The 112,802-nt window shown below is 72.2% G+C and carries 105 protein-coding genes, 1 tRNA gene, 1 other RNA gene and 1 pseudogene (1 of these 108 cut by a window edge); 63 read left to right on the forward strand and 45 right to left on the reverse strand.

Features of this window, described 5'->3' with window-relative positions:
- The first annotated feature begins 359 nt into the window (after positions 1-359).
- From efeO to ACFYY2_RS23020, 4 genes are all read left to right on the forward strand, one after another.
- Entirely contained in the window at positions 360-1,496 is a 1,137-nt protein-coding gene (efeO, locus tag ACFYY2_RS23005; RefSeq protein WP_388745765.1) for an iron uptake system protein EfeO, read from the forward strand.
- A gap of 12 nt (positions 1,497-1,508) precedes the next feature.
- On the forward strand, positions 1,509-2,768 hold the full coding sequence (gene efeB, locus ACFYY2_RS23010; protein WP_388745767.1) for an iron uptake transporter deferrochelatase/peroxidase subunit: 1,260 nt from the start codon (positions 1,509-1,511) through the stop codon (positions 2,766-2,768).
- Positions 2,769-2,858: 90 nt separating this feature from the next.
- On the forward strand, positions 2,859-3,827 hold the full coding sequence (gene efeU / locus ACFYY2_RS23015; RefSeq protein WP_388745769.1) for an iron uptake transporter permease EfeU: 969 nt from the start codon (positions 2,859-2,861) through the stop codon (positions 3,825-3,827).
- The gene (locus ACFYY2_RS23020) at positions 3,715-4,713 is read left to right on the forward strand and encodes a hypothetical protein (RefSeq protein ID WP_388746064.1); all 999 of its coding nucleotides are present in this window, start codon (positions 3,715-3,717) and stop codon (positions 4,711-4,713) included. The genes efeU and ACFYY2_RS23020 overlap by 113 nt, the downstream gene beginning before the upstream one ends.
- A gap of 37 nt (positions 4,714-4,750) precedes the next feature.
- Here the strand turns inward: ACFYY2_RS23020 and ACFYY2_RS23025 are convergent, their stop codons facing one another.
- Together ACFYY2_RS23025 and ACFYY2_RS23030 are read right to left on the reverse strand one after the other, a co-directional pair.
- Complete coding sequence (locus ACFYY2_RS23025) at positions 4,751-5,494, reverse strand: bifunctional DNA primase/polymerase (RefSeq protein ID WP_388745771.1); 744 nt, start codon at positions 5,492-5,494, stop codon at positions 4,751-4,753.
- Positions 5,495-5,634: 140 nt separating this feature from the next.
- Positions 5,635-6,246, reverse strand: coding sequence for a TetR/AcrR family transcriptional regulator (locus tag ACFYY2_RS23030; protein WP_388745772.1), 612 nt, complete (start codon positions 6,244-6,246; stop codon positions 5,635-5,637).
- Between the two features lie 184 nt (positions 6,247-6,430).
- Between ACFYY2_RS23030 and ddaH the strand changes: the two genes are divergently transcribed.
- Complete coding sequence (gene ddaH / locus ACFYY2_RS23035) at positions 6,431-7,246, forward strand: dimethylargininase (protein WP_388745774.1); 816 nt, start codon at positions 6,431-6,433, stop codon at positions 7,244-7,246.
- Here ddaH and ACFYY2_RS23040 read toward each other — a convergent pair.
- Positions 7,243-8,247: a small ribosomal subunit Rsm22 family protein gene (locus ACFYY2_RS23040; protein ID WP_388745776.1), complete on the reverse strand. Its 1,005-nt coding sequence runs from the start codon at positions 8,245-8,247 to the stop codon at positions 7,243-7,245. The two genes, ddaH and ACFYY2_RS23040, sit on opposite strands and share 4 nt — an antisense overlap.
- Before the next feature lie 178 nt (positions 8,248-8,425).
- Between ACFYY2_RS23040 and ACFYY2_RS23045 the strand changes: the two genes are divergently transcribed.
- Positions 8,426-9,742: a hypothetical protein gene (locus tag ACFYY2_RS23045; protein ID WP_388745778.1), complete on the forward strand. Its 1,317-nt coding sequence runs from the start codon at positions 8,426-8,428 to the stop codon at positions 9,740-9,742.
- 82 nt (positions 9,743-9,824) lie between these two features.
- Here the strand turns inward: ACFYY2_RS23045 and ACFYY2_RS23050 are convergent, their stop codons facing one another.
- Positions 9,825-11,126, reverse strand: a complete 1,302-nt coding sequence (locus tag ACFYY2_RS23050; RefSeq protein ID WP_388745780.1) for a multidrug effflux MFS transporter — start codon at positions 11,124-11,126, stop codon at positions 9,825-9,827.
- A gap of 84 nt (positions 11,127-11,210) precedes the next feature.
- Here ACFYY2_RS23050 and ACFYY2_RS23055 point away from each other — a divergent pair, with 84 nt between their 5' ends.
- Complete coding sequence (locus ACFYY2_RS23055) at positions 11,211-12,212, forward strand: Gfo/Idh/MocA family protein (protein ID WP_388745782.1); 1,002 nt, start codon at positions 11,211-11,213, stop codon at positions 12,210-12,212.
- A gap of 7 nt (positions 12,213-12,219) precedes the next feature.
- On the opposite strand, the gene ACFYY2_RS23060 is transcribed toward ACFYY2_RS23055, so the two are convergent.
- The gene (locus ACFYY2_RS23060; protein ID WP_388745784.1) at positions 12,220-13,887 is read right to left on the reverse strand and encodes an alkaline phosphatase D family protein; all 1,668 of its coding nucleotides are present in this window, start codon (positions 13,885-13,887) and stop codon (positions 12,220-12,222) included.
- Positions 13,888-14,029: 142 nt separating this feature from the next.
- Between ACFYY2_RS23060 and ACFYY2_RS23065 the strand changes: the two genes are divergently transcribed.
- From ACFYY2_RS23065 to ACFYY2_RS23105, 9 genes are all read left to right on the forward strand, one after another.
- Positions 14,030-14,785 (forward strand): SDR family oxidoreductase, encoded by a 756-nt coding sequence (locus ACFYY2_RS23065; protein ID WP_388745786.1) that lies wholly within the window; start codon positions 14,030-14,032, stop codon positions 14,783-14,785.
- 136 nt (positions 14,786-14,921) lie between these two features.
- Positions 14,922-15,386 carry a lamin tail domain-containing protein gene (locus tag ACFYY2_RS23070; RefSeq protein WP_388745788.1) on the forward strand — a complete coding sequence of 155 codons (465 nt, stop codon included), beginning with the start codon at positions 14,922-14,924 and terminating at the stop codon, positions 15,384-15,386.
- A gap of 237 nt (positions 15,387-15,623) precedes the next feature.
- The gene (locus ACFYY2_RS23075) at positions 15,624-16,478 is read left to right on the forward strand and encodes a PhzF family phenazine biosynthesis protein (RefSeq protein WP_388745790.1); all 855 of its coding nucleotides are present in this window, start codon (positions 15,624-15,626) and stop codon (positions 16,476-16,478) included.
- A 164-nt stretch (positions 16,479-16,642) separates the two neighbouring features.
- The gene (locus ACFYY2_RS23080; protein ID WP_388745792.1) at positions 16,643-17,224 is read left to right on the forward strand and encodes a GNAT family N-acetyltransferase; all 582 of its coding nucleotides are present in this window, start codon (positions 16,643-16,645) and stop codon (positions 17,222-17,224) included.
- Positions 17,225-17,301: 77 nt separating this feature from the next.
- Complete coding sequence (locus tag ACFYY2_RS23085) at positions 17,302-18,204, forward strand: glycosyltransferase family 2 protein (RefSeq protein WP_388745794.1); 903 nt, start codon at positions 17,302-17,304, stop codon at positions 18,202-18,204.
- A gap of 202 nt (positions 18,205-18,406) precedes the next feature.
- Positions 18,407-18,889 (forward strand): universal stress protein, encoded by a 483-nt coding sequence (locus ACFYY2_RS23090; protein WP_388745796.1) that lies wholly within the window; start codon positions 18,407-18,409, stop codon positions 18,887-18,889.
- 155 nt (positions 18,890-19,044) lie between these two features.
- Positions 19,045-19,470 carry a pyridoxamine 5'-phosphate oxidase family protein gene (locus ACFYY2_RS23095; RefSeq protein WP_388745798.1) on the forward strand — a complete coding sequence of 142 codons (426 nt, stop codon included), beginning with the start codon at positions 19,045-19,047 and terminating at the stop codon, positions 19,468-19,470.
- Positions 19,471-19,914: 444 nt separating this feature from the next.
- Positions 19,915-21,114 carry a cytochrome P450 gene (locus tag ACFYY2_RS23100; RefSeq protein ID WP_388745800.1) on the forward strand — a complete coding sequence of 400 codons (1,200 nt, stop codon included), beginning with the start codon at positions 19,915-19,917 and terminating at the stop codon, positions 21,112-21,114.
- Between the two features lie 235 nt (positions 21,115-21,349).
- Entirely contained in the window at positions 21,350-22,210 is an 861-nt protein-coding gene (locus tag ACFYY2_RS23105) for a hypothetical protein (RefSeq protein WP_388745802.1), read from the forward strand.
- 632 nt (positions 22,211-22,842) lie between these two features.
- On the opposite strand, the pseudogene ACFYY2_RS23110 reads toward ACFYY2_RS23105, so the two are convergent.
- Positions 22,843-23,132: pseudogene (locus ACFYY2_RS23110) on the reverse strand (IS30 family transposase); the annotation flags it as partial.
- A 1,489-nt stretch (positions 23,133-24,621) separates the two neighbouring features.
- On the opposite strand from ACFYY2_RS23110, the gene ACFYY2_RS23115 reads away from it, so the two are divergent.
- Entirely contained in the window at positions 24,622-24,747 is a 126-nt protein-coding gene (locus ACFYY2_RS23115) for a hypothetical protein (protein WP_329042991.1), read from the forward strand.
- A gap of 388 nt (positions 24,748-25,135) precedes the next feature.
- Positions 25,136-25,603, forward strand: coding sequence for an SRPBCC family protein (locus ACFYY2_RS23120; protein ID WP_388745804.1), 468 nt, complete (start codon positions 25,136-25,138; stop codon positions 25,601-25,603).
- Between the two features lie 674 nt (positions 25,604-26,277).
- Here ACFYY2_RS23120 and rnpB read toward each other — a convergent pair.
- The 3 genes from rnpB to ACFYY2_RS23135 all read right to left on the reverse strand — a co-directional run bounded on the left by rnpB (position 26,278) and on the right by ACFYY2_RS23135 (position 28,785).
- Positions 26,278-26,679: RNase P RNA component class A (rnpB, locus tag ACFYY2_RS23125), an RNA gene on the reverse strand.
- Between the two features lie 18 nt (positions 26,680-26,697).
- Complete coding sequence (locus ACFYY2_RS23130; protein ID WP_388745806.1) at positions 26,698-27,231, reverse strand: TetR/AcrR family transcriptional regulator; 534 nt, start codon at positions 27,229-27,231, stop codon at positions 26,698-26,700.
- A gap of 135 nt (positions 27,232-27,366) precedes the next feature.
- Positions 27,367-28,785, reverse strand: coding sequence for an RNB domain-containing ribonuclease (locus ACFYY2_RS23135; protein ID WP_388745808.1), 1,419 nt, complete (start codon positions 28,783-28,785; stop codon positions 27,367-27,369).
- Positions 28,786-28,939: 154 nt separating this feature from the next.
- Here ACFYY2_RS23135 and yaaA point away from each other — a divergent pair, with 154 nt between their 5' ends.
- Positions 28,940-29,740, forward strand: coding sequence for a peroxide stress protein YaaA (yaaA, locus tag ACFYY2_RS23140; RefSeq protein WP_388745810.1), 801 nt, complete (start codon positions 28,940-28,942; stop codon positions 29,738-29,740).
- A 60-nt stretch (positions 29,741-29,800) separates the two neighbouring features.
- The gene (gene eda / locus ACFYY2_RS23145) at positions 29,801-30,448 is read left to right on the forward strand and encodes a bifunctional 4-hydroxy-2-oxoglutarate aldolase/2-dehydro-3-deoxy-phosphogluconate aldolase (RefSeq protein WP_388745812.1); all 648 of its coding nucleotides are present in this window, start codon (positions 29,801-29,803) and stop codon (positions 30,446-30,448) included.
- 10 nt (positions 30,449-30,458) lie between these two features.
- Here the strand turns inward: eda and ACFYY2_RS23150 are convergent, their stop codons facing one another.
- The 5 genes from ACFYY2_RS23150 to ACFYY2_RS23170 all read right to left on the reverse strand — a co-directional run bounded on the left by ACFYY2_RS23150 (position 30,459) and on the right by ACFYY2_RS23170 (position 35,204).
- Positions 30,459-31,244, reverse strand: a complete 786-nt coding sequence (locus tag ACFYY2_RS23150) for a sulfite exporter TauE/SafE family protein (RefSeq protein WP_388745814.1) — start codon at positions 31,242-31,244, stop codon at positions 30,459-30,461.
- A 10-nt stretch (positions 31,245-31,254) separates the two neighbouring features.
- Complete coding sequence (locus ACFYY2_RS23155) at positions 31,255-32,493, reverse strand: bifunctional RNase H/acid phosphatase (RefSeq protein ID WP_388745816.1); 1,239 nt, start codon at positions 32,491-32,493, stop codon at positions 31,255-31,257.
- Positions 32,493-33,236 carry a zinc ribbon domain-containing protein gene (locus tag ACFYY2_RS23160; protein WP_388746066.1) on the reverse strand — a complete coding sequence of 248 codons (744 nt, stop codon included), beginning with the start codon at positions 33,234-33,236 and terminating at the stop codon, positions 32,493-32,495. Before ACFYY2_RS23160 ends, ACFYY2_RS23155 begins: the two co-directional genes overlap by 1 nt.
- Entirely contained in the window at positions 33,233-34,069 is an 837-nt protein-coding gene (locus ACFYY2_RS23165) for a Nif3-like dinuclear metal center hexameric protein (RefSeq protein ID WP_388745818.1), read from the reverse strand. Before ACFYY2_RS23165 ends, ACFYY2_RS23160 begins: the two co-directional genes overlap by 4 nt.
- Positions 34,070-34,166: 97 nt before the next feature.
- Positions 34,167-35,204 (reverse strand): ABC transporter substrate-binding protein, encoded by a 1,038-nt coding sequence (locus tag ACFYY2_RS23170; protein ID WP_388745820.1) that lies wholly within the window; start codon positions 35,202-35,204, stop codon positions 34,167-34,169.
- Between the two features lie 193 nt (positions 35,205-35,397).
- Here ACFYY2_RS23170 and ACFYY2_RS23175 point away from each other — a divergent pair, with 193 nt between their 5' ends.
- The 5 genes from ACFYY2_RS23175 (at position 35,398) to ACFYY2_RS23195 (ending at position 40,030) form a co-directional block, all read left to right on the forward strand.
- Entirely contained in the window at positions 35,398-36,885 is a 1,488-nt protein-coding gene (locus tag ACFYY2_RS23175; RefSeq protein ID WP_388745822.1) for a hypothetical protein, read from the forward strand.
- 498 nt (positions 36,886-37,383) lie between these two features.
- A complete protein-coding gene (locus ACFYY2_RS23180; RefSeq protein WP_388745824.1) occupies positions 37,384-38,349 on the forward strand; it encodes an ABC transporter ATP-binding protein in 966 nt (321 codons plus the stop codon).
- Complete coding sequence (locus ACFYY2_RS23185; RefSeq protein ID WP_388745826.1) at positions 38,349-39,071, forward strand: ABC transporter permease; 723 nt, start codon at positions 38,349-38,351, stop codon at positions 39,069-39,071. The genes ACFYY2_RS23180 and ACFYY2_RS23185 overlap by 1 nt, the downstream gene beginning before the upstream one ends.
- A gap of 5 nt (positions 39,072-39,076) precedes the next feature.
- The gene (locus ACFYY2_RS23190) at positions 39,077-39,313 is read left to right on the forward strand and encodes a hypothetical protein (protein ID WP_388745828.1); all 237 of its coding nucleotides are present in this window, start codon (positions 39,077-39,079) and stop codon (positions 39,311-39,313) included.
- Between the two features lie 84 nt (positions 39,314-39,397).
- Positions 39,398-40,030: a response regulator gene (locus ACFYY2_RS23195; RefSeq protein ID WP_388746068.1), complete on the forward strand. Its 633-nt coding sequence runs from the start codon at positions 39,398-39,400 to the stop codon at positions 40,028-40,030.
- Between the two features lie 3 nt (positions 40,031-40,033).
- Here ACFYY2_RS23195 and ACFYY2_RS23200 read toward each other — a convergent pair whose 3' ends face one another.
- Positions 40,034-41,548 carry an MFS transporter gene (locus ACFYY2_RS23200; protein WP_388745830.1) on the reverse strand — a complete coding sequence of 505 codons (1,515 nt, stop codon included), beginning with the start codon at positions 41,546-41,548 and terminating at the stop codon, positions 40,034-40,036.
- Between the two features lie 269 nt (positions 41,549-41,817).
- Between ACFYY2_RS23200 and ACFYY2_RS23205 the strand changes: the two genes are divergently transcribed.
- The 4 genes from ACFYY2_RS23205 (at position 41,818) to ACFYY2_RS23220 (ending at position 46,114) form a co-directional block, all read left to right on the forward strand.
- Positions 41,818-43,356 (forward strand): MFS transporter, encoded by a 1,539-nt coding sequence (locus ACFYY2_RS23205; RefSeq protein WP_388745832.1) that lies wholly within the window; start codon positions 41,818-41,820, stop codon positions 43,354-43,356.
- Between the two features lie 176 nt (positions 43,357-43,532).
- Positions 43,533-44,189 (forward strand): class I SAM-dependent methyltransferase, encoded by a 657-nt coding sequence (locus ACFYY2_RS23210; protein ID WP_388745834.1) that lies wholly within the window; start codon positions 43,533-43,535, stop codon positions 44,187-44,189.
- Positions 44,190-44,210: 21 nt separating this feature from the next.
- Positions 44,211-45,113, forward strand: a complete 903-nt coding sequence (locus ACFYY2_RS23215) for an N-acetylmuramoyl-L-alanine amidase (RefSeq protein WP_388745836.1) — start codon at positions 44,211-44,213, stop codon at positions 45,111-45,113.
- Between the two features lie 185 nt (positions 45,114-45,298).
- Positions 45,299-46,114: a DUF5336 domain-containing protein gene (locus tag ACFYY2_RS23220; RefSeq protein ID WP_388745838.1), complete on the forward strand. Its 816-nt coding sequence runs from the start codon at positions 45,299-45,301 to the stop codon at positions 46,112-46,114.
- 193 nt (positions 46,115-46,307) lie between these two features.
- On the opposite strand, the gene ACFYY2_RS23225 is transcribed toward ACFYY2_RS23220, so the two are convergent.
- Complete coding sequence (locus ACFYY2_RS23225) at positions 46,308-46,871, reverse strand: hypothetical protein (RefSeq protein WP_388745840.1); 564 nt, start codon at positions 46,869-46,871, stop codon at positions 46,308-46,310.
- Between the two features lie 139 nt (positions 46,872-47,010).
- Here ACFYY2_RS23225 and ACFYY2_RS23230 point away from each other — a divergent pair, with 139 nt between their 5' ends.
- Positions 47,011-47,301 carry a hypothetical protein gene (locus ACFYY2_RS23230; protein WP_388745842.1) on the forward strand — a complete coding sequence of 97 codons (291 nt, stop codon included), beginning with the start codon at positions 47,011-47,013 and terminating at the stop codon, positions 47,299-47,301.
- Between the two features lie 90 nt (positions 47,302-47,391).
- On the opposite strand, the gene ACFYY2_RS23235 is transcribed toward ACFYY2_RS23230, so the two are convergent.
- The 3 genes from ACFYY2_RS23235 to ACFYY2_RS23245 are packed head-to-tail and all read right to left on the reverse strand — an operon-like array spanning position 47,392 to position 50,571.
- Positions 47,392-48,474 (reverse strand): prenyltransferase, encoded by a 1,083-nt coding sequence (locus ACFYY2_RS23235; protein WP_388745844.1) that lies wholly within the window; start codon positions 48,472-48,474, stop codon positions 47,392-47,394.
- Positions 48,471-49,202, reverse strand: coding sequence for a class I SAM-dependent methyltransferase (locus tag ACFYY2_RS23240; protein WP_388745846.1), 732 nt, complete (start codon positions 49,200-49,202; stop codon positions 48,471-48,473). Before ACFYY2_RS23240 ends, ACFYY2_RS23235 begins: the two co-directional genes overlap by 4 nt.
- Before the next feature lie 52 nt (positions 49,203-49,254).
- Positions 49,255-50,571, reverse strand: a complete 1,317-nt coding sequence (locus tag ACFYY2_RS23245) for a glycosyltransferase family 4 protein (RefSeq protein WP_388745849.1) — start codon at positions 50,569-50,571, stop codon at positions 49,255-49,257.
- 232 nt (positions 50,572-50,803) lie between these two features.
- Here ACFYY2_RS23245 and ACFYY2_RS23250 point away from each other — a divergent pair, with 232 nt between their 5' ends.
- From ACFYY2_RS23250 to ACFYY2_RS23280, 7 genes are all read left to right on the forward strand, one after another.
- Positions 50,804-51,409 (forward strand): TetR family transcriptional regulator, encoded by a 606-nt coding sequence (locus ACFYY2_RS23250; protein ID WP_388745851.1) that lies wholly within the window; start codon positions 50,804-50,806, stop codon positions 51,407-51,409.
- 128 nt (positions 51,410-51,537) lie between these two features.
- On the forward strand, positions 51,538-52,773 hold the full coding sequence (locus ACFYY2_RS23255; protein WP_388745853.1) for a substrate-binding domain-containing protein: 1,236 nt from the start codon (positions 51,538-51,540) through the stop codon (positions 52,771-52,773).
- 3 nt (positions 52,774-52,776) lie between these two features.
- Complete coding sequence (locus tag ACFYY2_RS23260; protein ID WP_388745855.1) at positions 52,777-53,568, forward strand: ABC transporter ATP-binding protein; 792 nt, start codon at positions 52,777-52,779, stop codon at positions 53,566-53,568.
- Positions 53,565-54,314: an ABC transporter ATP-binding protein gene (locus ACFYY2_RS23265; RefSeq protein WP_388745857.1), complete on the forward strand. Its 750-nt coding sequence runs from the start codon at positions 53,565-53,567 to the stop codon at positions 54,312-54,314. The genes ACFYY2_RS23260 and ACFYY2_RS23265 overlap by 4 nt, the downstream gene beginning before the upstream one ends.
- Positions 54,314-55,201, forward strand: coding sequence for a branched-chain amino acid ABC transporter permease (locus ACFYY2_RS23270; RefSeq protein WP_388745860.1), 888 nt, complete (start codon positions 54,314-54,316; stop codon positions 55,199-55,201). The genes ACFYY2_RS23265 and ACFYY2_RS23270 overlap by 1 nt, the downstream gene beginning before the upstream one ends.
- Positions 55,198-56,292, forward strand: coding sequence for a branched-chain amino acid ABC transporter permease (locus ACFYY2_RS23275; protein WP_388745862.1), 1,095 nt, complete (start codon positions 55,198-55,200; stop codon positions 56,290-56,292). Before ACFYY2_RS23270 ends, ACFYY2_RS23275 begins: the two co-directional genes overlap by 4 nt.
- Positions 56,289-57,176 (forward strand): alpha/beta fold hydrolase, encoded by an 888-nt coding sequence (locus tag ACFYY2_RS23280; protein WP_388745864.1) that lies wholly within the window; start codon positions 56,289-56,291, stop codon positions 57,174-57,176. The genes ACFYY2_RS23275 and ACFYY2_RS23280 overlap by 4 nt, the downstream gene beginning before the upstream one ends.
- Positions 57,177-57,214: 38 nt before the next feature.
- Here ACFYY2_RS23280 and ACFYY2_RS23285 read toward each other — a convergent pair whose 3' ends face one another.
- Both ACFYY2_RS23285 and ACFYY2_RS23290 read right to left on the reverse strand, forming a co-directional pair.
- Positions 57,215-59,194, reverse strand: coding sequence for a helix-turn-helix domain-containing protein (locus ACFYY2_RS23285; protein ID WP_388745866.1), 1,980 nt, complete (start codon positions 59,192-59,194; stop codon positions 57,215-57,217).
- A 41-nt stretch (positions 59,195-59,235) separates the two neighbouring features.
- The gene (locus ACFYY2_RS23290) at positions 59,236-60,021 is read right to left on the reverse strand and encodes a 3-hydroxybutyrate dehydrogenase (RefSeq protein WP_388745869.1); all 786 of its coding nucleotides are present in this window, start codon (positions 60,019-60,021) and stop codon (positions 59,236-59,238) included.
- 271 nt (positions 60,022-60,292) lie between these two features.
- Here ACFYY2_RS23290 and ACFYY2_RS23295 point away from each other — a divergent pair, with 271 nt between their 5' ends.
- Positions 60,293-61,780: a PHB depolymerase family esterase gene (locus ACFYY2_RS23295; RefSeq protein ID WP_388745871.1), complete on the forward strand. Its 1,488-nt coding sequence runs from the start codon at positions 60,293-60,295 to the stop codon at positions 61,778-61,780.
- A gap of 13 nt (positions 61,781-61,793) precedes the next feature.
- On the opposite strand, the gene ACFYY2_RS23300 is transcribed toward ACFYY2_RS23295, so the two are convergent.
- A complete protein-coding gene (locus ACFYY2_RS23300; RefSeq protein WP_388745873.1) occupies positions 61,794-62,303 on the reverse strand; it encodes a hypothetical protein in 510 nt (169 codons plus the stop codon).
- 268 nt (positions 62,304-62,571) lie between these two features.
- On the opposite strand from ACFYY2_RS23300, the gene ACFYY2_RS23305 reads away from it, so the two are divergent.
- The 5 genes from ACFYY2_RS23305 to ACFYY2_RS23325 are packed head-to-tail and all read left to right on the forward strand — an operon-like array spanning position 62,572 to position 68,225.
- Positions 62,572-63,831 carry a prenyltransferase/squalene oxidase repeat-containing protein gene (locus tag ACFYY2_RS23305; protein WP_388745875.1) on the forward strand — a complete coding sequence of 420 codons (1,260 nt, stop codon included), beginning with the start codon at positions 62,572-62,574 and terminating at the stop codon, positions 63,829-63,831.
- A complete protein-coding gene (locus ACFYY2_RS23310) occupies positions 63,828-64,520 on the forward strand; it encodes an SCO2322 family protein (protein ID WP_388745878.1) in 693 nt (230 codons plus the stop codon). Before ACFYY2_RS23305 ends, ACFYY2_RS23310 begins: the two co-directional genes overlap by 4 nt.
- Positions 64,517-65,662: an energy-coupling factor transporter transmembrane protein EcfT gene (locus ACFYY2_RS23315; RefSeq protein ID WP_388745880.1), complete on the forward strand. Its 1,146-nt coding sequence runs from the start codon at positions 64,517-64,519 to the stop codon at positions 65,660-65,662. Before ACFYY2_RS23310 ends, ACFYY2_RS23315 begins: the two co-directional genes overlap by 4 nt.
- On the forward strand, positions 65,659-67,374 hold the full coding sequence (locus ACFYY2_RS23320; protein ID WP_388745882.1) for an ABC transporter ATP-binding protein: 1,716 nt from the start codon (positions 65,659-65,661) through the stop codon (positions 67,372-67,374). Before ACFYY2_RS23315 ends, ACFYY2_RS23320 begins: the two co-directional genes overlap by 4 nt.
- On the forward strand, positions 67,371-68,225 hold the full coding sequence (locus ACFYY2_RS23325; protein WP_388745884.1) for an ECF transporter S component: 855 nt from the start codon (positions 67,371-67,373) through the stop codon (positions 68,223-68,225). Before ACFYY2_RS23320 ends, ACFYY2_RS23325 begins: the two co-directional genes overlap by 4 nt.
- A gap of 18 nt (positions 68,226-68,243) precedes the next feature.
- Here ACFYY2_RS23325 and ACFYY2_RS23330 read toward each other — a convergent pair whose 3' ends face one another.
- From ACFYY2_RS23330 to ACFYY2_RS23340, 3 genes are all read right to left on the reverse strand, one after another.
- Entirely contained in the window at positions 68,244-69,293 is a 1,050-nt protein-coding gene (locus tag ACFYY2_RS23330; RefSeq protein ID WP_388745886.1) for a cytochrome P450, read from the reverse strand.
- Between the two features lie 132 nt (positions 69,294-69,425).
- Positions 69,426-69,506 (reverse strand): tryptorubin family RiPP precursor, encoded by an 81-nt coding sequence (locus ACFYY2_RS23335; protein WP_388746070.1) that lies wholly within the window; start codon positions 69,504-69,506, stop codon positions 69,426-69,428.
- A 534-nt stretch (positions 69,507-70,040) separates the two neighbouring features.
- Entirely contained in the window at positions 70,041-72,071 is a 2,031-nt protein-coding gene (locus ACFYY2_RS23340) for a bifunctional glycosyltransferase 87/phosphatase PAP2 family protein (RefSeq protein WP_388746072.1), read from the reverse strand.
- Between the two features lie 331 nt (positions 72,072-72,402).
- Between ACFYY2_RS23340 and ACFYY2_RS23345 the strand changes: the two genes are divergently transcribed.
- The gene (locus ACFYY2_RS23345) at positions 72,403-72,879 is read left to right on the forward strand and encodes a GNAT family N-acetyltransferase (protein ID WP_388745888.1); all 477 of its coding nucleotides are present in this window, start codon (positions 72,403-72,405) and stop codon (positions 72,877-72,879) included.
- A gap of 66 nt (positions 72,880-72,945) precedes the next feature.
- On the opposite strand, the gene ACFYY2_RS23350 is transcribed toward ACFYY2_RS23345, so the two are convergent.
- Entirely contained in the window at positions 72,946-74,991 is a 2,046-nt protein-coding gene (locus tag ACFYY2_RS23350) for a DHA2 family efflux MFS transporter permease subunit (RefSeq protein ID WP_388745890.1), read from the reverse strand.
- A gap of 138 nt (positions 74,992-75,129) precedes the next feature.
- Between ACFYY2_RS23350 and ACFYY2_RS23355 the strand changes: the two genes are divergently transcribed.
- The 6 genes from ACFYY2_RS23355 to ACFYY2_RS23380 all read left to right on the forward strand — a co-directional run bounded on the left by ACFYY2_RS23355 (position 75,130) and on the right by ACFYY2_RS23380 (position 81,294).
- Positions 75,130-76,089 carry a peptidoglycan-binding protein gene (locus tag ACFYY2_RS23355; RefSeq protein WP_388745892.1) on the forward strand — a complete coding sequence of 320 codons (960 nt, stop codon included), beginning with the start codon at positions 75,130-75,132 and terminating at the stop codon, positions 76,087-76,089.
- Positions 76,090-76,275: 186 nt separating this feature from the next.
- The gene (locus ACFYY2_RS23360) at positions 76,276-76,938 is read left to right on the forward strand and encodes an HAD-IA family hydrolase (RefSeq protein ID WP_388745895.1); all 663 of its coding nucleotides are present in this window, start codon (positions 76,276-76,278) and stop codon (positions 76,936-76,938) included.
- A 447-nt stretch (positions 76,939-77,385) separates the two neighbouring features.
- Positions 77,386-78,045 carry an HNH endonuclease family protein gene (locus tag ACFYY2_RS23365; protein WP_388745897.1) on the forward strand — a complete coding sequence of 220 codons (660 nt, stop codon included), beginning with the start codon at positions 77,386-77,388 and terminating at the stop codon, positions 78,043-78,045.
- A 101-nt stretch (positions 78,046-78,146) separates the two neighbouring features.
- Complete coding sequence (locus tag ACFYY2_RS23370; RefSeq protein WP_388745899.1) at positions 78,147-79,823, forward strand: alkaline phosphatase D family protein; 1,677 nt, start codon at positions 78,147-78,149, stop codon at positions 79,821-79,823.
- Between the two features lie 111 nt (positions 79,824-79,934).
- On the forward strand, positions 79,935-80,393 hold the full coding sequence (locus ACFYY2_RS23375; RefSeq protein ID WP_388745901.1) for a DoxX family protein: 459 nt from the start codon (positions 79,935-79,937) through the stop codon (positions 80,391-80,393).
- Positions 80,394-80,637: 244 nt separating this feature from the next.
- Positions 80,638-81,294 carry a DedA family protein gene (locus ACFYY2_RS23380; RefSeq protein ID WP_388745903.1) on the forward strand — a complete coding sequence of 219 codons (657 nt, stop codon included), beginning with the start codon at positions 80,638-80,640 and terminating at the stop codon, positions 81,292-81,294.
- An 18-nt stretch (positions 81,295-81,312) separates the two neighbouring features.
- Here ACFYY2_RS23380 and ACFYY2_RS23385 read toward each other — a convergent pair whose 3' ends face one another.
- The 4 genes from ACFYY2_RS23385 to ACFYY2_RS23400 form a co-directional block, all read right to left on the reverse strand.
- Positions 81,313-81,534, reverse strand: a complete 222-nt coding sequence (locus ACFYY2_RS23385) for a DUF2277 domain-containing protein (protein WP_388745905.1) — start codon at positions 81,532-81,534, stop codon at positions 81,313-81,315.
- 68 nt (positions 81,535-81,602) lie between these two features.
- Positions 81,603-82,988, reverse strand: a complete 1,386-nt coding sequence (locus tag ACFYY2_RS23390; RefSeq protein WP_388745907.1) for a DUF1254 domain-containing protein — start codon at positions 82,986-82,988, stop codon at positions 81,603-81,605.
- Position 82,989: 1 nt separating this feature from the next.
- Positions 82,990-83,439: a hypothetical protein gene (locus ACFYY2_RS23395; RefSeq protein WP_388745909.1), complete on the reverse strand. Its 450-nt coding sequence runs from the start codon at positions 83,437-83,439 to the stop codon at positions 82,990-82,992.
- A gap of 242 nt (positions 83,440-83,681) precedes the next feature.
- Positions 83,682-83,897 carry a hypothetical protein gene (locus ACFYY2_RS23400; RefSeq protein ID WP_388745911.1) on the reverse strand — a complete coding sequence of 72 codons (216 nt, stop codon included), beginning with the start codon at positions 83,895-83,897 and terminating at the stop codon, positions 83,682-83,684.
- Between the two features lie 179 nt (positions 83,898-84,076).
- Here ACFYY2_RS23400 and ACFYY2_RS23405 point away from each other — a divergent pair, with 179 nt between their 5' ends.
- The 5 genes from ACFYY2_RS23405 to ACFYY2_RS23425 all read left to right on the forward strand — a co-directional run bounded on the left by ACFYY2_RS23405 (position 84,077) and on the right by ACFYY2_RS23425 (position 89,243).
- On the forward strand, positions 84,077-84,619 hold the full coding sequence (locus ACFYY2_RS23405) for a flavoprotein (protein WP_388745913.1): 543 nt from the start codon (positions 84,077-84,079) through the stop codon (positions 84,617-84,619).
- A 143-nt stretch (positions 84,620-84,762) separates the two neighbouring features.
- On the forward strand, positions 84,763-85,275 hold the full coding sequence (locus ACFYY2_RS23410) for a hypothetical protein (RefSeq protein WP_388745915.1): 513 nt from the start codon (positions 84,763-84,765) through the stop codon (positions 85,273-85,275).
- Between the two features lie 157 nt (positions 85,276-85,432).
- The gene (locus ACFYY2_RS23415; RefSeq protein ID WP_388745917.1) at positions 85,433-85,858 is read left to right on the forward strand and encodes a hypothetical protein; all 426 of its coding nucleotides are present in this window, start codon (positions 85,433-85,435) and stop codon (positions 85,856-85,858) included.
- Positions 85,859-86,032: 174 nt separating this feature from the next.
- A complete protein-coding gene (locus tag ACFYY2_RS23420; protein ID WP_388745919.1) occupies positions 86,033-87,949 on the forward strand; it encodes a hypothetical protein in 1,917 nt (638 codons plus the stop codon).
- Between the two features lie 676 nt (positions 87,950-88,625).
- Positions 88,626-89,243 (forward strand): hypothetical protein, encoded by a 618-nt coding sequence (locus tag ACFYY2_RS23425; protein ID WP_388745921.1) that lies wholly within the window; start codon positions 88,626-88,628, stop codon positions 89,241-89,243.
- Between the two features lie 310 nt (positions 89,244-89,553).
- Here the strand turns inward: ACFYY2_RS23425 and ACFYY2_RS23430 are convergent, their stop codons facing one another.
- From ACFYY2_RS23430 to ACFYY2_RS23440, 3 genes are all read right to left on the reverse strand, one after another.
- Positions 89,554-90,024, reverse strand: a complete 471-nt coding sequence (locus ACFYY2_RS23430; RefSeq protein WP_388745923.1) for a cupin domain-containing protein — start codon at positions 90,022-90,024, stop codon at positions 89,554-89,556.
- Positions 90,025-90,261: 237 nt separating this feature from the next.
- Positions 90,262-90,657, reverse strand: coding sequence for a hypothetical protein (locus tag ACFYY2_RS23435; protein ID WP_388745925.1), 396 nt, complete (start codon positions 90,655-90,657; stop codon positions 90,262-90,264).
- 290 nt (positions 90,658-90,947) lie between these two features.
- Positions 90,948-91,022 (reverse strand) — tRNA-Val (locus tag ACFYY2_RS23440).
- Positions 91,023-91,283: 261 nt separating this feature from the next.
- On the opposite strand from ACFYY2_RS23440, the gene ACFYY2_RS23445 reads away from it, so the two are divergent.
- The 4 genes from ACFYY2_RS23445 (at position 91,284) to ACFYY2_RS23460 (ending at position 94,445) form a co-directional block, all read left to right on the forward strand.
- Positions 91,284-92,057: a DUF4097 family beta strand repeat-containing protein gene (locus tag ACFYY2_RS23445; RefSeq protein ID WP_388745927.1), complete on the forward strand. Its 774-nt coding sequence runs from the start codon at positions 91,284-91,286 to the stop codon at positions 92,055-92,057.
- Positions 92,058-92,127: 70 nt separating this feature from the next.
- Positions 92,128-93,495 (forward strand): hypothetical protein, encoded by a 1,368-nt coding sequence (locus ACFYY2_RS23450; protein ID WP_388745929.1) that lies wholly within the window; start codon positions 92,128-92,130, stop codon positions 93,493-93,495.
- Between the two features lie 146 nt (positions 93,496-93,641).
- Positions 93,642-94,211 (forward strand): DUF4383 domain-containing protein, encoded by a 570-nt coding sequence (locus tag ACFYY2_RS23455; protein WP_388745931.1) that lies wholly within the window; start codon positions 93,642-93,644, stop codon positions 94,209-94,211.
- Between the two features lie 9 nt (positions 94,212-94,220).
- On the forward strand, positions 94,221-94,445 hold the full coding sequence (locus tag ACFYY2_RS23460; protein ID WP_388745933.1) for a zinc ribbon domain-containing protein: 225 nt from the start codon (positions 94,221-94,223) through the stop codon (positions 94,443-94,445).
- Positions 94,446-94,660: 215 nt separating this feature from the next.
- On the opposite strand, the gene ACFYY2_RS23465 is transcribed toward ACFYY2_RS23460, so the two are convergent.
- The 4 genes from ACFYY2_RS23465 to ACFYY2_RS23480 form a co-directional block, all read right to left on the reverse strand.
- Positions 94,661-95,320: an O-methyltransferase gene (locus ACFYY2_RS23465; protein WP_388745935.1), complete on the reverse strand. Its 660-nt coding sequence runs from the start codon at positions 95,318-95,320 to the stop codon at positions 94,661-94,663.
- A 93-nt stretch (positions 95,321-95,413) separates the two neighbouring features.
- Entirely contained in the window at positions 95,414-96,316 is a 903-nt protein-coding gene (locus ACFYY2_RS23470) for an HAD family hydrolase (protein WP_388745937.1), read from the reverse strand.
- Positions 96,317-96,342: 26 nt separating this feature from the next.
- Entirely contained in the window at positions 96,343-98,853 is a 2,511-nt protein-coding gene (locus tag ACFYY2_RS23475) for a phosphoribosyltransferase (RefSeq protein ID WP_388745939.1), read from the reverse strand.
- Between the two features lie 8 nt (positions 98,854-98,861).
- Positions 98,862-100,022 (reverse strand): HpcH/HpaI aldolase/citrate lyase family protein, encoded by a 1,161-nt coding sequence (locus tag ACFYY2_RS23480; RefSeq protein WP_388745941.1) that lies wholly within the window; start codon positions 100,020-100,022, stop codon positions 98,862-98,864.
- A 210-nt stretch (positions 100,023-100,232) separates the two neighbouring features.
- Here ACFYY2_RS23480 and ACFYY2_RS23485 point away from each other — a divergent pair, with 210 nt between their 5' ends.
- A complete protein-coding gene (locus ACFYY2_RS23485; protein WP_388745943.1) occupies positions 100,233-101,117 on the forward strand; it encodes a TerD family protein in 885 nt (294 codons plus the stop codon).
- Positions 101,118-101,150: 33 nt separating this feature from the next.
- Here the strand turns inward: ACFYY2_RS23485 and ACFYY2_RS23490 are convergent, their stop codons facing one another.
- The 6 genes from ACFYY2_RS23490 to ACFYY2_RS23515 form a co-directional block, all read right to left on the reverse strand.
- Entirely contained in the window at positions 101,151-101,885 is a 735-nt protein-coding gene (locus ACFYY2_RS23490) for a Tellurium resistance (protein WP_388746074.1), read from the reverse strand.
- A 162-nt stretch (positions 101,886-102,047) separates the two neighbouring features.
- Complete coding sequence (locus ACFYY2_RS23495; protein ID WP_329036960.1) at positions 102,048-103,196, reverse strand: DUF475 domain-containing protein; 1,149 nt, start codon at positions 103,194-103,196, stop codon at positions 102,048-102,050.
- 71 nt (positions 103,197-103,267) lie between these two features.
- Positions 103,268-103,843 (reverse strand): TerD family protein, encoded by a 576-nt coding sequence (locus tag ACFYY2_RS23500; protein ID WP_014156474.1) that lies wholly within the window; start codon positions 103,841-103,843, stop codon positions 103,268-103,270.
- 148 nt (positions 103,844-103,991) lie between these two features.
- Positions 103,992-104,567: a TerD family protein gene (locus tag ACFYY2_RS23505; RefSeq protein ID WP_329036966.1), complete on the reverse strand. Its 576-nt coding sequence runs from the start codon at positions 104,565-104,567 to the stop codon at positions 103,992-103,994.
- Between the two features lie 231 nt (positions 104,568-104,798).
- Complete coding sequence (locus tag ACFYY2_RS23510) at positions 104,799-105,257, reverse strand: peroxiredoxin (RefSeq protein WP_388745946.1); 459 nt, start codon at positions 105,255-105,257, stop codon at positions 104,799-104,801.
- Positions 105,258-105,422: 165 nt separating this feature from the next.
- On the reverse strand, positions 105,423-105,860 hold the full coding sequence (locus ACFYY2_RS23515; protein ID WP_056784969.1) for a DUF3052 domain-containing protein: 438 nt from the start codon (positions 105,858-105,860) through the stop codon (positions 105,423-105,425).
- Between the two features lie 482 nt (positions 105,861-106,342).
- Between ACFYY2_RS23515 and aceE the strand changes: the two genes are divergently transcribed.
- Positions 106,343-109,084 (forward strand): pyruvate dehydrogenase (acetyl-transferring), homodimeric type, encoded by a 2,742-nt coding sequence (aceE, locus tag ACFYY2_RS23520; protein WP_388745948.1) that lies wholly within the window; start codon positions 106,343-106,345, stop codon positions 109,082-109,084.
- A gap of 93 nt (positions 109,085-109,177) precedes the next feature.
- Here aceE and ACFYY2_RS23525 read toward each other — a convergent pair whose 3' ends face one another.
- Complete coding sequence (locus ACFYY2_RS23525) at positions 109,178-109,606, reverse strand: peptidase inhibitor family I36 protein (RefSeq protein ID WP_388745950.1); 429 nt, start codon at positions 109,604-109,606, stop codon at positions 109,178-109,180.
- Between the two features lie 208 nt (positions 109,607-109,814).
- The gene (locus ACFYY2_RS23530; protein ID WP_388746076.1) at positions 109,815-111,299 is read right to left on the reverse strand and encodes an MFS transporter; all 1,485 of its coding nucleotides are present in this window, start codon (positions 111,297-111,299) and stop codon (positions 109,815-109,817) included.
- A gap of 241 nt (positions 111,300-111,540) precedes the next feature.
- On the opposite strand from ACFYY2_RS23530, the gene ACFYY2_RS23535 reads away from it, so the two are divergent.
- Both ACFYY2_RS23535 and ACFYY2_RS23540 read left to right on the forward strand, forming a co-directional pair.
- A complete protein-coding gene (locus tag ACFYY2_RS23535; RefSeq protein ID WP_388745952.1) occupies positions 111,541-112,206 on the forward strand; it encodes a TetR family transcriptional regulator in 666 nt (221 codons plus the stop codon).
- A gap of 236 nt (positions 112,207-112,442) precedes the next feature.
- Positions 112,443-112,802 carry the beginning of an alpha/beta hydrolase gene (locus ACFYY2_RS23540; protein ID WP_388745954.1) on the forward strand. The gene runs 861 nt beyond the window's last position, so the window shows 360 of its 1,221 coding nt (coding positions 1-360); its start codon is at positions 112,443-112,445; its stop codon lies beyond the right edge, outside the window.

Consider the following 112,802-nt stretch of genomic DNA (forward strand, 5'->3'; position numbering starts at 1 on the left):
CCGGGCATTCAAGCACCGCCCGCGCCCGGTAAACCACAGGGCCGGGGACGCGGTGGTCGTGGTTCCGCTGTTCACCGGCGCGTCGCGGGCGAGGTGTACCGGCAGCCGGCCGAGGTGTTCCCGCACCCGCGGACCGGGGTGCCGCTCGTCGCACCGAAAAGGCTTGCTTGACCCGTCTTTGACCTTTCCGTGGGCTCCCCATGAGGCTGCCGTGATCCGGTCGTTTCCGGCCCCTCCGAGTGAGACCTGAATCACGCGAAAGACGGGTATCGGTGAGGTAAGGCACGGTTAAGTTAGGGCCGCCTCACCTACTTTCGTCCGCACCGTCCCCCGCTCTTTTCACCCTTGTGGAGCCCCGCATGCGAGCCCTTCGTACCTCTGTCGTCACCGCTGTCGCCACGGCGGCCGCACTGACCGCCGTCACGGGCTGCGCCGAGAAGAGCGACGGCAAGGGCGACGGCGCCGTCCGGGTCGTCGCCAAGGACGACTCGTGCGCCGTGTCGTCCAAGAAGATCCCGGCGGGCCACGTCGAACTCGCCGTGGAGAACAAGGGGTCCAAGGTCACCGAGGTGTACGTCCTCTTCCCGGACGACCGGATCGTCACCGAGCGCGAGAACATCGGCCCGGGCACCAAGGCGAAGATCACGGCCGAGATCAAGGCCGGCACGTACGAGATCGCCTGCAAGCCCGGCATGAAGGGCGAGGGGATCCGCCAGACGGTCGAGGTCACCGGGGGCGAGGCCGCCGCGCGCAGCCCCGAGATGGACCGGGCCGTCGCCGGGTACCGCACCTACGTGCAGGCGCAGGCCGACGAGACGCTGCCGAAGGTGAAGGTCTTCACGGACGCCGTCGCCGCGGGAGACGTCGAGGCGGCGAAGAAGGCGTACGCCGGATCCCGGATCGGCTGGGAGCGCACGGAGCCGGTCGCCGAGTCCTTCGGTGACATCGACCCGAAGGTCGACGTCCGCGAGGACGGGCTGGAGGACGGCCAGAAGTGGACCGGCTGGCACCGTCTGGAGAAGGCGCTGTGGCAGGACGGCAAGCTGGGCGCCGAGGAGAAGGCCCTCGCGCCCACCCTCTACAAGGACCTGCTCGACTGGCAGAAGCGGGTCGGCCGCGCGGACATCACCCCGACCTCGATGGCCAACGGCGCCAAGGAACTCCTCGACGAGGTCGCCACCGGCAAGGTCACCGGTGAGGAGGAGCGCTACAGCCACACCGACCTCGTCGACTTCAAGGCGAACGTCGAGGGTGCCGAGCAGTCCTACACCCTCCTCAAGCCGATCGCGTCGAAGAACGACGCCGCGCTGACCGCCTCCCTGGACGAGCAGTTCGCGGCGCTGAACACGCTGCTGGACAAGTACCGCGCCGACAAGGCCTCCTACGACTTCACCTCCTACGACAAGGTCGGCAAGGCGGACCGCAAGGAGCTCTCCGACGCGGTGAACGCGCTCGCCGAGCCGCTGTCCAAGCTGGCCGCCGCGGTCACGAAGTAGCGGGAGCGGACCATGAGCGCGGACACCGGGGACAAGAAGACGGGCGGCGTCCCGTCGCGCCGGGCACTGCTCGGCTGGGGCGGTGCCGGGCTGGCGCTCGGTGCCGTGGCGGCGGGTGGCGCGGTCGCCGCCGTGCGCTCCGACGGGGGCGCGGAAGCGGCGTCGGACAGCGGCGCGGCCGTGCCCTTCCACGGTGAGCACCAGGCCGGGATCGCCACCGCCGTCCAGGACAGGCTGCACTTCGCCTCGTTCGACGTGACGACGAAGGACCGGGCCGAACTCGTCGCTCTGCTCGGGGAATGGACCCGGGCGGCCGAGCGGATGACGGCAGGCCGCACCGTGGGCGAGGGGGCGTACGGAGGCGCCGAGGAGGCCCCGCCGGACGACACGGGCGAGGCCCTCGGGCTCAGGCCCTCCCGGCTCACCCTGACCCTGGGTTTCGGCCCCTCGCTCTTCGCCCCCGGCCGCTTCGGCATCGAGGACCGGCGGCCCGAGGCGCTCGTGGACCTGCCGAAGTTCCCCGGCGACAACCTCGACTCCGCCCGCAGCGGCGGCGACCTGTGCGTCCAGGCCTGCGCCGACGACCCCCAGGTCGCCGTGCACGCCATCCGCAACCTCGCCCGGATCGGCATGGGCCGCACCGCGATCCGCTGGTCGCAGCTCGGGTTCGGCAAGACGTCCTCGACGACGCCCGGCGCCCAGACCCCGCGCAACATGATGGGCTTCAAGGACGGCACCCGGAACATCTCGGGCACGGACGGGGCTGCCCTGCGCAAGCACGTGTGGGCCGGCGCGGCGGACGGGGCCGGATGGATGGCGGGCGGGTCCTATCTCGTCGCCCGGCGCATCCGGATGCACATCGAGACCTGGGACCGCGCGCCGTTGCGGGAGCAGGAGGACATCTTCGGCCGGAACAAGGGGGAGGGCGCTCCGGCCGGCAAGGCCAAGGAGCGCGACGAGCCCTTCCTCAAGGCCATGCTGCCCACCGCACACGTGCGGCTCGCCCACCCGGACACCAACGGCGGGGCGACGATCCTGCGCCGCGGCTACTCCTTCACCGACGGTACGGACGGTCTGGGCCGGCTGGACGCGGGGCTGTTCTTCCTCGCCTACCAGCGGGACGTCCGCACGGGCTTCATCCCGGTGCAGCGCAGTCTCGCGGGTTCCGACGCGCTCAACGAGTACATCCAGCACGTGGGTTCGGCGGTGTTCGCCGTCCCGCCGGGCGTCCGCGACGGGGACGACTGGTGGGGCCGGGCGCTGTTCTCATGACCCGCACCACTCCAGGGGCGGCCGCCCCGGCGCCCGTACCGTCCGCCCGGCCGATGCCGTACCGATGACCGACACCATGGAGGGACCCGCATGTTCGGCAACTATCTGATCGGCCTGCGCGAGGGCCTGGAGGCGGGGCTGGTCGTCTGCATCCTCATCGCCTACCTGGTCAAGACCGGGCGCCGCGACGCGCTGCGTCCGGTGTGGACCGGCATCGGCATCGCCTGCGCCATCTCACTGGCCTTCGGGGCCGCCCTCGAATTCGGTTCGCAGGAGCTGACGTTCGAGGCCCAGGAGGCGCTGGGCGGTTCGCTGTCGGTCGTCGCCGTCGGGCTGGTGACCTGGATGGTGTTCTGGATGCGGCGTACCGCGCGGCATCTGAGGAAGGAGCTGCACGACAGGCTCGACTCGGCTCTCGCGATGGGGACCGGCGCCCTGGTGGCCACCGCGTTCCTGGCGGTGGGCCGTGAGGGACTGGAGACCGCCCTGTTCGTCTGGGCGTCGGTGCGGGCGAGCGGCGAGGGCTCCTCGTCGCCGCTGATCGGCGTCCTGTCGGGCATCGCGACGGCGATCGCGCTGAGCTGGCTGTTCTACCGGGGTGCGCTGAGGATCAACCTGTCGCGGTTCTTCACCTGGACGGGCGGCATGCTCGTCGTCGTGGCGGCGGGGGTGCTCGCCTACGGGGTCCACGATCTGCAGGAGGCGCGCTTCCTCGGGGGCCTGGGGGACAAGGCGTTCGACGTCACGGCCACGATCCCGCCGGACAGCTGGTACGGCACGCTGCTCAAGGGCGTCCTCAACTTCCAGGCCGACCCGACCGTCCTCCAGGTCACGGTGTGGGGGCTGTATCTCGTCCCCACACTCGTGCTGTTCCTCGCCCCGGTAGGGTTCAGGCGGTCAGTGCGGACGACGGATCAGAAGGCGCAGAAGGCAACGGATGACAAGGCTGGGTCGACTGGCGGCGGGGCTCGCGACGGCGACGGTGCTGAGCGTGACGGCGAGCGGCTGCGTGACGGTGCACGGGGAGCTGGAAGTCGTGCCGGGAGCGACGAGGTCTGAGGCCGCGAAGGCCCTGGAGGACTTCACCGTCGCGTACAACAAGGCGGACAAGGCATACGATCCGGCGCTGGACGCGGACCGGGTGACCGGTTCGCTCGGTGCGATCAACCAGGCGGGGCTGGCCGCGCGGGGGAAGAACAACCCCGGCGGAAACGCGGCGCACAAGCCGCTGGAGCTGACGGACGCCTCCTACGTCATCCCCGAGAAGGCGGGCTGGCCGCGCTGGTTCGTCGCGGACACCGACTCCGACCGCGACCAGGACGGCGGGAAGGCGGACACCCGCTGGCTGCTGGCGTTCGTGCGCACCGGGCCGGACGCCAAGTGGAAGGCCGCCTATCTGGCGGTCGTGGCGTCGTCCGAGGTGCCGAAGTTCCGCAGGAGCGCCGGGGGCTGGGCCCAGCCGGTGCCCTCCGCCGCCGCGGATGCCGCACTCGCCACGCCTCCGGCTGAGCTCAGCACCACGTACACCGGCTTCCTCCGGACGGGCGCGCCCGACGTCTTCGCCCCGGGTGCGACGACCTCGGGCTGGCGGGACGCACGGAAGAACACCCGCAGGCCGGGCTTCTCCTACCAGTACGTCGACCAGGCGCTGGACTACGGGACGTTCGCGCCGCTGGGCCTGACGACGGAGGACGGCGGCGCGCTGGTCTTCTTCAGCAGCAAGCACTTCGAACGGCAGACCGCGGCCGAGGGTCTGCGTCCGACGGTCACGCCGGACGTGCGGGCGCTGCTGACCGGCGAGGTGAAGAACACCCTGACCAAGGAACGTGTCTCCAGCCAGCTCGTCTACGTCCCGAAGAAGGGCGCGGGAGACCCCGGGGACGCGGCCGGCAGGGTACGCGTGCTGAACCGGCTGCCCGGTCTGATAGCGGCGCAGGGTTCCTGACCACCGGCTCCCGGGGCGGGCCCGGGCCGGCGGGGTGTCAGCGGCTGAGCGGCCAGGCCACCGCGTCGTGGGCGAGGTCGGCCTCGTCGGCCGTGTCCGCGTACTGCGCGCAGGCGTCGGTGAGCGCCTCCAGCAGGGTCAGCGGATCGGGCAGGGGGTTCTCGGGTCCGCGGATCCAGTGCACGTCCAGCTCACCCGGCAGCCGGGCGGGCGGCAGGAGGACGTAACTGCCCCGGCAGTGCCAGCGCAGACCGGGATGCTCGTCCATGGTCTCCGGATGGCTGTCGAGCTCACAGGGCCACCACTCGTCCTCGTCCTCGGGAGTGCCGCGGGTGGCGGTGAAGAAGAGCATCCGGTCGTCCCCGGACTGTGCGACCGGGCCCACGTCGACTCCGGCGTCGGTGAGCCGCTGCAGTGCGGCGCGCCCGGCGGTGAGGGGCACGTCGAGGACGTCGTGCACGAGGCCGGTCGCGGTGATGAAGTTGGCCAGCGGCTGGCCGGCCGCCCAGCGCTCGATCTGGTCGCGGTCCGTCGTGGACTGCGTCTGCCAGGCGAACGAGACGGGGTGCCGCGCCGGGGTGGGACAGCCGATGCGTTCGCACGAACACCGGTAGCCGGACGGGTGCGCCGCGGGTGAGATGGGCATTCCCGCTTCGGCGACGGCCAGGAGCAGCCCCAGCCGGGCCGCGTCGTCGGCCTCCGGCTGTGGTTTCGGCCGCCTGCGCAGCCACTGGGAAATCCTGCCCTCTGTGCCGCGATAGCGGCCGGAATCGGCGCCCATCTATCCCCTCACCTCAGCGGTTTCGTCTCCATGGTCCCACCATCCTGCTCCCCGGGTGGCCGAAGTCGCCGAGCGGGGTGCCCGGACAGCCGTGCGGAGGCGCGGCGACTCGTGGCGAATGTCACGAAATCGTTGATCGTTTAGGGCCTGGGGGTGAGCCCCCGCAGGGCGTGGTCGACGACCGCGTCGGCGTACTCGTGGGTCAGCGGAAGGGTTCTCAGCAGCCAGCGGTGGGTCAGCGGGGCCACGAGGAGTTCCAGGGCGACACGCGGGTCGACGTCGTCGCGGACGTCTCCGGCCTCCTGCGCGGCGCGAAGACGTGTGACATACAACTGGAGCTGGGGTTCGAGGAGATCCTCCACGAACCGGGCGGCCAGCGCCGGATCGACGATGCCCTCCGCGGTCAGGGCCCTGGTGGGCGCCTCGGTCGCGGGGTCGTTCAGCTCGTCGACGGTGGCCCTCAGGACGGCCCGGAGATCGGCCGCCAGGTCCCCCGTGTCCGGGATCGCGGGCTCGCCGGCGCCGTCCGCCCGCCGGACGGCCATGTCGAGGAACGCCTCCATGAGCACGGCCGCCTTGGAGGGCCACCAGCGGTAGATGGTCTGCTTGCCGACCCCCGCCCGGGCGGCGATCCCCTCGATCGTGGTCCTCGCGTACCCCGCCTCGCCGACCAGGGCGAGCGCGGCGTCGTGGATCGCGCGGCGGGAGCGGTCGCTGCGGCGGCTGGAGTCGGGGGCCTTCCGGTGTGCCATCGGGCCAGCCTAGGGCCAGTGCGGTCCGATACGTATCGTCTTGCCGGCCACCCCGTCGGCCCACGCGAACCACCCGAACGGATCACAGCGCAACGGCCCGGCGGGGGCGCACCATGAGCTCACGCACACACCCCGTGCGTATCCCGCCGTTCCGCGGCCCAGGCCGCCGTTCGTAGGAGCCCGCATGACCCGTGACGCCACCCCTCGTCGCTACCTGATGTGCGCCCCGGCCCACTTCGAGGTCACCTACTCCATCAACCCGTGGATGGACCCTTCGAAGCCCGTGGACCTTCCCCTGGCCAACACCCAGTGGGAGGACCTGCGCGACCGGTACCAAGCGCTCGGCCACACCGTCGAGCTCCTCACCCCGCGCCCCGACCTGCCCGACATGGTGTTCGCCGCCAACGGTGCGACGGTCGTCGGGGGGCGCGTGCTCGGAGCCCTGTTCGCCTACCGGGAGCGGTTCGCGGAGGCCGAGGCGCACCGTGAGTGGTTCCGGGCCAACGGCTTCACGGACATCCACGAACCGGCGCACGTCAACGAGGGCGAGGGCGACTTCGCCGTGACCTCCTCCTACGTCCTGGCCGGACGCGGCTTCCGGTCCAGCCCGCTCTCCCACGGCGAGGCACAGGAGTTCTTCGGGCGCCCGGTGATCGGCCTCGACCTGGTCGATCCGCGCTACTACCACCTGGACACCGCGCTGTGCGTGCTCGACGACGCGGCCGACGAGATCATGTACTACCCGGGGGCCTTCTCGCCCGGCAGCCGCACGGTGCTGGCCCGGCTCTTCCCCGACGCGCTGATCGCCCGGGAGGCGGACGCCGCGGCGTTCGGCCTCAACGCCGTCAGCGACGGACGGCACGTGCTGCTGCCGCAGGGCGCCGTGGGGCTCTTCGACCCGCTTCGCGACCGGGGCTTCGAGCCGCTTCCGATGGACCTGAGCGAGCTGCTCAAGGGCGGTGGCAGCGTGAAGTGCTGCACCCAGGAGCTGCGTCCCTAGGACTGCTCGTCGCTCCCGGGCGGCGGCCACGCGTCGCCCCATCCGGTGTCCCGGGCGGCACGGTAGAGCGCGCCGTGCCGCTTGGTGACCGTGGCGCGCCGCAGGCCCTCCTCCCGGGTGCAGAGCTCCAGCAGCACCTGGCCCTTGCGGATCTGCGGCCGGCGGGTGACACGGGCCGGGACGGGTTCGGTGGGGAAGCGCGTCGCGACCACGTAGCTGAACTTCTCGTCCTCGTGGCTGAGGGTGCCCCCCTTGACCCGGCGGTGCAGCGACGAGCGGCTGACCCGGGCCGAGAAGTGGCACCAGTCGGTGCCGGGCTCGATGGGGCATGTGCCGTCGTGCGGGCAGGGCGCCGCGACGCTCATCCCGGCGGCGATCAGCCGGTCCCGGGCCTCGATGACGCGGGCGTACCCGTCGGGAGTGCCGGGCTCGACGACGACCACCGCCTGGGCGGCCGCCGCCGCGGCGTCCACGAGGGCGACCCGGTCCCCGGGCGTGAGCTCCTTGAGGACGTACGACACCGTCACCAGGTCGGTGGGCGCGAGGTCGAGCGCCGTGCCGATCCTCGCCCGCTCCCAGGTCGCGGCGCGCAGGCCGGGGATGCCGGACGCCTCGGCCAGCTCCCGGCCGAGCGCGAGGGCCGGCTCGGCCCAGTCCAGCACCGTCGTCCGCGGTCCGTCCCACGCCCCGGCGACCGCCCAGGTCGCCGCACCCGTGCCGCCGCCGATGTCGGTGTGCGTGGCGGGCGTCCACCCGGGGGCGGCCTCACGGAACGCGTCCAGGCAGGACCGTACGGCCTCGAAGGTCGCGGGCATCCGGTACGCGGCGTAGGCGGCGACGTCCGAGCGGTCGCGGAGCACCGGCGCGTCGGTGGGCGTGGTCCCGCGGTAACTGGCGATCAGCCGGTCGACCGCCTGCGCGGCCTGCGACGGCGGCAGTCCGTCCAGCAGTGCTGAGAGCGCCGCGCGCAGGGCTTCCGCGGTGGGGAGGGTGTCGTTCACCGCCGAATTCTAGGCCGAGCGCGACCGGGACGGTGACGGGCAGGTGTCCGCGGCGTCCCGGTACACGACCGGGACGGAACCGCCGCACGACCGAACTACTGCCCGTCACCGGCCCGTTGCTACGCTGATCGCCGCCCGCGCCGGGGACGGTGCGGCGGACCGGCTCATCGGGGGGACCATGAGACAGAGGATCGTGCGGCTGGCTCTGGCCGGCGGGGTGGTGGTCCTCGCCCTGCTGCTCCTGCCGGCGACCTGTGGCGGAGGGGACGGCGGGAGCCGCGGTGAGGACGACGGGAGACCGGAGAGGCCCCGGAAGTCGAGCGCGGGCCCGGCGACCCGGCTGACCGTGCCGCGGGAGTACACGACGGGACGCGGCTGGGAGGTCGTCGCAGCGGGTCCCGACTACGCCGTCTCGCACACGACGGGGCGGCTGGCCTACCTCGTGCGGACGCCCGGCGGACGCTACCGGCTGCGGACCCTCGACACGGAGACCGGCCGGGCCGGCTGGAGCGGCGAGGCCCGGCGCACCCCGGACCCGGAGCGCCTCCCGAAGCTGCTCACCGTGGCCAAGGACGACCGGCAGTTCTTCGTGACGTGGTCCTTCGGGCGGACCGGCGACGGGCCCACCCCCGCGAAGGGCTTCGTCTCCCTCGACGTGTACGACGTCGTGGACGGTGAGCACCGGCGCGTCGAGGTGCCGTGGACGGGCGTGCCGGCCGTCACGGCGACGGGCCCCGGTGTCCTGATCACCGACGGCGGCGCGACCAGCACGGTCGTGGACCCCGTGGACGGCGGGGTGTCGGTGATCCCGGCGTCCGCCGTGCGGTACCCGCGGGACTGCCCTGCCTGCGAGCAGCTCACCGAGGTGCGCGGGCAGACGGCGAAGGGGCTGCTGCTGAGCGGGTCACGCGAGTTCTGGGTACGCGGCGGCTGGTTCAGCCGCCGGTCCGCCCCCGCGGGCGCCGACCCCCGGTCGGGCATCCCGACGTCCGTCGTTCCCGGGCTCGTCCTGGCCAGATGGCGGCCGGCCGCGGGGACGCGACAGGCCGCGGCCCACGAGATCTGGACGGTCCACGACGCGGTGAGCGGGAAGCCGGTCGTGTCGGTCCGCTGCCATCGGCCGGCCATAGAGCCGGGGACGTATCCGCAGGCGGTGGTCTCCCCTTCGGCCCGCTACCTGGTGGCGGGGAACCTGGCCTTCGACCTGACCGGCGGGAAGGGATTCTGCTTCGAGGACGAGGGCGGTGCGGCGCGCCTGACGTTCGCCTCGGTGACGGACGGCGGCAGCGCCTACGGCGCGACGAACGCGCGCGACGCCGACGAGGCCCTGCAGGGCGGCACGGGCCCGGTCTCGATGAGCTTCCCCGCCGGGGAGGTCGAGGTGCTGTCCCCGAACACGCGCCTGCCGGAGATGGAGACGGCCGGCACCGGCGTCTTCCGCTGGACGGACCGCAAGGACCGGCTGCACCTGATCGGCTACCCGCGCACGGGCTGAACCCGCCGGTCGTACGCGGACGGTCGACGGTGTCTCCTCATGATCACCCGGGTCCGCCCGTACCCGGAGCGGTGGTCCGACGTCAGGCGGGGAGGCCGCTGTTGCGCCACGGCCGGCAGAGCAGCAGGAAGCACGCGGTGGCGGACAGCGCGCAGACCACCTGCACCACGGCCATGGGCACGGCGGTCGCCTCGCCCGCGATCCCGACGAGCGGCGAGGCGATGGCGCCGATGAGGAACTGAGAGGTACCCAGCAGCGCGGAGGCCGAGCCGGCCGCGTGCTTCGTCCGCATCAGGGCCTGGGAGTTCGTGTTGGGCATCGCGAGGCCCATGCACGACATCAGGACGAAGAGCCCGGCGGCAACCGGCAGCAGGCCGACGTCGCCGAAGACGCCGGAGGTCATCAGGAGCAGGGCGATCGCGGCGAGGGAGATGACCACCAGGCCGAAGCCGAGCGCCTTGTCCAGGCTGATCCGGCCGACCAGCAGCTTGCCGTTGATCTGGCCGACGGCGATGAGGCCGACGGAGTTGATGCCGAAGAGGAGGCTGAAGGTCTGCGGTGAGGCGCCGTAGATCTCCTGGACGACGAAGGGGGACGCGCTGACGTAGGCGAAGAGCGCGGCGAAGGCGAGACTGCCCGCCACCATGTAGCCGGTGAAGACCCGGTCGGCGAGCAGTCCGCGCATGGTGCGCAAGGCGTCCGTGATGCCGCCGGTGTGCCGCTGTGCCGGCGGGAGCGTCTCGTGGAGGAACTTCCAGACGACGAAGGTGAGGGCCGCGCCGACGGCGACGAGGACGACGAAGATGCCGCGCCAGTCGGTGAACCGGAGGACCTGGCCGCCGATCACCGGGGCGACGACCGGGGCGACCCCGGAGATCAGCATCAGCGTGGAGAAGAACCGGGCCATCTCCACGCCGTCGAAGAGGTCGCGCACGACGGCCCGGGAGATCACGATGCCCGCCGCGCCGGCCAGGCCCTGCAGCAGGCGGAAGCCGATGAGGAGTTCGGCGGTGGGGGCCAGGGCGCAGATCGCGGTGGCGACGACGTAGACGATCATGCCGAGGAGCAGGGGCTTGCGGCGGCCCCAGCGGTCGCTCATGGGTCCGACCACGAGCTGGCCGAGCGCCATGCCGGTCAGGCAGGCGGTCAGGGTGAGCTGGACGGTGGCGGCCGGCGCGTGCAGGGAGTCCGTGACCTCCGGCAGCGCCGGGAGGTACATGTCCATGGAGAGCGGCGGCAGCGCGGTGAGGCCGCCCAGGACCAGGGTGACCAGGAGTCCGACCCGCCGTGCGACGGGGGTGGAGATGCCTGGTGCGGCGTGTTCGGTGGTGGGTATGTACGGGTGCTGTTCTCGCTGGGCCCGGCTCACGCCGCTGTCCGGCATCGTCGTCTCCGCTTCGTTGAAACCGCATCTATGCTCTCAGGTCAGTCGTAGTGGTCGAAACCTTTTCTGTGAGGGCGGGCGGGCATGAGCGGGACTGTGCGTTGGGGAGTTCTGGCCACGGGCGGCATAGCCGCCAGGTTCACGGCGGACCTGCTGGCCATGAACCCGGGGGCCGAGGTCGTGGCGGTCGCCTCGCGCACCGAGGCCTCCGCGAAGGCCTTCGCCGAGCGCTTCGGGATCGAGCGGGCGTACGGCAGCTGGGCGGAGCTCGTCGCCGACGAGTCGGTCGACGTGGTCTACGTGGCCACCCCGCACTCCGCGCACCGGGAGGCCGCCGGTCTCGCCCTGGAGGCCGGCAAGCACGTGCTGTGCGAGAAGGCGTTCACGCTCAACGAGCGCGAGGCCCGGGAGCTGGTGGATCTGGCGCGGGAGCGCGGGCTGTTCCTCATGGAGGCCATGTGGACGTACTGCAATCCGCTCATCCGCCGCATGACCGAGCTGGTGCGGGACGGGGCGATCGGCGAGATCCGCACGGTGCAGGCCGATTTCGGGTTCGCGGGCACCTTCGGGGCCGGGCACCGGCTGCGGGACCCCGCGCTGGGCGGCGGCGCGCTGCTGGACCTCGGGGTCTATCCGGTGTCGTTCGCCCATCTGCTGCTGGGCGAGCCCGACCGGGTCCAGGCCGACGCCCTGCTGTCGCCCGAGGGCGTGGACCTGAACACCGGGATGCTGCTGGGCTGGGAATCGGGTGCCACCGCGCTGCTGGGCTGCTCGATCGTCGGGGACCTGCCGACCGTCGCGTCGGTGACCGGCACGGCGGGGCGCATCGACTTCCCGCAGGGCTTCTTCCACCCGGACAGCTTCGTCCTGCACCGGCCCGGCCGGGAGCCGGAGAAGGTCACCTCGGGCCCCGGCCCGCAGGGGCTCTCGGGCATGCAGTACGAGGCCGCCGAGGTGACGCGGGCGCTGCTGGCGGGCGAGAAGGAGTCCCCGCTGGTGCCGCTGGAGGGTTCGCTGGCCGTGATGCGGACGCTCGACGCGGTGCGTGAGCGCGTCGGCGTCCGCTATCCGGCGGACCGGATCTGACCCGGGATCAGGCGGGGGTCAGACCCGGGTTGCCGGCCTCGGTCACGAACGAGGCGGCCGTGCCGACGGGTGCGCCGGGGGTGGTGACCGCCGACACGGTCCGGTAGTCGGCGCGCGCCGACTCCTTGCCGAGACCGACGACGACGTAGCCGCGGCGGCCGTTGTAGAACTTCATGTGGGGGTTGGCCGCCATCTGGTTGGCGTAGCTGGCCGGCCTGTCCGAGCCGTCCTTGCCGCTGGTGATCGAGGTGGCCACGATCTCCGTGCCGACGGTCCGGGACGCCGGGTCGTCGAAGTCCTTCTTCAGGTCGAAGCCGTAGGCGACGTGCACGTCACCGGTCAGGACCATCAGGTTGTCGATCCCGGCGGCCTCCGCGCCGTCCATGATCCGCTGCCGGGACGCCGGGTAGCCGTCCCACGAGTCCATCGACAGCTTGTAGGCGTCGGTCGGCACGTCGCGGCGCTGGGCGAAGGTGACCTGCTGGGGCACGACGTTCCAGAGAGCGTCCGAGCGCTTCCAGCCGTCGATCAGCCAGCGCTCCTGCGCGGCGCCCGTCATGGTGCGCGACGGGTCCTCGGACTCCGGTCCCGGGACCTTCCAGCCGTCGCCGTACGCCTGGTTGCTGCGGTACTGGCGGGTGTCGAGGATGTCGAACTGCGCGAGCCGCCCGAACCGGAGGCGGCGGTAGAGCCGCATGTCGGGACCGGCCGGGCGCTGCGGGGTGCGCAGGGGCTGGTTCTCCCAGTACGCGCGGTAGGCGGCGGCCCTGCGCAGCAGGAACTCCTCCGGCGGGACGTCGTTCTCCGGGGTGTCGCCCGCGTAGTTGTTCTCCGTCTCGTGGTCGTCCCAGGTGACGACGAAGGGGTGCGCGGCGTGGGCGGCCCGCAGGTCGGGGTCGGACTTGTAGAGGCCGTACCGCATGCGGTAGTCGTCCAGCGTCAGCGTCTCGCGGTTGAAGTGGTCGGGCAGCACGCGGTCCGTGTAGTTGCGGGCGCCGCCGACCGCGGTGACCGCGTACTCGTAGAGGTAGTCGCCGAGGTGGAAGACCACGTCGACGTCCTCGGCCGCCAGGTGCTTGTAGGCGGTGAAGTAGCCGTCGTGGTAGGCCTGGCAGGAGACCGCGGCCAGTTTCAGCGAGCTGTTGCGCGCACCGGTGGAGGGTGCGGTGCGGGTGCGGCCGGTGGGGCTGATCCAGCTGCCGACGCGGAAGCGGTAGTAGAAGGTCCGGTCGTCGTCGAGGCCCTTCACGTCGACGTGGACGCTGTGGCCGAACTCCGGGTGCGCGGTGGCGGTGCCGCGCCGCACCGAACGCCGGAAGCGCTCGTCGCGGGCGATCTCCCAGTGGACCACGACGCGCTCGGCGGGCAGTCCGCCGTTCGCCTCGTAGGGGCGGGGCGCGAGTCTGGTCCACAGCAGCACGGAGTCGGGCAGGGGGTCGCCCGAGGCGACGCCGAGGGTGAAGGGGTCCTCGGTGATCTTCCGGCTGTCGAACTCGGCCGCGCTCGCGACGCCGGCCGCGGGCAGGTTGGCGGCGAAGGCGAGTGCGGCGGCCGCGCCGGTGACGGTCAGGAACCGCCGGCGGTCCACTCCCGAGCCGAGACGCCTGGCGGCCTCCCGGAACTCCGCGGAATGCCCCTGCCGTCCGGGCGTGGTGCTGATCTGTGCGGGTGTCATATGCCCCTCCCCTGCTGGATGTTGCCAGAGGCATTCGAGACCGCGCGGACGACGTCACGTGGGCTGGTACACAACATCCGAATGGCGGTGCGATGAGCACCGGGTGCCGGCGGGGGCAAACCCTCCCGTACGCTGCCGGGCCATGAACGCTGAGCGGGGAATCGCGGTCGTCACAGGTGCGGGATCGGGGATCGGGAGGGCGGTGGCACTGGCGCTCACGGGCGCGGGGTGGACGGTGGCCCTGGCGGGCCGGCGGGCGCCGGCCCTGGAGGAGACCGCCGCCGCGGCCGGTCCGGGCCGCACGGTGTGCCTGCCGACCGACGTGACCGATCCGGACGGCGTGGCGGCGCTGTTCACCGCCGTGCGGGACCGGTTCGGCAGACTCGATCTGCTCTTCAACAACGCGGGTACGTTCGGACCGGGTTCGGTGCCGGTCGAGGATCTCGCGTACGAGGACTGGCGGACGGTCGTGGACGTCAACCTGACGGGGGCGTTCCTGTGCGCCCAGGCGGCGTACCGCCTGATGAAGGAGCAGGACCCGCAGGGCGGAAGGATCATCAACAACGGCTCCGTCTCCGCGCATGCCCCGCGCCCGCACTCGGTCGCCTACACGGCGACGAAGCACGCGCTGACCGGTCTGACGAAGTCGCTGTCCCTGGACGGGCGGCCGTACCGGATCGCCTGCGGGCAGATCGACATCGGCAACGCCGCGACCGACATGACGGAGCGCATGAGCACGGGGATCCTCCAGGCCAGTGGCGAGGTGGCCGTCGAGCCCGTGATGGCCGCGGCGGACGTGGCACGGACGGTCCTGCACATGGCGGAGCTGCCCCTGGAGGCAAACGTGCAGTTCGCGACGGTACTGGCCACGGCGATGCCGTACGTAGGCCGAGGCTGACCGATTCGTTTCGCAATAGCCCATCTTTCGAGGCCAGTTGAAAGATTCTGCGAGTTTCCGCCGACTCGACCGTGCAAGCGCGTACTGCCCGTATGCTGCTGACCTTCACCAGTTGCACACAGAAGGACCACACCGCATGCGCATACGCACCGCCGCGCCCCTCGCCCTGGCCGCCGCCACCGCACTGGCCGGCTCGCTCCTCGCCACGGTTCCGGCCTCGGCGGCCTCCCACCAGGGCGGGCTGCACCTCGGCAAGATCCAGTACGACAGCCCGGGTTCCGACAACCGCTCCAACACCTCGCTGAACGCCGAGTACGTGGACATCCACAACAACGGCCGCTCCACACTTCAGCTGAGGGGCTACAAGCTGAAGGACAACACCGGCTACACGTACACCTTCCAGGGCCGCACCGTGGGTGCGGGGAAGACGGTCCGGGTCCACACCGGCAAGGGCCGCGACAGCGGGGCCCACGTGTACTGGAACCGCGGCTCGTACGTCTGGAACAACACCGGCGACAAGGCACGGCTGTACAAGCCGAGCGGCGCACTCCTCGACTCCTGCTCCTGGCCGAAGGGCAGCGGGGTCAAGGTCTGCCACTGACCACAGTGACCGGGCCACCGCGGCCAAGGGGGGTCCGCGGGACGGCCGGGAGGTGGTCCGGAGTGTCAGGACTCCGGACCACCTCGGGACCCGCCCTCTCCCGGGCCGCCGCCGCACCGCCCCGGGCACGAGCCGGGAATGCGTACCGAAGTGGCCCGGTCGAGCCGGGAATGCGTACCGCACCGCCCCGGACACGAGCCGGGAATGCGTGCCGGAGCGGCCCGGTTGAGCCGGTACATGAGCCCACTGCCGCGCGCCGAGGTCCTCCGCTACACCGCCTTCTCCGCCGACCCGGACGGCGGCAACCCCGCCGGTGTCGTCCTGGACGCCTCCGGACTGGACGAGGCCGCGATGCTGGCCGTCGCCGCGGAGCTGAACTACAGCGAGTCCGCGTTCCTCACCGCTCCGGACGGCCTCGGCGGCTACACCATCCGCTACTTCAGCCCCCGGGCCGAGGTCCCCTTCTGCGGCCACGCCACGGTCGCCGCCGCCATCGCGCTGGCGGAGCGGGACGGCCCGGGCGACCTGGTCCTCGCCACCGCCGCCGGCACGGTCCCGGTCACCGTCACCCGCGAGGGCGGCGAACTGCGCGCCACGCTCACCAGCGTCGAGCCCCACGTCACGGACGTCGTCCCCGGGGACCTGGCGGAGGCCCTGTCCGCCCTGTCCTGGCAGGCCGTCGAGCTGGACCCGGCCCTCGTGCCCCGCATCGCCTACGCGGGCGCCCGCCACCTGGTGCTGTCCGCCGCCACGCGGGAACGGCTCGCGGACCTGTCGTACGACTTCGACCGGCTGGAAGCGCTCATGCGCCGACTCGACCTGACGACCGTTCAGCTGGTGTGGCGGGAGTCGGAGACGGTCTTCCACGTACGCGACCCGTTCCCGGTCGGGGGCGTGGTCGAGGACCCGGCGACGGGCGCCGCGGCGGCAGCCTTCGGGGCGTACGCGCGCGAGCTCGGCCTCGTCCCGGACGACGCGGTGCTCACCCTGCACCAGGGCGCCGACATGGGCCGCCCCGGCACGCTCACGGTCGGGCTCCGCCCGGGCGACCCGCGCGTCAGGGTGAGCGGGACGGGCACCCGCATCGGCTGAACCCTCCTCGCCCTCCTGCTCCCGGTCCCGGGCGTACAGGTCCTCGGTCTCCCCGGACCGCACCGGTCTCCCCGGACTGCTGTGGCGTCGACGGATCGCGGCCGAGCGGGCGGGCGGGTGAGTCGGGCCGTGGCAGGGGGCGGGCGCGCGGCAGGATGGCGGTCATGGCACCACCCCTGACCGTCCCCAGTATGACCGCCGGAGCGGACTTCGTCCTGCGGCCCTGGGAGATGAGCGATCTGCCCCTCGTCCGCGAGGCCGCGGAGGACGACTACATCCCGCTGATCACCACGATCCCGTCGCCGTACTCCGACGCCGGTGCGCAGGCCTTCGTCCGGCGGCAGTGGAGCCGGGCGGAGGCGGGAACCGGCTATCCCTTCACCATCGCCAGGACCCGGGACCGCAGGCCGGTCGGCGCCATCGGCCTCTGGCTCGCGGACGAGGCCGAGGGCCGGGCGTCACTCGGCTACTGGATGACGGGGCAGGCCCGCGGCCAGGGCGTGGCGGGAGCGGCCCTGCGCACGGTCACGACCTGGGCCCTGCACGAGCTGCGCATCCCGCGCGCACAGGTCCTCATCGAGCCGTGGAACACCGCGTCGGTGCGGACCGCGGAGAGCGCCGGCTACCGCTGCGAGGGGCTGCTGCGGGGCTGGCAGGAGATCGGGGGCCGCCGCCGGGACATGCTGATGTACGCCCGGCTGAACGACGACCGTCCCTCCGGTGACAGGGCGCCGACGGAGAGCTGAACAGCGGGGCGTTACGATCGCGGGCACCGCGGCCGGAACACCCCGCCCCGGCAACCGAACCCCAGGAGTGACGCACCTTGTCCGCACCACGCATCGGCGTATCGGTCGTGACCATGGGAGACCGCCCCCAGCAGGTCGAGGCACTGCTGGCGTCGGTGGCCATGCAGGATGTGCGGCCCACCCGCGTCGTCGTCGTGGGCAACGGTTCACCGCTCCCCGACTACACCGCCTTCCCGGGGCTGACGGATCTCACCGGCGGGGTGACCCTGCTGGAGCTCGACGAGAACCTGGGCTGCCCCGGCGGCCGCAACGAGGCGCTGACGGCCCTCGCGGGCTTCGGCGACGTCGACGTGGTGATCGAGCTCGACGACGACGGGCTCCTGGTGGACAAGGACGTCTTCCGCACGGTCGAAAGGCTGTACGCGGACGATCCCGGGCTCGGCATCGTGGGCTTCCGCATCGCCGACGAGCACGGCGAGACCCAGCGCCGGCACGTCCCGCGCCTGCGCGCCAAGGACCCCATGCGCCGCGGACCGGTGACCGCCTTCCTCGGCGGCGCCCACGCGCTCTCCATGGAGATGCTCGCCGGTACCGGGCCCTGGCCCGCCGAGTTCTTCTTCACGCACGAGGAGACGGACCTGTCCTGGCGGGCGCTCGACGCGGGCTGGAAGATCCTCTACGAACCCTCGCTCCTGCTCCAGCACCCCAAGACGTCCCCGGCCCGGCACGCGGTCTACTACCGCATGACCGCCCGCAACCGCGTGTGGCTGGCCCGCCGTCACCTGCCCGTGCCCCTGGTCCCCGTGTACCTCGGCACCTGGATCCTGCTCACCGTACTGCGTACGCGCTCGGTCCCGGGACTTCGCGCCTGGGCGTCCGGCTTCGCCGAGGGGATGCGCAACCCGTGCGGCGTGCGCAGACCGATGCGCTGGCGCACGGTGTGGCGCATGACGCGTCTGGGCCGCCCGCCGGTCATCTGACCGGGGGGCCGCCGAACCGCCGGACCGCCGGAGGGATCCCGTCGCGAGCGCACCGAGCGCTCCGCACCCTACGGCGGACGCCGTCAGCACCCCGTCATGATCCGGGGCCGTCGCGTCAGAGCTCCGTCAGTGCCGCACGCGACACACCGCGGCCCGCGCTGTCATGGGAGGCGAAGGGCGGACGGAAGCGAGGCGGAGCGGGATGTTGTCCAGAGTCGTGGTCGGTGTGAGCGGGACACCCGGAGGGCTGGCCGCGTTGCACGCGGCCGCCGCCGAAGCGCGGGTGCGCGCCGCGGAGTTGTGGGCGGTACTGGCCTGGGACGCCCCCGGCGGCGGAGTCGGCGGCCGGGGTCTCGACTCGCTCTCCCCCACGCTCCCGCTGCACCGCGAGGACGCCGCCGCGAGACTGCGCGACGCCCTCGACCTGGCCTTCGGCATCGGCGGCCCGGGGGTGCCGGTCACCGGCCTGGCGGTGCGGGGCACGCCCGGCGCCGTACTCGTGGACACGGCCCGCGGTCCGGAGTGCGTGATCGTGGTGGGGACGGGGTCGGGCGGGGCGCTGTCCCGTCGTCTGCGGCCGTCCGTGGCGCGCTACTGCCTGGCGCACGCGGAGTGCCCGGTGCTGACCGTGCCGTCGTGGACCGTGCGGAGCGGACCGGTGGTCGCCGGCCGGCACATCGCCTGAGCAGGCCGTGGCCCTGTGGCCCGGACGTCCGGGTAACCGGGCCCGGTCGGGTGCGACAGCGGGAGTTGGCGCGTAACACCACTGCCGATCCGGGGCAAAGGTTGCATAATGCGGCGCTGAGGCACCATCACCCGGTCCTGTCGAGGAGTACACCCGTGGCGTTGACCCGTGCAGAGCGTGAGCAGTTTCTGGCCGAACCGCATGTCGCGGCCCTGGCCGTGGACGCGGCGGAGGGGCGGGCACCGCTGACCGTGCCGATCTGGTACCAGTACGCGCCCGGCGGCGACCTCTGGATCATGACGGGACGGGATTCCCGCAAGGGCGGCGCGATCGCCCGGGCAGGCCGTTTCAGCCTGATGGCCGACCGCGTGGAACCGACCATCCGCTACGTCTCCGTGGAGGGCCCCGTCGTCGCCACGCTCCCCGCCACCCGGGAGCAGCTCGTCGAGATCGCCTCGCGCTACCTGCCCGCCGAAAGGGTCGACGGCTACGTCGACTACGCGTGGAAGGAGCACGGCGAGCAGGTCGTCATCCACATGCGGCCCGAGCGCTGGCTCAGCTCGGACCTCGGAAGCCTCTGAGCGTCGAACGGGCCGGCCTCACACCTCCGGCCGCGCACCTCCGGCCAGACCGGCACCCCCGCCCCGAGCGGACACGTGGCCGCCGGGGCGCGGAGTGGGGAACGTGCGCCCTCATGCGGTCCAGAACGGTCGCGAGGGCGCGGACTCCGCACCCGATACGCATCACCTGCTTGGAGGGTGACGCACGCGACGGCCGGGCGAGACGATCCCGACCGCTCCGGAGAGCCCCCGCGGTAAGATCTATTTGACCTGTCAATTATGTCGTGATTGGGTCCCTTCACAACAGCACCGACCGGCCGCGGCCGGTCGCGGCAGGCCGTCGGCGCGGAGCAGCTGCCGACGTGTGACCGGCTGCCTACGGCACTAGCGACGCGAAAGGCGACGACACGGCCGGCACACCAGGCCCGACGCGGCCTCCTTGCGGCATTACCCCAGGACTTGATCATGACTGAACGTCTGACGCGCGGGTTCGCCGTGACGGACCGCGAGCCGAAATGCCCCTTCGATCCGTCGGCCCGCCTCGTCGGGATGGCCCGGGCGGAGGAACCGGTACGGGTCCCGATGTACGAGCCGAGGTTCGGTGACGCGGACGTGCTCGTCGTGTCCCGGTACGCGGACGCCCGCGCCGCCCTGGGGGACAACCGCCTGCGGTACAGCCACCTGCCGCTCGCCGACGGCAGCCCCCGGACGTACATGCCCGGCTTCCCGCCCGACTTCGACGGCGCCGAGCACGCACGCCTCCGCCGCATGCTCTCCGGGATCTTCACCCGTAAGCGGGTACAGACCCTGCGGCCGATGATCGAGAGGGTCGTGGCCGAGTGCCTGGACGCGACGGAGAAGGCCGGGCCCGGAGCGGACCTCATCGCGACGTTCGCTCTCGCGGTCCCCTCGAACGTGATCGGCGAGGTGCTCGGAGTACCCACCGAGCTGCGTCACGACTTCCACCGGCTCAGCACCGGGATCGTCAACTTCGCCAGCTCCCCGGCGGAGTACTTCGCACACCTCGGCGCCTTCCGCGAGTACATCACCCACGTCGTGGAGGAGATCCGCCGGGAGCCCGGCGAGGGCCTGATCAGTTCGCTGCTGAGGGACGAGGAGGGCAAGCTCAGCACGGAGGAGATCATCGGCATGACCAGCGCCCTGGTCGTGGCCGGGCACGAGACGACCGCCGCGATGATCGGCGTGAGCGCGCTGGCGCTCATCCAGCAGCCCGAACAGCTGGCGCTGATGCTCGCCGGCGGCGACGACGGCACCGAGAAGGCCGTGGAGGAGTTCCTCCGCTACATGAGCATCTCGGGTGTGTTCCCCCGTGCGGCGACCGAGGACGTCACCATCGGTTCATGGCAGGTGAAGGCCGGCGAACGCGTCCTGATCTCCCTGCTGAACGCGAACCGCGACGCGGAACTGGTGTCGGAACCGAACCGGCTCGACGTCTCCCGCGAACCGGTCGGGCACCTGGCCTTCGGATTCGGCACCCACCAGTGCCCGGGACAGCACCTGGCCCGCCTGGAGCTCCAGGTGGCCCTGCCCGCCCTGTTCCGCCGCTTCCCCGGCCTCGCGTCGGCGGTCCCGGCCGAGGATCTGTCCTTCCACAGCGAGGGAGCGAACGTCTACGGCCTGGCGGCCCTTCCCGTCACCTGGTGACGACGGAACGACTCGAAGGGGCTTCCGACCTGCGTCGGAGGCCCCTTCGGGCGTGAGAAGTCCCAGGCGGCGTGTGAGAGGCACTGCCCGCAGTGCGCCGTGGGGACGGCGCAGAGGGGAAGGGAAACATGTCGATAGGTCCTGCGGATTTCACAGCCCGCCTGCGCGCGGAGCAGAACGCTCCGGGCCGTGAGGAGACGCTTCGACGGAGCGGGCAACCCGACGGCGCAAGGCGATGCTCGGGGCAGGTGCCGGAATCCTGGTACTGGGAAGCTTCGGTGTCTGGCTCGCGGGTGCCATGGGCGGGAGGCCTGCCGACCAGCCCTTCGCCCCGCGCATGTTGGACGAGGCGATGTGGCCGGACGCCTGGCCGGCCACCACGAACATCCCCTTCCGGGGGTCACCTGCCGCTGCCTGGGAGAGCGGCAGCGCCGGGATACGTCTTCCGCAGTCCAAGGCCGTTGCCGGTCTGACCGACCGGGAGGTGTCAACCGGTCTCGGGGCCGTCCGGGACTTCCTCATCGACACGAACCTCTCCATCCAGACCCTCAACGGTTCCAGTCCGGCCAGGGCGTTGCACCTCCTCGCGCCGGACGATCCCGCGCGGAGGCCCCTGGAGGCGGACGCCACGGATCCGGGATCGGGCCGGGGATCGCTTCAGTACCTCACCCGGTTCGACAGGGACGAGGTACAGGTGATGGTGCCTGAGGGAATGGTCAAGACTCACGGCACCATGACGTACGAGGCCACACCGGCGGGCGCGCTCCTGGTGCGGGCCGACTACACCTTCGTCTACGCAACGGTGAAGACGACTGGAGCCAAGCTGATCAAGCCGCCCGGCTACGAGGTCGCCAGGGTGGTCGTCCACCGGGAGCTCGACATCCTGGTCCGTGACGGGAAGCTGCACCCGCAGACATCCGCGACGGCGATAGCCAACGACGACTGCACCGCACCCGCCGACGGGTTCATCCACCCGCTCTTCTACGACGACAAGAAGAAGACCAAGGAGTGGGCGCCGGTCGACCCCTATGACGAGACCGAGAAGCACATCGACGCTGCGGCACCCGGCGCATGCGTGCGCCCGACCCGGACCTGACTTCCGCGTCAACAGGGTGCTCCGGCAGGACGGCGAGGTCCGGGCCGACATCAATGCGGCGGGCTTCCCCGGGGCACCGGGCGGCTTCGCCGTTCCTTCATCTCCTCCCCGCATCCGGGCACAAGGTCCATGCGGCCGTTGCGGCGCGCACAGGATCACCGGGAACGCTTTGCCTCCGTTTGATCATCCAACATGCTTTACGAGGCAACCTTGTTGAGGCCCGGCAGAGGAAGCCGCGGCGCATCCCGATGACGGAAAGAGTGAGACGAAATGCGCACCATGGGAAGGCTGGCGACCCTGTTCGCAGCTCTGTTGCTGACCGCCGGGGCCGGTGTCGGTGTCGCGGGCGCGAGCCCGGCCGGAGCTCCGTGCTGCACCGACCCGACCTCCTGCGGTCTCGAACCCCCGGTCCCCTGCTGACACATGTCACCAGAGCCCCGCGCGCGGCTTCTCGACGACGCGTCGCCCCGGCACGTGGGTGCGGAGCGGAGCGGAGGACGAGGAGGGACTTCGAGAAGGACTCTCCGTCGCGTGACGGGCAAGCCCCCGCACGACCGGAAAGGGCCTCCGACAAAAGTCGGTTTCTAGGAGTCGTCGCACCACGTGGTCGTGTTGATCAGGCCGCGAGCAGTTTATGCAGTCGCTCGGCTGGGGGTTTCCCAGCCGAGCGTTTTGCGTGTGCGGCCGTTGAGTTCGGCGGCGACGGCGGTCGGGTGTGCACGGCCGTGGGCGGACAGGTCGGTGCCCTTGGGGAGGTACTGCCGAAGCATGCCGTTGGTGTTCTCCTTCGAGCCGCGCTGCCCAGGGCGGCCGGGTCGCAGAAGTAGACGGGGACGTCGGTGGTGAGGGTGAAGGAGCCGTGGGCCGCCATTTCGGAGCCTTGGTCCAAGGTCAGGGACCGCATCAGGTGGGAGGGAAGCTTCCTGACAGCGGTTGACCCGCCACCTACATGGATGGAGATGAGGTCAGCCCCCTGCCGTAACACCCCAGCCACTGCTCACCACCCAAGAAAGACGGAGTGCGTTCGTGTCCGCCAGTTGCGTCAGCGGACCGTCGGTGCACCGTCGAGGCCCAGCATCTCCAGCAGTCGGCGCATCATGTCCTCGAACACACCGTTGCTCTCCCTCTCCCCGAAGGATGTTCAGGGTGCCGGCCTCGGCCCGGGTGTCGTGCTCGCGCATCCACGTTATGACGACCTGCTGCCCGCGAACTGTCCGGCGTTGCGCCGGACCGGATGGTGGCCGGACCTCTGATCAGCGTCTCCGACGAACACCCCCGGGCCCGGTGACACCACCCCCCAGGTCATGCGTTCGACAGAGGGACACAGCCATGCCGCGCCCGGAGGCCAGCGGCTCCGTTGCGGAACCGCGGAAAACATAACGAGGGCTGCCGCACGATCGGATGACATATTAACTGGCCATATAGCTGGCTTGAAAGACACTTCTAGCCAGTTCGGAGAGTCCGGCAACATCCTCTTTCAATGCGGCGAGGGGCTCCCCTTGCCGGGACGCACACCGGTGGTGGATTGTCAGGAAACCACGGACCGGACGCTTTACCGACTTCTGATTGGGGACCGATGAAGAGTGCTCGTTTGGTGATCGCCCGGCTTGCTGCCGTGTTCGCAGGCGCCAGCCTGTTCGTTATCGCTGCCACCCTCCCGGCTCAGGCGGCGAGCTACTGGCGAATGTCCGTTTTTGCGAACTACGTCGGCGTCGGGGCGGACCGACACTGGGTCGAGGTCTGCGACAAGGAGGCGGACGGGGTCGGAGTATCCGGAACCTTCTACTTCAGTAGCGGATCTCCGGTCAAGGTCGGTGACGGAAACGGATCAGCTGCCGGGTGTGGAAACCGAACCTTCTCCGGCACTGTAATCGGCGTTGAAGCGTGCTGGAACGGGGCGGATATCGTTTGCGACTACAGGTCGGTGCCCTCCTAGCACTGGTCGTGCCCGCGGAACGGGTCACCTATAGCGGTGGTGCACTGTTTCGCGAGCGAATGCCGACAACAGGCCGACCTGGGTCAGCTCTCTACCCTGCCAGGTCCAGAATTCTCATTCCTGTGCAAACTCGTCGGCACCGTTGTTGCAGCAGCAGTACCTGCATCGAACGAATCACATGCACGATGCAGTCAGTCATTCTCTGCGCGCAGGGTTGTAGCGGTGCGCACTCCCGCAACCATGTGTCGCTCGTATCCGAATGAAAGTGACGGTAAAACTTATGCGCAGAAGCCGGATGGCCTCCTACGGTGCTACTGCACTGACAGTCATTGGAGCCCTGCTGTTCTCGGCTCCGGCCGCGTCCGCGGCTGGAGTATCCGTGACGGCAACCACGGCCCCTTCGTGTATAGGCCGGTATGTCACTGAGACCCCCGCCGGCTTCGATGTCCTGCTCTCGAACAACTGCGGAAAAACCATGAGCGTGAAGGTTCTGGTGGACTACGCCGGCGACAGCAACTGCTACGTGATGTCGGCCGGTACGCAGAAGCTGTACATATACGAGGGCGTCCTCGGTCAGTACGACAAGACCGTTCTCTGCTGAACTGCATCGCACCACAGGAATCCGCTGGTGCCCTCGTAACAGCGGCGACGGAGCCTCGATGAGTAGGCTGAATCGCCCGAGGATTCTGGGGCCTTGCTGAGTGCTGTGGGGGTTGAGGTTGATTTGGGTGCTGATCTACGGTGCCGGCCTTGACCGCGCCGTCGTGGCCACCTCCTTCGTCTCGGCCGCGCTAATGGGGCTTCTGCGAGTTGGCCACCGATCGGGTGGCGGCTGCGAAGCGCGCAGCGAACGGGACTCCCGTGCTGTTGACCGAGATATCTCTCTCAACGACGACTCGGGGGTCCCGTTGTTCATCTATTCTGCCGCACTCGACCTGCCGTAGAGCTCGTAACACGATCATGGTGAGACGCGGTCTACCCTTGTTGGGGTGTCGTCCCTCGCTGTTATTGCTTCTTCGCACTCATCGGCGTCCCCCGCCGTCGTCTACGCGGCGCTCCTGGATGCAGAATCCTGGCCGTTGTGGTCCGCCTGCGCCGACGTCGAGTGGGATGTACCTGCGGGAGTCGACCGGCCGGCACGCGTGGATGACCAGCGCGCCATCCGTTCCCTTACTGGGCGTGTGTGCTGCCGCGAGCGCGTCGTCGAGATGGTTCCCGACCAGCGGTTCAGCTACGAACAGGCCGCAGGACTGTTCACCTCTCATCGAGGGTCTGTGGACCTGGCCCGAGCCCTCCATGGCGGCACCGACATCACCTGGTCAGCGACCTACCGACACACCCTCCCTCTCCTGGACATGCTCAGGAGGCGGCGTCTGCAGGTTTGGGTCCAGGATCTTGCGTCATACGCCAACTCGATCGTGAGCCGTAACTCCTGGAACTACAGCGCCAGTTCATGATCCGAACTTCTTCAGACGTCTCCAGCAGATGAGGCGGCAGCCCAACGAGACCACGGCGTCGTGGAGTTCGATGCGTCGTTCCCATCGGACGGCGAGACGCAGCCTGCGGACGTCCAACCGCCCGCAGCGCCAGCTTTGCCAGACGGCCTTCCGTGCTAATACGACTGAGGCCATCGAGCTTGGTGAGCGCATCGAGGACTTTACGACCGCAGCTACGGCGCAGAGGCTTGCAGCACAGCGCCGTTGCTACTGCGCTCTGACCCACAAAACCGCCGCCCGGGTGCTGGCGACGCTGGGCAGGATCGAGACTGCGGTCGACGTCGAGCTGATCCGGTTCAGCGGCACGCATAGCTGATGTCCCCCTCCGCGCGCAGGCCGCCGGCAACCCAGCGGCACCGGAACGGCTGTGCTGGGTCGCCGGGGCGACCGAGCGCCGCATCACATGCCAGCAGTTGCAACCGCGTGGTGGAGCGACAGCCTGATGTCCCATCGACCTGTACCAACTCAGAGGCCTCAGCCGCCCCTCCGCTCAGGGATTTGTCAGGGACTTTCAGTGCTGTCCGAGGGACTTCCGAGGGACTTTTCGCAGCCTCACTTGGCAAGTCCCTGAAAGATCGAAAAGGGCCTCCGACGCAGTTCAGAGGCCCTTTCCGAGGCAAAGCCCCAGGTGGCGGCAGACGAGTCGGGCTGTACGCCGGGTTCTGTCGCCCGGTCGCCTCGCGGCGGCCGGGGAGACGGCCATCCATCTAGGACCGGCATTGCTGCCGGCCTCGTGCGGTCTACCCGCGAACTCGGGCGGGCCGCCCTCGGTCGTTCGCGCAGAACCGTCGTGCGACGGTCCCTCTTGACCTTGCTCCGGGTGGGGTTTACCTAGCCGCCTGAGTCACCTCAGGCGCTGGTGGTCTCTTACACCACCGTTTCACCCTTACCCGGGACCGGAGTCCCGGGCGGTCTGTTTTCTGTGGCACTGTCCCGCGGGTCACCCCGGGTGGCCGTTAGCCACCACCCTGCCCTGTGGAGCCCGGACGTTCCTCGGGAGAATCCGGGGATCCTCACGCGGCCGTCCGCCCGGCTCGTCTGCCGTGGTGACCATGCTACCCGGCGGCGTGACCGGCGAAGGCCGCGATGCCCGCCTCCCAGACGGCCGGAACGTCGGCCCCCGGGGGGAACCGGCCGCCCAGCTCCAGGACCACCATCCCGTGGGCGAAGGCCCACGCCGCGCGGGCGGTGTCCTCGTCGCCCCCGGCGGTGCGGAAGAGCGGCGCCTCGGCCGCGTCCGCCGCCGCGGCGGGAGGGAGGGCCCGGCCCATGGTGACGAGGTAGAGGTGCGGGTGGGCGAGCGCGTAGGCCCGGTAGGCCGTGGCGAGCGCGGCGAACGAACCCGGCACGGCACGCTCCGCCGCCGCCAGCACACCGGCGACCTCGCGCAGCATCTCCCCGGCGAGGACCGTCAGCAGGGAGGACTTGTCGGGGAAGTGCTTGTAGAGGGCGGACGCCCGCACACCCACCCGGTCGGCCACCCGGCGCATGGTGAGCGCCTCCTGCCCTTCCGCCTCCAGAAGGGCGCGCGCGGCGGTGACGATCTGCCGGCGCCGGCTGACGGCGGGGCCGGCGGCGAGGTCGGTCACGCGGGAGCCCTTCTGGTGCGGTGCGGTACGACTGAGGCGGTACCGGTGAGGCGCGCGGCGCGCTGGGGTGCGCCGCGGGCGTGCGTGCGAAGTCGTGATCGTACGAGACGGTGCCGGCAGCCCCGCCACGAGGGCTCACGCGGGCGCGAACAGCACCTTCGAGAATCCCGGGTCCGCGCGGGTCAGCCGGACCCTCAGCCGTTCGCCCAGCGGGAGCGGTGCGGCGGACTCGACGCGGGCGACGATCGCCGGATGCTCGATGTGGACGGTGCCGACGCCCGGCCGGTCCTCCTTGACGTCAATGACGTATCCGTCGAAGACCTCGCCGACCCGGGTCCTGAGCAGCGCCGCCTCGACCACGTCGACGCACTCCCGCTCCACCGTGTTGGCCCGGCGGGTGCCCTCCGCCATCTCCTTCGGCAGGCCGGGAAGGGCCCGCAGCACCCATTCCGGCGGCCGGACCTCCGCCGTCGCGGACAGGCACAGCTCGGCGGCGTACCTGTCGACGAGGCGGCGCAGTGGTGCGGTGCAGTGCGTGTAGAGCTCGGCTACGGCGGCGTGCACGGCGGGGGTGGGGAGCTCTCCGTGCTCGAACACGCTGTAGCCGGCGCCGCGCAGCAGCGTGGTGCACTCCTGGAGGAACGCGGCGTGGCTGCTCTTCGCGGGGTCCAGCGACCGCACCACCTCGGCGTACGGGACGTGGTGGGGCCAGTCGATGTGCAGAGCCTCCGCGGAGCGCCTGAGCCTGGCCACGGCTCCGTCCGGGGCGACGGGCAGCGTACGGAGGATGCCGGTGCCCGAGTCCCGCATGATCGCCGCGGCGGCCATGCCGGTGAGCAGGGACAGCTGGGCGTTCCAGCCGTCGGCGGGCAGCGGTGTGCGGTAGTCCAGGCCGTAGGCGCCGTCGCGTTCGACGATCTCCTGCTCGGGCACGTGGAGGGAGATGCCGCCCCGCGCGGTCTCCTGCTCCTCACGCAGCCTGCCGATGACGGCGAGCAGGGCGAGCGGTTCCTCGGCGGTGCCCGCGTCGATCTGGCGCTGCACTCCCGCGTAGTCGAGTTTCGCCCGGCTGCGCACGAGGGCGCGGCGCACCTCGGCGCCCACGGTGCGGCCCTCCGGGTCGAGGTCGATCCGCCACAGGGCGGCGGGCCGGGTCTCGCCGGGGAGGAGGCTGGCGGCTCCTTCGGAGAGCGGGGCGGGGTGCAGGGGGACCCTGCCGTCGGGGAAGTACAGCGTCGTCACCCGCCGGTGGGCCTCTGCGTCGAGTGCGCCGCCGGGGCGGACGAAGGCGGCGACGTCCGCGATGGCGTAGAACACCCGGTAGCCGTGCCCGCGCCGCTCCAGGTACAGGGCCTGGTCGAGGTCGGTGGAGGCGGGCGGATCGATGGTGAGGAACGGCAGGTCGGTGGCGTCGAGGTGGGCCGACACGTCGGGGGCCCGCGCCGCCTCCACGGTTTCGGCGAGCACGGCGGCCGGGAAGCCGCCGGGCACGTCCAGCCGTGTGCGCAGCTCACGCAGGGCCGCCCGCAGGGCGGTGCCGTCTGCGCCTGTCATGTGAAGCCGGCGGCGGGGCATGCCACCGAGCGTAGGACGGTGCGGTGCGGTCGGCATCCTGGTCGGGGGCGGTTCGCGTGCCTCGGCTCGCCGTACCCTTGCTGCGGGGTTCCCGCGTGTCAGGGGCCCTGTGCCGCGTCCGAAGGAGAATCCCGTGCTCGTGTTGTTGCCGCCCTCCGAAGGCAAGGCCGCACCGGGGCGCGGGGCACCGCTGAAGCCGGATTCGCTGTCGCTCCCGGGCCTTGCCGAAGCCCGTGCCGCGGTCCTCGACGAGCTGGTCGAACTGTGCCTGGCCGACGAGGAGAAGGCCCGCGAGGTGCTGGGCCTGAGCGAGGGGCTGCGCGGCGAGGTGGCGAAGAACGGCGAGCTGCGCACCGCCGCCACCCGCCCGGCCGGGGAGATCTACACGGGCGTGCTCTACGACGCGCTGGACCTGGCCACCCTGGACGCCGCCGCGAAGCGGCGGGCCGGGAAGTCGCTGCTGGTCTTCTCCGGGCTCTGGGGCGCGGTCCGGACCGGCGACCGCATCCCGTCGTACCGCTGCTCGATGGGCGTGAAGCTGCCCGGGCTGGGCGCGCTGGGCGCTCACTGGCGCGGCCCGATGGCCGAGGTCATGCCGGAGGCGGCCGGGGACGGTCTGGTGCTGGACCTGCGGTCGTCGGCGTACGCGGGTGCGTGGAAGCCCGCGGGTGAGATCGCCGGGCGGACGGCGAGCGTGCGGGTCCTGCAGTCGCAGGTGGTGGACGGGGTCGAGAAGCGGTCCGTGGTCAGCCACTTCAACAAGGCGACGAAGGGCCGGCTGGTCCGCGACCTGCTGATGGCCGGTGCCCGCCCCGAGGGGCCCGCCCAGCTGGTCGAGGTGCTCCGCGATCTGGGGTACGTGGTGGAGGCCGAGGCGCCGGGGCGGGCCGGGCGGCCGTGGGCCCTCGACGTGGTGGTCACCGAGATCCACTGACCGTTGCAGTATGCGCAACGCCCGTTGCGCATACTGCTGGCCTCGCGGCAGGATGAGCCCATGACCTCCTCCGCGCCCTCCGCCGTGTCCTCCTCCGTCCTGGACCTCGCCCCCGTCGTCCCCGTCGTCGTCCTGGAGGACGCGGCCGACGCGGTACCGCTGGCCCGCGCGCTCGTCGCGGGCGGGCTGCCCGCCATCGAGGTCACACTGCGCACGGCGGCCGCCCTCGACGCGATACGGGCGATCGCCTCGGAGGTACCCGGCGCCGTGGTGGGCGCGGGCACGGTGATCTCCCCCGCGCAGGTCGCCGCGACGGTGGACGCCGGGGCCCGCTTCCTGGTCAGCCCCGGCTGGACGGACGCGCTGCTGGAGGCGATGAAGGCCTCGGGCGTGCCGTTCCTGCCCGGGGTCTCGACGACGTCCGAGGTGGTCGCGCTGCTGGAGCGCGGAGTCACGGAGATGAAGTTCTTCCCGGCCGAGGCGGCCGGCGGCACCGCCTACCTGAAGGCCCTGTCCTCTCCCCTGCCCCAGGCCCGGTTCTGCCCGACGGGCGGCATCTCCCTCGCGTCGGCGCCGTCGTATCTGGCGCTGCCCAACGTCGGTTGCGTGGGCGGCAGCTGGATGGTGCCGGGCGACGCGGTGGCGGCGAAGGACTGGGCGCGGGTGGAGCGGCTGGCCGCCGGAGCATCGGCGCTGGGCCGCGGCTGATCCTCCTGGCTCAGCGCACGGCCCGGACGGCGTACAGCAGGCCGATGCCCAGCGCGAGGAGGCCCAGCAGCAGCCGCAGGACCGTCTCGGGGAGTCGGGGCGCCAGGCGCGCGCCGAGGTAGCCGCCGCAGAGTCCGCCGAGACCGCAGGCGAGGCCGAGTGGCCAGTCGGGGGCGATGTCACCCGTGGCCGTGAGGGACAGCAGCGCGTACACGCCCGCCCCGGCCAGGGACGTGACGAACGTGCAGGCCAGCGCGGCGGGGGCGACCTTGGCGACGGGGACCCCGCGCCCCACGAGGATCGGTCCCAGGAGCGAGCCCCCGCCGATGCCGTAGACCCCGCCCGCGACGCCGACTGCCAGGGCGAGCCCCCTGGTGGCGCGCGGAGTCGGCGGTCCGGCCGGCGTTCCGCGCCGCGCGGGGCGCACCGTACGGGCGCACAGCCAGGCTCCCAGCGGGAGCAGCAGTACGGCGATGAACGCCCGGAAGACGGTGTCGCCCGGCACGGCGAAGACCCGGATCACCGCGCCGATCGCGACCCCCGGCACGGCGCCCGCGACCAGCAGCCGGGTGAGCGGCCCGCGCAGCTGACCGCCCCTGCGATAGCGCAGCAGGGCACCGGGGCACGACACCACGTTGTACAGCAGGTTGGTGGGCGTCACCGCGGGGCTCGGCACCCCGAGCACACTGACCTGCGCAGGCAGCAGGAACACCGCCCCGGACACGCCGACGGGTGCCGTCACCATGGAGAGCAGAAGTCCCGCCGCGAAACCGAGGACGCCCGTGGACCAGGTCACGGCACCGGCGTCAGCGCAGGTGCGAGGTGTCGTTGAGGACCCTCAGCGACGGGTTCCCGTCCGCGTAGTACGCCACGGTCGACACCGAAGCCGGCGAGAGCTCCATCCGGAACAGCGACTCCGGCGGAGCGCCCAGCGCGAGCCGTACCAGCGTCTTGATCGGGGTGACGTGGGTGACCAGGAGCGCGGTGCGGCCGGCGTAGCGGGCGACGAGACGGTCGCGGGCGGCGGAGACCCTCTCGGTGACCTCCGCGAAGCTCTCGCCTCCCCCCGTGGGTGCCACGTCGGGGGACGCGAGCCAGGCCGTCAGGTCGGAGCCGTACCGCTCGCGCACCTCGGCGAAGGTGAGCCCTTCCCAGACACCGAAGTCCGTCTCGCGCAGGCCCTCCTCGATGCGGACCTCCAGCCCGAGGCGGCCGGCGACGGCGGCGGCCGTCTCCCGGCAGCGGCGCATCGGGGAGCTGATGATCTCCTGGACCGTGCCCCGTGCGGCGAAGGCGTCGGCCGCGCAGGCGGCCTGGTGACGGCCGGTGGCCGAGAGTTCGGGGTCGGTGCCGCCACTGCCGGAGAACCGCTTCTCCGGGGTCAGGGCCGTCTCGCCGTGCCGGAGCAGGACGAAGGTGGCGGGCGCACCCAGATCGGGGGCGCTCCCCCAGCCCGTCTGCGGAACGGCCGCCGCGGCCGGGCGGGCGGCGGCCATGGCCGCGCGGACCTTCGCCGCGCCCGCGACCGGGTCGCCGGGAGGGCCTGCGGGGGCCTCGGGCACCCCGGCCGGACGCCCGGTGTCCAGGTCGGCCGTCGACGACGCCCGGTCCCACTGCTCGCCTCTCCTGCCCGCGTCCATCGCCTCGTTGGCGAGCCGGTCGGCATGCTTGTTCTCGGCGCGCGGGATCCACTCGTACGTCACGGAGGAGGCGGGCAGGATGCCCGCCGCCTCGGCGGCGAGCGGCTTCATGTCGGGGTGCTTGATCTTCCAGCGGCCCGACATCTGCTCGACCACCAGCTTGGAGTCCATCCGGACGTGCACCCGCAGGCCGGCGTCCGGGAACAGGGCCCTGGCCGCCTTCAGCCCGGCGATCAGGCCCTTGTACTCGGCGACGTTGTTCGTCGCGACGCCGATGTACTCGGCGGCCTCGGCGAGCGTCCCGCCCGTGACCGGGTCGAGGACGACCGCGCCGTACCCGGCGGGCCCCGGGTTGCCCCGGGAGCCGCCGTCCGCTTCGACGACCAGCTGGTGCGAGGCTGTCATTACAGGCCCGACTCCGACGTGCGGACGAGGATGCGGTGGCAGTTCTCGCAGCGCAGCACGGTGTCGGGGGACGCGGCCTTGACGTCGTTGACCTCGGTGATGTTCAGCTCCAGGCGGCAGCCCTCGCAGCGGCGCTGGTAGAGCCTGGCCGCGCCGACGCCGCCCTGCTGGGTGCGCAGCTTGTCGTACAGCTTGAGCAGGTCGGCGGGGATCGCACCCGCGACGACCTCGCGGTCCTTGGCCACCGCGGTGGCGTCGCCGTCGATCTCGTGCGTGGCCGCGTCCCGCCGGGCGGTCGCGTCGTCCACCTTGGCCTGGACGGCACGGACGCGCTCGGTCAGCTCGGTGACGCGCTCCTGGGCGGACTCACGGCGCTCCATGATCTCGAGGACGACGTCCTCCAGGTCACCCTGGCGCTTGGCCAGCGAGGTGATCTCGCGCTGCAGGCTCTCCAGGTCCTTCGGCGAGGAGACCGCGCCGGAGTCGAGCCGCTGCTGGTCGCGGACGGCGCGCTGGCGCACCTGGTCCACGTCCTGCTCCGCCTTCGACTGCTCGCGGGTGGTGTCGCTCTCTTCCGTCTGCGAGGCGACGAGCAGGTCGCGCAGCTGGGCGAGGTCGCTGTTGAGCGAGTCGATCTCGGCGTGCTCGGGCAGCGACGTCCGCCTGTGGGAGAGCTGCGACAGGCGTACGTCGAGTGCCTGGACTTCGAGGAGTCGGATCTGGTCGGCGGGCGCGGCGTTCAGTTGGGGGCTCCAGAAGAGTGGTGGGTGGTCCAGGGGTCGGTGACCTGCTTCGAGACGTGGACCCGCAGGTCCCATCCGTGGCGGTCGGAAAGTGCGTCGAGCTGCGCGGCCGCCTGCTCGCACCAGGGCTGTTCGGTGGCCCAGTGTGCGGCATCGACGAGACCGAGTGCCGAGTGCTGGACGGCCTCGGAGGCCGGGTGGTGGCGCAGGTCCGCGGTGAGGAAGGCGTCCACACCCGCCGCGCGTACGGCGTCGAAGAGGCTGTCGCCCGAGCCGCCGCTCACCGCGACCCGCCGCACGACGGCGTCGGGGTCGCCGGCCAGCCTGATGCCCTGCGCGGTGGCGGGCAGCCGGGCGGCGGCGCGGGCGGCGAACGCGCGGAGGGTCTCGGGGTGGTCGAGCTCGCAGATCCGGCCGAGACCACGCCGGCCCGCGGGGTCCGTGGGGTCCGGGACGAGCGGGCCGGTGACCCGCAGGTCCAGGGCGCCGGCGAGGGCGTCGGAGACCCCGGGGTCGGCGGTGTCCGCGTTGGTGTGCGCCACGTGCAGGGCGATGTCGTGCCTGATGAGGTCGTGCACGACACGGCCCTTGAAGGTGCCGGCGGCGACCGTCGTCGTCCCGCGCAGATAGAGCGGGTGGTGGGTGACGATCAGCTGTGCGCCGAGGGTCCGGGCCTCCTCGGCGACCTGCCGGACCGGGTCGACGGCGAAGAGGACCCGGTCGACCTCCGCCGCGGGATCGCCGCAGACCGTGCCGACGGCGTCCCATCCCTCGGCGCGCTCGGGGGGCCATAGGGCGTCGAGCTCGGCGATGACTTCAGACAGACGGGGCACGGGGGAAAGGCTACCTGTCCCCCGTGCCCCGCCGCCCCTGGCCGCCGGGGCCCGTGCGGGCGGAACGGCGGCGTGCCACGAATCGTTACCCGGCTCGTTACTTGACGAGGTCGGCGCGGAGGTCGTCGAGGACGAGGTTCGCGGAGCTGACACCCAGGCCGAGGTACCACGTCTCGTCGGAGACGTCCTTGGCGTGACCCGCCTTGACCGCGGCGAGGTTCTTCCACAGCGGGTTGGCGCGGGCGGTGTCGCGCTTGGTGGCCTTGGCGTCGCCGTAGACACCGGTGAAGATCCAGTCGGCGTCGGCCTGGTCGATGTTCTCGGGGCTGATCTCCGCCGCCAGGTCGTCGATCTGCTGGTTCTTCGGCCGCGGGAGGCCGACGTCCTGGAGGATCGTGCCGATGAAGGAGTCCTTGGCGTAGAGACGGATCTTGTCCGGCAGGTAGCGGACCATGGAGATGGTCGGCTTGTCGGGGCCGATGTCCTCGCCGAGCTTCTCCGCCTTCGCCTCGTACGCGGCGAGTTCGGACTTCGCCTTCGCGGTCCTGTCGAGCGCGGCGGCGTTCAGGAGGTAGTTCTCCTTCCAGGTGAAGCCCGGGCGGATGGAGAACACGGTGGGCGCGATCTTGGACAGCTCGTCGTACTTGTCGGCCGCGCGCAGCTGGCTGCCGAGGATCAGGTCCGGCTTCAGCCCGGCGATGGCCTCCAGGTTGAGGCTGTTGATGGTCCCGACGCTGACCGGGTTCCCGGCCGCCTTCTTCAGGTAGGACGGGATGGCCGCGTCCCCTTCGGAGGGGGCGTAGCCGACGGGCTTCACACCGAGTGAGACAACGTTGTCGAATTCTCCGACGTCCAGCACGACGACCCGCTGGGGCTTCGACGCGAGCTTCGTCTTCCCCATGGCATGGGTGAGGGTGCGCGGGAACACGCCCGCCGCGGCGTCCGTGCCGTAGCCCGCGGTCTTCTTCGCCGCGTCCCCGAAGTCCTTGCCGCCCGTGGCGACGGCGGCCTTCTTGTCGGCGCCCGCCTTCCCGGCGGCGGAGTCGGCGGAATCGTCGCCTCCGCACGCGGAGAGGGAGAGTGCGGCGGCTACCGCGAGACAGGCAGCGGCGGTGCCGCGGCGTCCGAAGGACATGGTGTGCTCCAGTTCGGGACGTACACAGGAAAGACTTAGGAATGCCTAACCTTAGACCCCGCGCGGAAGCACGGCGACACCCCCGTTCGCAGGCGAATACGAACATCGGCACCCTTATGTGTGAAGTGCCGGGGCTCGTGTTGTCCGGCGGGGAGTACGAAACCTAGCTTCGGTTGCCGGAGGTGACCGAACCATGACTGCCTGTGCCATCGAGATCAACACCACGGGGGCCGCCCGGGCCGCCGCGACGACGGAACCCGGCCCCGGGCCCGTGGAAGCGGCCGCGCCGGCCGAGTCGGAGACACCCCGCGCCGCGGGTACGTCCGACGAGGGCGCGGATCCACTCAGAGTGGGCGCGTCCGACGACGGTCCGGGCGACGGGGATGCGCCCGGACCGGCCGTCGGGTCCGCTGCGTCCACCCGCCCCGTCGGGTACTCCGCGCCCGGCGGAACGGACGGCCGGGGTGTCCCGGACGCGTCCGCCGGGGTGCCCGCTCCGCCCCGTCCCCCGGTGCCTCCGGTCCCCGCGTTCCCGCCCGGCCGCCCGGGCGGCGCCGCGGAGGCGGTCGGGGCGTCCCCGCGCACGGTCCCCCCGGTGCTCACCATCGCCGCGGACCGTTCGTACGCCGCGCGCCTGACGGCGGCCGACCCGGAGGCGGCGGACCCCGCGTGGTTCCCCGAGCGCTGGACCCTCGGTCCCGAGCCCTACGCCGTGCCGCTGCCCCTCGGGCAGCCGGAGGAGGCGGACTCCGACGTACTGCCGCTCTCGGACGGGCGGGTCCTCATCCGGCGCCGGGTGGCGGACCGGCACGCCTTCTCGCTGCTCTACCCGACGGGGCCCGCAACCGGTGAAGTCCCCCTGGGCGCCCTCGAATGCGAGGAGCTCACCCTGCTCCCCCCGCCGCCGGACGGCATGAGCGCCTACGCCCTCGTTCCCGGCGACCGGTCCACCGGCGTCTGGCTGGTGGCGGGCGGACCTTTCGGCCCCGAACACGTCGCGGACGTGGCGGGACACTGTTCGGGCGGCGCCTGGCTGGACCGCGAGGGACGGCTCCTGGCCCTGGACCGGCAACTGCCCGGCGGCGGGCCGGTGAAGGCCGTCGCGGTCGACCTGGAGCGGGGTGGCGAGGTGACACCGCTGCTGCAGATCGCGCCGGACAGCGACGACCGGCTGCTGCTCGCGGACGCCGACAGCGGCCTGCTGCTGATCCGCTCCGACGCACCGGGCCACGACCGCCTCGGCTGGGGGGTGTTGGGCAGTTGCCTGCCGGTGCGGTTCCCCGAGTGCCTGCATCCGGCGGACGTGGCCGTGACGCCCATCGCCGTGCAGCCGGGCCAGATGCTGATGCCGGAGAACTGTGCTGTCGCCCTGCGGCTCGACGGGCCGGGCGGCAGCTGGGTGGGGCTCTGGCGCCCGGCCGGGCGGCGTGTGCACCACGTCGCGGCGCCGGACGGCTGGCTGGCCGGCGCCGGGTTCTGGAGCCGGGAGGGCCTGCTGCACCTGCCGTACGCGCAGCCCGGGGCGCCCTGCGGAGTGGCGGTCGCACAGGCCCCGGCGGAGGAGCCGCACCGGGCGGCCGCGACCGGAGCGCAACCGTCCGCGGCGCCCGCGCCTCCTGGAGTGTGCAAGCCCGTCCCGCTCGGTCAGGCCCCGCTCACGGGCAGCACGGCGGCCGGCTGACGGTCCGGACCGGGCCCGTACACTCTGGCCCGGGCTGCGCAGCCGTACGCGCGGACAGCCGACTGCGGTGACCGTGCCTGCGGAGGCGGGTCCGCGATGTACACGCAAGCGAGTTATACGGGGTGAAGTTCCCAGATGTCTGAGGCCCGAACCGACACGAGCCAGACGCGCCCCCAGGGCGCGGAACAGGGCGACGACGGCTCCGGAAAGCACCGAGGAGGCGCGTCGGCGGAGAACGCCGCCGCGCAGCCGCACGGCCGTCACCGCCGTCCCTCCGAAGGGGGTGGCAGCGCGGCGGCCTGAGAACCGCGTCGCAGGACACACGGGGGCCGTCCGGGCCGGGGGGGCCGGGGGGGCCGGGGCGGCCTTCGCCGTTCCCGGCGGCCCGCCCCGCCGCCCGCTTCTCCCCGACTCGGCCCGGACCCGGGACATTTGTCACCGCACGGTCCGTACATGTGCCCCTGCCGCGACGGTGGCCGGGTCCGTAGCGTCATGGGCATGACTCAGACGACGGACACCACGAACGGGCCCGCAGCGGTCTTCACCGGGGTGGTCAAGACGTTCGGGAGGGCGGGCCGCACCGTGCGGGCCCTCGACGGCATCGACCTCACGGTCCGGCGCGGCGGGACGGTCGCGCTGCTGGGCCGCAACGGCGCGGGCAAGTCCACGGCCATCAGCCTGCTGCTGGGGCTGAACGACCCCGACGCCGGCAGCGTGCAACTCCTCGGCCGCACCCCCCGCGGGGCGGTGCGCGCCGGGTTGGTCGGCGCGATGCTGCAGGACGGGCGGCCGATCCCCGGGGTGACGGTGCGCGAGCTGATCGCCTTCGTCGCCTCCACCTACCCGCGCCCGCTGCCCGTGGCCGAGTCCGCCGCCCTCGCGGGGGTGACGGAGTTCGCGGACCGGCGGGTCGACAAGCTCTCCGGCGGCCAGGTGCAACGGGTGCGCTTCGCCGTCGCGCTGGCGGGGGATCCCGGTCTCGTCGTCCTGGACGAGCCGACCGCCGCGCTGGACGTGGAGGCGCGTCGCGCGCTGTGGGACTCCATGCGGGCGTTCACGACACGGGGCAACACCCTTCTGTTCTCCACGCATCACCTGGAAGAGGCCGACGAGCACGCCGACCGGATCGTGGTCCTCGACCGCGGCAGGGTCGTGGCCGACGGGACCGGTGAGGAGATCAGGCGGGCGGCCGGACATCCCGTGGTGTCCGTCGACCTGGCGGGCCGCCCGGCCGGCGAACTGGAGTCGCTGCCGGGCGTCGTGGGAGTCGAGGTCCGCGGGGGGCGCGCGTCGCTGCGCAGCGAGGACTCGGACGCGACCGTGACGGCGCTGGCCGCGCTCGGGGCCGTGCGGGGGCTCAGGGTCGCCGGGGCGACGCTGGAGGACGCCTTCCTCGCCCTGACCACACCCGCCGGGGCGGACGGAACCGCCCGCCGGGACGAGCGGTCGAAGGAGGCCGTCTGATGTTCGCGTACATGGTCCTGGAGGTCCGCCGGACCCTGCGTGACCGGACGTTCCTCGTCTTCGGGGCGGGCATGCCGGTCATGATGTACCTGCTCTTCACCAACCTCGGCGGGGCAGGTGACGACGCCGGCTGGAAGGCCGCGTCCATGGTGGGCATGGCGGCGTACGGGGCCCTCGGGTCCGCGATGGCGATCGGCACGGGCATCGCGTCCGACAAGTCCCTCGGCTGGTTGCGGCAGTTGCGGATCACACCGCTGGACCCGGGCCGCGCCGTGGCGGGCCGTGCGGTCAGCGGCGTCGTGACCGTCCTTCCGGCGATCCTGGCCGTGCTGCTGGCCGGCGGGCTGGTCAACGGCGTGCGGCTCGCGGTGTGGCAGTGGACCGCCCTGGCGCTGCTGCTGTGGGCGGGCTCCCTGCCCTTCACCCTGCTCGGGATCGGAAACGGCTACCGGCACACTCCGCAGGGCACGGGTGTGGTCAACGTGGCCTGTCTGATGGGGTTCGCGGTCCTGGGCGGCCTGTGGTTCCCGCTCACGGAGTTCCCCGGCTGGCTGCGCACCGTCGGGGAGCTCACCCCCGCCCACGGCTTCGCGGAGCTCGGCCGGGCGACGGTCGCCGGGCACGCACCGGCGGGCGGCCAGGTGACGCTTCTGGCGGGCTGGATGCTCCTGTTCGGGGGATACGCCATGCTCTCCTACCGCCGGTCCGCGCGGACCGAGTGATCGGAGTGACCGCGATCCGTACGGTGGGAGAGATCCGCAGCCCCCGGACCCGTCGCCTCCGCGTCCGCCGCCCCGGGCCTCCCGGGCCCTACGCCCTGCTGCCCTGCCTGCTCCTGGGACTCGGCGCGTTCTCCAACCTCTGGCAGGGCGAGACACCCGACCCCTGGGTCGGCGGCATCGGACTCCTCGTCCGGGCGGCTCGCTGGAGTCGGGTCCCGGTCCGCAGGGTGGTTTCGTGGTGACGGCGCGGCTCCCGGTGGACGACGCGCGGCCGGGGCACGCCGGGCCGGGCGGGTGCTGAGGCCTAACCTGAGCCCGTGAACGAGATGCCGCGTGACCACCGCCCGGCCCGGTCCGTCCGGATCCTGCTCGCCGAGGACCAGGGCATGATGCGCAGTGCGCTCGCCCTGCTGCTGGGCATGGAGCCGGACTTCGAGGTGGTGTCCCAGGTCTCCGCCGGGGACCGGATCGTGGAGTCGGCGCTCGTCTCGCGCCCCGACGTGGCGCTGCTGGACATCGAGCTTCCCGGCCTGAGCGGTCTGGACGCGGCGGCGGACCTGCGCGAGGAGGTCCCGGAGTGCAGGGTGCTGATCCTGACGACGTTCGGCAGACCGGGCTATCTGCGGCGTGCCATGGAGGCGGGGGCCGCGGGGTTCCTGGTGAAGGACGGCCCGGTCGGGGAACTGGCGAAGGCGATCCGGCGGGTGCTGACCGGCGAGCGGGTCATCGACCCGGCCCTGGCCGCGGCGGCGCTGGGTGCGGGACCCAGCCCGCTGACCGCGCGGGAGCGGGACGTGCTGAACGCGTCCGTGGACGGTGCCACCGTCGCGGACGTGGCGGCGAAGCTGAACCTCTCGGCGTCGACCGTGCGGAACTACCTGTCGTCGGCCATCGGCAAGACCGCCACCCGCAACCGCATGGAAGCGGTGCGGGCGGCCCGGCAGCAGGGCTGGCTCTGAGCCCTACGCCGTGTCCGGGCCCTTCCCGGCGGTCCCACCGCTGAGCGGCGCGTCCGTGCGCTTCGGGGCGGACACGCCGGCCGCGCCCCTCCCCCGCCTTCCGGGATGCCCCGGCAGCCACAGCAGCATCATCAGCGCCCCGGCCACCAGCACCGTGGCGGACGTGCGGAAGGCGAGCGCGTATCCGGCGGTGATCTCCGCCGCCCCACCGGAACCAGCGGTGCGGGCGGCGGCGACCGTGGAGAGCACCGCGAGGCCCAGCGCGCCGCCCATCGTGCGGGACGTGTTGATCAGCCCGGAGACGAGCCCGGCGTCGCCCGGCGCGGCGCCGGAGGTGGCGAGCGAGGCCAGCGGGGTGGAGGCCAGCCCCGACCCGGTCATCATCAGCACGCCGGGGAGGCAGACCGCGGTGAGGTAGGAACCGTGCACGCCCATCGTCGACTGCCAGGCGAAGCCGGCGGCGGCGACCAGGAAGCCCGCCACGGTCAGGGACTTGGCGCCGGTCCGTGCCATGATCCGGGGCGCGGCCTTCGCCGCGACGAAGACGGCGACCGAGCTCGGGACGAGCGCGAACCCGGCCTCCAGGGGTGTGTAGCCCAGCACGTTCTGGGCGTAGACGGTCATGAAGTACCACATGCCGAAGGTCGCCGAACCCAGCAGCAGCATCGAGACGTTCGCGGCCGAGACGGCCCGTACACCGAGCACCCGCAGCGGCATCAGCGGGGCCGCCGCCGTCGCCTCCACCCGGACGAAGAGCCCGAGCAGCGCGAGCCCGCAGGACAGCGGTACCAGGGTGCCGGCCGCGGTCCAGCCCGCGGCCTCGGTCTGCACGATGCCGTACGCGGTCGTGGCCAGCCCCGCCGTGACGAGCACCGCGCCCGGCAGGTCGACCCGGCGCCGGCCGCCGGTGCGGCCCTCGGCGAGCCACAGCGCGGCGCCGGTCAGGACGAGGGCGCCGACCGGCACGTTGATGAGGAGGACCCAGCGCCAGGAGAGGGCGTCGGTCAGCACGCCCCCGACGAGGCCGCCGGCCGCTCCGCCGCCCGCGCCGACCGCCATCCAGGTGCCGATCGCCCGGGTGCGCGCGGGGCCTTCGGGGACCGCCCCGGTGAGGAGGGTGAGCGTGGCCGGGGAGAGCACTGCCGCGCCGAGCCCCTGCGCGGCACGGGCGGCGAGCAGGTGCCAGTCCTCCTGGGCGAACCCGCCGGCCAGCGAGGCCGCGGTGAAGAGACCGAGGCCGGTCATGAATATCCGCTTGCGGCCGTACAGGTCAGCGGCCCGCCCGCCCAGCAGCATGAAGCCGGCGAAGGCGATCGCGTAGGCGTTGACGACCCATTGCAGCCCGGAGGTGCTCAGGCCGAGGTCGCCGCGCATGGACGGCAGCGCCACGTTGACGACGGACACGTCGAGGACGACCAGGAACTGGCCGGTGCAGGCGGCCGCGACCACGGCCCAGGTGCGGGTTCGCGACCGGGCGGGCAGCCGGGCGGGTGGGGAGTCGTCAGCCATGGATGTCATACTCGCAGGCTGCAGGTGACCCGTACATCGGTTTCGGGTCCCCCCCGCTCCGGCCGCAGGACGTAGGACCCCGTCCCCGTCGGCCGGACCGCGGCACGGGACCGAGGACCGCCGGCACGTCCCGTTCCGTTACCTCGTGTTCACCGGAATACGGCGCGCGCACGGAATGGTTCACTATGCACATACTTGGCGGTCGGTGCTGCCCTCGGCGCGCTCCCGCACGCTTCACCCGTCTTTTTCCGCTTTTCCCTGCCCCGGAGGCCACACGCATGCAACGGACGACGAACGAACAGCAGGCCGGGGAGCACGTCCCCGATCCGCACCGGGGCCGGGGCGGCGTCGTCCCCGTACTCGCCTTCGCGGGCATCACCGTCGCGGTGATGCAGACCCTGCTCGTCCCCGTCATCAAGGACCTGCCGACCCTCCTCCACACCGACCCGGCCAACGCGACCTGGGTGCTGACGGCGACTCTGCTCGCCGGCGCGGTCGCCACCCCGATCATGGGGCGGCTCGGCGACCTGTACGGCAAGCGCCGCATGCTGCTCGCCAGCCTCGCCGTGATGGTGATCGGCTCGCTGATCTGCGCCTCCACCGACGACCTCGTGATCATGATCGTCGGTCGGGCGCTGCAGGGCTTCGCCATGGGCGCCATCCCGCTCGGGATCGGCATCATGCGTGACGTGCTGCCGCGCGAGAAGCTCGGTTCCGCCATGGCGCTCATGAGTTCCTCCATAGGCGTGGGCGGCGGACTCGCGCTGCCCGGCGCCGCGCTGGTGGCCCAGCACGCCGACTGGCACACCCTCTTCCTCGGTTCGGCCGCGCTCGGTGTGCTGGCCATGGCCATGACCATCGCCGTCGTGCCGGAGCCGCCGCTGCGCGCCCCCGGCCGCTTCGACCTCGTCGGCGCACTGGGACTCTCCCTCGGTCTGGTCAGCCTGCTCGTCCCCGTGACCAAGGGGGCGTCCTGGGGCTGGACCTCTCCCCTGACCCTCGGTCTGATGGCCGCGGCCGTGGTGATCCTGGTGCTGTGGGGACTCTTCGAGCTGCGGAGCAAAACCCCGCTCGTCGATCTGCGCACCAGCGCGCGCCGCGAGGTGCTGCTCACCAATCTCGTCTCGGTCATGGTCGGGGTGGCGTTCTACGCCGTCTCACTGGTCCTGCCCCAGCTGCTCCAGCTGCCCGAGTCGACCGGGTACGGCCTGGGCCGCTCGATGGTCGTCGCCGGACTCTGCGTCGCGCCGCTGGGTCTGACGATGATGCTCGTGGCACCGCTGTACGCCAGGATCTCGGCACGCCGCGGCCCCAAGATCTCCCTGATCATCGGCATGCTGATCATCGCGGTCGGCTACGGCGCCGGGCTCGGCCTGATGAGCGCCGCCTGGCAGACCGTGGTGATCGCGGTGGTGCTCGGCGCCGGGATCGGGCTCGCCTACTCCTCGCTCCCGGCGCTGATCATCGGCGCCGTCGACGCGTCGGAGACCGGTGCCGCGAACGGCCTGAACACCCTGATGCGGTCGATCGGCACGTCGCTGTCCAGCGCGGTGATCGGGATGGTGCTGGCGAACACCTCGACGCGGGTGGGGCCGGTGAACGTACCCACCATGGAGGGCTTCCGGATCTCCTTCATGATCGCCACGGGTGCGGTGCTGATCGGTCTGGTGCTGGCCGCGTTCCTGCCGGGCCAGCGGCCGGGCCGCCCGGTGCTGCTGGCGAGCAGCGCGGGTGACGCGGCCGCCGGGGAGCCCGCGGGAGCCGTCGCGGCGGCGGCCCCGGCCGTTGCCGGGGAGCTGCGGGCCTCGGCCACCTGACCGGCGGGCGGCCCCGGCCCGCGGGCCGCGCCCGGAGCGGGGCCGGCACCCCAGCCGGACGCGGCGGCCCCGGCCCGTCCGTCCCGTGCCGCCCCGCGCCCCCGCCGGTCCGGACGGCGGGGGCGTACGGCACGATGGGACGCCGTCCGATCCACCGCCCCGCCAGGAGGAACCCCGTGGCCGCCGAGTCCGCCGTCCGACCCGAGCCGGATGTTCTCGCCGCCTTCGAGGCCGCCAAGGGCTTCATGCCGGTCCACGAGGGCCTCGCCCTGTACTCCGCGGCCGTGGAGGCCGCGTCGCTCGGCCTTCCGCTCCTGGAAGTCGGCACGTACTGCGGGCGGTCCACGATCCTGCTCGCCGCCGCGGCCCGCGACGCCGGTCTCACGGCGCTCACCGTCGACCACCACCGGGGCAGCGAGGAGCAGCAGCCGGGCTGGGAGTACCACGACCCGTCCGTGGTGGATCCCGCGCTCGGGCTGATGGACACGCTGCCCACCTTCCGCAGGACGCTGCACGAAGCGGGTCTGGAGGAGCACGTGGTGGCGCTCGTCGGCCGCTCCCCGCGGGCGGCGGCCGTGTGGGGCGGCGCGCTCGGCTTCGTCTTCATCGACGGGGGACACACCGACGAGCACGCGAACGGCGACTACGAGGGCTGGGCCCCGAAGGTCGCCGACGGCGGACTGCTCGTGATCCACGACGTCTTCCCCGACCCGGCGGACGGCGGACAGGCGCCGTACCGGGTCCTTCGACGCGCCCTGGACTCGGGGGCGTTCACCGAGATCTCGGCGACGGACTCGCTCCGGGTGCTGCGGCGCACCGGACCGGGGATCTGAGGGCACGGATAGCATCTCGCCGTGCGCCACGACGACTTCACCACCTCCCCTCCGCGCCCGAGCGCGCGCCGCAGGACCGTGTTCGCAGCCGCGGGCCTCGCCTGCGCCTGCCTGACCCTCTCGGGCTGCGGGGGTGACGGTGGGCCGGCGCCGGGCGGGGCACCGTCGTCGGCCGCCTCGGCCGCACCGGAACGGTCACCGGCCTCGGGTCCGCCCGCGGCGCCGGCCTCCGGCAAGCCCCTGTCGCGCGGGCCCCTCACCGGCCGCACCGTGGTGATCGACCCGGGGCACAACCCGGGGAACCGCGACCACACGCGGGAGATCAACAGCCGGGTGGCCATCGGCACCGGGCGCAAGGAGTGCGACACCACGGGCACGGCCACCGACGCGGGGTACGCGGAGGCCCGGTTCACCCTGGACGTCTCGCGGCGGCTGCGCACACTGCTGGAGGAGCGGGGCGCGAAGGTGGTGCTCACCCAGGACGGCGACCGCCCGTACGGCCCGTGCATCGACGAGCGGGCCCGGATCGGCAACGAGGCCGGGGCGGACGCGGTCGTGTCGGTGCACGCGGACGGTTCGGCGCGGGGCAACCGCGGCTTCCACGTCATCCTGCCCGCCGCCGTGACCGGGGGCGGTGCGGACACCTCGGAGATCGTCGTCCCGTCGCGTGAACTGGGCGAACGGATCGCGGGGAATTTCGTACGGGTCACCGGAAGTGCGCCCTCCAATTACATCGGCGGGGATACCGGACTGGACACCCGCAAGGATCTCGGCGGCCTGAATCTGTCGACCGTGCCCAAAGTGTTCATCGAATGCGGCAATATGCGTGACCCCGATGATGCCGCTCTGCTCACCAGCGCGGACTGGCGTCAGAAAGCGGCTCTGGGCATTGCCGAGGGCGTCGGCAGCTTTCTGAAGCGGTAGTTATGCGGTGATGGTGGCGACATCGGGGGGATAGCCGGTCCGAGGTCCGGGCAGCCTCACAACGCACCCGGGCAGACGATAGATTCATCCCTACGATGGGGAGCCGCCCCCGAGCTTCGCGCCGAACCCGCCGTTCCGGCGGCGTCGACGACCGCCCGACGAGACGACCGACTAAGGACCTTCACGTGAATATCCGCTCCCTCTCCCGAGGCGACGGCGTGGTGATCGGAGCAGCGGTCGTGCTGTTCATCGCCTCTTTCCTCGACCTCTCCGGCTTCGACTGCCCGTCGGGCGTGGACTGTTCCGGCTACAGCGCGAACGCCTGGGACTCGCTCTCCCTCCTGATGGGCATCTTCCTGGCCGGCATCATCGGCGCCGCGCTGCTGATCGTCAGCCGCGCCGTGCCGGGCCGCAAGATCGTCGGATTCGAACTCGGCCAGTTCGGCGCCGCGTTCACCGTTTACGCGCTGTGGACCATGTTCTGGACGATCATCGACGTCGATGACGCGGGCGCCGGCCTGATCCTCGGGCTGCTCGCCACCCTCGTGCTGGCCGGCGCCGCGGTCGCGACCCCGCTGGTCCCCGCGCTGAAGGCGCCGCTCATGGGAGCGCCCCGTCCGGCGCAGGGGGCCCAGCCGGCCTACGGCCAGCAGCCGGGCCAGGGGTACGGCTACCCGGGCCAGCAGCAGTTCGGCGGACAGCCGGGCCAGCCGCAGCCGTACGGCGCCCAGCAGGCGCAGCCCGGCCGGCCTGAGCAGCAGGCGGCTCCGCAGGCCTCCCAGGGCGGCGGGGCACCCGCGGGTGACTTCACGCCGTTCTGGTTCGCGGTACCGGTGGCACGTCCCCTGTACGGCGAGGACGGCGCCCCCAACCCGATCGCGGAACTCGCGCCCGGCACGTGGTACCTCGCGGTCGAGCAGCGCGGCCCCGGGCTCATCGCCCAGACGCAGGACGGCCGTCGCGGCCTGCTGCAGGACACGACGGGCATCCAGCGCGGCTGACCCGTGGCAAGCCGGTGGCCCCCGCAGGACGGCGGGGGCCACTGCTGTCCCGGTCCGGTGGCGGCCCCGGAAACGCGGCGCCCTCAGCCGGGCGACGACCTCTCCGGCCGGAAGTCCGGCAGCCCCGGCCGCCCTGCACGTCCGGCCGGCCCTCGTCCGGCTTCCGCCGGAGGAGACGATCTGCGGCCGGCCTTCATCCGGTCAGCTGGGAGGTCGACGGCACCTTGTCCTCCACCTCGGCGCCCGCGCTCTTCCCTGCGTCCTTGACGCTGTTGATGACGTCCTCGACGGCGCCGACCTCACCGGCACCCGCCTCGCCCTTGCCGAACTTGGCGGCCAGGCCCTCCAGGGACGCGATGCCCGCGGTGAGCGGCGCGACGGCCTTGGACAGGAGCGGGTCGCCCTTGGCGTTGCCCGCGGCGGCCTTGAGCCGGTTGAACGCGAAGGCGCTCGCGAGGCCCGCCTTGACCATCGCGAACTTCCGTCCGTCCGCGCCCTTCTTGAACTTGCCCGCGCGGTAGGGCTTCACGATCCACTGGTACGCCGCTCCGGCCGCGAGGCCCGCGTTGGCGACGAACTTCGTCTTCGCGTACTTCTGGGCCTGGGCCGACGTCGTGGGGCTCGGCGCCGCGGAGTTGCTGGCGCTCGCGCTGCCGGTGCCGGAGTCGTCCCCGCCGCAGGCGGTGGCCGCCGCGAGCACGGTGCAGCAGAGCAGCACCGAGAGGAGGAGGCGGCGGAGCGGGGCGGTACGGGGCACGGCGAGCCTCCCTGGCCAGTGCTTCACGGTGAGTGACGCGCTTCGGCACTCACGGCCAGGCTCACCCGTGCGGTGGCGGCCCGCCACCCGGTGCCCGCCGTACGGGTTTCACCCACGGTGGAGCGGCAATCAGGAGTTCATGTCAACTAGACGAGGCTCAGGAAGCAGCACCGCCGCGCGGGTCATAGCCATCATCGCGGACATCATGGCGTTCATCCTCATCCTGTGGATCCTGATGTACCTGCTCGACGCCAACCGGGGCAACGAGCTGGTGCAGTTCGTCCACGACTCGGCCAACTGGCTGGCCGGCTGGTCGTACGACCTGTTCACCTTCGACAAGGCCTGGGCGCGCGTCGTCGCCGGCTACGGTCTGGCCGCCGCGGTCTACCTCTTCATCGGGCACGCCGTGGCGGGCCGGGTCCGGCGCTGACCCGCCGGCGACGGCCCTGGTTTCTCGTCCGGACCGAGCGGGGCTCGGTCCGGACGAGAAACCAGGGCTCGTGCCACCACGAGGCGGGGCTCAGCGGACCCGGCCGCAGCAGTCCGGTTCCAGGCCCGACGGCAGGCGTTCGCCGCCGAAGACGGCGGTGGTCGCCTCGTCCCCGCCGAGCGCGGCGACCGCGAGCAGCAGTGAACCGGCGGTCCAGGTGGTGAGCTCCGCGGGCCAGACGGCCTTCTCGCCCTCGAAGACGTATCCGGTCCAGTACAGCCCGCCCTCGGCGCGCAGGTGCTGGACGGACTGCAGGATCTCCAGCGCCCGGTCGGACTCCCCCGTCACCCAGAGGGCCAGAGCGAGTTCGCAGCTCTCCCCGCCGGTCACCCAGGGGTTGGGCAGCACGCAGCGCACTCCGAGCCCGGGGACGACGAAGCGGTCCCAGCCCTCCTGGATCCTCCGCGTCGCGTCGGCGCCGGTGACGGCCCCGCCGAGGACCGGGTAGTACCAGTCCATCGAGTAGCGGCTCTTGTCCAGGAAGCGCTCGGGGTGCTCGCGGATCGCGTGACCGAGCGCCCCGGCCGCCAGCTCCCAGTCGGGCTGCGGTTCCTCGCGCTGTTCGGCCAGGGCCAGCGCGCAGCGCAGCGCCTGGTGGACCGAGGAGGAACCGGTCAGCAGGGCGTCCGTGACGGGCGTCCCGTCCGCCTCGCGCTTCCATCCGATCTGCCCGCCGGGCTGCTGGAGTCCCAGGACGAACTCCGTCGCCGCGTAGACCGTCGGCCACATCCGGTCGACGAAGGCGTCGTCACCGGTGGCCAGGTAGTGGTGCCAGACACCGACGGCCACGTACGCGCAGAAGTTGCTCTCGCGCCCCCGGTCGGTGGGCCGGTCCGGGTCGCCGTCCTGGTAGGCGGCGTACCAGGAGCCGTCCTCGTTCTGGTTGCGGGCCAGCCACGCGTAGGCCCGTGCGGCGGCCTCGTGCTCGCCCGCCGCGTCGAGTGCCATGGCGGCCTCGGTGTGGTCCCAGGGGTCGAGGTGGTGGCCGCGGAACCAGGGCAGCGCCCCGTCCTCCTGCTGCACGGCGAGCAGCGCGGCGACGGTCTCGGCTGCCTGCGCGGCGGTGAGGACGCCCGGCAGGACCAGGTGTTCGGTCTGTTCGGGTGTGCTCACGCCTCGGTCCCGGGAAGGTGCGGCTTGGTCGCGTAGGCCACGAAGCTCTTGCCGACGACCGGGTTGAGCAGCTGCTCGGCGACCCGGGTGGCCAGGGGCTTCTTCATGATGTCCCAGACCAGGAGCTTGTGATAGGCGCGCACCGGCAGCGCCTTCTCGTTGTCCACGCCGAACGCGCACTTCAGCCACCAGTAGGGGCTGTGCAGGGCGTGCGCGTGGTGGGTGCCGTAGGGCTTGAGCCCCGCCTCGCGGATGCGGCCGAGCAGTTCGTCGGCCTTGTAGATGCGGATGTGGCCGCCCTCGACCTCGTGGTAGGCGTCGGAGAGCGCCCAGCAGACCTTCTCGGGGCCGTAGCGGGGCACGGTGACGGCGATCCGGCCGCCCGGCCTCAGCACGCGGACCATCTCGGCGAGCACACCCTTGTCGTCGGGGATGTGCTCCATGACCTCGGAGATGATCACCACGTCGAACGACTCGTCGGGGAAGGGCAGGTTGAGCGCGTCACCCTCCATCGCGGTGGCGGTCGCGCCCTCGGGGGCCTCCCCCGCCTCCTTCATCGCGGCGAACCACTTCGCGACCTCGCGGATCTCCTCGGCGTTCCGGTCGAGGGCCACCACCCGGGCGCCGCGCCGGTAGCACTCGAAGGCGTGCCGGCCGGCGCCGCAGCCCAGATCGAGCACCCGGTCGCCGGCGGCGAGCGGGAAGCGGGTGAAGTCGACGGTCAGCACGGGGGCCTGCCTTCGAGGTCGGAGGGACGGGTTCCGGGGGCAGCGGGGGCGATCACCTGCGGGCTCCCCGGGCGGCGATCGACTGACGGTACAGGTCGGCGGTGCCGAGGGCGGCGCGGGCCCAGGTGAAGCGGGCGAGCACCCGGGCACGGCCCGCCGCGCCGAGGCGGGCGCGGAGTTCACGGTCGCCGAGGAGCCGGCCGAGCGCGGCGGCGAGGGCGCCGGCGTCGCCGGGCGGCACGGCGAGGCAGGTCTCCCCGTCGGGTCCCGTGACCTCGGGGATCGCGCCGCCGGTGGTGGCGACCAGGGGGGTGCCGGTGGCCATGGCCTCGGCCGCAGGGAGGGAGAAGCCCTCGTACAGCGAGGGGACGCAGGCGACCTCGGCACTGCGGACCAGGTCGACGAGTTCGGCGTCGCTGATGCCCTTGACGAACTCGACGGCCTCCCGCAGCCCGTAGCGCTCGATGGCCTGGGCGACGGGTCCGTCCTCGGCCCGCTTGCCGACGACCACGAGGTGCGCCGCGGGGTTCTCGGTACGGAGCTTGGCCAGCGCCTCGACGAGGTGCACGAGGCCCTTGAGCGGGACGTCGGCGCTGGAGGTCGTGACGATGCGGCCGGGGATCTCGGCGACCGCCGGGTCGGGCGACCAGAGGTCGGTGTCGGCCCCGATGTGCACGACGTGGACGCGGTCCCGGCGCACTCCGAGGTGCTCGACGATCTCCTGCTGGGAGGAGCCGGAGACGGTGAGGACGGACGGCAGGCGGCGGGCGACCCGCTTCTGCATGCGGGTGAAGGCGTACCAGCGGCGCACGGAGAGACGTCGCGCCCTGGACTCGGCGGCGTCCAGGTCCAGTTGGCGGTCCACGGTGATGGGGTGGTGGATCGTGGTGACGAGGGGTGCGCCGAGGTCGCCCAGCAGGCCGTAGCCGAGGGTCTGGTTGTCGTGCACGACGTCGAAGTCGCCCCGCCTGGCCAGGAGATGGCGGCGTGCCCGCAGGCTGAAGGTCAGGGGCTCCGGGAAGCCGCCGGTCCACATGGTGGCGACCTCGGCGGCGTCGATCCAGTCCCGGTACTCGCCGCGCCCGGGGGTGCGGAACGGGTCGGGCTGGCGGTAGAGGTCCAGGCTCGGCAGCTCGGTGAGCGGGACGCCCTCGTCCAGTACGGGGTAGGGCTGGGCACCGATCACTTCGACGCGGTGGCCGAGCCGGGCGAGTTCGCGGCCGAGGTGGCGGACGTAGACGCCCTGGCCGCCGCAGAAGGGGTTGCCCTTGTAGGTCAGGAGTGCGATGCGCAACGGCCGGTCACCGTCGGTGCCGCCCGACACGCCGTCGCCCGCGAAGGGGCCTGTCTCTATGGCCTCAGCGGTCACACCCGGCCCCCTTCATCACTGCGTTTTCGCCGGAGCGTAACCGGTCGCGCTAATCTAGAACAAGTTTCAGACTTGGTCGTTCAACACGCACCGAATCTACCGGCAGGTAGCGTCCGCGTGACGGCCGGATCAGGTGATTCACGCCACGATGGACGCCCTGGCCGGCCGTGTGCGCCCGGATACCGGTGGCCGGCCGGACAGGTAACCGGTTCTCCCTTCTTGGACGGGGCAGATGACAGCGGAAGCCAGGCCTGCAGCGAGTCCCCTGACGGAACGCCAGGAGGCGCGCCGCCGCCGCATCCTCCAGGCCGGCGCGCAGCTGGCCGGACGGGGCGGCTTCGAGGCGGTGCAGATGCGCGAGGTGGCCGACGCCGCCGGGGTCGCCCTCGGCACGCTGTACCGCTACTTCCCCTCCAAGGTCCATCTGCTGGTCGCGGTGATGCACGACCAGCTCCAGCAGTTGCAGATCACCCTGCGCAGGCGCCCGCCGGCGGGCGACGACGCCGGGCGGCGGGTCGCCGAGACCCTGATGCGCGCCTTCCGCGCGCTGCAGCGCGATCCGCATCTGGCCGACGCCATGGTGCGGGCGCTCACCTTCGCCGACCGGGGGGTGAGCCCCGAGGTGGACGCGGTGTCCCGGCTGACCACGGAGATCGTGCTGGACGCCATGGGGCTCGACGACCCGACGCGGGAACAGTTGTCCGTGGTCCGCGTCATCGAGCACACCTGGCATTCGGCGCTGATCACCTGGCTCTCGGGGCGTGAGTCGATCGCCCAGGTGAAGCGGGACATCGAGACGGTGTGCGGACTGATCGGCCGGACGGCCGACGCCCGCTGAGGCGTGCCCATGTGCGGCGCGCACACCGGCACCCGCCGAGGTGAGGTGCCCTGCACCATATCGACGGCGCCCCGCTGTTCGTACGGTTCGGCCGACATCACCCGAACCACGCCGAGGAGCCGGTCACCATGCGTCGCAGAGCCGTAGGCACCGTCCAGAGAAGAACCCTGACCGCGGCCGCGCTCTGCGCCGCGGGCCTGCTCGTGGCGGGCTGCACCGCCGCAGGGCAGGCGGGCAGCGAGTCCGGGTCGGGCAAGGACGGCGACGGCAGCGTGAAGGTGGGCCTCGTCTACTCCCGCACGGGGCTGCTCGCCGCGTACGGCAAGCAGTACCGCGACGGGTTCATGGCCGGCCTCGACTACGCCACGAAGGGCACCGGCAAGGCGGGCGGCCACACCATCGAGGTCACCGAGCAGGACGACGCGGGCGACCCCGGCAAGGCCGTGTCCGCGGCGAAGAACCTGATCGGCAAGGGCTACAAGGTGCTGGCGGGCACCACCGACTCCGGCGTGGCCCTCCAGATGGCCCCTCTCGCCGCCCAGAACAAGGTCCTGTACGTCAACGGCCCCGCCGCCACGGACGCCCTGACCGGGGTCAACGACTACACCTTCCGCTCGGGCCGGCAGTCCTACCAGGACATCCTGACCGCCGGCACCATGCTCGGGGACCCCAAGGGCAAGAAGGTCACCGTCCTCGCGCAGGACTCCACCTTCGGACAGGCCAACGTCGCGGCCGTCAAGGCGGTCCTCGGCTCCCGGGGGGCGACGGTCGGCTCCGTCCTGGCCCCGCCCAGCGCCACCGACCTGACGCCCTTCGCCCGCCAGGTCAAGGCCGAAGGGCCCGACCTGGTCTTCGTCGCCTGGGCCGGTGCGACCGCGCCCGCCCTGTGGACGGCGCTCGACCAGCAGGGCGTGCTCACCGCCGGGAAGGTCGTCACGGGGCTGGCGGGCACGGCCTCGTACCCCGTGTTCGGGAAAGCCGGCGCGAAGGTCTCCTTCCTCGCCCATTACTTCCCGGGTGCGGGCGGCGGCAACGCCGTGGAGAAGGCGATGCTGGAGCGCGTCGAGAAGGCCGGCGGCACCCCCGACCTGTTCACCCCCGACGGCTTCACCGCGGCACAGATGGTGGTGCGCGCGGTCGAGGAGGGCGGCGCCACCGACACCGCCGCCATGGTGAAGGCCCTGGAGGGCTGGAGCTTCGACGGGGTGAAGGGTGAGGAGCGGATCCGGGCCGAGGACCACGCGCTGGTCCAGCCGATGTTCGTGGCCCGGCTGAAGGGCACCGGCGCCGCCGCGCTGCCCGAGCTGGTCAGCACCCAGCCGGCCGACGCCGTGGCGCCGCCCGCGAAGCCGTCGGCGGGCTGACCCGTGACGGCGACCGGCTCCGCCACCGAGCGGGACGACGGGACGCGCACGGGCGCCCCCGTGCTTCGACTGGACGGCCTGGGCTGGCGCGTCGGCGGGGCGACCATCGTCGAGGGCGTCACCCTCGACGTCCGCGAGGGCGAGTTCCTCGCCTTCATCGGCCCCAACGGGGCCGGCAAGACCTCCCTGTTCAACCTGATCAGCGGGATCGTCCGGCCCACCGCGGGCACCCTCGCGCTGGACGGCGAGGACCTGACGCACGCGCCCGTCCACACCCGGGCCCGGCGCGGGATCGGCCGGACGTTCCAGACGTCCAGCCTCTGGCCCGCGATGACCGTGGCCGAGCACGTGCGGCTGGCCGCGCAGGCCGCGCACGGCGGATCGCACCGGCTGTGGCGGCGGGCCTCGCCCTACCCGGCCGAGGTGGCCGGCGTACTGGAGCGCACCGGGCTCGGCCACCGTGCCGGGGCCACGGCCGCGGAGCTGTCGCACGGTGAGAAGCGGAAGCTGGAGCTCGCGGTGCTGCTGGTCGGCGAGCCCCGGCTGATGCTGCTCGACGAGCCGATGGCCGGGGTGAGCGCCGAGGAGGTGCCGGCCCTCACCGAGCTCATCCGCACCCTGCACCGCGACGAGGGCCGCACCGTGCTCATGGTCGAGCACCACATGGACGTCCTGCTGGGCCTCGCGGACCGGCTCGCCGTGATGCACCACGGCAGCCTGCTGGCCCTGGACACCCCGGCGGCGGTGACGGCCGACCCGGTCGTCCAGCAGGCCTACCTCGGGGAGGGGCTGTGACGACACCCGAAACGCCTCTGCTCGCCGTGCGGGACCTGCGCGTCCTCATCGGCGGCCGGCACATCCTGCACGGCGTGGACCTGGAGGTCGCCCGCCACGGCGTGACCGCCCTGCTCGGCCGCAACGGCGCGGGCAAGACCACGACCGTGCGCGGCGTCCTCGGACTCGTGCCCCGCGCCGGGAGCGTGCGCCTCGACGGCGAGGAGACCGTGGGGATGGCCACCCACACCCTGGTCCGCCGGGGTATCGGTTACGCCCCCGAGGACCGTGGGATCTTCGCGGGCCTCACCGTCGCCGAGAACCTGCGCCTGGCGGAACGCCGCGGTGCGGACGGGCCGGCGTACGGCCTGGTCCATGAGCTCTTCCCCGAACTGAAGCGCCGCGCGGCCCAGTCGGCCGGGACCCTGTCCGGCGGCCAGCAGCAGATGGTGGCGATCGGGCGGACCCTGCTGAACGGCAACCGGCTGATCATCGCCGACGAGCCCACCAAGGGCCTGGCGCCCAAGGTGGTCACCGAGGTGGCCCAGGTCCTGGAGCGCGCCGCCGAGGCCGTCCCCGTGCTCCTGGTCGAGCAGAACCTCGCCGTCGTGCGCCGGCTCGCCCAGCGGTGCGTGGTGCTCGCCGACGGCCGGACGGCCCACCGGGGCGACGCGGCCGCGCTGCTGGGCGACGCGCGCGCCACGCGCGACCTGCTCGGCGTGGGCCGCGGCCCGCTCGCCACACACACCGCGGAGGCGGATTCCTGATGTCCACCATCGTGCTGCTCACCATGACCGGACTCGGCCTGGGTGCGCTCTACTTCCTCATCGCGTCGGGCCTCTCCCTGATCTTCGGCCTGATGGACGTGCTCAACTTCGCCCACGGGGCCCTGCTCTCGATCGGCGCCTACGGCACCTGGTGGGCCGCGTCCGGCCATCTGCCCGGCGCGGGGCCCGGCGGGTGGGGCTTCGCCCTGGCCGTGCTGTTCGGGACGGCGGTGGGCACGCTGGCCGCCGTGGTCCTGGAACTGGCCGTCGTACGCCCGCTCTACACCCGGCCGCGCGAGCAGGTGCTCGCGACCGTCGGGGTCGGGCTCGCCGTGCCCGCGCTGCTCTCCGGCATCTGGGGTTCGGACGCCCGGACCTTCCCCGGCCCCGAGGCCCTGTCCGGCACCTTCGGGCTGCTGGGCGCCGAGGTGCCCGTCAACCGGCTGGTGCTGATCGCGGCGGCCGTCCTCGTCCTGGTCGCGCTGCGGGTGTTCCTCGGCCGGACCCGTCACGGCCTCGTCGTACGCGCGGGGGTCGAGGACCGCGCCATGGTGACGGCGCTGGGCATCGACGTCCGCACGGCGTTCACCCTGGTCTTCGCGATCGGCGGCTGCGCGGCCGCGCTCGGCGGGGCCCTCGGCGGGCTGTACTTCGGCTCGGTCGACCCCCGACAGGGCACCTCGCTGCTGATCTTCGCGTTCGTCGTCGTGGTCACCGGCGGCATGGGATCGGTGACCGGCGCCGCCGTGGCGGCCGTCGTCATCGGCCTGGTCCAGCAGTTCGCCAACTACTACACCGCAGCGGGCCTCGGCGACCTGGCGGTCGTCGTCCTGCTCGCCGCGCTGCTGCTGTTCCGGCCGCGCGGACTGACCGGGAGGCTCGCGTGAGCACCGCCACCACACCCGCGCCCGCGCCCGCCGCGGTCACCACCGCGCCGGAGCCGCGCGGGGCCCGGCTGCTGCGCTGGTGGCCGGCCGGGGTCCTCGTGCTGCTGGCCGTCGCGCCCTACAGCGCGCTCCCCGTGCCCGGCCTGCTGGACGGCCCGGTGGGCAGTCCCGGATCCCTGCAACTCCTCGCCACCTGCCTGCTGTTCGGCGCCCTCGCCACGGGATACGACCTGCTGCTCGGCCGGACCGGTCTGCTCTCCTTCGGGCACGCCCTGTACTTCGCGGCCGGCAGCTACGCCACGAACATGTTCCTGCTGGAGGCCGGGCTGCCGTTCGCGCTCGCGGCCGTGCTCGGGCTGTGCTCCGGCATCGCGCTCGCCGTGGTCCTGGGGTCGGTGAGCCTGCGGGTCACCGGCATCGGCTTCTCGATGGTGACGCTCGCCTTCGCCCAGGCCGGATCGATCCTCGTCTCCCGCAACCCGGGCGGTCTCACCGGCGGCGAGGAGGGCCGGGCGGCCCCGGCGGAGCTCCTGCCGTCCTGGCTGGTCGGCATCGGCAACACCGCGAACCTCTACTGGATCGCCCTCGCCTACCTCGTCCTCACCCTGGCCGTGGTCCGGTGGGCGGTGCGCTCCCCCACCGGCCGGGTCTGGGAGGGCATCAAGGAGAACGAACGCCGGGTCGAGGTGCTGGGCCTGAAGCCGTACGGCTTCAAACTGACGGCCTTCGTGCTGGCCGGGGCGCTGGCGGCGGTCGGCGGGCTCGTCCACCTGCTGCTCACCGGTGGCTCCACCCCCCAGACCACGACCTCGGACTTCACCCTGTCGCTGCTCGTGATGGTGGTGCTCGGCGGATCGGGCACCCGCTGGGGTCCGATGGTCGGCGGCATCCTCTACACCTGGGCCGACCACCGGCTCGGTGACCTGGCGGGGTCGGGCGCCGTGGCCGACCTGCCGGCGGTCCTGCGCGTGCCGCTCTCGCAGCCGCTGTTCCTGCTCGGGGTGCTGTTCGTGGCCGTGGTACACCTGCTGCCGGGCGGTCTGGCCCGCCTGCCGTCCCGGCTGCGCCGGTCCCGTGAGGAGAATCGATGATCCCGTACGAGGAGATACGCGTCCCCGTGGCGGGCGGTGAACTGACCGCGCTGCGCTGGCCCGCCCGCGACCCGGACGTGGCACCCGTGATCGTGGCCCTGCACGGCATCACGGCCAACGCGCTCTCGTGGGCTGCGGTCGCCCGGCACCTGGACGGCCGGGCCACGCTGATCGCGCCGGACCTGCGCGGCCGGGCCGCCAGCGCCGGGCTGCCCGGCCCGTACGGCATCGCCGCGCACGCGGACGACGCCGCCGCGCTCGCCGCATGGCTGGGGCTCGACGGGGTGGTGCTGGCCGGCCACTCGATGGGCGCCTTCGTGGCGGCGCTCGCGGCCGTGCGCCACCCGGAGCGCTTCGGTGAACTGGTGCTCGTCGACGGCGGGTTCGGCTTCCCCGCACCGACGCACCTCTCGGCCGACGAGCTGATGACGGCGGTGATCGGCCCGGCCATGGACCGCCTGTCGATGACGTTCACCGACCGGGACGCCTACCGGTCCTTCTGGCGGGCCCACCCCGCGTTCGGCGGCGACGCCTGGTCGCCGGAGGTGGACGCCTACATCCAGCGGGACCTGACGGGCGAGGAGCCCGCGATGCGCTCGGGCTGCCTGCTGGAGGCGGTGCGCACGGACGGCGTGGGGCTGTTCCAGGACGAGGTGCTCAAGGCCGTACACGAACTCCCGCACCCGGCCGTGCTGTTGTGGGCGGAGCGCGGCTTGATGAACGAGGAGCAGGGGCTGTACGACGAGTCCCGGCTCGCGAAGGCGGGGCAGCCCGGGACGGGCGTCCGGGCGGTACGCGTCGACGGGGTCAACCACTACACCGTGCTGACGGGAGACACGGGGGCGGGCGAGGTCGCCCGGTCCCTGCTGGAGGCGGCACGCTGAGCCCGCGGGGGCGCGCGCCCTGCGGGGCGGGTGCCCCCTCAGCCGTCCCGGCCGCCGGACAGCAGGTGCAGTCTCAGGGCGAGTTGCAGCTCCAGGGCGCGGTCGGGCTCGTTCCAGTCGCGGCCGAGCAGCACCTGGATGCGGTCGAGGCGCTGCACCACCGTGTTGACGTGCACGTGCAGTTCGTCCTTGGCCCGGATGAGGCTGCCGCCGGCGCCGAAATACGCCCGGAGCGTCCGTACGAGGTGGGTGCCGCGCCGCTCGTCGTAGCGGAGCAGAGGGCCCAGCACCGCGGTCACGAAGCCGTCCACGTCCTTGGCGTTGCCCAGCACGACGCCCAGGAAGCCGAGTTCGTCGACGCAGGCGCCCTCGCCCTCCCGCCCCAGCACGCGCATGGCGCGCAGGCAGCGGGCGGCCTCCGCGTAGGCGGCGGCGAGTGCGCGGGCACCCTGGGCGGGGCCCGTCGCGGCGACGGTCACGGGGGCCTGGACGAGGTGTCCGAGCTGTGCGGCGGCCGCCCGGGCGGCGTCCCCGGAGTCGGCCGTGGAGCGGCCCTCGCAGTCGATCAGCAGGACGACCGTGCCCGCGTGTTCGGCGCTCACCCCGTGGATGTCGCCGCCGAAGAGATAGCGCATGGCCGCGCCGCCGAGCTTCTCGCGCGCGGCGGCCTCGGCCACCAGCAGGAGGTGCGGCCGGTCGAGGTCGATGCCCAGGCGCCGGCCGCGTTCCGCCAGGCCGGCCGGGTCGCGTTCCGGGTCGCCGAGCAGGTCGCTGATCAGCTCGCCCCGTATCCGGTTCTCGGTCTCGGCGACGGTGCGGCGCAGCAGCAGGAGGAGGCCGGTGACGACGGCGGCGCGTTCGAAGAGCCGCCGGTCGGAGTCGTCGAGCCGGTCCGGCCGGTGCAGCACGAGGCTGGCGAGCAGTTCCTGGCCCGCCAGCACGGCGCAGACCCACCGGCCGTCGCGGTGCACCGCCCTCGCCCCGTGGCGGGACTCCTCGGCGGCGGCGTCGAGCCATCCGGCGTCCATGCTGTCGGCGGCGAACGCCGAGCCGTCGGGCCGCACCGCGGCCAGCGGGCGCCCGCCCGGGTCGTGGATGGTCAGGGGCCACTCCAGCAGCCCGGCCACCGACACGGCGACGTCCGTCACGTCGCCGCCGCGCAGCACGAGGTCGGTGAGCCGGTCGTGGGCCTCCTCGGCCCGCTGCATGGCCGCCGAGTGCGCGCGTACGGCGGCGTTGGCACCGGCCAGTTCGGCGTTCGCCCCGGCGAGTTCCGCCAGGGCGGCCCTGGTGTCGTCCAGGGCCCGGGCGGTGTCGATGGCGATCGCGGCGTGCGCGGCGAGCGAGCAGAGCAGGGCCACCTCGTCGGGGCTGAACACCCGCGCCGCGCGGTCGGCGGCGAAGAGGACGCCGATGACCTTTCCCGTGCCGCCCCTGCTGGAGCCGAGCAGCAGGGGCACGCCGAGGATCGCGACGAGTCCTTCGTCCAGCACACCGGCGTTGATGTTGCGGGTGTGGCGGAAGCGTTCGTCGGTGCGGTAGTCGGGGGTCGCGTACGGGCTGGCGGTCTGCGCCACGAGCCCGCCGAGGCCTTCGCCCAGTTCGAGCCGGAGCCGCTGGAACAGCACGGAGACCGAACCGTCGGTCACCCGCATGTAGGTGTCCCCGGCCTCCTCGTCGGGGAGCGTGAGGTAGGCGGTGTCGGTGCCCAGCAGCATCCTGGCCCGCCGCACGATCGCCTTGAGCACGTCGTCCAGATCCCTGGAGGCGGCCAGGTCACCCGCCGTGTCGAAGAGCGCGGTGAGCTGGAGCTCCCTGCGCCGGTGCTGGCGCAGGACGCTCCTGATCCGCAGGGCGGTGGCGGCCGCCCGCTCCACCTCGGCCAGTTCGGCGGCGGGCACGCCGGCGGCCCGCGCCCGGGAGGTGACGGCGCCCAGTTCCTCGGCCGGGGCGTCGTCGGCCAGCAGGTCGAGGAGGCGGGCCGTCAGGTGCGCGGCGGAGGTGGAGGGTTCAGACATGGGCGGACATCGTTCTTCCGGCTCGCGGGGACGGTCGGGTGTCAGTTGGCGGTCCAGCCGCCGTCCATGGACAGCGAGCTTCCGGTGACGTGGGCCGTTCCCGGGCCGCACAGCCACAGGACCGCCCCGGCCACGTCGTCCGGCTCGATCAGGGACTTCAGGGCGCTGCGCTCCAGGAGCACCTTGCCGACCACCTCCTGCTCGGAGATGCCGTGGCTGCGGGCCTGGTCCGCGATCTGGTTCTCGACCAGCGGCGTGCGGACGTAGCCGGGGTTGACGCAGTTGCTCGTCACGCCGTGCGGCGCCGCTTCGAGTGCGACCACTTTGCTGAGCCCCTCCAGTGCGTGCTTGGCCGAGACGTAGGCCGACTTGTAGGGGCTGGCGCGCAGCCCGTGTACGGACGAGATGTTGACGACGCGGCCCCAGCCGCGTTCGTACATCCCCGGGAGCGTACGGCGCAAGATGCGGAACGGAGCTTCCACCATGACGCGGTGGATCAGCGCGAAACGGTCCGGCGGGAACTCGTGCACGGGGGCCACGTGCTGGAGCCCCGCGTTGTTGACGACGATGTCGGCGTCGGCGGGCAGCGCGTCCACCGCCTCGGCCACCGAGAGGTCGGCCACCCACGCCGTCCCCCCGATCCGTTCGGCCAGGCTCCTGGCGGCCTCCCCCTGCTTGTCCACCACGTGCACGTGCGCGCCGGCGGCGGCGAGCGCCTGCGCGCAGGCCAGTCCGATGCCGCTCGCGGCCCCGGTGACCAGGGCGGTGCGCCCGGCGAGGGAGGAGGGGGCGGGAGGTTCGTGCTGCGGGGTCCGGGAAGTCTGCATGGGCGTCACCGTAAGGACGTCACCGCCGCCATCACACGGGGTCGGTGCACACACCCCCGGGCATCGGCATGGTGGCGGCGTACATGGTGCGGGTGTGCGGGCCGGGAGCGGGCCGGCGGGTCTCCGGGGCGTGGCGGTGGCACGGGAACCGGTGCAAGGGGAGCGCCGCACACAGCGGCGTGCGGCGGGTGGCCGCCTGCCACATGGGCGGCTCCGCCCCTGGCTCGTAGGTTCCGGCAGCATCCGCACGTCCGACCAGGGAGGCCCCACCGTGCGTCCACCGAACCCGCGCCCGCCGATCCTGCGACGCCTGCTCCGCCGCGTCGCTCCCCTCGCCGTCCTGGCGCTGCTCGCCGTGAATCCGGCGCCCGCGTCGGCCGCTCCGGCGGCCACCGCCGCCGCGGGCCTCCAGCAGGTCACCGGCTTCGGCTCGAACCCCGGCAACCTGCAGATGTTCGCGTACACGCCCGACAACGTGCCCGCGGGGCGGCCGCTGGTCGTCGCCCTGCACGGCTGCACCCAGACGGCGAACGCCTACTACACCAACTCGGGCTGGCCGAAGTACGCCGACCTGTGGGGCTTCGACGTGGTCTTCCCGCAGACCACCTCGGCGAACAACGCGCTGTCGTGCTTCGGCTGGTTCGATCCCGCCGACAGCACCCGGGGCAGGGGCGAGGCCGCGTCCGTCGTGCAGATGGTCGAGTACGCGAAGCAGACGTACGGCTCCGACGGCCGCCGTGTGTACGTCACGGGCCTGTCGGCGGGCGGCGGGATGACCGCCGACCTGCTGGCCGCCTACCCGGACGTCTTCGCCGGCGGGTCCGTGGCCTCGGGGCTGCCCGCCCAGTGCGCCACCAGCCAGGCCGCCGCGTCCGGCTGTCAGACCGGGCCGCAGAAGCTGACACCCGCGCAGTGGGGCGACAAGGTCCGCGGCTCCTACCCGGGCTGGACCGGCCCGTGGCCCAGGGTCGCCGTCTGGCAGGGCACGTCCGACTACACGGTCTACCCCGCCAACGCCACGGCGCTGCGCGACCAGTGGACGAACGTCTGGGGCATCGGCCAGACCCCGTCCCGCACCGAGACCCTGCCGGGGAACACCACCCGGAGCGTCTACGACGACGCGTCCGGGCGGCCCGCGGTGGAGACCTTCTCGGTGTCCGGGATGGGGCACGGTCTGCCGGTCGGTCCGGGATCGGGCACCGAGCAGTGCGGGTCGACGGCCGCGTACTTCCTGAACACCATCTGTTCGACGTATCACACCGGCGTGTTCTGGGGGCTGGACGAGGACGCCCCGGGCGGTGGGACCGGGCTGCCCGCCCCCACCGGACTGAAGGTCGCCGGGGTCACCGACAGCACCGCGTCGCTGGCGTGGAACACGGTCGGTTCGGCGGCCTCGTACCTCGTGTACCGGGACGGCGCGAAGGTCGCCACGACCACCGCGGCGTCGTACACGGACACGGGGCTGAAGGCCGGCACCGCCTACCGCTACACCGTGGCCGCCGCCGACTCGGGGGGCGCCGCGGGGACCGCGTCCGCCGCCGTCACCGCGACGACGACGGGCGCCGCGACGCCCGCCCGGTGCTTCACGGCCACGAACTACGCGCACGTCACGGCGGGCCGGGCACGCACCTCGGGCGGCCACGCCTACGCGAACGGTTCCGGACAGGACATGGGCCTCTACAACGTGTTCGTGACCCACACGCTCCGGGAGTCGCCCACCGGATACTTCGTGATCGCGGACTCGGGCTGCCAGGCCTGACCGGTCCGGTCTCTCAGGCCGGGTCCTCGTAGTCGCCCCTGATCTGCCGGGGCAGCTCGCAGCCGTCCTCGACCGCGGTGAGGGACACGATCTGGTCGGGGCCGAAGCCCTTCATCGTGTAGTGCCTGGCGAAGAGCTTCCAGCCGCGCTTGGCGAGGGTGCGGTAGGTGACGTCCTTCTCGGCGTGGCTGGAGAGGATCTCCCAGTCGTGCTGCCGCAACCGCATCACCGTCGCGTCGAACGCGCCGGCGGCTCCGGCCGCCGGCGCTTCGCCCATCCAGGGCGCCATGCACTTCTGCCAGTCGCCCTTCGGCAGCCCGGCCGTGGAGGTGTCCCCGTCCGGGAGTCCCCCGGCCCGGGCGAGCGACGCTATCTCCATGGCCGCCGACTCCCTGGTGTAGGGGACGACCGGCACCGGGGAGGCCGTCGGCGCGGTCTCGCCGTCCCCGACGAGGCCGCAGCCCGTCACCGCCATGATTCCGGCCACAGCGGCGGCCGCGGCCGCCGTACCTCTTCTGCGCACTGGTGCTTCCCACCCGGTCGAATCCTGCCCACGGGCGGGCGCCCATGTGACCCCGCCGGAGTCTGGCACGGGCTCTGAGCTGCTGGGAAGCCCTCGCGGCCGGGGGATACGGGCGTCCGCGCGGAGGGGTCGCGGACCGCCCCGGTAGAGTGAGTGATTCGTCATCCTGCCCGTACAGGGGGAAGCCGGTGCGAATCCGGCGCCGGTACTTGCCCGCGCGCCCGGTTCCGCCCGGCAGGGGAAACCCGTTCGAGAGGCCCAGCCCGTCATGTCCGTACGCCGCCGCGCGGCAGCGCTCGCGATCACCGCCGTGCTCTGTGGAGCGGCCGCCCCGGCTGCCCTCGCCGCGCCGAGTCCGACACCCTCCCCCTCGGCGCCCGCCCTCCCGGCCGGCCTGTACGGGACGAAGGACCCGACGTACGACGGGGTGTGGCGCCAGTCGATGGCCTTCCTCGCCCAGCGCGTCGAGCTGGTGACCCCGGCCGTGAAGTCGGTGGACTGGCTCGTGGGCCAGCAGTGCGCGAGCGGGGCCTTCGCCTCGTACCGCGACGCGTCGAAGCCCTGCGACGCGAAGACCGTCGCGGACACCAACGCCACGGCGGCGGCGGTCCAGGCCATGGTCGAGCTGGCCGCGCACCGCGAGGTCGTGGACAACGGCGTCAGCTGGCTGAAATCCGTGCAGAACGACGACGGCGGCTGGGGCTACAACCCGGGCAGCCCGAGCGACGCCAACTCCACCGCCGTGGTGACGGGCGCACTGGCCAGGGCGGGCGTGCCGCTGGCCGAGCTCACCAAGGGCGGCGGGAAGACGCCGTACACCGCGCTCCAGTCCTTCGCGCTGCCCTGCGGGGGCGAGGACGGCGGGGCGTTCGCCTACCAGCCCGACAAGAACGGCAGGCTCACGGCCAACGCGGACGCCACGGCGGCCGCGGTGATCGGCGCGATGGGCAAGGGCATGGCCGCGGGCAACTCCAACGCGGTGAAGGCCCCCGTCTGCACCGCGGGCAACAGCCTGACGCCGGAGCAGTCCGCGCAGAACGGCGCCCACTACCTCGCCGGCGCCCTCGCCGCGTCCGGTCATCTGGACCTGCCGCCCATGCCGGGCGCCGAGGACTCCGCTCCGCAGCCGGACTTCGGCAACACGGCGGACGCGGTCGTGGCGCTCGCGGCCTCCGGCCACAAGGACAAGGCCGCCAAGGCGGTCGCCTACCTGGAGAAGAACGCGCAGGGCTGGGCCCGGGAGGGCGGCCCCGCCGCCTCCGCGCAACTGGTGCTGGCCGCCCACGCGACGGGCACCGACGCACGGGACTTCGGCGGCGTCGACCTCGTGAAGCAGCTCAACGCCACGGGTCCGGCTCCCGCCGCCACCGCCGTGCCCTCGCCCACGGCCACCTCGCCCGAGAAGCCCGCGGACACGAGCAGCGACGACGGCGGACTCGGCCTCTGGTGGATCATCGGCATCGGGCTCGCCTTCGGCGCGGGCATCGGATTCCTGCTGAGCGGCCGCCGGAAGAACCAGCAGCTGTGAGGCGCCCGCTGGGTACGGCGGTGCTGCTCCTGCTCGTCGGTGCCGCGCTCGCCGTATTCGGCGCGGGCGGCGCCCAGGCCGCGGGCTACCGCTACTGGTCCTTCTGGGAGGGGGACGGCGGCACGGGCTGGACCTACGCCACGCAGGGCCCCTCCCTCGTCCGCCCGGACGACGGAGCGGTGCAGGGCTTCCGCTTCTCGGTGAGCGAGGACTCCCAGGACTCGGCCCGGCCGCGCCGTGCCCCGGACTTCGCGAGGGTCTGCGCGGACACCCCGGCGAAGGACGGCCGCAAGCGGGTCGCCGTGGTCATCGACCCGGGGACCCCGGCGGACGCCCCGGCCGGTGAGACTCCGCCCGCCCCGCGCGCCGCGTGCGCTCAGGTGGCACCGGACGCGAGCACCGCGGAGGCGCTGGCCTCCGTGGCGAAGCCCCTGCGCTACGACAGCGCCGCGATGCTCTGCGCGATATCCGGCTATCCGCGGTCGGGCTGCGGTGAGCAGGTGGCGGACGACGGCCCGGACGCGGCGGCGGACGCGACCACGGGTGCGGCCGAGCCGTCCGCCGAGGCCGCGGGCACCGCCTCTTCCGGTGACGGCGACGGCGGACCGTCGGCGGGAGTGCTCACCGGTGCGGCCGCGGTGCTCGTCCTGGGCCTCGCCGCAGCGCTCCGGACCCGCCGCCGCCGATGACCCGCCCCACCGCCCCCGCCCGGCTCCGCCATGCCCTGAGCGCCCCGGACGCCACCCGGGGCAACGCGACACCGGCGGGAGCCTGGTGGCTGTGGGCGCTGGGGCTGGCGACCGCCGCGTCCCGCACCTCCAATCCGCTGCTGCTCGGTCTGCTGGTGGGCGTCGCGGGCTATGTCGTGGCCGCGCGCCGCACGGACGCGCCCTGGGCCCGCTCGTACGGGGCGTTCGTCCGGCTCGGGCTGTTCGTGGTCGCGGTGCGGCTGGTCTTCTCCGTCGTCCTCGGCTCCCCGGTGCCCGGCACGCACCCGCTGTTCACGCTGCCCGAGGTACCGCTGCCCGGCTGGGCGCAGGGGGTCAGGCTCGGCGGGCGGGTCACCGCCGAACAGCTGGTCTTCGCGCTGTACGACGGGGCGAAGCTGGCCACCCTGCTGATCTGCGTCGGCGCGGCGAACGCGCTGGCCAATCCGGCGCGGCTGCTGAAGTCGCTGCCGGGCGCCCTGTACGAGGTGGGGGTCGCCGTCGTCGTGGCGATGACCTTCGCCCCGAACATGGTCGCCGACGTGGCACGGCTGCGGACGGCCCGCCGGCTGCGCGGCCGTCCCACCGGCGGCATCGGGGCGGTGCTCCAGATCGGCCTTCCGGTGCTGGAGGGCGCGCTGGAGCGGTCGGTGGCCGTGGCGGCGTCGATGGACGCGCGGGGCTACGGCCGCACCGCCCAGGTCCCGCCCGGCGTGCGGCGCACCACGCATGTGCTCACCCTCGGCGGGCTGCTGGGGGTGTGCGCGGGGACCTACGGCCTGCTGGCCGCTCAGGGCGCGGTGTACGGGCTGCCGCTGCTGCTGGCCGGGCTGGCCGCGGCGATGGCCGGGCTCAGGCTCGGGGGGCGCCGCTCGGTCCGCACCCGCTACCGGCCCGACCGCTGGGACGTGCGGGCCTGGTTCGTCGCCGGGTCCGGCGTGGCCGTGGCCGCCGCGATGATCCGGGCGGGCGCCACAACCCCGGGCGCCCTGCACCCCGGTGTCGTACCGCTGACGGCTCCCGTGCTTCCGCTGTGGCCCGCCGCAGCCGTCCTGATCGGGCTGCTGCCCGCCGTCGTGGCGCCGCTGCCCCCTTCTCCCCCGGCTTCCAAGGAGAGCGCGTGATCCGGTTCGAGCAGGTCTCGGTGCGGTACGAGGATTCCGCGCAGCCCACCCTGTCCGGGGTCGACCTCACGGTGCCCGAGGGCGAACTCGTGCTGGTCGTCGGGCCGTCCGGGGTCGGGAAGTCGACCCTGCTGGGCGCGGTGTCCGGTCTCGTGCCGCACTTCACGGGCGGGGTGCTGACCGGGCGGGTCACGGTCGGCGGCCGTGACACCCGCACCCACAAGCCGCGCGAACTCGCCGATCTCGTCGGCACGGTGGGCCAGGACCCGCTCGCCCACTTCGTCACCGACACCGTCGAGGACGAGCTGGCGTACGGCATGGAGTCGCTCGGTCTCGCCCCGGACGTCATGCGGCGGCGCGTCGAGGAGACGCTGGACCTGCTGGGGCTGGCCGACCTGCGCGACCGGCCGATCGCCACGCTCTCCGGGGGCCAGCGCCAGCGCGTCGCGATCGGCTCGGTCCTCACCCCGCACCCCCGCGTGCTGGTCCTCGACGAGCCGACGTCCGCCCTCGACCCGGCGGCGGCCGAGGACGTCCTCGCGGTGCTCCAGCGGTTGGTGCACGACCTGGGCACGACGGTGCTGATGGCCGAACACCGGCTGGAGCGTGTCGTGCAGTACGCCGACCAGGTCCTCCTGCTGCCCTCGCCGGGTGCCGCACCGCTGATGGGGCCTCCGGCGGAGATCATGGCGCTCTCGCCGGTCAGGCCTCCGGTGGTGGCCCTGGGGCGGCTGATGGGCTGGGACCCGCTGCCGCTGTCGGTGCGCGATGCGCGGCGCAGGGCGGCGGACCTGCGCGAGCGGCTGTCCGGCGTCGAACCGCCGTCGCCGCCCGGGCCGGTGGCCTCAGCCGTCGTCCCGCTGCCCTCACCCGCCCCCGCCCGCCCCGGGTTCCTGGACCGTCTGCTCGGCCGTCGCCCGCCCGACGCGCAGGCGGGTCCCCCTCCCGGCGCTCCCGTCACCCTGACCGAGGGACTCGGGGTCCGGCGCGGGCGGGTCCAGGCGCTGCGGGGGGTGACGCTGTCCTTCGCACCGGGCGAGACCGTGGCCCTGATGGGCCGCAACGGCGCCGGGAAGTCCACCCTGCTGACCACGCTCGTCGGGATGACCGAGCCCACCACGGGTTCGGTGCTCGTCGGCGGTGTGCGGCCGTCGCGTACCCCTCCCCGCGACATGGTGCGCCGGGTCGGACTCGTCCCGCAGGAGCCACGCGACCTGCTGTACGCGGATACGGTCGCCGCCGAATGCGCGGCGGCGGACTCCGACGCGGGCGCGCCGGGCGGCACCTGCCGCGCGCTGGTCTCCGAGCTGCTGCCCGGTGTACGGGACGACGTCCATCCCCGTGACCTCTCCGAGGGGCAGCGGCTGGCGCTGGCCCTCGCGCTGGTGCTGACCGCCCGGCCCCCGCTGCTCCTGCTGGACGAGCCGACGCGCGGCCTCGACTACGCGGCGAAGGCCCGGCTGGTCGGGGTGCTGCGCCGGCTGGCCGCCGGGGGCCATGCCATCGTGCTGGCCACCCATGACGTGGAGCTGGCCGCCGATCTGGCGCACCGCGTCGTGATCCTTGCGGACGGCGAGGTCGTGGCGGACGGCCCGACCCGTCAGGTCGTGGTCTCCTCCCCGGCGTTCGCCCCGCAGACCGCGAAGATCCTGGCGCCCCGGGCGTGGCTGACCGTGGCCCAGGTGCGTGCCGCGCTGGACGGTCCGTCGTGAGTGCCCGGTCCGCGCGCGCGGTGCGGCTGGGACCCCGGGCCGTCGCCGCGCTCGTACTGGTCGGCGCGGTCGGCCTGGTCGCGTTCGGCTGGCCCCTGCTGGCCGGTGCGGATTCGGGTCTGGCCCATGCCGAGGACGCGCCGTGGCTGTTCGCCGCGCTCCTCGTGCTGCTGGTCGGTGTGGTCGTCGCGACGATCGCCGACTCCGGCCTGGACGCCAAGGCCGTCGCGATGCTGGGGGTCCTCGCCGCCGTCGGCGCGGCGCTGCGCCCGCTGGGCGCCGGGACGGCCGGCCTGGAGCCGATGTTCTTCCTGATGGTGCTGAGCGGGCGGGTGCTGGGCCCGGGCTTCGGCTTCGTGCTCGGCTCGGTGACGATGTTCGCCTCGGCGCTGCTGACGGGCGGGGTCGGCCCGTGGATGCCGTTCCAGATGCTGTCCATGGGCTGGTTCACGATGGGCGCGGGCCTGCTGCCGGGCCCGGACCGGCTGCGCGGCCGGGCTGAGCCTCTGATGCTGGCGGCGTACGGCTTCGTGGCGGCGTTCGCCTACGGCACGGTGATGAACCTGTACGGCTGGACGATCCTGCGGGGGCTCGCTCCGGGGATCTCCTTCGTCGCGGGCGACCCGCTGCGCGAGAACCTGGTCCGCTTCCTCGCGTACTGCACCGCGACCTCGCTCGGCTGGGACCTGGGCCGGGCCGCGCTCACCGTCGCGCTGACCCTCTCCGTCGGTCCCACGCTCCTGCGGGCCCTGCGCCGGGCCACCCGCCGGGCGGCATTCGACGCCAGGGCCGTGTTCGAGGAGCCCGGGACGGACGCGAACGGTGCCGGGCGCATTCACGCCGGTTCGTAGACCGCTTGCAGGGCGGCCTCAGGAGGCGTGCGTGAGGCGTACCTCTTCGACCCCGAGGAGGCCGAGGAGAGGGACTTTGCCGATGGTCTGCTCCGGGTCGACCGTGAGGCCGGTGCGGCGTACGTGGTCCAGCAGGAGTTCGGCGAGGGGATGGACCATGTGCCGGCCCCAGCAGCGTTCGGAGGCGTGACCGAAGGGGAGGTACCCAGGCGTGTTGTCGGGGTCCAGGTCGTTCCAGCGTTCGGGGCGGAAGCTCTCGGGGTCGTCCCAGAGGGCGGGGTCGCGGTGGGACAGCAGCGGCAGTACGAGTACGTCGTCGCGGGGGCCGATGCGGTCGTCGATGGCGGGGTACTCGGGCGAGGCGTTGCGCAGGACGTTCCAGGACGGCGGCAGAAGGCGCAGGGATTCCAGGATGATGTTCCGGTTCGGCGTCGCGTCGTCGAACGGGGCGCCGAGCCAGAGGGCGTTGGCGACGAGGGTGGAGACGGTGAAGCACACCGGCGCTGCGGCTCTGCGGTAGATGCCCATGGCATACCGGCGTTCCTGGTAGCCGGTGGCCTGGGCCGCGCGGGCGGCGAGGCCGGTGAGACCGTCGTCGCCGGGCCGGGGCCAGCCGGGCAGCGCAGCGCCGACGGCGATCACCGACCAGGTGAGCTTGGGGGTCAGTTCCAGGTAGCGGCTCATGAGCATGCGCAGCCGGTAGGGGTCACGGCCCAGGATGAGGTCGCGCAGGAAAGTGTGTCCGGTCAGCGGCCAGGGGCCCGACAGGTCCACGTCCGTGGGCAGCGGGCCCGCGAGGGCCTGGCGCACGTCGCCGCCGATGGTGCGGGTCACCGAGGACGCCTCGGTGCGGGTGATGGAGCGCCCGTGGAGCGGTTTGAAGGTCGGCCGTTCCGTCTCCGTGGCCCGGCGTGCCGCCAGTACGCGGTCGGTGATCTCGGGGCCGGCGACACCGATGGTGTCCGGCTCCAGCCGGAAGACGTCCTGGCCGAGGTGATTGCTGATGAGTGCGGCCAGCCGCGGGGCGAACACGGTGGTGCGCGTGCGCGTGGCGGACGACGACGGCATGGATTCTCCGGTGCGGTCAGCGACGAGGTCGGTCGGGGCGGAACGGGGCGGGGAGGAGAGTCGGCGGCAGCGCCGTCCGGTGGGCCGCCGAGGGCACACCGGACAACGATGTCACCGCATGCGGCGGCCGGATCAGTACCAGATGTACCAGGCGCTGGCCTTCAGGCTCTGACCGGCCGCGATCTTGTTGCGAATGGAGAAGAGAAGCTTCATCGGTGCACCTCCGTGTGGGGTGGACGGTCGCACGTGACCGCGCCTGCCGGAGCCGGTGTTGATCACGCGCTGTGGACGGAGGGAAGCTTCCCCGATCCGATAACCGGATAGTCGTCGCCGCTGACGGAAGTTTTCCCCGCGTCGATTCCCGGCCTGTCGGCAACTGACGGGTAACGAGGGCACCGCCCTCTCGGGCCGAAGTGGGGATGCGGGCTCGATCACCCTTCCCTGCTGGCCGGACACACGAAGAGGACTGTGCGCAGCCCCGTGACCGATGCCGCGCAGGATGATCTCCGCATCGTTCCCTCCGCGTACGACGGTCAACGATTGACTGAAATCGCGCACGGCCCCCTGGGGCGCATCGCCCCGTTGAGCCGGCGGCGATCAGGAGACCGAGCGCGTCGGTGACGAGGTGTCGACCTCAGGCTGACCCGGACCGGCGGCACGTCGCACCGGCCCGCGCATGACCTGAGGGGCTGTCCGGCCCGACGGCCGGACAGCCCCTCGGCGAGGCCTTCATCCGCTTTCTGCTTTCTACGCTTTGCTGCCCGCGGGTTCGGCGCGTTCGGGGGCCGGTGGTCCGGCGGCGGAGGCGGGCTCACGGCGCGGGGGGTCTCCCGCCTCCGCACCGGATCGCAGCAGCCGCGGCCCGCACAGGACGTAGGTCAGGCCGAATCCGGCGGCCACCACGGCCGCACCGCCGACCGCGTCCAGCACCCAGTGGTTGCCCGTGGCCACGATCGTGGAGACCGTGAACAGCGGGTGCAGCATGCCCAGGACCTTCATCCAGGCCTTGGGGGCGAGGAGGAGGATCACCACACCGCACCAGAGCGACCATCCGAAGTGCAGGGACGGCATCGCCGCGTACTGGTTGGTCACCGTGGTCAGCGCCCCGAAGTCGGGGCTGTCCAGGTCCTGCACGCCGTGCACCGTGTCGATGAAGCCCAGGCCCGGCATCAGGCGCGGCGGGGCCAGCGGATAGAGCCAGAAGCCGAACAGGGCGAGGATCGTCGCGAAGCCGATCGAGCTGCGGACCCAGCGGTAGTCCGAGGGTCGCCGCACGTACAGCACCCCGAGGATCGTGAGCGGCACGATGAAGTGGAAGGTCGAGTAGTAGTAGTCGAAGAAGTCACGCAGCCACGGGACACCGACGACCGTGTGGTTGGCCCAGTGCTCGATGTCGATGTGCAGCCACCGCTCGGCGGCGTGGATCTGCCGCCCGTGCTCCTCCGCGGTCGGCCGTCCGGCGGTCGCGGCCAGCCTGACCTTCGCGTAGGCCGAGTAGACGACCCTGATGAGCAGCAGTTCCAGCAGCAGGTTGGGCCTGCTGAGCACCCGGCGCCAGAACGGCAGCAGGGGCACCCACGCGAAGCGCGGCTCCACCGGCCGGGCGTGGTCCGTGGGGACCGGGCGCGCCCAGTAAGGGGAGGTCCGGGACAGGAACGGCGCCGCGCAGGCCGCGCCGAGCGCCGCGATGAGCAGCACGTTGTCGCGTACGGGCAGGAGCACACCGACGTTCGGCAGCAGCATCTTCCCGGGCAGGGTGAGCACGAGCACCACCACGGCCGGCCAGACGAGCCGGTCGGAGGCGCGCGTGCCGACGCGGCCCACGACGGCGAGCAGCACCCAGAGCAGCTGGTGCTGCCAGGCGGTCGGCGACACGGCCACGGCGACGCAGCCGGTGACGGCGACGGCCAGGAGCAGCTGCCCGTCCCGGGCGTAGCGCACGGCGCGGCGCAGCCCGAGGAAGGTGACGGCGGCGGCCAGGGCCAGGAACAGGGCGATCTCCAGCGGCCCCTGGAGGCCGAAGCGGAGAAGGGCGCCGTGCAGGGACTGGTTGGCGAGGCTGTCGGGCCGCTCGCCCAGCCCGGCACCCGCGAGGTGGTGCACCCAGTACGTCCACGAGTCCCGCGGCATGACCGCCCAGGCCAGCGCTGTACAGGCGGCGAAGGTGGCGCCCCCGGTGGCGGCGGCCCGGCGTCTTCCGGTCAGCCAGAACAGCGCGGCGAAGAGCAGGACGGCCGGCTGGAAGGCAGCCGCGATCCCGGCCAGCACGCCCGGAAGCCGCTCGCCGCGTGCGACGAAGCAGGCGAGCAGCACCAGCAGGACGGGCAGGATGCTGGTCTGACCGAGGAACAGGGTGTTGCGGACGGGCAGCGACACCATGAGCAGCGTGATCGCGAGGGGGGCCGCGAGGAACGCGGTGCGACGGCCCAGCGGGGCGGGCAGCGCGCGGGCGGCGACGAATCCCAGGGCCACGACGAGCAGCAGCGACCCGAAGGTCCAGACGACACCGAGGGCCTCCTCGGCGGAGGCCGTCAGCGGCTTCAGCACCAGCCCGGCGAAGGGGGTCCCGGTGAACCGGCCGGGGTCGTAGAGGGAACCGGCCATGTGCAGGACCCCGGTCGCACCGGTCCAGGTCTCGAAGTCGGTGAGGCGCTCGCCGGGCTGCCTGCGCAGCACCACCGCGACCTGCCGTGCCGCGAGCACGGCGACCAGGAGCCAGAGGACGGCTCGGGCCGCCGCGGCCCTCGTCCCGGGACCCGCCGCCGCGTCCCCCCGCACACTCTGTTCAGCTTTCGTCACGCTGCGCCGGTCCTCCCAGTTCGTGCACTGTCCCCTCGGCCCGGGTATGTGCGGATGAAGCCTCGCATTGCCCTATGAGGTAGACACAATCAACCCCCTCTTCGCCTGACTGTCACTACGAATGTGCCGAAAGAATGCGGGGACGCGGCCCGTGGGGCTCCTCGCACGCCACCCGGACCGGCTCCCGGCCCGCACCTCTGTGCGCAGGGTGACCCAGGACGTCCGCCGCACCGCGCGTGCCCTCGGGCGCCGGCGGCCCCTCGGGCGTAAATGGTTCGTCATCCCCCGGCGCCACGCCGAGAATGCCCTCATGACCTGGACCGTGGCCCCCGAACACGTCGCCGGTCCCGAAGCGCTCCTGCTGCGCCGGGACTACTACGACGAGGTGGCGAGCCGCTACTGGGGCCGCCCGGCCACCGGTGCGGAGATCGACGAGGGCCTGACGGACGACGGCGCCGAACTGCTCGCGCCGCCGGCCGGGGAGTTCCTGGTGGGCCGGTACGACGGCAGGCCGGCGAGCTGCGCGGGTCTGCGCCCGGCCGGCCACGGCGTCGCCGAGCTGACCCGGGTGTACGTGCGCCCCGGGTTCCGCTCCACGGGCGGCGGCGGGCTGCTGCTCGCGGGCATCGAGAGCGCGGCACGGGCGCTGGGGGTGCGGCGGATCAGGCTCGACACGCGCGACGACCTGGTCGAGGCCCGCGGGCTGTACGCGAAGCACGGCTACCGCGAGGTCCCGGCGTTCAACCAGGGCCCGTACGCGGACCACTGGTTCGCCAAGGACCTGTGAGGGCGGGGGCCCTCCCCGCGGGCGTCCCGCGGAACGGACGGCCGCCGCTCCCTCGGCGGTGGGAGGTCAGCCGGCCCAGTGGTCGCGGCGCGGCTCGGGCATGTGCGGCCGTTCCTTGCTCGACCCGCTCACCTCGGCCGTCAGCTCCGACACCAGGTGGACCAGGTCGGTGGGCCGGTCGGGACCCCACCAGTCGCCCAGCAGTTCGGCGAGCGACTCCTCGCGGGCGTGCGACAGCTTCACCACCGCCTCGGCGCCCGGCTCGGTGAGGACCAGCTGCATGCCCTCACGCCGGGCCAGACCGCGCTCCTCGACCTGTCGGGCGGCGGAGGTGATGACCCGTAGCGGCACGGGGGCGATGGTGGCGAGCAGGGCGGGCTCGACGGTGCCGTGCCGCTTGATGCGGAGCAGGAGCCAGCTCGCGGCGGGCTGCAGGTCGTATCCGGCCCGGGCGGTGATCTTCTCGTAGATCTCCCGGCGCCCCTCACGGCTCGCGAGCACCGACAGGGCGCGAGCGCACTCGTCGTAGGAGGAACGCTCCACCGGGTTCGTGGCCAGGGTCTCGCTCGCGTCGGGCGCGGTCACCGAGCCCCGCAGCGGTTCCTCCTTGACGAACCAGGCCAGGACGAACGCGACCAGGACGATGGGGGCGGCGTAGAGGAACACGTCGGTGATCGAGGTCGAGTACGCACCGAGGACGGAAAGGCGCAGGTCCTCGGGGAGCCGGCCGATGGCCCGCGGGTCGGCGGAGAGCGACTCGACGTCGACACCGGCCGGGAGCGAGCGGCCCCTGAGCGCCTCTTCCAGCTGGCCGGTCAGCCCGTTCGCGAAGATGGTGCCGAAGATGGCCACGCCGAACGACCCGCCGATCGACCGGAAGAACGTCACCCCGGACGTGGCGACGCCGAGGTCCTCGTAGGTGACGGCGTTCTGCACGACCAGCACCAGCACCTGGATGACCATGCCGAGCCCCGCTCCGAAGACGAAGAAGCACAGGCTCGTCGCCCATGTGGAGCTGGTCTCGGACAGTCGGCCGAGCAGCAGCAGGCCGACCGCGGCGACCGCGGTCCCGGCGATCGGGAAGACCTTCCACCGCCCCGTACGGCTGACGATCTGGCCGGAGACGGTCGAGGTCAGCAACAGGCCGAGGACCATCGGCAGCAGATGGACACCGGACAGGGTCGGGCTGATGCCGTGCACGATCTGGAGGAACGTCGGGAGGTAGGCGAGCGCGCCGAACATGGCGAAGCCGACGACCAGACTGATCGCGGCGACGATCGTGAAGGTCCTGATCCGGAACAGCTTGAGCGGCAGCACGGGTTCGGCCGCCCGGCGCTCCACCGCGACGAACGCGACGACGAGCACCACGGACAGGACGGCGAGGCCGATGACCTGCCCGGAGCCCCAGGCCCACGTGGTGCCGCCGAGTGAGGCGACGAGGACCAGCGAGGTGGCGGCCGAGGCGATCAGCAGCGTGCCCAGGTAGTCGATGGTGTGCTTGGTGCGCCGCACGGGGATGTGCAGGCTCACCGCGATGACCACGAGTGCGACGACACCGATCGGCAGGTTGATGTAGAAGACCCAGCGCCAGCTGAGGTGTTCGGTGAAGAAGCCGCCGAGCAGCGGGCCGAGGACGCTGGTCACGCCGAACACCGCACCGAAGAGGCCCTGGTACTTGCCCCGTTCGCGCGGCGCGACGATGTCGCCGACGATCGCCGTCGACAGCACGATCAGCCCTCCGCCGCCGAGTCCCTGCAGCGCGCGGAAGCCGATCAGCTGCGGCAGGTTCCCGGCCACCCCGCAGAGGGCGGAACCGATGAGGAAGATGACGATGGCCGTCAGGAACAGCTTCTTGCGTCCGTACTGGTCGCCGAGCTTGCCCCAGAGCGGTGTCGCGGCCGTGGCCGCCAGGATGTACGCGGTGACGACCCAGGAGAGGTGCTCCAGGCCGCCCAGCTCGCTGACGATCGTCGGCAGGGCGGTGGAGACGATGGTCTGATCGAGTGCGGCGAGCAGCAGACCGAGGAGCAGGGCACCGATGGACACCAGGACGTTCCGCCGCGACCGCCCCTCACCCGGTGCGAGGGGCGGCGGGTTCATCTGCTGGGCCATGGACGTCTCCTCGGGTCCGCTTCACCCCATCCTGGCCGCAACATGCCGTTATGGCCTGCCGAGCAGCGGTGCGGCCGTTTGGCTTCTCCGTGGCGACCTGCATAATCGCAGGCAGTTCAAAGGGGAGGGGAACCCACGATGGCCGGACATATGTGCCCGGAGTGCGGCGGCGAGCAGGGTGCGAGACCCGGGGCGGGGTGCGCCTGCGGTGACCGCGTGGCGTCCGGGGAGGCCGGGCGGGCCGCCCGCTCGGCGGAGACGGCGGCGGCCGAGGACTTCGACCCGCTGCGGATCCGGCCGTACGTGACGCTGAACAGCGACGACACGCACACCCACGACGACGCGGACACGGCGGCGTTGCCGGTGCTCCCGGAGGAGGCGCCCGCCCCGGCCCCGCCGCCCGGCCCGCTGCCCGACGCCGTGGTCGCGGACGCGACCCGCAGGCGCAGTGCGGCCGCCTACGCGGGCGACGGCCCCGATCCCGTGCAGCCGCGCCGCCGACGGCCGTTCGCCGTGGTCGCGGTCGGTGCGGCCGTGGCCGCCGTGGTGGGCACGGCCGCCTTCGCGGGCGGCCTGTTCGACGACCGCGGCGGTGAGGACGCGGCCCTGCCCGAGGTCACGGCGGAGGTCCAGGACGCATCGGAGGCACCGGCGGTGTCCGTGTCGGAGTCTCCGTCGGCCTCACCCTCGGCCACGGCGTCCCGCTCCGCGTCCGCGTCCGCGTCGCCCTCGGCGTCCCCCACCCCGTCACAGAGCCCGTCCGCGTCCCGGTCCGCCGCCGCGCCGACGACGGCCCCGCCCCCCTCGGCGTCCGCGACGCCGGCCCCCACCACGGCCTCGGCGGCGCCGCCGGCCCAGGCGCCGGACAGCACACTGCGGCGCGGCGACAGCGGCGCGGAGGTCGCGGAACTCCAGCGACGCCTGCAGGAGATCTGGGTCTACCGGGGGCCGGACGACGCCCGGTACTCGGACCGCGTGGAGCAGGCCGTCGCGGAGTTCCAGCGGTGGACGTCGGTCCGGAGCGACCCCTCGGGTGTCTACGGTCCGGAGACCCGCCGGGCCCTGGAGTCACGGACGACCGGCGAGGGACGCCACTGACGGGGACGCCGGGAGCCCGGGACGCCCTTCCGCGGCGCCCGGGGCTCCGGATTGGCGTTTCCGGCCCCGTTTTTGTATCGTGGAGAAACAAAGTAGCCTCCGCCCGTTTCCCCTGACCGGCGGGCGGGGCTACTTGTTTCTTCACCCACAGCAGCGAGCTGTCCCCCCGCGCCCTGGAGCACACCGATGCCCGCCACCGTCCTCGAAGCCCGTGCCCTCCTGTTGGACATGGACGGCACCCTCGTGAACTCCGACGCGGTGGTCGAGCGCTGCTGGCGCCGCTGGGCCCTCGCGCAGGGACTCGACCCCGTGGCGGCCCTCAAGGTGGTGCACGGCCGCCAGGGCTACGCCACCATGGCCGCCCTGCTGCCGGACCGGCCGATGGAGCAGAACTACGCCGAGAACCGGATCATGCTCGCCGAGGAGACCGCCGACACCGAGGGCGTGGTGCCGGTCGCCGGGGCGCCGGCCTTCATGGCGTCCATCGCCGCCCTGCCGCACGCGCTGGTGACCTCGGCCGACGAGGCGCTCGCGCAGGCCAGGATGACGGCCGCCGCCCTGCCGATGCCCGCCACCCGGGTGACCGCGGAGCTGGTCGGCGCCAGCAAGCCGGACCCCGAGGGCTTCCTGAAGGGCGCGGCCGAACTGGGCTTCGCCCCGGCGGACTGCGTCGTCTTCGAGGACTCCGAGGCGGGCATCACCGCGGGCCGTGCGGCCGGCATGCGCGTCGTGGGCATCGGCCCCCGCGCGGCGGCCCTCTCCCCCGACGCCCACGTGGACGACCTGACGCAGCTCCGGGTGGAAGCGGGCGCGGACGGGACGATCCTGCTGCGCTTCGACGCCCGCTGATCCGGGGCGGGTCCCGCCCCGCCGATCCGGGGCGGGTCCCGCCCACCCCACGGTCACGGCTCCCTCACCGAATCACCGGTGACCGCCCCCGGCAGGGCGCGGTCACCGGTGATTCGCCGTTCCGCCGCGGTCGCGGCGACGGCGAACACCAGTGCCGGGAAACCCCGCGGGCACTCCGGGAGTGAACCGCCCGGCCGATGAGCAGGAATACGCCGTCGGGCAGCACGACGGCCCACGCCCCTCCCGCCGTTGAACTGTCCGTCCGTCAGTCCTTTTGTCCGAACAGACTTCGGACGGGACGTCAGAACGATCGTCCTGCCTCTTGATGTGACGTGCGCATGTCGCCACTCTGTTACCTGGCGACCACCCCACCGAAACCCGGCGCCGCCACGATGGCCTGGCTCCACAGGTCGCCCGCCAAGGTTCCCCCACATCAAGGGAGTTCGCATGTCCGGTATCTACGCGCGTCGCAGCTACGGCCGCCGCATAGCCGTCGTCGTCGCCTCGGCCGCGCTCGCCGCCTCGTCCGGGCTCCTCAACGCCCCGGCCGCACAGGCCGCGATGCCCACCCCGGTCAGCGCCTCGACCGCCCGCACCTACCTGAGCCAGCTCACGGTCTCCGCCGAGGGCTCCTCCTCCGGCTACAGCCGCGACAAGTTCCCGCACTGGATCACCCAGTCCGGAGCCTGCGACACCCGCGAAGTCGTCCTCAAGCGGGACGGCACCGGCGTCGTCCAGAGCTCCACCTGTGCCGCGACGAGCGGCAGTTGGTACTCGGAGTACGACGGCGCCACCTGGACCGCCGCCTCCGACCTGGACATCGACCACATGGTTCCGCTCGCCGAGGCCTGGCGGTCCGGGGCCAGCGGCTGGACCACCGCCCAGCGCCAGTCCTTCGCCAACGACCTGACCCGGCCTCAGCTGATCGCCGTCACCGACAACGTCAACCAGTCCAAGAGCGACCAGGACCCCGGCGAGTGGCTGCCGTCGCGCACGGCGTACCGCTGCACCTACGCGCGCGCCTGGGTGCACGTGAAGCACTACTACGGCCTGAGTGTCGACTCCACCGAGAAGAGCGCGCTGCAGTCCGTGCTGAACGGCTGCTGACCCTCCCCGCCCCGCCCCCGCCGGGGCGGCCGGGTGCCGCCCTCCTCCGTCGTTCCGTACCCTTCGGAGCCATCGGTCACGGCGACGCGAGGAGGGCACACATGAGCGGGCTGCGCCTGGGACCACTGCTGCGGTACGTCGACTGGGAGACGGGCTCACGGGCCACGGTCTGGGTCGAGGCGACCAGGCCCTGCACGGCGGAGGTCCGCTGCGCGGACGGGGCGGCGGGCACCTCGGCCACCTTCGCCGTTCAGGGGCACCACTACGCCCTGGTCGTGGTGGACGGTCTGACACCCGGCTCGACGACGTCCTACGAGGTGCTGCTCGACGGGCGCCGCGTCTGGCCGCCCGAGGACTCCGGCTTCCCGCCGAGCACCATCAGCACCCCCGCCGTGCCCCAGCCGGAGGAGGCCGGCCCGCTGCGGGTCGCGTTCGGCTCCTGCCGCTGGGCCGCTCCTCCCGCCGACGGCCACGACCCGGTCGGCCCCGACGCACTGGACACCCTGGCCGCCCACCTCGCCGCCGACCCCGGGGCGACCCGCCCCGACGTCCTCCTGCTGCTCGGGGACCAGGTGTACGCGGACGAGACGTCGCAGGCCATCCAGCGGCGCATCGCCGCACGCCGCGACCTGGAGGAGGCGCCGGGCGCGGAGGTCGCGGACTACGAGGAGTACACCCACCTCTACGACGAGTCCTGGCGCGACCCGGAGGTGCGCTGGCTGCTCTCCACGGTCCCCAGTTGCATGATCTTCGACGACCACGACGTCGTGGACGACTGGAACACCAGCGCCGCCTGGGTCCGGGACATGCGCGCCACCCCCTGGTGGCACGAGCGGATCGTCAGCGGGCTCATGTCGTACTGGGTCTACCAGCACCTCGGCAACCTCTCGCCCGAGGCGCTGGAGGCCGACCCGGTCTACGCGGCCGTGCGCGCGGTTCCCGACGGCACCGAGACCCTGCGCGAGCACGCGGCGGCGTCCGACGCCGACCCCGCCGGGACCCGGTGGAGCTACCGGCGCGCCTTCGGCCGAACGCGGCTGATCATGGTGGACACACGGGCGGCCCGGGTCCTCGAAGAGCAGGACCGGTCGATGCTCCGCGACGAGGAGGCCCGCTGGCTGCGCGCGGAGCTGCTCGACCGCCCGGACGCCTGCGACCACCTCCTGATCGGCACCTCGCTGCCGTGGCTGCTGCCGCCCCTGATCCACGACGCGGAGACCTGGAACGCCGCGCTGTGCCGGGGCGAGCGGGGCGGACGCTGGGCGCGCCTCGGGGAGAAGGTGCGCCGCGCCTGCGACCTGGAGCACTGGGCTGCCTTCCCTGAGTCCTTCCGCCGGCTGTCGGACCTGCTGCGGGAAGCGGGCACGGGATCCGCGGCCCCCGCGACGGTCTGTGTGCTCTCGGGCGACGTGCACCACGCGTACGTCGCGGAGCCCCGGTGGCCCGCCTCCACCCCGGGCGGCACCCCCGCCGCGCACGTCCTGCAGCTGACCTGCTCCCCCGTCCACAACTCCGTCCCGGCGTCGATCCGCCTCGGGTTCCGCTTCGGCTGGAGCCGGGCGGGACGGTGGCTCGGGCGGGCGCTCGCGGCCCACGGACGCACGGGGGCCCCGCCGATGCCCTGGCGCAGGACGGGCGGCCCGTGGTTCGGCAATCAGCTGATGACCCTTAGCCTGCATGGCCGGAAAGCGACTCTGACATTGGTCCAGGCCACCTCCGGTCCCGCCGGAGCCCAACTGGAGACCGTCTTGGAGCGCCCTCTCACCCCGGATGAGTGACAGCTACTTTCAGCCGAACGACCGAATGTTGAACTTGTAAGCACTAATGAGGCATTCCTAACCTGATGGCCCCGCTCGGTTCACGTCCCCAGACCGAAGGAGCCCGTCACCATGTCCGTACGCCTCAGCCAGGCCCAGCCCTACGCACTCGGCCTCTTCCGCGCAGTCATCGGATTCCTCTTCGCCTGCCACGGTGCCGCCGCCCTCTTCGGGATCCTCGGTGGCGCCATGGGCGGCGGCACCGTCCCCGCCGGCACCTGGCCCGGCTGGTACGCCGCCGTCATACAGCTCGTCGGCGGCACCCTGGTCGCACTCGGCCTCGGCACCCGTGCCGCCGCGCTCATCGCCTCCGGCTCGATGGCGTACGCCTACTTCAGGGTCCACCAGCCCGAGTCGCTGTTCCCCCTGCAGAACGGCGGCGAGGCCTCGGCGGTCTTCTGCTGGGCCTTCCTGCTGATCGTCTTCACCGGCCCCGGCGCCGTCGCCCTGGACCGGCTCTTCTCCACGCGGGCCGACGCCGTCCGGCTCAGCGGATCCCGGGCCGAGCAGGCCAGGCCCGTATCGGTCTGAACTCCCGCACCGCGTGTGCCCCGGACCCTCCCACCGAGAGTCCGGGGCACACGCGGTGCGGGGGGCCGGACGGCCCGCGCACCGGCACCCGCCGGAAATCACGTGACCTGCACAACATCATCCGCACATGGGCGAATGCCTGGTGAACCACAGGCGTACGCTGTACAGCTGAGCCTGCCGCTCCTGCCGCTCCCCTGCGACGTCGCGCGGCGTTGACACGGAGAACCGGGAACGGGGAGTAGAAGTGCTGGAGAGTGCGGGCGCGCTGACGGGCAGCCCATGGATCTACGTGGTGGTCGCCCTCTCGGTACTCCTGGACGTCTTCCTGCCCGTCCTCCCCAGCGGTGTGCTCGTGATCAGCGCCGCCACGGCCGCCGCCGCGAGCACCACGACGGTCACCGCGGCCGCGGGCGGAGCCACCCGGCACGTCCCGTCGCTCCTGGTCCTGACCCTCTGCGCGGCCACCGCCTCGGTGCTCGGTGACCTCGTCGCCTACCGGCTGGCCTGGCGCGGCGGAGACCGGCTCGAACGTGCCATCGCCCGCTCCCGCCGCCTCACCGCCGCGCAGGAGCGCCTCGGCACCGCCCTGAGCCGGGGCGGAGGGGCCCTCGTCGTCATCGCGCGCTTCGCACCGGCCGGCCGCTCCGTGGTCTCCCTGGGCGCGGGCGCGGCCCATCGCAAGGTGAAGGAGTTCCTGCCCTGGTCGGCCGTGGCGGGCGTCGCCTGGGCGGTGTACAGCGTCGGCCTCGGCTACTTCGGCGGCCAGTGGCTCGGCGCGGGCTGGCTCGGCACGGCCGTGTCCGTCCTCGCCCTGTTCGTCGCGGGCGCGCTCGCGGCCGTCGTGATCCGCCGCCCCCGGGACAGCGCCCTCACCTCGACGGGCGCCGCGGCCGGGACCTGAGAGCGAGGGCGCCCACGGTCAGACCCGCGCCGCGCCCCTCACCTCCAGTCCGTCCATCAGCCGCCGGGTCGCCTCGGCGATCTCCTCGACGGCTCGGTCGAAGACCTCCTGGTTGTGCGCCGCGGGCGCACGGAAGCCCGAGACCTTGCGCACGTACTGCAGGGCGGCGGCTCTCATCTCCTCCTCAGTGGCCTCTTCGGGGATGGCGGGCGGTCGAAGCGTCTTGATACTGCGGCACATGTCTCCAGTGTGCTGCGCGTCACTGACATTGGTGGTCGTAAGCGGTTCCGGGGCACGCGAGCCCGGCATCATCCGGACGAGGGGCGAGCCTCGGCCCGCAGCCGTTCGACCGGCGGGATCACGTAGCTCCCGTCGAGGACGGCCCGCTCGGGGAGGTAGAGGCGCATCACCGGACGGAAGGCGCCGGCCGGCACGGGAAGCCAGTTCGCCGCCCCGGCGGCCTCCGCGGGCCGCCGAGCCGACAGACGCAGGGTCAGCGAGCCGTCCTCGCCGTACACGAGCCCCGGGGTCCGGCTCCCGACCGCGTGGCGCTCCTCGGGGTCCGGGGCCAGGTGGCCGCCGGGGCCGTCGTACACCGTCACCGACCAGAACGCCCGGACGGGCGGCGGCTTCACGAGGCGGAGCGTGTAACTGTGCGCCCCGTCGAACGGCCGCCCCCGGGAATCGTGCGGCGTGTGCGCGTCGACGGCCTCGTATCCGTGGGACGGCTGCCCCGGCCACCGCGCGGCCACGGCCCTGAGCAGGTACGAGGCCTCCCGGTCGGGCACCTGCCACTCGGGCGGACCGACCGTGCCGACGCCGAAGTGGTCCAGGTTGTAGTCGCGCAGGTGCGGTTCCGTGTGCCAGGAGCCCTGCGGGCCGCCCGCCTCCGCCGACCGCAGGGCCTCCTCCACGCGCGACCGGCCGAGCGCGAGCCCCCGCGTCAGCGCGCGCACGAGACCGGGCGAGGCCGAGGTGTAGGGCGAGACTCCCTCCTCCAGGAGGCCGAGCGGCTGGAAGCGGTCCTGGTACGCGCGATCGGCCGCGGCCGGCGGGAAGTCCGCCATCCACACCCTGAGCTCCTCGAAGAAGCGCAGTTCGTCGGGCACCCCGGACTCCGCCGAGGGGAGCCCGGTCCGGTGGGCGCGGTCTCCCAGGTGCGTGAGGGTGAGCTCCTGCTGGAGAGAACGGATCCGCGCCATGTCGTCGTGGCCGTCACAGGCGAGACCGCCGACGACGGACACGACGGACGTGGGGGCGTCGATCACCCCGGACAGCCCGTCGGGCACGGTTCCGGCCCACCCGGGCGGCACGACCAGCCAGTCGCCCTCCCCCGCCCCGGTGGCCCGGGAGCCCAGGTAGGCGAAGACGTTGCTCCAGGCGTCCACGAACCGCAGGACGAAGTACGCGCCACCGGTGTCCGGCACGTGGAGCCGTACCGGTCCGCCGGACAGGTCGAGCTGCGCGAGGGAGTCGACGAGGTCGACGGGCACGAACGGCGCGTGGGTGCCGGGTGCGGCCGGCCCGTCGGCGTGGGCGAAGGCGTTGAAGGGCGTGGGCGCGGGTACCGCGCTGCTCCCCTGGAGACAGGCCCGGACCTTCCACAGCCGGTGGACCAGCGGCGCCCCGTAGACATACGCGTCCGCGGCCAGGGCCGTCCTGCCCTCCGTCGTCGCATACGTCTCACGGGTCACGTCAGTAGGCCTCCTTCGGACGGTCCGGGCCGTGCGTGCGGTCCGTGCACAGCGCCCAGATCACGAACGCGTCGATCGCGATCGAGACGATCGCCCACACCGGCTGGTAGGGCAGCCAGATGAAGTTGGCGATGATGTTCAGCGCGGCGAGACCGACACCCGCCCCACGGGCCCAGGCGGCGCCCTTCAGGATGCCCAGGCCGACGATCACGAGGATCACGCCGAGGACCAGGTGGATCCATCCCCAGGACGTCACGTTGAAGGCGAACGTGTAGTTGTTGACGACCGCGTACACGTCGTCCGTGGCGATGCCCGCGATGCCCTTGAAGACGGACAGGAGACCGTCGACGAGCAGCAGGACTCCGGCGAACATCGTCCCGCCGGCTGCCCACGCGCCCCCTCCGGAGCCGGTGGGCCGGGAGTTTCCGGGGGTGGGAGCTGACTGAGCCATGAATCCTCCACTCGGCAGGCGAACAGCCCGGCGCGTCGGCGGGCAGGACCGACCCTGTGCGAAGGACGCCCCCACGACGAGCCGGAAGCACCCGTTCGGGTGACGCGGTCCCCTCGCTCACGGGGCCACGTGCCGGTGTGCCCCGCGACGGTCCACGGAGTCACCCCCAGGCGTCCGGTCGGCCCTGTCCGCCCGCTGCGTCGCGCCGTCCGGCCCCTCCCGTCCGCCTGTCTCCATGCGGTTCACCTCCAGGTGTCGAGGTCTCCGCCCCGCCACTCGATCAACTCCGGCTGGTCGAGGTCGATGTCACCGTCGCCCGGGGCGAATCCCGCCTGCCTCAGCAGGGAGGCGACCTCTCCGCGCCCGTGTGCCAGCCCGACGATCCGGCCGTGCACCGTGACGCGCCGCCCTCCTGTCGACGAGGGCGGATAGACGATCACGGGCCGGTGTCCGGACATGCCTCCACGGTCCCCCGTGCCCCGCCCGCGCGCATCCCGGACCGATCGCACGCGAGCGAGAGGTCTCCGGAAGCCGCACCGGACGCGGAACCCCTCTGCTGTACTGCTGGCGGCGTCGGTACGGACGGAGCGAGGGTGGCGAGGACATAAGTACGAGCAGCCGTGGAGTGCTGGCGGTCGTGGGTGCGGCGACCGACGGCGTCGAGATGCTGCGGACCGGCCTGGTCGAGCCGGCCGTGGCCCTCGGCTGGACCGTGGCCGTGACCCTGACCCCGAACGCCGGGCGCTGGCTGCGGGCGAACGGCGAGGTGGACCGACTGGAGCGGCTGACCGGCCAGCCGGTGCGCGACACGCCGCGCCTCCCGTCCGAGCCCCGCCCCCACCCGGTCGCCGACTGCTTCGCCGTCGCCCCGGCCAGCGCCAACTTCGTCGCCAAGCTCGCGACGGGCATCGCGGACAACCAGGCCCTGACGCAGGTGGGCGAGGCACTGGGCACCATCGGCGTACCCGTCGTGCTCTTCCCCCGGGTGAACGCCGCACACGTGCGGCACCCCGCCTGGGAGGGACACCTGGCGGCGCTGCGGACGGCGGGCGTCGACGTCGTGCAGGGCGCCGGCGTCTGGCCCCTGCACGAGCCGCGCGAGGGGCCGGCGGTGCGTGAGCTCCCCTGGGCCGCCGTGCTGGACGCCGTCACGCGGCTGACGGCCGGCCCCGCCCGGTAACCGCGGGGGACGCGCGCCGCCGGGATTCCGGGCGCACGGGTCCGGGGACGAGTCCGGTCGCGACCGTGGGCTGTCCGGCCGCCGCTGAGGATGTCCCGTGATCTCACGCCGGGGACGACGGGGCAGCCCTTAGGCTCGCGCTCATGGGTACCGCCATAGCCACCATGGTCACCGCCGTCGTCGGGGTGCTGGGCACGCTCTCCGCACCGCTGGTGACGACGTGGGTGACGAGACGTCAGCGGGCGTCGGAGAGCCGGGCCGAGGAGGCAAGGCGCCGCTTCGAGGACCGGCGCGCCGCGTACACCGCGATGAACCGGGCGTCCCGCAACTTCCACACCATGCTGAAGGACGCCCTTCACCGCCTGCGTGACGGTGTCTACACCGACGACGAACGCACGCGGGTCGAGGAGGCCAGGCGCGACTACCGGGACCGTTACGCCGAGGCGCAGATGATCGTGCCCGAAGCCGTGCTGGCGGCCTCCCGTGACGTGAACGTCGTCCTGGCCGCCGTCGACGCCGCCGCCAAGCGCATCGACCGCGGCCTCGCCGGTGACGGCGAGAGCGCGGAGCGGGCACTCCACGACCTGAAGGCCGCCGAGCCCGCGCTGACGGCGATGCGCCGGATCATGCGCGAGGACCTGGGAGTTGCCGACTGACGACACGCAAGACGGCGCCCCGGCGGCTGTGCACGGTGCCGCCCCCGGGCCGTCGTACTCGCGTGAGGCCGTCGTACTGGCGTCGGACCGTCGTACTCGGGTGGAGCTGAGTACGTGCGCCCTGTTCCGCGGGGCGCCGGGCCGGGACGCTGTGGCCATGTCAACAAGAACCCCGAAGACGACTTTCCACCCGCTGCCGGCCCTGGTGCTCGCGGTGCTCGCCGTGGCCGCGTGGGCCGCCTGGCTGGGCTGGGACCAGCACCGCGACGTCCATCCGGACGGCTCCACTACGGGCCCGTACGAGGCGTGGCAGGTGATCGGACTGGTGCTGACCCTGCTGGTGGCGGTGTACTGGACGGCCGCCCGGGGCCACGTACTGGCAGCCGTGACCGGGATCAGCGCCGGTCTGACCGCGTCCGCCGCCTACGACTGGTCGGACGACTCCAGCGGCCTCTTCGTCGTCGGAGTGACCCTGGTCCTGATCGGGAGCCTCGCCGTGACCACAGCCGTCTCCTTCGCGGTCGCGGCCCTGCACGGGCGCCTCGGCGACCGCAGGCGCGGCGGCGGACGGACCGGAGCCTGACGGCACGCCCCGACACCGGGTCCTGCCAGTCGGCCGACCGCCCGGGCCCTGCGCTGCGCGTGGAATCGGCCCGGCTCCGAACCCAACGGCCTTGGTTGGGCCCGTCTTTGGGCCCACGGGCCCATCTGGTAATCGCCCGGGTGTCCTAGTCTCGGCGCGGGGGGTGGGGCGGGTATGTCCTTCTATGTTGGTGCCGCCGGTACGGGCGGAGCGGTACGCCGCACCATGCCGCAGCAACTCGTGGTCGCACGCTGGCTCGTGTTCGTCCTGTTCGGGGCCACGATCGTGGGCGGCGTCGGACTGCTGCTGACCGCGGCCCAGGTGGACGCGCTGGGCGGCCTGGTGCTCGGCACCCTGCTGTACGCGGCGGCGCCCGGCGTCATCGGGTGGGTGCTGGCGCGCCGGGCCTGGACGGGTGGCGACTGGATCCGCCGAGGGCTGGTCGCCGTACAGGTGTGGCTCGTCCTCGGGGCGCTCGCCAACGTGCGGGACGGCTCGCTGCAGGGCCTCACCCAGCTCCTGCTGCCCGTCGTGATCCTGGTCTTCCTGTGCACGAAGGACACGCGGGAGTGGTTCCGGTCGGCACCGTCCGAACGCGAGGAGCAACCGCCGTTCTCGCTCCCCCACATGATCACCTGGCGGCGCGACCGGGGTCAGTCGGCGGTGGAGTACACCGGCCTGGTCGTCGTGGTCGCCGCGATCATCGCGGCCCTGGTGCTCAGCGGCGTCGGCGCGCAGATCTCCGGCAGGCTTCAGGAGGCGATCTGCTCCCTGGTCGGCCAGTCCTGCCCGGCGGGCGGCGGCAGCACGACCCAGGCGGGCGAGAAGACCGACGAGGGCACGGGGGGCTCCACGGGCGGCAGCACCGGGGGCGGTTCCGGGGGCACTACGGGCGGCAGCACCGGAGGCTCCACCGGTGGCGGGGAGACCGGCGGCACCCAGGGCGGGCCCGGTGACGGCCCGCCCGGCTCCGAGGACGACGAGGCCGGCGACCCGACCGATCCGTACGAGCCCATCGGCGACGGTGCCGAGAAGGACGACGAGGGCGAGAGCGGCGACGGCGACAAGAAGGACGAGTGCTCCGGGTTCTGGGGCTGCACGGCCGACCAGCTGGGCCAGGTCGGCGAGGGCATATTCGTCGACGGCGTATGGGGTGACCTCACGGACACCTGGGACACGATCATCCACCCGATCGACAGCATCACGGGATTCGCGGACTACGGCAAAGTGCTCGGCGACACGTGGAGCGAGGGCACCAAGGACGCCGGCGACAAGTGGGACAAGGGCGATTACTGGGACGCCCTGACCGACTGGGGCGGGAGCGGTGTCGACGTCGTGGTGAAACCGCTGGACGACATGTTCATCGGCGACGACGTACGGGAGTCCTGGAACAGGGGCGAGGAGACCCAGGCCGTCAGCAACGTCGTCTGGAACGTCGGCTCGCTGTTCATCCCCGGCTACGGCGAGGCGAAGGCCGCCGCCAAGCTCGGCAAGCTGGGCCGCCTGGGCAAGATCGCGGGAGCGATCACCGAGGCCGTCGACAAGGCGAAGGACGTGACCAGGCGCGCCCGCAAGGCCGCGGACGCGGGTGACGTCAAGGGCGCGCGGGACGCCGCCGACGAGGCCCAGGACATCGCCGACGACGCGAAGAGGAAGGTCGAGGAGGCGGGCGAGTGCAAGCTCGCCGCCTTCGGTGGCGCACGTCTCGTACCGTACGGCGGCGGGACACCCCGGCCCCTGGGCGGCCCGGGCGGCGGCACCCTCGTCCTCGCGGCGGCGCCCGGGACGGTCCGTGTGGGCTTCGTCGCCGAGAACGGGACGGAGCCCTGCACGGGCGCCGAGGCGGACGACGCCCGCGAGGCGCAGAAGGAGGCGGACGACGCCGACAGGGCGGCCACGCCGCCGAACTCGGCGACGTGGCCGCACGGCTCAAGCAGACGATCCTGGATGCGCGCGACAAGCAGAAGACGCCCAAGTCGGACCGCCTCACGCTCAACGAGAAGGGCATCGACAACCTGGTCGCCAAGGCCAAGGACGATCCCGACTACAGCAAGGGCGAGTTCAGCAAGCAGGAGCTGGCCGCCGCGCTGAAGGACCTCGACGGCATGCTCAACAACAAGAACATCGACACCCAGACGCGCGGATCGCTGGCGTCCGAGGTGCTCAAGGCCGGCGACCGCCACAAGCTCGCCGAGTCGATGGCCGAGGTACGGGCCGCCCAGCGAGCGGTCTCCGAGGCGGCCGACGGCACCAAGGTGTACGGCGCGGTCGGCGCCAAGAAGGGCCGGCAGTCCGTCGACATGGGCGACGGCACGACGGTCGACGTCAGCGGGGTGGACGACGTGGACGTCCTCTACAAGGGGAAGGACGGCAACGTACACGCCGTGGAGGTGAAGAACACCGCCAACGCGGCGACCAAGTACACCGTCCCCGCCCAGGCGAAGCGGCTGGCCGAATGGGCCAGGCAGGAGGGCAGCACACCGCCCCGGGTCGCGCGCTACGAGATCGAGCAGCAGAAGGACTGGCACAAGATCTTCGACGGCTACCAGACGGACAAGAGGAACAACGTCACCCCGGGAGGCACACCGGCGCAGACCTTCGCGGAGAACGGCCTCGGCGTACGCATCGCGGGGCAGGACTTCACACCGCAGCAGATCAAGGCGATGGACGACGCGTGGAACGCCAAGAGCGACGCGGACAAGCAGGCGGCCCTGGGCTCCGGCAAGATGAACGACCCCAAGAGCGCGATGGAATACCTGGGAGTGAAGTGACCGCCGAAGCCGACGGGACGCCGTTGCTGCCACACGTGCTGCAGGCCTACCCGTACCCCTGGGACAACGCCTTCATCTGGACGTCGGAGAAGGAGGACGAGGAGACCCTCGCCTACGCGCGGGCGGTGCTGGAGGCCTGCCTGCCGCCCCGACCGCTCGCCGAACCCGAGCCACCGGAGGAGGTGGCGGTGCACGACTCGTCCGAGGGCGGCTATCCGGAGTGGACGGAGATCCGCGCCGTGCTGCGGGAGCGCATGCCGTACGCACGGCACGTGACGGCCGAGCGCATGGCCGACGCCGAGGCCGAGTGCGAGCGCCGGGGGCTGACCACGACGGACTTCGAGGCCCTCTGGACCCGCCGCATCACGGCCTGGATCGCCGAGCAGACGCTGTACTGGTGCGGCCTCATGGTCGACGACGAGGCCGCCCTGACACCGTGGCTGATGGACCTCGCGGAACGGTACGCCGAACGCGGGACGGCGGCCGCGAAGGCGGTCGGGGCACTCACCTGCACCAGGTCGGTCCCGGAGAGCCGCGCGGCACTGGCGAGGCTCGCCGCGCACGAGGGCCTGCCTGCGGAGATCCGCGAACTGCTCGGGGACGGGCGAAGCTGAGAGCCGCGCGCGCGGTGGCGTCCGGGCCGCGGGTGCAGCGGTCGTCATACCCCTGAACGCCTGCGACTCCGCGGCGGATTTCTTCGACCTGCAACGCGCGCGGCGGCGTGGTTCTGCTCATGGTGGGCATCCGGGTTGTGCGGCGGTCGCCGTGGTAGTGGGAAGCCCGGCATCAGCACTCGACGGGCCCTCCGGCGTTGACCGACCACAGCCCGCGACCGGCTGGCGCACCGCCCCAGGTATGCGACGACCGCTCACGTTCGCGTCTGTTGGTGCCGATCACTGAGGCCGGCGGGGGCGCCGCTTGCGCTCAGGTGACCGACCGCCAGTGGGACATGTTCTCGAAGTGCACGTCGTAGCGGTCCTGCTCAGGAATGAGCGAGTCGAGTTCGGCCTCACCGCGGCTGATGGCGGCCAGTTTCTCGAAGTAACCGAACCGCTCGATGCCGGGGCTGAGAACGACGAACACATCGGCCTCCTCGCCGTCGGCCGCCCCGAAGACGTGGGGCAGGCCGGGCGGGATGACCACCAAGCCGCCCTTGCCCACTGTCGTCAGAGTGTCGCCGAGGCGGAAGAGCATCGTCCCGCCGAGCACGTAGAAGGCTTCGTGGGACAGCTTGTGGTGGTGCGGAGGCGCGCCGTCGGCGCCGGTCTTGAGCGTGAGACGACTGGCGCTGACCGCCCCGCCATCGGCAAGCAATTCGAACGCCCCGTCCGACAGCGAGGCCCCGCCCGCCTCGCCGGGCTGTACGACGAGGGCGGCCCTGGTCTCGGCTTCCATGGCGACTCCTTCATGCGGCTCATCGCGCGGGAGTCCAGGGCGACCGGACCGCCCTGGCGCCCATGGCCGACCGGACGCGCCGGGGCTCCCCGGCAGGTCCGTGACCTGCTCATTCTATCGCCGGGACCCAGCCTTGTTCGAATCCAGGCAGCGGTGTGCGCGTCTCAGCTGTGGAGCAGATGTTCCCCGCACAGGCCGTCTGTGCGGCGCAGCGTCGCACAGACGGCCTGTGCGTGCTCAGTGGTCACCCGTGTGCGGGCGCACGGGGCGTGGCAGCGCCTGACGCCAGTCGCCCAGCGCCGTGAGGAGAAACTGGCGGGCGAGAGCACGGATGTCGTCCCACGCCGGATCTGTGGCGAGGGAGTTGCCCCAGAGGCCGACTCGGCAAGCGGCATCGATCTCGCCGAGGCGACGGCCGATGGCCCGGAGGTCACGCAGGTCCTCGGACCCGAAGGCTCCGCGCTCCGCGAGTCCTTCGGAGACGCGGCACAGCAGCTCCACCTCTTCGACGACGTCCTTCGTCTGCAGCTCACGCCCGCCCAGCCAGGCAAGCTGTTCCTGGGGGCCAGCTGCGAGGAGGGCGACAAATCGCATCGTCCATGTGCGCAGGTTCGAGTCACCGGGAGGGTTCACAGATGCAGGATCGCAGCAAATTGGCGGCGCTCCGGCAAGGCCCGTGACGTAGCCGCTGTGGCGGGTACGCAGCAGCGGTTCCCCGACGCCCAGCGATCGGCCTTGTCGGTTCCGGTGTAGGCGATCACCGGGTCTCGCTGGGCGGCAAGTACGGAGTCCAGCCCATGACGCTCCGGGTGCTTGAACCCGTGGAGAAGGATTCTGCTCCCTCAGTGCGACGCAGCCGAGGGGCTGCCGTCACCCACTACCGTCAACGCCCCCGCAGCGGATCGCTGCGGGGGCGTTCTGACTGGTGGGCGCGGACGGTTTCGAACCGCCGACATCTGCTTTGTAAGAGCAGCGCTCTACCCCTGAGCTACGCACCCGTGGATGAGCCAACAGGTTACATGGCCCGGGCCCCTGGGCGGCAATCCGGTTCTTCACCCCGCCCGCCGCCCGAGCCGGCCTCCGTACGAGCGCGGCACGAGCCCCCAGTACGAGCCCGGTACGAGCGCCGTACAAGCCCTCGGGGCGCCCGGGTACGGGGGCTACCCCCACCCCGGAGACGGTAGGCGTCCGGATCGTTCCGGGGGCGGTGCTCTCATACGGTGGAGCCACATCGGCGGCGCTCTCAGGGGGACTCGATCATGACCATCCGTACAAGGCGCACCAAGGCGCTCATGGCCGTCGGCGGGGCCGCGCTTCTCGTCACGGCGCTCAGCGGCTGCGGCAGTACGGACGCGGAGGATGCCCCCGCCGAGCACAAGTCCTTCGCGTTCGGCGGGAAGAGTCTCACCATCGACGCCCGCAACTCGACCCTGGAGCTCGTGCCCGCCGACGTCGACCGGATCGAGGTCACCCGCCGCGTCGACGGGTGGGTCTTCCTCGGCAGCGGTCCCGACCCCGTGTGGAAGCTCGACGGGGACAAGCTGACGCTCGACGTGAAGTGCAGCGCGATGATCAGCGACTGCGAGGCGCGGCACGAGATCAAGGTGCCGCGCGGGGTGGCCCTCTCCGTCGAGGGCGACAACGGCAGAGTCACCGCGGCGGGCTTCGCGACGCGGCTGAAGATCTCCGCCGACAACGGCGGTGTCACCGTGAAGGACGCGTCCGGGCCGCTGGAGCTGCGGAGCGACAACGGGGCCGTGGTGGCCGAGCGGGTCTCGGGCGGCTCCGTGGTCGCGCGCGCCGACAACGGGTCGATCCAGCTCGGCTTCTCCTCCGTGCCGGAACTTGTCGACACCGTCAGTGACAACGGGAGCATCGACATCGACCTCCCCGGGGGGACGGACACGTACGCGGTGTCCGCACGGGCCGACAACGGTGCCGTCTCCGTGAAGGTGCCCCGCAGCGACAGCAGCCGGCACGTGGTGAAGGCGCGCAGCGACAACGGTGAAGTCACCGTCCGAAGCGCGAACTAACCGGCCCCTGTGTTCGTCCTTACTGGTGCGAGAATGAACCGGGCGGGGCGGATCGGCACGGGAGAGGGATGTGACGGCGACACACACGCGGCCGCAGGCGAAAGCGAGTGTTGGTCCCGCCGTGAGGGATGTCCTGATGCTGGCGCTGCTGCCGGTTGCGCTGATCGCCGCGGCCCTGCCGGGCGCTTTCGCCGGCGGGGGGACCCGGCGGTGGTTCGGGGGCCGCGGGGAGAATCAGCGTGCCGACGCCCAGGCGGCGAAGGACGCGGCGGCCTCCGCCTTCTACGAGCTCGACACCGCCCAGCGTGATCTCCAGATCTCGATCGAGACGATCACCGCCGTCGACAGTTCGCCCCGGGCCCGCAAGGCGGCGGAGGATTTCGCGGCTCTGGGGCGCCGGATCGACGAGGTCAGCCACACCTACATCACCGCCGTGGACGCGCACGACCTCGACCGGGACGATCTGGAGCCCTCGGCCGCGGCCGGCGCGAGGACCCAGCTGACCCGCGCCAAGGACGAGCTGGTGCGGGTGAAGGGCGAGCTGGACCGCTTCGCCGAAGGGCTCGGGACGCTGCTCAACAGCGCGGAGACCCAGCTTGCGCGTCTGGCCCCGGCGGTGGAGCGGGCCCGTCAGGCTTTGCTCGCCGCGAGTGACGCCCTGGACGCCGTACGCGCCTCGGGACTGCGTGCGGATGATCTGGCCGCCCGCCTGGCCGCCCTCGCCCCGGAGCTGACGAAGCTCAATCAGGGCGCCGGGCGGCACGGCGTCACCGAAACGCTTCAGCGCGCGGACCAGGTGCTGCGCGATGCCGAGGCCGTGCGCGCGGAAGCGGACCGCCTCCCGGAGCACGCCGCGGAGATCGACCGCAGACTCGTGTCCCTGCGCACCCGCGCCCAGGCGCTGACGACCCGCTCCGGGCAGGTCGAGCCGGTGCTCAGCGAGCTCCGGAGGCGCTTCTCCGCGGCCTGCTGGCAGGACCTGCAGCCGGTTCCCGAGCAGGCGGCGGTCAATGTCCGGCAGGCGGAGGCGAAGCTGGCCGAGGCCGCCGAGGCGCGTTCCGAGCAGCGCTGGGCGGATGCGACGTCCCGGCTCAGCACGGTCCGGGCTCTGCTCAACTCGACGGACGAGGCCGTGTCCGCCGCCGGTGACCGGTTGCGGCGGCTCGACGCGGTGGCCAAGAATCCCCAGGCCGAGATCGACCGCACCCGGTTCGCCCTGAGGGACGCCCAGCGCCTGGCCATGACCGGGCGCAACACGCCAGATCCGCGCCATGCCCGTCCACTGGACGATGCCGTGGCCCGGCTGGAGCGGGCCGTCACCGGTCTGGAGGGACGCCATCCCGACTACTGGCACTTCCTGACCGAGACCGAGGCGGTCCGGCAGACGGCGACCCGCGTGGTCTCCGCGATCCGAGAGGACCTGGGCGGCGGCGCCTGACCCGCGCCTCCCCGGGATCCGCCCAGGTCCGCCACCGGCCGCGACCGTCCGATTTGTCCGCAGCCGCGGGTGGGCCGACCCTGGAAGTACGCAGCGGCTCCCGCTGACGCGTTCCGGTGGCCGCACGCGGCCTGAAGGAGGCCGTCATGGCCACACACGTCCTGCACTCCGCCGGCCGGCGCCACAAGGCCATCCGGCTCGACGAACACCTGCCCGTCGATCACCGGCTGAGCCGGTTCTACCGGGTGGGTGCCGGGCTGATGGGCCTCGTCCTCGTCGTCTTCGGCATCCTGGGTCTGATCGACCGTATCGGCTTCTTCGACACCGGCGGGGACACGGTGGCCGGGCTCAACACCAACGGCACGCTGAGCGTCCTGTCCATCTGTATCGGGCTGCTGCTGTTCGGCGGGATGGTGATCGGCGGGAACCTCGCGTCGACCCTGAACATGATCGTGGGCATCGCCTTCGTCCTCAGCGGGTTCGTGAATCTGGCGCTTCTGGACACGGATGCGAACTTCCTCGCCTTTGAGATGCAGAACGTGATCTTCAGCTTCATCGTCGGGCTGCTGCTGATGACGTTCGGCATGTACGGGCGGGTCAGTGGCGGGCTGCCCCACGACAATCCGTACTGGCGGGCCCGACACCCCGAGCAGGCCGCGATCGAGCAGCGTCGCCGCACTCCGATGCCCGAGGTGACGAATGGTCCGAGGCTCTAATCTGGGGCCATGCCTCGTTACGAGTACCGCTGCCGCCCCTGCGGCGAGACGTTCGAAGTAAGTCGTCCGATGGCCGAGTCCTCCGCCCCGGCCTCATGCCCCGCCGGGCACGAGGACACCGTGAAGCTGCTCTCCGCCGTGGCCGTGGGCGGTTCGTCCGCCTCCGCCGCTCCCGCCCCGTCGGGCGGGGGCGGCGGAGGCGGCGGATGCTGCGGCGGCGGCTGCTGCGGCTGACCTCACCAGGACCGCAGGACACACCTGGACCGCAAGACACACCTGGACCACGGGGTGCGGGCAAGGACCACGGGGTGCGGGCGTGGCGCATGCCTGTCGGCCGACGCCGACGCCCGTACCCCGGGCCCATGCCCGTACCTCCGGGCCCATGCCCGTACCCGTTCCGATGCCCGTACTCGGTCCGGCACACGATCACACGGTCGATCGGGCCCCGGTCACTTCCGGCGTGACAGCGTCAGCCCGTCCGCGACGGTGAGCAGGACGCTTTCCATGCGGGTGTCGGCCGCCACGTGGTCGTTGAACTGCCTGATGGCCGCAGCCGCCCCGGTGGCCAGCGGGTCCGCGACGCGGCCGCCGTAGAGCACGTTGTCGGTGACGACGAGGCCGCCCGGGCGCAGCCTGGGGACGAGCTCCTCCCAGTACGGGATGTAGTTCTCCTTGTCCGCGTCGAGGTAGGCCATGTCGATGTGCAGTTCGGCCGGCATGGCCCGCAGCGTGTCGAGCGCGGGCGCGATCCGCAGGTCGATCCGGTCGGCGACGCCCGCCTTGCGCCACGCCTCCACGCCGTAGGCCGTCCACTCCTCGGAGATGTCGCAGGCGATCAGCTGCCCCCCGGGCGGCAGCGCCTGGGCCATCGACAGGGCCGAGAACCCGGTGAAGGTGCCGACCTCCACGATGTGGCGGGCTCCCGTCAGCCGGACGAGGAAGGCGAGCAGCGGCCCCTGTTCCTGCGCGGACTGCATGCGGGCGTGGCCGGGCAGGTCGGCGTAGGTGGTCTCGACAACCTCCCGCTGCACGGCGTCCAGCGGGGGGTTGTGGGCCAGCATGTAGGTGTACAGCTCGTCAGTGATCTTGGTTTCGTTGCCCTTGGTCATGTGCGTGTCCTCCGGTCGCGGCTCGTCCCGCCGCCGAGGGCCTGGTCCGGCCGACGGCTCGTCCAGCTTGCCGAACAGCGGTCCGTCGCGAGGTCAGCGACCCGTGCGCACCGGGTCCGAGGCGCGCAGGAAACGGCGCAGGATCTCCTCCCCCGCGGCGGCGCCCCGCTCCCGGAGTACTTCGGTGTTGGGCGCGCCCCAGCCGCTGTCGGCGAGTTCGCCGTGTCCCGGGCGCCAGGCGCGGTCGGCGGCGAGCAGCAGGTCGGCGTCCAGGAGCGAGTCTCCGGCGGCGAGGGTCGTCGTGGCTCCGCAGCGGCGGGCCACCTCGCGCATCGCGGCGCTCTTGGTGAGCGGCTTCGGCACGGCGTAGATCTTGCGGCCCTGGAGGGAGACGGTCCAGCCCTTGGGGTCGGCCCAGTCCGCCAGTTCCTTGACCCAGCCCTCGGGCAGCGCGCCCCGGTCGACGACCAGGTAGGCGAAGAGGTCCTCGGCGACCCGTTCCTTGAGCAGCCAGGAGGGGTGGCTCGTGGCCTGGAGGTGGGCGCGGACCTCGGCGAGTGAGGCGCATTCGTCGGCGAGCCGGCGGGTGACCCGCTCCTGCCATCCGGGGTCGGAGACGCCGTCGACGAGGATGTGGCCGCCGTTGGCACAGATGGCGTACCGGGGTGTGGGGCCGGGCAGGTGGATGCGGCCGTACTGCTCCCGGGTCCTGGTGGTGGTCGGCACGAACACCGTGGTGCGGGCCAGTTGGCCGATCAGTGCGGCGGCCGTCTCCGTCATGTAGGAGAGGGGCGCCCGGCCGTAGACCTCCACGCAGAGCAGGCGCGGTGCGCGCTCGTCCGGCATGTCGAGCTGGAGCGACGCCGCCGAGTAGATGAGTGTGCGGTCGAGGTCACTGGCGACCAGCGTGACGGGCGCACCCGGAGTGCCGGCCACTTCGCCGAACCCGTTGCTCGTCGCGGTCACTTCGCCGAACCCGTCACTCGTCCGGTTCACTTCGCCGCACCCGTTCCTCGTCCCGGTCACTTCGCCGTCACCGCCGTGCCGTCGGCGCCGGTCGCACCACGGGTGTACTTGGGGTGGATCAACCCGACGCAGGTGTAGGGGAGTTCGTCGACCTCCTCGACGGGTACGCCGCGCTGTTCGGCGAGCAGGCGTACGTGGTCGAGGTCGGCGCCGGCCCCTCGCTTCGCGAGGATCTTCCACGGGACGCGGCGCAGCAGCACCCGGGTCGTCTCGCCGACACCGGGCTTGACCAGGTTCACGTCGTGGATGCCGTACTCCTCGCTGATCCGCTCGACGGCGGCCCAGCCGTCCCAGGTGGGGGCGCGGTCCGCGCCGAGCATCTCCTTGGCCTCGGCGTCCACCGCGTCGGCGACCTCGTCGAAGCGGGCGACGACCTTGTCGATGAACAGGCTGGACACGTCGGAGTCCGCGAGCTCGCGGTAGAACTTCGCGCCGTGGAAGTCGTGCGGGCCCACCAGGTCGGAGCGCAGGACGGTACGGGAGATCAGCCCGGACACCGTGGAGTTGAGGCAGGCCGACGGGATGAGGAAGTCCTCGCGCGTGCCGTAGGTGCGGACGCAGCCCCCCGGGTCGGCCAGGACGGCGATCTCCGGGTTGAAGCCGCCGAACTCCTTCAGCGCCGCCGCGAGTTCGCGTGTGATGGCGCCCTTGCCCGTCCAGCCGTCGACGAAGACGACGTCGGCCGGGCCGTGGTGGGCGGCCAGCCAGCGCAGGGCGTTGGCGTCGATCCCGCGGCCCCGCACGATGGAGACGGCGTAGTGCGGCAGGTCGAGTCCGTGCCGGTGCCGCGCCCAGCGGCGCATCAGGACGCCGACGGGCGTGCCGGCCCGGGCGAGGGAGACGAGGACGGGGGTCCTGTCACCGGAACCCGGCCGGGAGGAGGGGGCTTCCGCGAGGATCGTCTCCGTGACCGTGCCGACGGCCCGGGCGATGCGGGCCGCCGAGGCGTCCAGGGCCGCCTTGAACAGCTCCTGGTACTGCGGGGTGGGCTGGTACTCGACGGGCAGCGACTCGGCGTAGTGCGCGCCACCGCTCTGGATGGCCTCCTCGCGCTCCTCGGTCGGGGCCTCCAGCGCGGTGTCCGAGAGGTCCTGGAGCAGCCAGCCGACGTCGTGCGCCGCGTAGGAGGAGAAGGCGGGGCCCCTGAGGGGTTCGGGCAGCATGGCGGCTTCCTGCCTGTGGGGGGTCGGCGGCGGGACGTACGAGGGAACCACCGCGAGCAGCACGCGGCCGGTGTGCCCGGCGAGCGTGGCCAGCAGTCCGCCGGGGGCGTGCAGGGCCTCGGTGTCCGCGACGGAGTCGACGACGGCGACGACGGCGTCGAAGCCGCCGTCCGCGACGTTGTAGGCGTAGCGGTCTCCGGGGCCGTCCGCCGGGTCGTCGTGGGCCGGGAAGACGAGACGGCTGCGGATCGCGTAGCCGGGGTCGTCCACGGCGAGGACGGGCGAGCGGGTGGTGGTGGAGTAGAGCACGTCGGCGGTGGTGGCGTCCTCCAGCGCGGTGCCGAGCCGCAGCGGCGCGTACATCAGCTCCTCGAAGCCGAGGACGAGCACGCGGCAGGCGTCGCCGAGCGCGTCGGCGATGCGTCCGGCCATGGCCGGCAGTGCAGCTTCCAGGGCCGCACGGTGGGCGGGGGTGAAGCCGTGGCGTCCGCCGTCGGGTACTCCGGCCGGCCAGTCGAGACCGACGCGCACGGGCGCGGGCGCGGTCCTCGGTGCGGGGGCCCCGGGTGCGGCCGGTCCGTTCTCGTGCTCGGCGACGAGGCTCCGGCCCTTGTCCAGGACATCGTCCGGGAGGAGGACCGTGCCCCGGGCGCGGGCGATCAGGTCGACGCGGGCGCCGATCTCGGCGGCGAACTCGGCGAGCCGCCCCCGGTCGGCCTCGGAGCGCATGTCGACCAGCGCCACGATGACGTAGCGGTCGCGCGGGAACCGCGCGTGCAGCGCCCGGATGGTGTTGAGCACGGTGTTGCCGGTGGAGAACTCGTCGTCGACCAGGACCAGCGGCGCACCCTCCCCGGTGTTCCCGAGCAGGCCGGGGTTCTCGGGCAGCAGCAGGTGGGAGGTGGCGTGGGAGTGCGCCTCCTCGAAGCCGCCGGCCTGCGGGACGCCGGCGACGGGCCGGCGCGTCGAGTGGAGGTACGGGGCGGTCCCGAGCCCGTCGGCCACGGCGTGCCCGAGTCCGGTCGCCGTCTCCGCGTAGCCGAGGACGACCGCGCGGCGGGCCTCCGCCTCACCGAGCAGGTGCCTCACCCGTTCGCCCAGCTCGAAGCCGGCCCCGTACACGACGGACGGCCGCTGGGGCACGTGCTTGCCCAGGACGTTCGACACGAGCAGATGGGCCCGCTTCGGGTTGCGGCGCAGGGCGAGGCCCAGCAGCTCCCGGAGTTCCCCGTCGCCGACGAGCTCGATTCCGAGCCGCTCCGCGACCCAGTTGCCCGACCACTCCACGTCCACTGCGTCTTCTTCCGGTATGTGCACGGCTTCTTCCGGTGTGTGCTCGGCCATGTCCGTGATCAGTCCGTCGCGCCCGCGGCGAGGAGCTCCACGAACCCGACGTCCTCCCGCGCCACGCCGAAGACCTCGGCCCGCTGCAGGGTCCGTTCCGCCCAGGCGCGGTGCGGCTTCACTTCGTTCATCTTGTTCGTGTACGCGGAGCGCAGCACCCCGCCGCCGCCCCGCTCGGGCCGCAGGATGTCCTGGGCGTCGCTGTACTCCTCGTGGCTGACGACGGACAGCGCGTGCACGGGCAGCACGTGTGAGGGGTGGATACAGGTCTTGCCGAGCAGTCCGTTGGCGCGGTCCAGCTCGATCTCGCGCAGCAGCCCGTCGAGGTCGTGTTCGATCAGGGCGGTGCGCAGCTTCTCGGCCTGTCCCACGAAGGGGCTGCGGCGCAGCTGGGGCTTGAACATCCGCTCCTGGAGCCGGAAGTACTCCCACACGGGCCCGGTGATGGTGAAGCCGGTGCCGTCCGCCCTGCCCAGGACGTTGACGACGTCGCCGATGACCGCGCCGACGATCTGGACGTCGTACGCCGTCATGTCGGGCGCGCGGCGCAGTCCGTAGGCGGAGCAGAAGTCGGTGACCCCGAGCCGCAGCGCGAGGACCCGCTCCCGGTACTTGTCGACGGTGCGCGCGATTCCCCGGAGGGTCTCGCTCCGGGTCTCCAGGTGCAGCAGCTCCGGGGATTCGAGGACGGGCATGGCGAAGAGCCGGTGTCCGCTGTCCGCCTCGGCCTCGGTGAGGGCTTCGAGGAACAGCTCGCCCCGCTCCTCCGTGAATTTCGGAAGTACGAATCCGGACAACAACCGGACGGAGCTGCCGAGCCGGCGTACGAGGTCGGAGATCTGCTGCGGCTCGCGGACCCTGATGAAGAGCAGGGGCACGTCGACGGCCCGCTCCTCGAGGTCGGCGAACTGCCGGACGAGGTTGGCCTCGGCACCCACCACTTCGGCGTCGTCGATGGAATCCTCCAGGCAGAGCACCATGGAGACCACGCCCCGGCTCACCTGTTTGACGACGTCGTCGGCGAGCCTGGGCCGTGTGGCAGGGCTGTAGAGAGTGGCTCCCAGGGCGGCGGACAGCACCTGGGCGGATGAGCCCGCGGTGAAAGCGCACGGCTCTCTGAAGAACAGGCCCTCTCGGACAGCGGGCGAGATGTGCCCGAAATGACGCATGTGTTTCCCCCGTACTGCCAGATAGACCGGACATCGTATGGCCGGTAATAGTACGTTCGGACAGGTGTCGCCGGTTCCCCGCGCATATGAACTTCGGGTAACCCCGGTGTATCCCGTACCCGCGCGGCGCGCCTTCGTGCCGCGTGCGGGCGCCGCCTGGCCTACTGGTTCGTACCCCCGCGTTGTCCGGGTGCCCCACCAGCAGGCAGGATGACCGCCATGACGCACGCGATGCTGAAGGGCTCGAACGTCCCTCTCGACGCCATGGCCGTACGGGCCGTGCTGCACTGGACCCCGGGCGCGGGCGTGCCGGACGTGGACGCCTCCGCACTTCTGCTCGGTTCCTCCGGTCGGGTGCGTTCCGACGAGGACTTCGTCTTCTACAACCAGCCGCGGCATCCCTCCGGCCTCGTGCGACGGCTGCCCAAGCGGAGCTCGCCCGAGGGCCTCACGGACACCATCGAGGCGGACCTCTCCGCCCTCGACCCGTCCGTGGACCAGGTGGTCATCGCGGCATCCTGCGACGAAGCCCCGTTCGAGAACGTCCGTGACCTGCGGATATCGCTGTACGACGCGGCGTCGGCGGACGGTGAGCCGCTCGCGGTCTTCGATGTGCGGGCCGAGACCGGTGAGGAGACGGCCGTCATCTGCGGCGAGCTCTACCGGCGCGGCGAGGGCTGGAAGTTCCGTGCGGTCGGCCAGGGCTACCCCACGGGCCTCGTCGGGCTGGCCACCGCGTTCGGCATCTCGGTGGACGAGGCCGGGGCGGCCGCCGAGCCGGGCGCCGGGACCTCCGCCGGAAGCGACGCGTCCGCGTCCGGCCGGACCCTGCCGGAGACCGCGCCCGAGGCCGACAGCCAGGCCACGGTGCAGCACCAGCAGCCGGCCTACGGCTACCCGCAGCCGGCCACGGCACCCCAGGGGGGCTCCTACGGCTACCCCCAGCCCTCCACGGCGGCCCAGCCCGCATACGGATACCCGCAGCCCGCCGCCCAGCCGGCGTACGGCTACCCCCAGCCCGCGGCGGCCGCCGCGCCCGCCGCCGACCCGAACTTCGTGCTGCCCCCGCAGGGCCCGCAGTTCCTCCGGTCCTGAACCGGCCCCGCGGGTGCCCTCGACGGTGCGCACTCAGGCCCGCGTCTTGTAGCCGCGCCCCCACTGCATACCGAAGCCGTACATGCGGTCCAGTTCCGACTGGAAGCCGTAGACGAACTTGACCTCGCGCCGCACCACCAGCTCGCCCTTGGTGTTGTCCACGGTGAACACCGCGCACGAGCGGGCCTGCGGGGCACGTTCGTCCAGCTCGATCTCGATGCGCGGGCCGTTGCCCGGGTAGAGCGTCACCTTCGCGTGTGTACGGTCGAAGGCCGGGGTCTGGTCGTAGATGTAGACGAAGAACAGCAGGCGCTTGATCTCGTCGCGCTTGTCCAGGTTCACGTAGACGGTCTCGCCCGACGGCGCCCCGAAGCGGTCGTCCCCGCTGAGCCGGATGTACGGCGCCGCGTTCAGGTCGCCGATGAGGTTGCCCAGCGGCTGCACCACACCCTTGGTACCGTCCGCGAGTTCGTACATGCAGCCCAGGTCCAGGTCGACGTTGACCATGCCCTGAGTGTGGGCCTGGACCACGTCGGGCTTGAAGAGCTTCAGCGGACGCAGCAGCCGGCCGCTCTGCCGCGACCTCCCCCCGATGTCCGAGGTACGCATGCGCCACGACAGGTTGACGCGCAGATTGCCCGACAGCGCGCCCTGCTTGATCAGCGAGACCGTCGCGTTGCGGCGGGAGAGCACGATGGAGTTCGTCGCGGAGCTACCCGACTCGAACTGCGCCGCGCGTCCCGGAAACAGGCCGTCCCAGAAGGCCATCCCAACCCCCATGCATCCGTAGTACTTCCCGACCCCCGTGCCCCGTACGGCCCGTGTGCCCCATACGCCACTGCGGGGCGGCCACCGGGCCGGTTCCGGGTGTTCCCGGAACCGCCGACATGGGCCGCCCCGCAGAGAGAGCGTTCCTCAATCCCTACCGGGTCACACCCCGGAGGAGACTTCCGCCTTGGAATCGGAGCCGCCGCCGTCGCCGCCGGCCGCAGCGATCGCCTTGTTGCGCCGGACCGAGGACCAGAAGGACCAGGCGATCAGGACGACGCCGACGAGACCGGTGATGATCTCGTTGATCTCGTACCGGATGGTGACGAGCAGGATGATCGACAGGGCGCCGATCGCGTAGTGCGCGCCGTGCTCCAGGTAGACGTAGTCGTCCAGGGTGCCCTGGCGCACCAGGTACACGGTGAGCGAACGGACGTACAGGGCGCCGATACCGAGGCCGAGGGCCATCAGCACGATCTCGTTGGTGATGGCGAAGGCGCCGATGACGCCGTCGAACGAGAAGGACGCGTCGAGGACCTCGAGGTAGAGGAACATGAAGAACGCGGCCTTGCCGGCCAGTGCCACCGCGGCGACCGGTTTCCCGGACCTCTTGGCCTCTTCCTCCGCCTCGTGCTCGCGCTCCTCCTCCTCTTCGAGCTTGTTCTCGAAGAATCCGGACAGACCGCCGACCACGAGATAGGTGATCAGACCGGCGACACCGGAGAGCAGCACGGTCGACGTCTTGTCGGCGTGCCCGCCACCGTGCTGGTGGGCCTGGGTCGCGAACGTGAGCGCGCTGACCAGCAGGACGATGAGCGCGACGCAGACCGACAGCATGTCGACCTTGCCGAGCTTCGCGAGCGGACGCTCGATCCAGCGCAGCCACTGGATGTCACGGTCCTCGAAGATGAAGTCGAGGAAGATCATGAGCAGGAACATGCCACCGAAGGCGGCGATCGACGGATGGGCGTCCGTGACCAGTTCCTTGTACCTGTCAGGGTCGTTGAACGAGAGGTCGACGGCCTCGATCGGACCCAGCTTGGCGCTGATGGCCACGATCACGACGGGGAAGACCAGCCGCATACCGAAGACTGCGATGAGGACACCGATGGTGAGGAAGATCCTCTGCCAGAAGGCATTCATCTTCTTCAGGATCCCGGCGTTGATCACCGCGTTGTCGAAGGACAGCGAGATCTCGAGGACCGACAGGATGGCGACGACGCCGAATGCCTGCCACCCCCCGTAGAACACCGCTGCGACCAGGCCGAGCGCGGTGAACGCGATCGACCAGCCGAAGGTTTTCAGAAGCACTGGCTACCCCATCGTGTATGTAACGGGTCTCCCCCGGTGATGTGCGGGGCTCCCCCGCGCCGTGCGCGGCTTTACGAAACGTTGACCCCGAAGTCTAGAGCGATGCCCCGGAGCCCTGACGCGTACCCCTGTCCCACTGCACGGAATTTCCACTCCCCGCCGTAGCGATAGAGCTCACCGAAGATCATCGCCGTCTCCGTCGAAGCGTCCTCGGTGAGGTCGTACCGTGCCAGTTCCTGACCGTCCGCCTGGTTCACCACGCGAATGAAGGCATTGCTGACCTGTCCGAAGGTCTGCCCACGATTGTCGGCTTCATGAATCGAGACCGGGAAGAGGATCTTGTCGCAGTGCGCGGGCACCTGCGTCAGGTTGACGATGACGGACTCGTCGTCGCCGTCACCCTCACCGGTGAGGTTGTCACCGGTGTGCTCGACGGAACCGTCGGGGCTGGTGAGGTTGTTGTAGAACACGAACCACTCGTCGCCGAGGACCCGGCCCGACTGGCACAGCAGCGCGCTGGCGTCGAGGTCGAAGTCGGCTCCCGTCGTGGATCGTGCGTCCCAGCCGAGCCCGACCAGCACCTGCGTGAGATTGGGTGCGGCCTTGGAGAGGGAGACATTGCCTCCCTTGGCGAGCGTGACGCCCATGGTGTGTCCTCCCCGAGTCGATGGACGGTCGTTCTGGCGGCAGGCGCCTGCCGGACGCGGGGCGCTCTGCCCAGAGCGTCCGGCGCCGCAGGTGGTGCGGCGCCGGACGCGGCGGAACCGAAGGGTCCGGAGCTTCCTCCGGACCGGATCAGACGTTGACGCCGAAGTCCTGCGCGATGCCGCGCAGACCCGAGGCGTACCCCTGGCCGATCGCACGGAACTTCCACTCCGCGCCGTTGCGGTAGAGCTCGCCGAAGACCATCGCGGTCTCCGTCGAGGCGTCCTCGCTGAGGTCGTAGCGCGCGAGCTCGCTGTTGTCCGCCTGGTTCACCACGCGGATGTAGGCGTTGCGCACCTGGCCGAAGCTCTGCTGGCGGGTCTCGGCCTCGTAGATCGAGACCGGGAAGACGATCTTGTCGACGTCCGCCGGGACCCCGGCGAGGTTGACCTTGATGACCTCGTCGTCGCCCTCGCCCTCACCGGTGAGGTTGTCGCCGGTGTGCTCGACGGAGCCGTCGGGGCTCTTGAGGTTGTTGAAGAAGACGAAATTCCCGTCGCTGCCGACCTTGCCCTCGGTGTTCGTCAGCAGAGCGCTGGCGTCGAGGTCGAAGTCACCGCCGGTGGTCGTACGGGCATCCCAGCCCAGACCGACGATGACCGCTGTCAGGTTCGGCGCGGCCTTGGTCAGCGAGACGTTGCCGCCCTTGCTGAGGCTGACTCCCACGAGTCCTCCAAAAGTTTGAGAGGGGCGGCAGACACCAGCACCCCCGTCGTGCGTTGGCATCGGATCAACGATTGGATCCTAGTGACCGGTTCCCGGCCAAAACAGGCTTTTGGCCGGTCGCCGCCAGGAGATCCCCGGATCCGGGAGGTCACAAACCCCGGATCCCGCACATCACGGACCCTCGCGTCACGGACCCCGGTCACCTCGGCGGCGGGCCGGGGGCTCCGCGGATCAGATCGAGTCGAGCGCCTTGACGTAGTCGTTCAGGTCACGTGCGTCCGGGAGGCCGTTGACGACGGTCCAGCGGACCACGCCCTCCTTGTCGATGACGAAGGTGCCGCGCACCGCACAGCCCTTGTCCTCGTCGAAGACGCCGTAGGCCCGGGAGGCCGCGCCGTGCGGCCAGAAGTCCGACAGCAGCGGGTACTCCAGGCCCTCCTGCTCGGCGAAGACGCGCAGGGTGTGGATCGAGTCGTTGGAGACGGCGAGCAGCTGGGTGTCGTCGTTCTCGAACCGCGGCAGCTCGTCGCGGAGCGCGCAGAGCTCGCCCGTGCAGACGCCGGTGAAGGCGAAGGGGTAGAAGACGAGCACCACGTTCTTCTCACCGCGGAAGTCGGCGAGCCTCACGGTCCGCCCGTGGTTGTCCTTCAGCTCAAGATCCGGAGCCTGTGTACCGACCTCGATCGCCATGGAAACGCATCCCTTCACCGGTGTCACGACTTCCCCGGCATGGGCCGTCCGGGTGATCCCACCCTACGCAGCGGCCCCTCGGAACAGGGGCAGGCCCCACCGGCGCACACGAAGGCCCCCGGCGGCGTGATGCCGTCGGGGGCCCCGGTGGTGTTGGAAGAGCCCTCAGCGCTTGGCCTTGGCCCCCTTGGGGGTGACCAGACGGCTGCCCGTCCAGTCCTTGCCCGCGCTGATGCTCTTGGTCTGGGCGAGACCAGCTGTCTGGGCAGCCTCGTTGATGTCGCTCGGTTCGACGTATCCGTCGCGGCCGGTCTTGGGCGTCAGCAGCCAGACCGCCCCACCGTCCTCGATCAGACCGATGGCATCCACCAGCGCGTCCGTAAGGTCGCCGTCCTCGTCACGGAACCAGAGCAGGACGACGTCGGCGACGTCGTCGTAGTCCTCGTCGACGAGTTCCTGGCCGATTGTGGCCTCAATGCCCTCACGGAGCTCCTGCTCGACGTCGTCGTCGTAGCCGATCTCCTGGACCACCTGTCCGGGTTCGAACCCAAGCCTCGCGGCCGTGTTGGTCCGTTCCTCCGCGTGGTCCGCGGTCGCGCTCACGGGTTGCCTCCTGATCATGTTTCGGAAAATGCTTCAGCCACGCGCGTGCGCGGGGCATTGGCCGTAGTCCACACGGGCGCGGCGAATCGCGCAAGTACCCGGCGTCCGAGACCGCCTAAACGGTGACGTTCCCTGCCACGTCGCCGCTGTGTCCGGCATGTCTCCTGCGGGCCCGGAAAAGGGGTCCGGACCCTTTACGTCCTTCCTCAGCTTATGCCGTTTCGCTCCGCCATTCGGATTCGAACGGGCTTTGGGAACGCTTGGCCGGGTCGGGCGTATCGTTGCGGTTCGGTCCGGACCGTCCCCGCGGCGCTGATACTCGTGCCCCGGACACGGCATCCGCGAACCTTGTGTTACCCCACGGTAGAGATGACGTTTGGAACCTCGCGGTACACGATGGAGGCGGCGTACAGCAGCCGTCACGGGGGTACGTTCCCCGCAACCAGGCTCTGAAGAGCACCACCGAACAGCGAAGGAACAGCGTGGCTTCCGGATCAGATCGCAACCCGATCATCATTGGCGGCCTTCCGAGCCAGGTCCCGGACTTCGATCCAGAAGAGACCCAGGAATGGCTGGACTCCCTCGACGCCGCCGTCGACGAGCGGGGCCGTGAGCGGGCCCGCTATCTGATGCTCCGGCTCATCGAGCGCGCGCGCGAGAAGCGCGTGGCCGTGCCGGAGATGCGCAGCACCGACTACGTGAACACCATCGCCACGAAGGACGAGCCCTTCTTCCCGGGCGACGAGGAGATCGAGCGCAAGGTCCTCAACGCGACCCGGTGGAACGCCGCGGTGATGGTCTCCCGCGCCCAGCGTCCCGGGATCGGGGTCGGCGGCCACATCGCCACCTTCGCCTCCTCCGCCTCGCTGTACGACGTCGGCTTCAACCACTTCTTCCGCGGCAAGGACGACGGCCGCGGTGGTGACCAGATCTTCTTCCAGGGACACGCCTCCCCCGGCATCTACGCCCGCGCCTTCCTGCTGGACCGGCTCAGCGAGGCCCAGCTCGACGGCTTCCGCCAGGAGCAGTCGAAGGCCGGGCACGCGCTGTCCAGCTATCCGCACCCCCGGTCGATGCCGGACTTCTGGGAGTTCCCGACGGTCTCCATGGGCCTCGGCCCCCTCGGTGCGATCTACCAGGCGCGGATGAACCGCTACATGGAGGCGCGCGGCATCGCCGACACCTCCGACTCGCACGTGTGGGCCTACCTCGGCGACGGCGAGATGGACGAGCCGGAGTCGCTCGGCCAGCTCTCCATCGCCGCGCGCGAGGGCCTGGACAACCTCACCTTCGTGGTGAACTGCAACCTTCAGCGCCTGGACGGGCCGGTACGCGGCAACGGCAAGATCATCCAGGAGCTGGAGTCCCAGTTCCGCGGTGCCGGCTGGAACGTCATCAAGCTGGTCTGGGACCGCTCCTGGGACCCGCTGCTCGCGCAGGACCGGACGGGCATCCTGGTCAACAAGCTGAACACGACGCCGGACGGCCAGTTCCAGACGTACGCCACCGAGACCGGTGCGTACATCCGCGACCACTTCTTCGGTGACGACCCGCGGCTGCGCGACATGGTCAAGGACATGTCCGACCACCAGATCCTGCACCTCGGGCGCGGCGGTCACGACCACCGCAAGGTCTACGCGGCGTACGCGGCGGCCAAGGCCCACAAGGGGCAGCCCACGGTGATCCTGGCGCAGACGGTCAAGGGCTGGACGCTCGGACCGAACTTCGAGGGGCGCAACGCGACCCACCAGATGAAGAAGCTCACGGCGGACGACCTCAAACGCTTCCGCGACCGTCTGCACATCCCGATCGCGGACAAGCAGCTGGAGGACGGCAACCCGCCGTACTACCACCCGGGCCGCGACTCGGAGGAGATCCAGTACATGCACGACCGCCGCAAGGGTCTGGGCGGTTACGTCCCGACGCGTGTGGTGCGTGCGGAGCCGCTGCCCCTCCCCGACGACAAGGCCTACGCGACCGCGAAGAAGGGTTCGGGCCAGCAGTCGATCGCCACGACCATGGCGTTCGTCCGTATCCTGAAGGACCTCATGCGGGACAAGGAGATCGGCAAGCGTTTCGTGCTGATCGCTCCCGACGAGTACCGCACCTTCGGCATGGACGCGTTCTTCCCGAGTGCGAAGATCTACAACCCGCTCGGCCAGCAGTACGAGTCGGTGGACCGTGAGCTGCTCCTCGCGTACAAGGAGTCACCGACCGGCCAGATGCTGCACGACGGCATCTCCGAGGCGGGCTGCACCGCCTCGCTGATCGCCGCGGGTTCCGCCTACGCCACGCACGGCGAGCCGCTGATCCCGGTGTACGTCTTCTACTCGATGTTCGGTTTCCAGCGCACCGGTGACCAGTTCTGGCAGATGGCCGACCAGCTCGCGCGCGGTTTCGTGCTGGGCGCGACGGCCGGCCGTACGACGCTGACCGGCGAGGGCCTGCAGCACGCGGACGGCCACTCGCAGCTCCTCGCGTCGACGAACCCCGCCTGTGTCTCCTACGACCCGGCGTTCGGGTACGAGATCGCGCACATCGTGAAGGACGGTCTGCGCCGGATGTACGGCGGCGGCCCCGAGGAGAACGAGGACGTCTTCTACTACCTCACCGTCTACAACGAGCCGATCCAGCACCCCGCCGAGCCCGCCGACGTGGACGTCGAGGGCATCCTCGCGGGCGTGCACCGCTACCGTGCGGGCGAGGCCGGCCGGATCCCGGCCCAGATCCTGGCGTCCGGTGTCGCGGTCCCCTGGGCGGTCGAGGCGCAGCGGATCCTCGCCGAGGAGTGGGACGTGAAGGCGGACGTCTGGTCGGCGACCTCCTGGAACGAGCTGCGCCGTGAGGCCGTGGAGGTGGAGCGCCACAACCTGCTCCACCCGGAGGAGGAGCAGCGCGTCCCCTACGTGACGCGGAAGCTGTCCGGCTCCGAGGGCCCGTTCGTCGCGGTCTCGGACTGGATGCGCTCCGTGCCGGACCAGATCGCGCGCTGGGTCCCCGGCGCGTACCAGTCGCTGGGCGCGGACGGCTTCGGCTTCGCCGACACCCGTGGTGCGGCCCGGCGCTACTTCCACATCGACGCGCAGTCGATCGTGCTGGCCGTGCTCACCGAGCTGGCCAAGGAAGGCAAGGTCGACCGTTCGGCGCTGAAGACGGCGCTCGACCGCTACGAGCTGCTGGACGTAGCCGCGGCGGGCCCCGGTCCGGCGGGCGGCGACGCGTAACACCCCTGGCGGGTACCGGAGGGCGGCGGGGCTTGACGGCCCCGCCGCCCTCCGGCGTTCCCGGGCCGCGCCCCACCCCCTCCTGCGGCGGGGTCAGTTCTCCCAGATCTTGAACGCCCTGACCGTGTACGGCGACCGGGGCACCCAGGTGCCGCTGCCCGGGTACGTCTCGAACTCCCCGGTCTCCTCGCACTCCTGGGACTGATAGGTCGTGACGGGACGTCCGGTGCGGTTGACGAGCGCCTGGGCGTGACGGCCGGCCGGGAGCGGGACACAGCTCTCGATGCCGACGGTGGACAGCTCGTAGGTCTGGGTGGCTCCCGAGAAGCCCGGCCGTGTCCAGAGGCAGAGCCGGCCCGCACCGCAGGGTGCGAGCCCCGCGGGCGCGGCCTGCGGGGCGCTGCGGGAGCGCTCGTGCCCCGCGGGTGCGTGGTGGACGGCGGGCGCGGCGCCCGAGGCCAGGGCCGTGGCCGGGACGAGCGCGGTGGCCGCCAGGGTGGCGGCGAGAACGGTCGTGCGCATGGTGGATCAACCCCCGTGGTCGTGCGGGCCGGACGGCTCGCATGTCCGCACTCTGACCTGCGGGGAGGCGGCCCGGGAAGGGGCGGGGTCGCGGACCACCCTGATAGGCGACAGCCCCGCCGGAACCTTCCGGCGGGGCTGTCGGATGCGCTGGGTTGACGCCGGGGGGCGTGGCCGGTCCGGCGTCCGCCGGCCGGGGGACACGGCGTCAGATGTGGCCTGCGCCCACGCCTGCCTCGGCGTTCGCGCCGCGCTTGGTGAGGGTCGCGACCAGCGCCGCGACGACGGCGACGATGCCCCCGACCATGAAGGCGGCACTCATTCCGGACACGAACGTGTCATGGGCGACGTCCGCGATCCTCGCCGCGATCTCCGGCGGGGTGCCCGGGGCGACCGGCGGCATGCCGACCTTGACGGCGTCGGACGCCTGGTCCAGCTGCCCCGCGGCGACCGGCGGCAGGTCCGCGGCCTTCCAGTTGTCGCCCAGCGTCGCGTCGACCCGGGAGGCCATCACGGCGCCCAGCACGGCGGTGCCGAGGCTGCCGCCGACCTGCATGGCCGCCTGCTGGAGCCCGCCCGCGACACCGGAGAGCTCCATCGGCGCGTTGCCCACGATGACCTCGGTGGCCCCGACCATGACCGGTGCGAGACCGATGCCGAGCAGGGCGAACCAGAGCGACATGGTCAGCGTGCCCGTGCCCACGGTCAGTTGCGACATGCCGAACATGGCGACGGCGACGGCGACCATTCCGCCGACCAGCGGCAGACGGGGGCCGAACCGGGTGATCGCGGCGCCGGCGAGCGGCGACGCGACGATCAGGATCCCGGTCAGCGGCAGCAGGTGCAGACCGCTGTCGATCGGGCTCAGGCCGTGGACGTTCTGCAGGTAGAAGGTGACGAAGAACAGTCCGCCGAGGAAGGCGAAGGCCATCAGCACCATCAGGACCACACCGGCCGACAGCTGCACGGAGCGGAACATGGCCAGCGGGACCAGGGGCTCGCGCACCTTGTTCTGCGCGAACCCGAACGCGGCGAACAGGACGAGGGACGCACCCAGGAACGCGAGGGTCGCCGGGTCGCCCCAGCCCCACTCGGAGCCCTTGATGAGCGGCCAGATCAGACAGAACATCGCCCCGGACAGCAGGACGATGCCGCCGATGTCGAACGACCTGGGCGCGTTGTCCGCGCGGTGGTCCCTGAGGACCACGAAACCGAGCACGAGCGCGATCACGCCCACCGGCACGTTGATGAAGAACACGGACTGCCAGCTGACGTGCTCCACGAGGACGCCGCCGAGGATCGGCCCGCCCGCGGTCGAGGCGCCGATCACCATGCTCCAGATACCGATGGCCATGTTCAGCTTCTCGGCCGGGAAGGCCACCCTCAGGAGGCCGAGCGCCGCCGGCATGAGCAGCGCACCGCACAGGCCCTGCAGGATCCGGAAGCCGATCACCAGGGAGACGCTGCCGGAGAAGCCGATGGCCGCCGACGACGCGGCGAAGCCGACGACGCCCAGCAGGAACGTCTGGCGGTGGCCGAAGCGGTCACCGAGCTTTCCCGCGGCGATCAGCGAGACCGCGAGGGCGAGCATGTAGCCGTTGGTGATCCACTGGACGTCGGCGAGCGAGGCGCCCAGGTCCTGCTGGATGACGGGGTTGGCGATGGCGACGATCGTGCCGTCCAGCGCCACCATCGTCACGCCGATGGCGACGGCGAAGAGCGTCAGCCAGGGGTGACCGCGCAGCCCTTTCGCCGATGCGGGGAGAAGGGTGTCCTGAGGCTCCCGGGGCGCCTTCTCGACTGTGGTCTGACTAGTCATACGCGGGAGATTATGTCAGCCACTGACAGTCGACAAACCAATTCACATGACAGTAACCGTCATGTAGCTCACAGGTAGGCTGATCTGCGCGAAGCAGTGGAAAGGGGTCCAGTACGTGACACGCAGGCAGACGCCGGGCCCCGCCCCCGGGGCTCCGGCCGGTTTGCGCGAGCGCAAGAAGCGGCGCACCCGCGAAGCCCTGCTGCGGGCCGCCCTCAGGCTCTTCGCCGCCCAGGGGTACGACAGGACCACCGTCGACGAGATCGCCGACGCGGTCGAGGTCTCCCAGCGCACCTTCTTCCGCTACTTCGCGAACAAGGAGGCGGCCGCCTTCGCCGTGCAGGACGCGATCGAGGCACGCTTCCTCGTCGAACTCCGTCAACGGCCCGCGGCGGAGACCCCTTTCGAGGCAATGCGCCGCTCGATCCTGATCGCCTGGAACACCGTCCCCGAAGCGGTCGGAAGCGACGAAGCGGCCGAACTCCGGATCCGCACCTACCGGATGATCGAATCGACGCCCGCACTGCTCGCCGCCCACATGCGGCGGAGCGTCGGGCTGGAACGGCAGGCCACCCTCGTGATCGCGGAGCGTGAGGGCCTGGACCCGGAGGCCGATCCGCGCCCCCGGGTCGCGGTCGCGGTGTTCGCCGGGGTGATGCGCCTGACCGGCCAGCTGTGGAGCGGCAGGCGGGACGGCGACCTGGAGGCGCTCAGGGAGCTGACCGAACTCCACCTGGATCACCTCGGACCTGCGCTCTCCGAGAAGTGGCGTACCCCGTAGGCCCGCACTCACCCGCGCCGCGCACATGTGCCGGACGCCTCATGTCGACGACATGGCCGAACTCACAACCCGTGGAACATATCCGGCATTTCGGGCATCAGTGAATCGCCGGGCGCGTCTGAGTGTGCGCCAGGTGCGCACGGAGCGTGAGAGAGGAGAGGTCGATTCCCCTCGCGTGAGTGATCCGTGTCACCCCTGCGACGACCTCGCGTGCGCGTCTCCTAGGGTGGTGCCCAGTGACTTCCTTCGACTCCTCCCCCACGCTCACCGCATGGCGCGCGCTGCTCGCCATCGCGGTCGTGTTCGTGATGCTGGCGACCACCGGATGGACCGCCGTGCGTCACCAGCACACAGCCGCGCCGCGCGAGATCGCCCTCGCCTCCTGGGCGAAGGACCGCATAGCCGGTCACGCGCTGCCGGACCCCGAGGCCCCCGCCTACCGGCTGGCCCACTTCTTCGCGACACTCACGGCGGGCCAGCAGGTGGCCCTGGCCGACAAGTACCCGCTCGTGGTGGGGAACCTGAACGGCGCGCCGGCCGACCTGCGCTACCGGGCCAACCGGCACGCGCTTGCGGACGCGGAGACGGCGGAGCAG

It is taken from the genome of Streptomyces sp. NPDC001822 (genome assembly GCF_042892135.1).
Taxonomy (GTDB): Bacteria; Actinomycetota; Actinomycetes; order Streptomycetales; family Streptomycetaceae; genus Streptomyces.

Excerpts from the sequence above, each read along its gene's own strand:
- efeO (WP_388745765.1), top strand. The coding sequence starts at position 360 with ATGCGAGCCCTTCGTACCTCTGTCGTCACCGCTGTCGCCACGGCGGCC.
- efeB (WP_388745767.1), top strand. The coding sequence starts at position 1,509 with ATGAGCGCGGACACCGGGGACAAGAAGACGGGCGGCGTCCCGTCGCGC.
- efeU (WP_388745769.1), top strand. The coding sequence starts at position 2,859 with ATGTTCGGCAACTATCTGATCGGCCTGCGCGAGGGCCTGGAGGCGGGG.
- ACFYY2_RS23025 (WP_388745771.1), bottom strand. The coding sequence starts at position 5,494 with ATGGGCGCCGATTCCGGCCGCTATCGCGGCACAGAGGGCAGGATTTCC.
- ACFYY2_RS23030 (WP_388745772.1), bottom strand. The coding sequence starts at position 6,246 with ATGGCACACCGGAAGGCCCCCGACTCCAGCCGCCGCAGCGACCGCTCC.
- ddaH (WP_388745774.1), top strand. The coding sequence starts at position 6,431 with ATGACCCGTGACGCCACCCCTCGTCGCTACCTGATGTGCGCCCCGGCC.
- ACFYY2_RS23045 (WP_388745778.1), top strand. The coding sequence starts at position 8,426 with ATGAGACAGAGGATCGTGCGGCTGGCTCTGGCCGGCGGGGTGGTGGTC.
- ACFYY2_RS23050 (WP_388745780.1), bottom strand. The coding sequence starts at position 11,126 with ATGCCGGACAGCGGCGTGAGCCGGGCCCAGCGAGAACAGCACCCGTAC.
- ACFYY2_RS23055 (WP_388745782.1), top strand. The coding sequence starts at position 11,211 with ATGAGCGGGACTGTGCGTTGGGGAGTTCTGGCCACGGGCGGCATAGCC.
- ACFYY2_RS23060 (WP_388745784.1), bottom strand. The coding sequence starts at position 13,887 with ATGACACCCGCACAGATCAGCACCACGCCCGGACGGCAGGGGCATTCC.
- ACFYY2_RS23065 (WP_388745786.1), top strand. The coding sequence starts at position 14,030 with ATGAACGCTGAGCGGGGAATCGCGGTCGTCACAGGTGCGGGATCGGGG.
- ACFYY2_RS23070 (WP_388745788.1), top strand. The coding sequence starts at position 14,922 with ATGCGCATACGCACCGCCGCGCCCCTCGCCCTGGCCGCCGCCACCGCA.
- ACFYY2_RS23075 (WP_388745790.1), top strand. The coding sequence starts at position 15,624 with ATGAGCCCACTGCCGCGCGCCGAGGTCCTCCGCTACACCGCCTTCTCC.
- ACFYY2_RS23080 (WP_388745792.1), top strand. The coding sequence starts at position 16,643 with ATGGCACCACCCCTGACCGTCCCCAGTATGACCGCCGGAGCGGACTTC.
- ACFYY2_RS23090 (WP_388745796.1), top strand. The coding sequence starts at position 18,407 with ATGTTGTCCAGAGTCGTGGTCGGTGTGAGCGGGACACCCGGAGGGCTG.
- ACFYY2_RS23100 (WP_388745800.1), top strand. The coding sequence starts at position 19,915 with ATGACTGAACGTCTGACGCGCGGGTTCGCCGTGACGGACCGCGAGCCG.
- ACFYY2_RS23105 (WP_388745802.1), top strand. The coding sequence starts at position 21,350 with ATGCTCGGGGCAGGTGCCGGAATCCTGGTACTGGGAAGCTTCGGTGTC.
- ACFYY2_RS23115 (WP_329042991.1), top strand. The coding sequence starts at position 24,622 with ATGAGCGTGAAGGTTCTGGTGGACTACGCCGGCGACAGCAACTGCTAC.
- ACFYY2_RS23135 (WP_388745808.1), bottom strand. The coding sequence starts at position 28,785 with ATGACAGGCGCAGACGGCACCGCCCTGCGGGCGGCCCTGCGTGAGCTG.
- eda (WP_388745812.1), top strand. The coding sequence starts at position 29,801 with ATGACCTCCTCCGCGCCCTCCGCCGTGTCCTCCTCCGTCCTGGACCTC.
- ACFYY2_RS23155 (WP_388745816.1), bottom strand. The coding sequence starts at position 32,493 with ATGACAGCCTCGCACCAGCTGGTCGTCGAAGCGGACGGCGGCTCCCGG.
- ACFYY2_RS23170 (WP_388745820.1), bottom strand. The coding sequence starts at position 35,204 with ATGTCCTTCGGACGCCGCGGCACCGCCGCTGCCTGTCTCGCGGTAGCC.
- ACFYY2_RS23175 (WP_388745822.1), top strand. The coding sequence starts at position 35,398 with ATGACTGCCTGTGCCATCGAGATCAACACCACGGGGGCCGCCCGGGCC.
- ACFYY2_RS23180 (WP_388745824.1), top strand. The coding sequence starts at position 37,384 with ATGACTCAGACGACGGACACCACGAACGGGCCCGCAGCGGTCTTCACC.
- ACFYY2_RS23185 (WP_388745826.1), top strand. The coding sequence starts at position 38,349 with ATGTTCGCGTACATGGTCCTGGAGGTCCGCCGGACCCTGCGTGACCGG.
- ACFYY2_RS23195 (WP_388746068.1), top strand. The coding sequence starts at position 39,398 with ATGCCGCGTGACCACCGCCCGGCCCGGTCCGTCCGGATCCTGCTCGCC.
- ACFYY2_RS23200 (WP_388745830.1), bottom strand. The coding sequence starts at position 41,548 with ATGACATCCATGGCTGACGACTCCCCACCCGCCCGGCTGCCCGCCCGG.
- ACFYY2_RS23205 (WP_388745832.1), top strand. The coding sequence starts at position 41,818 with ATGCAACGGACGACGAACGAACAGCAGGCCGGGGAGCACGTCCCCGAT.
- ACFYY2_RS23230 (WP_388745842.1), top strand. The coding sequence starts at position 47,011 with ATGTCAACTAGACGAGGCTCAGGAAGCAGCACCGCCGCGCGGGTCATA.
- ACFYY2_RS23250 (WP_388745851.1), top strand. The coding sequence starts at position 50,804 with ATGACAGCGGAAGCCAGGCCTGCAGCGAGTCCCCTGACGGAACGCCAG.
- ACFYY2_RS23255 (WP_388745853.1), top strand. The coding sequence starts at position 51,538 with ATGCGTCGCAGAGCCGTAGGCACCGTCCAGAGAAGAACCCTGACCGCG.
- ACFYY2_RS23270 (WP_388745860.1), top strand. The coding sequence starts at position 54,314 with ATGTCCACCATCGTGCTGCTCACCATGACCGGACTCGGCCTGGGTGCG.
- ACFYY2_RS23280 (WP_388745864.1), top strand. The coding sequence starts at position 56,289 with ATGATCCCGTACGAGGAGATACGCGTCCCCGTGGCGGGCGGTGAACTG.
- ACFYY2_RS23285 (WP_388745866.1), bottom strand. The coding sequence starts at position 59,194 with ATGTCTGAACCCTCCACCTCCGCCGCGCACCTGACGGCCCGCCTCCTC.
- ACFYY2_RS23290 (WP_388745869.1), bottom strand. The coding sequence starts at position 60,021 with ATGCAGACTTCCCGGACCCCGCAGCACGAACCTCCCGCCCCCTCCTCC.
- ACFYY2_RS23305 (WP_388745875.1), top strand. The coding sequence starts at position 62,572 with ATGTCCGTACGCCGCCGCGCGGCAGCGCTCGCGATCACCGCCGTGCTC.
- ACFYY2_RS23315 (WP_388745880.1), top strand. The coding sequence starts at position 64,517 with ATGACCCGCCCCACCGCCCCCGCCCGGCTCCGCCATGCCCTGAGCGCC.
- ACFYY2_RS23330 (WP_388745886.1), bottom strand. The coding sequence starts at position 69,293 with ATGCCGTCGTCGTCCGCCACGCGCACGCGCACCACCGTGTTCGCCCCG.
- ACFYY2_RS23335 (WP_388746070.1), bottom strand. The coding sequence starts at position 69,506 with ATGAAGCTTCTCTTCTCCATTCGCAACAAGATCGCGGCCGGTCAGAGC.
- ACFYY2_RS23345 (WP_388745888.1), top strand. The coding sequence starts at position 72,403 with ATGACCTGGACCGTGGCCCCCGAACACGTCGCCGGTCCCGAAGCGCTC.
- ACFYY2_RS23350 (WP_388745890.1), bottom strand. The coding sequence starts at position 74,991 with ATGGCCCAGCAGATGAACCCGCCGCCCCTCGCACCGGGTGAGGGGCGG.
- ACFYY2_RS23355 (WP_388745892.1), top strand. The coding sequence starts at position 75,130 with ATGGCCGGACATATGTGCCCGGAGTGCGGCGGCGAGCAGGGTGCGAGA.
- ACFYY2_RS23360 (WP_388745895.1), top strand. The coding sequence starts at position 76,276 with ATGCCCGCCACCGTCCTCGAAGCCCGTGCCCTCCTGTTGGACATGGAC.
- ACFYY2_RS23365 (WP_388745897.1), top strand. The coding sequence starts at position 77,386 with ATGTCCGGTATCTACGCGCGTCGCAGCTACGGCCGCCGCATAGCCGTC.
- ACFYY2_RS23370 (WP_388745899.1), top strand. The coding sequence starts at position 78,147 with ATGAGCGGGCTGCGCCTGGGACCACTGCTGCGGTACGTCGACTGGGAG.
- ACFYY2_RS23375 (WP_388745901.1), top strand. The coding sequence starts at position 79,935 with ATGTCCGTACGCCTCAGCCAGGCCCAGCCCTACGCACTCGGCCTCTTC.
- ACFYY2_RS23385 (WP_388745905.1), bottom strand. The coding sequence starts at position 81,534 with ATGTGCCGCAGTATCAAGACGCTTCGACCGCCCGCCATCCCCGAAGAG.
- ACFYY2_RS23395 (WP_388745909.1), bottom strand. The coding sequence starts at position 83,439 with ATGGCTCAGTCAGCTCCCACCCCCGGAAACTCCCGGCCCACCGGCTCC.
- ACFYY2_RS23400 (WP_388745911.1), bottom strand. The coding sequence starts at position 83,897 with ATGTCCGGACACCGGCCCGTGATCGTCTATCCGCCCTCGTCGACAGGA.
- ACFYY2_RS23410 (WP_388745915.1), top strand. The coding sequence starts at position 84,763 with ATGGGTACCGCCATAGCCACCATGGTCACCGCCGTCGTCGGGGTGCTG.
- ACFYY2_RS23415 (WP_388745917.1), top strand. The coding sequence starts at position 85,433 with ATGTCAACAAGAACCCCGAAGACGACTTTCCACCCGCTGCCGGCCCTG.
- ACFYY2_RS23420 (WP_388745919.1), top strand. The coding sequence starts at position 86,033 with ATGTCCTTCTATGTTGGTGCCGCCGGTACGGGCGGAGCGGTACGCCGC.
- ACFYY2_RS23430 (WP_388745923.1), bottom strand. The coding sequence starts at position 90,024 with ATGGAAGCCGAGACCAGGGCCGCCCTCGTCGTACAGCCCGGCGAGGCG.
- ACFYY2_RS23445 (WP_388745927.1), top strand. The coding sequence starts at position 91,284 with ATGACCATCCGTACAAGGCGCACCAAGGCGCTCATGGCCGTCGGCGGG.
- ACFYY2_RS23455 (WP_388745931.1), top strand. The coding sequence starts at position 93,642 with ATGGCCACACACGTCCTGCACTCCGCCGGCCGGCGCCACAAGGCCATC.
- ACFYY2_RS23460 (WP_388745933.1), top strand. The coding sequence starts at position 94,221 with ATGCCTCGTTACGAGTACCGCTGCCGCCCCTGCGGCGAGACGTTCGAA.
- ACFYY2_RS23465 (WP_388745935.1), bottom strand. The coding sequence starts at position 95,320 with ATGACCAAGGGCAACGAAACCAAGATCACTGACGAGCTGTACACCTAC.
- ACFYY2_RS23475 (WP_388745939.1), bottom strand. The coding sequence starts at position 98,853 with ATGGCCGAGCACACACCGGAAGAAGCCGTGCACATACCGGAAGAAGAC.
- ACFYY2_RS23480 (WP_388745941.1), bottom strand. The coding sequence starts at position 100,022 with ATGCGTCATTTCGGGCACATCTCGCCCGCTGTCCGAGAGGGCCTGTTC.
- ACFYY2_RS23485 (WP_388745943.1), top strand. The coding sequence starts at position 100,233 with ATGACCGCCATGACGCACGCGATGCTGAAGGGCTCGAACGTCCCTCTC.
- ACFYY2_RS23490 (WP_388746074.1), bottom strand. The coding sequence starts at position 101,885 with ATGGCCTTCTGGGACGGCCTGTTTCCGGGACGCGCGGCGCAGTTCGAG.
- ACFYY2_RS23500 (WP_014156474.1), bottom strand. The coding sequence starts at position 103,843 with ATGGGCGTCACGCTCGCCAAGGGAGGCAATGTCTCCCTCTCCAAGGCC.
- ACFYY2_RS23510 (WP_388745946.1), bottom strand. The coding sequence starts at position 105,257 with ATGGCGATCGAGGTCGGTACACAGGCTCCGGATCTTGAGCTGAAGGAC.
- ACFYY2_RS23525 (WP_388745950.1), bottom strand. The coding sequence starts at position 109,606 with ATGCGCACGACCGTTCTCGCCGCCACCCTGGCGGCCACCGCGCTCGTC.
- ACFYY2_RS23530 (WP_388746076.1), bottom strand. The coding sequence starts at position 111,299 with ATGGTGGCGCTGGACGGCACGATCGTCGCCATCGCCAACCCCGTCATC.